This is a genomic window from Myxococcales bacterium, assembly GCA_022184915.1.
Lineage (GTDB): Bacteria > Myxococcota_A > Polyangia > Fen-1088 > Fen-1088 > JAGTJU01.
The window spans coordinates 1-115,343 of record JAGTJU010000010.1 but is presented as its reverse complement, the minus strand read 5'-3'; the positions used below and the strand labels follow the sequence as shown (position 1 = coordinate 115,343).

Annotated in this window: 102 protein-coding genes, 1 tRNA gene and 1 pseudogene (1 of these 104 running past the window's edge); 59 read left to right on the top strand and 45 right to left on the bottom strand. The window is 65.8% G+C overall.

The genetic code is table 11. The annotated features are described in order from the left end of the window. The 5 genes from KA712_25260 to KA712_25240 all read right to left on the bottom strand — a co-directional run. Positions 1-589: the start of a tetratricopeptide repeat protein gene (locus KA712_25260; GenBank protein ID MCG5056270.1), read on the bottom strand. The gene continues 812 nt to the left of window position 1, outside the view; 589 of the gene's 1,401 nt are visible here — the first part of the coding sequence; it begins with the start codon at positions 587-589; the stop codon falls past the left edge of the window. A gap of 35 nt (positions 590-624) precedes the next feature. Continuing rightward, a complete protein-coding gene (locus KA712_25255) occupies positions 625-1,746 on the bottom strand; it encodes a metal-dependent hydrolase (GenBank protein ID MCG5056269.1) in 1,122 nt (373 codons plus the stop codon). A gap of 66 nt (positions 1,747-1,812) precedes the next feature. Further along, a complete protein-coding gene (glgB, locus tag KA712_25250; protein ID MCG5056268.1) occupies positions 1,813-3,708 on the bottom strand; it encodes a 1,4-alpha-glucan branching protein GlgB in 1,896 nt (631 codons plus the stop codon). A gap of 4 nt (positions 3,709-3,712) precedes the next feature. Then, on the bottom strand, positions 3,713-7,114 hold the full coding sequence (gene treS / locus KA712_25245; protein ID MCG5056267.1) for a maltose alpha-D-glucosyltransferase: 3,402 nt from the start codon (positions 7,112-7,114) through the stop codon (positions 3,713-3,715). Beyond that, positions 7,111-9,165 carry an alpha-1,4-glucan--maltose-1-phosphate maltosyltransferase gene (locus KA712_25240; protein ID MCG5056266.1) on the bottom strand — a complete coding sequence of 685 codons (2,055 nt, stop codon included), beginning with the start codon at positions 9,163-9,165 and terminating at the stop codon, positions 7,111-7,113. The genes treS and KA712_25240 overlap by 4 nt, the downstream gene beginning before the upstream one ends. A gap of 332 nt (positions 9,166-9,497) precedes the next feature. Here KA712_25240 and KA712_25235 point away from each other — a divergent pair, with 332 nt between their 5' ends. The 3 genes from KA712_25235 (at position 9,498) to bfr (ending at position 12,734) form a co-directional block, all read left to right on the top strand. Beyond that, on the top strand, positions 9,498-11,912 hold the full coding sequence (locus KA712_25235; protein ID MCG5056265.1) for an ATP-binding domain-containing protein: 2,415 nt from the start codon (positions 9,498-9,500) through the stop codon (positions 11,910-11,912). A gap of 110 nt (positions 11,913-12,022) precedes the next feature. Further along, positions 12,023-12,226, top strand: coding sequence for a (2Fe-2S)-binding protein (locus KA712_25230; protein MCG5056264.1), 204 nt, complete (start codon positions 12,023-12,025; stop codon positions 12,224-12,226). A gap of 34 nt (positions 12,227-12,260) precedes the next feature. After that, a complete protein-coding gene (gene bfr, locus KA712_25225) occupies positions 12,261-12,734 on the top strand; it encodes a bacterioferritin (protein ID MCG5056263.1) in 474 nt (157 codons plus the stop codon). Positions 12,735-12,749: 15 nt separating this feature from the next. Here bfr and KA712_25220 read toward each other — a convergent pair whose 3' ends face one another. The 10 genes from KA712_25220 to uvrA all read right to left on the bottom strand — a co-directional run bounded on the left by KA712_25220 (position 12,750) and on the right by uvrA (position 26,636). Further along, positions 12,750-14,006, bottom strand: a complete 1,257-nt coding sequence (locus KA712_25220) for a P-loop NTPase (GenBank protein ID MCG5056262.1) — start codon at positions 14,004-14,006, stop codon at positions 12,750-12,752. 69 nt (positions 14,007-14,075) lie between these two features. Then, positions 14,076-14,771 carry a Crp/Fnr family transcriptional regulator gene (locus KA712_25215; GenBank protein MCG5056261.1) on the bottom strand — a complete coding sequence of 232 codons (696 nt, stop codon included), beginning with the start codon at positions 14,769-14,771 and terminating at the stop codon, positions 14,076-14,078. Between the two features lie 51 nt (positions 14,772-14,822). Continuing rightward, positions 14,823-16,778 (bottom strand): ABC transporter permease subunit, encoded by a 1,956-nt coding sequence (locus tag KA712_25210; protein MCG5056260.1) that lies wholly within the window; start codon positions 16,776-16,778, stop codon positions 14,823-14,825. A 5-nt stretch (positions 16,779-16,783) separates the two neighbouring features. After that, entirely contained in the window at positions 16,784-17,554 is a 771-nt protein-coding gene (locus KA712_25205; protein ID MCG5056259.1) for an ABC transporter ATP-binding protein, read from the bottom strand. Positions 17,555-17,681: 127 nt separating this feature from the next. Next, positions 17,682-17,993: an HU family DNA-binding protein gene (locus KA712_25200; GenBank protein MCG5056258.1), complete on the bottom strand. Its 312-nt coding sequence runs from the start codon at positions 17,991-17,993 to the stop codon at positions 17,682-17,684. 125 nt (positions 17,994-18,118) lie between these two features. Next, the gene (locus KA712_25195) at positions 18,119-19,060 is read right to left on the bottom strand and encodes a DUF4380 domain-containing protein (protein MCG5056257.1); all 942 of its coding nucleotides are present in this window, start codon (positions 19,058-19,060) and stop codon (positions 18,119-18,121) included. A gap of 12 nt (positions 19,061-19,072) precedes the next feature. Further along, entirely contained in the window at positions 19,073-20,392 is a 1,320-nt protein-coding gene (locus KA712_25190) for a nucleotide sugar dehydrogenase (GenBank protein ID MCG5056256.1), read from the bottom strand. 45 nt (positions 20,393-20,437) lie between these two features. After that, positions 20,438-21,409: a ChaN family lipoprotein gene (locus KA712_25185; protein ID MCG5056255.1), complete on the bottom strand. Its 972-nt coding sequence runs from the start codon at positions 21,407-21,409 to the stop codon at positions 20,438-20,440. 50 nt (positions 21,410-21,459) lie between these two features. Further along, positions 21,460-23,607, bottom strand: a complete 2,148-nt coding sequence (locus KA712_25180) for a thioredoxin family protein (protein MCG5056254.1) — start codon at positions 23,605-23,607, stop codon at positions 21,460-21,462. 182 nt (positions 23,608-23,789) lie between these two features. After that, positions 23,790-26,636 (bottom strand): excinuclease ABC subunit UvrA, encoded by a 2,847-nt coding sequence (gene uvrA, locus KA712_25175; protein ID MCG5056253.1) that lies wholly within the window; start codon positions 26,634-26,636, stop codon positions 23,790-23,792. A 413-nt stretch (positions 26,637-27,049) separates the two neighbouring features. Here uvrA and KA712_25170 point away from each other — a divergent pair, with 413 nt between their 5' ends. The 18 genes from KA712_25170 (at position 27,050) to KA712_25085 (ending at position 45,187) form a co-directional block, all read left to right on the top strand. Next, positions 27,050-27,409 carry an NADH-quinone oxidoreductase subunit A gene (locus KA712_25170; GenBank protein MCG5056252.1) on the top strand — a complete coding sequence of 120 codons (360 nt, stop codon included), beginning with the start codon at positions 27,050-27,052 and terminating at the stop codon, positions 27,407-27,409. Beyond that, positions 27,400-27,897, top strand: a complete 498-nt coding sequence (gene nuoB / locus KA712_25165) for an NADH-quinone oxidoreductase subunit NuoB (protein MCG5056251.1) — start codon at positions 27,400-27,402, stop codon at positions 27,895-27,897. Before KA712_25170 ends, nuoB begins: the two co-directional genes overlap by 10 nt. A gap of 1 nt (position 27,898) precedes the next feature. Next, a complete protein-coding gene (locus KA712_25160; protein ID MCG5056250.1) occupies positions 27,899-28,435 on the top strand; it encodes an NADH-quinone oxidoreductase subunit C in 537 nt (178 codons plus the stop codon). Between the two features lie 24 nt (positions 28,436-28,459). Continuing rightward, positions 28,460-29,671, top strand: coding sequence for an NADH-quinone oxidoreductase subunit D (locus tag KA712_25155; GenBank protein ID MCG5056249.1), 1,212 nt, complete (start codon positions 28,460-28,462; stop codon positions 29,669-29,671). Further along, positions 29,668-30,261, top strand: a complete 594-nt coding sequence (locus KA712_25150; GenBank protein MCG5056248.1) for an NAD(P)H-dependent oxidoreductase subunit E — start codon at positions 29,668-29,670, stop codon at positions 30,259-30,261. The genes KA712_25155 and KA712_25150 overlap by 4 nt, the downstream gene beginning before the upstream one ends. A 29-nt stretch (positions 30,262-30,290) precedes the next feature. Then, on the top strand, positions 30,291-31,592 hold the full coding sequence (gene nuoF / locus KA712_25145) for an NADH-quinone oxidoreductase subunit NuoF (protein MCG5056247.1): 1,302 nt from the start codon (positions 30,291-30,293) through the stop codon (positions 31,590-31,592). 45 nt (positions 31,593-31,637) lie between these two features. Continuing rightward, positions 31,638-33,101, top strand: a complete 1,464-nt coding sequence (locus tag KA712_25140) for a (2Fe-2S)-binding protein (protein MCG5056246.1) — start codon at positions 31,638-31,640, stop codon at positions 33,099-33,101. 2 nt (positions 33,102-33,103) lie between these two features. After that, the gene (nuoH, locus tag KA712_25135) at positions 33,104-34,171 is read left to right on the top strand and encodes an NADH-quinone oxidoreductase subunit NuoH (protein ID MCG5056245.1); all 1,068 of its coding nucleotides are present in this window, start codon (positions 33,104-33,106) and stop codon (positions 34,169-34,171) included. A gap of 11 nt (positions 34,172-34,182) precedes the next feature. Continuing rightward, on the top strand, positions 34,183-34,704 hold the full coding sequence (locus KA712_25130) for an NADH-quinone oxidoreductase subunit I (protein ID MCG5056244.1): 522 nt from the start codon (positions 34,183-34,185) through the stop codon (positions 34,702-34,704). A gap of 39 nt (positions 34,705-34,743) precedes the next feature. Further along, a complete protein-coding gene (locus KA712_25125; protein ID MCG5056243.1) occupies positions 34,744-35,304 on the top strand; it encodes an NADH-quinone oxidoreductase subunit J in 561 nt (186 codons plus the stop codon). Positions 35,305-35,307: 3 nt separating this feature from the next. Beyond that, on the top strand, positions 35,308-35,631 hold the full coding sequence (nuoK, locus tag KA712_25120; protein MCG5056242.1) for an NADH-quinone oxidoreductase subunit NuoK: 324 nt from the start codon (positions 35,308-35,310) through the stop codon (positions 35,629-35,631). Next, a complete protein-coding gene (locus KA712_25115) occupies positions 35,631-37,571 on the top strand; it encodes an NADH-quinone oxidoreductase subunit L (protein ID MCG5056241.1) in 1,941 nt (646 codons plus the stop codon). The genes nuoK and KA712_25115 overlap by 1 nt, the downstream gene beginning before the upstream one ends. Positions 37,572-37,614: 43 nt before the next feature. After that, complete coding sequence (locus tag KA712_25110; GenBank protein MCG5056240.1) at positions 37,615-39,072, top strand: hypothetical protein; 1,458 nt, start codon at positions 37,615-37,617, stop codon at positions 39,070-39,072. Continuing rightward, positions 39,069-40,487 carry an NADH-quinone oxidoreductase subunit N gene (locus tag KA712_25105; protein MCG5056239.1) on the top strand — a complete coding sequence of 473 codons (1,419 nt, stop codon included), beginning with the start codon at positions 39,069-39,071 and terminating at the stop codon, positions 40,485-40,487. Before KA712_25110 ends, KA712_25105 begins: the two co-directional genes overlap by 4 nt. A 66-nt stretch (positions 40,488-40,553) precedes the next feature. Next, entirely contained in the window at positions 40,554-40,835 is a 282-nt protein-coding gene (locus tag KA712_25100; protein MCG5056238.1) for a DUF485 domain-containing protein, read from the top strand. Beyond that, the gene (locus KA712_25095; protein MCG5056237.1) at positions 40,832-42,784 is read left to right on the top strand and encodes a cation acetate symporter; all 1,953 of its coding nucleotides are present in this window, start codon (positions 40,832-40,834) and stop codon (positions 42,782-42,784) included. The genes KA712_25100 and KA712_25095 overlap by 4 nt, the downstream gene beginning before the upstream one ends. Positions 42,785-42,890: 106 nt before the next feature. Next, positions 42,891-44,546: a hypothetical protein gene (locus KA712_25090; GenBank protein ID MCG5056236.1), complete on the top strand. Its 1,656-nt coding sequence runs from the start codon at positions 42,891-42,893 to the stop codon at positions 44,544-44,546. A 98-nt stretch (positions 44,547-44,644) separates the two neighbouring features. Then, on the top strand, positions 44,645-45,187 hold the full coding sequence (locus KA712_25085; GenBank protein MCG5056235.1) for a hypothetical protein: 543 nt from the start codon (positions 44,645-44,647) through the stop codon (positions 45,185-45,187). 82 nt (positions 45,188-45,269) lie between these two features. On the opposite strand, the gene ilvN is transcribed toward KA712_25085, so the two are convergent. The 4 genes from ilvN to glmS form a co-directional block, all read right to left on the bottom strand. Next, positions 45,270-45,809, bottom strand: coding sequence for an acetolactate synthase small subunit (ilvN, locus tag KA712_25080; GenBank protein MCG5056234.1), 540 nt, complete (start codon positions 45,807-45,809; stop codon positions 45,270-45,272). A 9-nt stretch (positions 45,810-45,818) separates the two neighbouring features. Next, positions 45,819-47,606, bottom strand: coding sequence for a biosynthetic-type acetolactate synthase large subunit (ilvB, locus tag KA712_25075; GenBank protein MCG5056233.1), 1,788 nt, complete (start codon positions 47,604-47,606; stop codon positions 45,819-45,821). Positions 47,607-47,981: 375 nt separating this feature from the next. Further along, on the bottom strand, positions 47,982-48,269 hold the full coding sequence (locus KA712_25070) for a GlsB/YeaQ/YmgE family stress response membrane protein (GenBank protein ID MCG5056232.1): 288 nt from the start codon (positions 48,267-48,269) through the stop codon (positions 47,982-47,984). Positions 48,270-48,428: 159 nt separating this feature from the next. Then, positions 48,429-50,252 (bottom strand): glutamine--fructose-6-phosphate transaminase (isomerizing), encoded by a 1,824-nt coding sequence (gene glmS / locus KA712_25065; protein ID MCG5056231.1) that lies wholly within the window; start codon positions 50,250-50,252, stop codon positions 48,429-48,431. 195 nt (positions 50,253-50,447) lie between these two features. On the opposite strand from glmS, the gene KA712_25060 reads away from it, so the two are divergent. Further along, positions 50,448-50,624 carry a hypothetical protein gene (locus KA712_25060; protein ID MCG5056230.1) on the top strand — a complete coding sequence of 59 codons (177 nt, stop codon included), beginning with the start codon at positions 50,448-50,450 and terminating at the stop codon, positions 50,622-50,624. Between the two features lie 33 nt (positions 50,625-50,657). Here the strand turns inward: KA712_25060 and pdxA are convergent, their stop codons facing one another. Then, positions 50,658-51,614 carry a 4-hydroxythreonine-4-phosphate dehydrogenase PdxA gene (pdxA, locus tag KA712_25055; protein ID MCG5056229.1) on the bottom strand — a complete coding sequence of 319 codons (957 nt, stop codon included), beginning with the start codon at positions 51,612-51,614 and terminating at the stop codon, positions 50,658-50,660. A gap of 137 nt (positions 51,615-51,751) precedes the next feature. Here pdxA and clpX point away from each other — a divergent pair, with 137 nt between their 5' ends. The 3 genes from clpX (at position 51,752) to KA712_25040 (ending at position 55,154) form a co-directional block, all read left to right on the top strand. Further along, a complete protein-coding gene (clpX, locus tag KA712_25050) occupies positions 51,752-52,957 on the top strand; it encodes an ATP-dependent Clp protease ATP-binding subunit ClpX (GenBank protein MCG5056228.1) in 1,206 nt (401 codons plus the stop codon). Positions 52,958-53,180: 223 nt separating this feature from the next. Beyond that, positions 53,181-53,612 carry a TraR/DksA C4-type zinc finger protein gene (locus KA712_25045; GenBank protein MCG5056227.1) on the top strand — a complete coding sequence of 144 codons (432 nt, stop codon included), beginning with the start codon at positions 53,181-53,183 and terminating at the stop codon, positions 53,610-53,612. A 138-nt stretch (positions 53,613-53,750) separates the two neighbouring features. Beyond that, a complete protein-coding gene (locus tag KA712_25040; GenBank protein MCG5056226.1) occupies positions 53,751-55,154 on the top strand; it encodes a protein kinase in 1,404 nt (467 codons plus the stop codon). 104 nt (positions 55,155-55,258) lie between these two features. On the opposite strand, the gene trxA is transcribed toward KA712_25040, so the two are convergent. Further along, a complete protein-coding gene (gene trxA / locus KA712_25035) occupies positions 55,259-55,588 on the bottom strand; it encodes a thioredoxin (protein ID MCG5056225.1) in 330 nt (109 codons plus the stop codon). Between the two features lie 185 nt (positions 55,589-55,773). Between trxA and KA712_25030 the strand changes: the two genes are divergently transcribed. The 15 genes from KA712_25030 (at position 55,774) to KA712_24960 (ending at position 72,940) form a co-directional block, all read left to right on the top strand. Continuing rightward, a complete protein-coding gene (locus KA712_25030; protein MCG5056224.1) occupies positions 55,774-56,127 on the top strand; it encodes a hypothetical protein in 354 nt (117 codons plus the stop codon). Between the two features lie 33 nt (positions 56,128-56,160). Next, complete coding sequence (gene ccsA, locus KA712_25025) at positions 56,161-56,964, top strand: cytochrome c biogenesis protein CcsA (protein ID MCG5056223.1); 804 nt, start codon at positions 56,161-56,163, stop codon at positions 56,962-56,964. Positions 56,965-56,967: 3 nt separating this feature from the next. Further along, on the top strand, positions 56,968-58,335 hold the full coding sequence (hemA, locus tag KA712_25020) for a glutamyl-tRNA reductase (protein MCG5056222.1): 1,368 nt from the start codon (positions 56,968-56,970) through the stop codon (positions 58,333-58,335). After that, entirely contained in the window at positions 58,332-59,267 is a 936-nt protein-coding gene (hemC, locus tag KA712_25015) for a hydroxymethylbilane synthase (GenBank protein ID MCG5056221.1), read from the top strand. The genes hemA and hemC overlap by 4 nt, the downstream gene beginning before the upstream one ends. A 129-nt stretch (positions 59,268-59,396) precedes the next feature. Beyond that, complete coding sequence (gene ybgF, locus KA712_25010; GenBank protein ID MCG5056220.1) at positions 59,397-60,362, top strand: tol-pal system protein YbgF; 966 nt, start codon at positions 59,397-59,399, stop codon at positions 60,360-60,362. A 65-nt stretch (positions 60,363-60,427) separates the two neighbouring features. Further along, on the top strand, positions 60,428-61,675 hold the full coding sequence (locus KA712_25005; protein MCG5056219.1) for a LysM peptidoglycan-binding domain-containing protein: 1,248 nt from the start codon (positions 60,428-60,430) through the stop codon (positions 61,673-61,675). 340 nt (positions 61,676-62,015) lie between these two features. Further along, positions 62,016-62,879: a DNA-protecting protein DprA gene (locus tag KA712_25000; protein ID MCG5056218.1), complete on the top strand. Its 864-nt coding sequence runs from the start codon at positions 62,016-62,018 to the stop codon at positions 62,877-62,879. After that, positions 62,869-65,565: a type I DNA topoisomerase gene (gene topA, locus KA712_24995; protein MCG5056217.1), complete on the top strand. Its 2,697-nt coding sequence runs from the start codon at positions 62,869-62,871 to the stop codon at positions 65,563-65,565. The genes KA712_25000 and topA overlap by 11 nt, the downstream gene beginning before the upstream one ends. Next, positions 65,549-65,956 carry a hypothetical protein gene (locus KA712_24990; protein MCG5056216.1) on the top strand — a complete coding sequence of 136 codons (408 nt, stop codon included), beginning with the start codon at positions 65,549-65,551 and terminating at the stop codon, positions 65,954-65,956. Before topA ends, KA712_24990 begins: the two co-directional genes overlap by 17 nt. A 26-nt stretch (positions 65,957-65,982) precedes the next feature. Continuing rightward, complete coding sequence (gene trmFO / locus KA712_24985; GenBank protein ID MCG5056215.1) at positions 65,983-67,386, top strand: methylenetetrahydrofolate--tRNA-(uracil(54)-C(5))-methyltransferase (FADH(2)-oxidizing) TrmFO; 1,404 nt, start codon at positions 65,983-65,985, stop codon at positions 67,384-67,386. Between the two features lie 55 nt (positions 67,387-67,441). Continuing rightward, entirely contained in the window at positions 67,442-68,131 is a 690-nt protein-coding gene (locus tag KA712_24980) for a hypothetical protein (GenBank protein ID MCG5056214.1), read from the top strand. Positions 68,132-68,176: 45 nt separating this feature from the next. Then, complete coding sequence (locus KA712_24975) at positions 68,177-69,211, top strand: tyrosine-type recombinase/integrase (protein ID MCG5056213.1); 1,035 nt, start codon at positions 68,177-68,179, stop codon at positions 69,209-69,211. A 3-nt stretch (positions 69,212-69,214) separates the two neighbouring features. Then, positions 69,215-69,766 carry an ATP-dependent protease subunit HslV gene (hslV, locus tag KA712_24970; GenBank protein ID MCG5056212.1) on the top strand — a complete coding sequence of 184 codons (552 nt, stop codon included), beginning with the start codon at positions 69,215-69,217 and terminating at the stop codon, positions 69,764-69,766. Positions 69,767-69,874: 108 nt separating this feature from the next. After that, the gene (gene hslU / locus KA712_24965; protein ID MCG5056211.1) at positions 69,875-71,269 is read left to right on the top strand and encodes an ATP-dependent protease ATPase subunit HslU; all 1,395 of its coding nucleotides are present in this window, start codon (positions 69,875-69,877) and stop codon (positions 71,267-71,269) included. 120 nt (positions 71,270-71,389) lie between these two features. Beyond that, positions 71,390-72,940 (top strand): hypothetical protein, encoded by a 1,551-nt coding sequence (locus KA712_24960; GenBank protein MCG5056210.1) that lies wholly within the window; start codon positions 71,390-71,392, stop codon positions 72,938-72,940. A gap of 19 nt (positions 72,941-72,959) precedes the next feature. Here KA712_24960 and KA712_24955 read toward each other — a convergent pair whose 3' ends face one another. Next, positions 72,960-74,000, bottom strand: a complete 1,041-nt coding sequence (locus KA712_24955; GenBank protein MCG5056209.1) for a hypothetical protein — start codon at positions 73,998-74,000, stop codon at positions 72,960-72,962. A 215-nt stretch (positions 74,001-74,215) separates the two neighbouring features. On the opposite strand from KA712_24955, the gene KA712_24950 reads away from it, so the two are divergent. Next, positions 74,216-74,653, top strand: coding sequence for a hypothetical protein (locus KA712_24950; GenBank protein MCG5056208.1), 438 nt, complete (start codon positions 74,216-74,218; stop codon positions 74,651-74,653). Between the two features lie 18 nt (positions 74,654-74,671). On the opposite strand, the gene KA712_24945 is transcribed toward KA712_24950, so the two are convergent. Further along, positions 74,672-75,199 (bottom strand): hypothetical protein, encoded by a 528-nt coding sequence (locus KA712_24945; GenBank protein MCG5056207.1) that lies wholly within the window; start codon positions 75,197-75,199, stop codon positions 74,672-74,674. A 61-nt stretch (positions 75,200-75,260) separates the two neighbouring features. Beyond that, positions 75,261-75,845 carry a C40 family peptidase gene (locus KA712_24940; protein ID MCG5056206.1) on the bottom strand — a complete coding sequence of 195 codons (585 nt, stop codon included), beginning with the start codon at positions 75,843-75,845 and terminating at the stop codon, positions 75,261-75,263. Positions 75,846-76,033: 188 nt separating this feature from the next. On the opposite strand from KA712_24940, the gene KA712_24935 reads away from it, so the two are divergent. Both KA712_24935 and KA712_24930 read left to right on the top strand, forming a co-directional pair. Then, the gene (locus KA712_24935) at positions 76,034-77,224 is read left to right on the top strand and encodes an acetyl-CoA C-acyltransferase (GenBank protein MCG5056205.1); all 1,191 of its coding nucleotides are present in this window, start codon (positions 76,034-76,036) and stop codon (positions 77,222-77,224) included. After that, positions 77,221-78,075, top strand: a complete 855-nt coding sequence (locus KA712_24930) for a 3-hydroxybutyryl-CoA dehydrogenase (protein ID MCG5056204.1) — start codon at positions 77,221-77,223, stop codon at positions 78,073-78,075. The genes KA712_24935 and KA712_24930 overlap by 4 nt, the downstream gene beginning before the upstream one ends. 28 nt (positions 78,076-78,103) lie before the next feature. On the opposite strand, the gene aroB is transcribed toward KA712_24930, so the two are convergent. Continuing rightward, positions 78,104-79,189 carry a 3-dehydroquinate synthase gene (gene aroB / locus KA712_24925; GenBank protein MCG5056203.1) on the bottom strand — a complete coding sequence of 362 codons (1,086 nt, stop codon included), beginning with the start codon at positions 79,187-79,189 and terminating at the stop codon, positions 78,104-78,106. A gap of 210 nt (positions 79,190-79,399) precedes the next feature. Here aroB and KA712_24920 point away from each other — a divergent pair. The 5 genes from KA712_24920 to KA712_24900 all read left to right on the top strand — a co-directional run bounded on the left by KA712_24920 (position 79,400) and on the right by KA712_24900 (position 82,197). Continuing rightward, positions 79,400-79,473, top strand: a tRNA-Arg gene (locus tag KA712_24920). A gap of 7 nt (positions 79,474-79,480) precedes the next feature. Then, positions 79,481-80,263, top strand: a complete 783-nt coding sequence (locus tag KA712_24915; GenBank protein ID MCG5056202.1) for an enoyl-CoA hydratase/isomerase family protein — start codon at positions 79,481-79,483, stop codon at positions 80,261-80,263. 64 nt (positions 80,264-80,327) lie between these two features. Then, the gene (locus tag KA712_24910) at positions 80,328-80,699 is read left to right on the top strand and encodes a hypothetical protein (protein MCG5056201.1); all 372 of its coding nucleotides are present in this window, start codon (positions 80,328-80,330) and stop codon (positions 80,697-80,699) included. Then, on the top strand, positions 80,696-81,604 hold the full coding sequence (locus KA712_24905; protein ID MCG5056200.1) for an LD-carboxypeptidase: 909 nt from the start codon (positions 80,696-80,698) through the stop codon (positions 81,602-81,604). The genes KA712_24910 and KA712_24905 overlap by 4 nt, the downstream gene beginning before the upstream one ends. Further along, a complete protein-coding gene (locus tag KA712_24900) occupies positions 81,601-82,197 on the top strand; it encodes a YkgJ family cysteine cluster protein (GenBank protein ID MCG5056199.1) in 597 nt (198 codons plus the stop codon). The genes KA712_24905 and KA712_24900 overlap by 4 nt, the downstream gene beginning before the upstream one ends. Here the strand turns inward: KA712_24900 and KA712_24895 are convergent, their stop codons facing one another. Beyond that, the gene (locus tag KA712_24895) at positions 82,198-82,515 is read right to left on the bottom strand and encodes a DUF3467 domain-containing protein (protein MCG5056198.1); all 318 of its coding nucleotides are present in this window, start codon (positions 82,513-82,515) and stop codon (positions 82,198-82,200) included. Between the two features lie 94 nt (positions 82,516-82,609). Here KA712_24895 and ruvX point away from each other — a divergent pair, with 94 nt between their 5' ends. The 5 genes and pseudogenes from ruvX (at position 82,610) to KA712_24870 (ending at position 89,150) form a co-directional block, all read left to right on the top strand. Next, positions 82,610-83,038, top strand: a complete 429-nt coding sequence (ruvX, locus tag KA712_24890; GenBank protein MCG5056197.1) for a Holliday junction resolvase RuvX — start codon at positions 82,610-82,612, stop codon at positions 83,036-83,038. Beyond that, a complete protein-coding gene (gene mltG, locus KA712_24885) occupies positions 83,035-84,177 on the top strand; it encodes an endolytic transglycosylase MltG (protein MCG5056196.1) in 1,143 nt (380 codons plus the stop codon). Before ruvX ends, mltG begins: the two co-directional genes overlap by 4 nt. 262 nt (positions 84,178-84,439) lie before the next feature. Further along, positions 84,440-86,501: pseudogene (locus KA712_24880) on the top strand (serine protein kinase). 39 nt (positions 86,502-86,540) lie between these two features. Next, positions 86,541-87,653: a DUF444 family protein gene (locus tag KA712_24875; GenBank protein MCG5056195.1), complete on the top strand. Its 1,113-nt coding sequence runs from the start codon at positions 86,541-86,543 to the stop codon at positions 87,651-87,653. A gap of 12 nt (positions 87,654-87,665) precedes the next feature. Continuing rightward, positions 87,666-89,150: a SpoVR family protein gene (locus KA712_24870; GenBank protein ID MCG5056194.1), complete on the top strand. Its 1,485-nt coding sequence runs from the start codon at positions 87,666-87,668 to the stop codon at positions 89,148-89,150. Positions 89,151-89,192: 42 nt separating this feature from the next. Here KA712_24870 and KA712_24865 read toward each other — a convergent pair whose 3' ends face one another. The 9 genes from KA712_24865 to KA712_24825 form a co-directional block, all read right to left on the bottom strand. Further along, positions 89,193-90,989, bottom strand: a complete 1,797-nt coding sequence (locus KA712_24865) for a hypothetical protein (GenBank protein MCG5056193.1) — start codon at positions 90,987-90,989, stop codon at positions 89,193-89,195. A gap of 75 nt (positions 90,990-91,064) precedes the next feature. Then, the gene (locus KA712_24860; GenBank protein ID MCG5056192.1) at positions 91,065-91,844 is read right to left on the bottom strand and encodes a Stp1/IreP family PP2C-type Ser/Thr phosphatase; all 780 of its coding nucleotides are present in this window, start codon (positions 91,842-91,844) and stop codon (positions 91,065-91,067) included. 57 nt (positions 91,845-91,901) lie between these two features. Continuing rightward, positions 91,902-93,836, bottom strand: coding sequence for a thrombospondin type 3 repeat-containing protein (locus KA712_24855; GenBank protein ID MCG5056191.1), 1,935 nt, complete (start codon positions 93,834-93,836; stop codon positions 91,902-91,904). 221 nt (positions 93,837-94,057) lie between these two features. Further along, positions 94,058-94,867 (bottom strand): TonB family protein, encoded by an 810-nt coding sequence (locus KA712_24850; protein MCG5056190.1) that lies wholly within the window; start codon positions 94,865-94,867, stop codon positions 94,058-94,060. 10 nt (positions 94,868-94,877) lie between these two features. Continuing rightward, the gene (locus KA712_24845; GenBank protein ID MCG5056189.1) at positions 94,878-95,273 is read right to left on the bottom strand and encodes a biopolymer transporter ExbD; all 396 of its coding nucleotides are present in this window, start codon (positions 95,271-95,273) and stop codon (positions 94,878-94,880) included. A 51-nt stretch (positions 95,274-95,324) separates the two neighbouring features. Next, positions 95,325-95,993 carry a MotA/TolQ/ExbB proton channel family protein gene (locus KA712_24840; protein MCG5056188.1) on the bottom strand — a complete coding sequence of 223 codons (669 nt, stop codon included), beginning with the start codon at positions 95,991-95,993 and terminating at the stop codon, positions 95,325-95,327. Between the two features lie 114 nt (positions 95,994-96,107). Further along, positions 96,108-97,136, bottom strand: coding sequence for a tRNA pseudouridine(13) synthase TruD (locus KA712_24835; protein MCG5056187.1), 1,029 nt, complete (start codon positions 97,134-97,136; stop codon positions 96,108-96,110). A 20-nt stretch (positions 97,137-97,156) separates the two neighbouring features. Next, on the bottom strand, positions 97,157-97,861 hold the full coding sequence (locus KA712_24830) for a tetratricopeptide repeat protein (GenBank protein ID MCG5056186.1): 705 nt from the start codon (positions 97,859-97,861) through the stop codon (positions 97,157-97,159). A 41-nt stretch (positions 97,862-97,902) separates the two neighbouring features. Beyond that, positions 97,903-98,856 (bottom strand): outer membrane protein assembly factor BamD, encoded by a 954-nt coding sequence (locus KA712_24825; GenBank protein MCG5056185.1) that lies wholly within the window; start codon positions 98,854-98,856, stop codon positions 97,903-97,905. Positions 98,857-99,119: 263 nt separating this feature from the next. On the opposite strand from KA712_24825, the gene mpl reads away from it, so the two are divergent. Further along, on the top strand, positions 99,120-100,949 hold the full coding sequence (gene mpl, locus KA712_24820; protein ID MCG5056184.1) for a UDP-N-acetylmuramate:L-alanyl-gamma-D-glutamyl-meso-diaminopimelate ligase: 1,830 nt from the start codon (positions 99,120-99,122) through the stop codon (positions 100,947-100,949). Then, a complete protein-coding gene (locus KA712_24815; protein MCG5056183.1) occupies positions 100,949-101,557 on the top strand; it encodes a molybdenum cofactor guanylyltransferase in 609 nt (202 codons plus the stop codon). The genes mpl and KA712_24815 overlap by 1 nt, the downstream gene beginning before the upstream one ends. 1 nt (position 101,558) lies before the next feature. Here the strand turns inward: KA712_24815 and KA712_24810 are convergent, their stop codons facing one another. From KA712_24810 to KA712_24800, 3 genes are all read right to left on the bottom strand, one after another. Next, on the bottom strand, positions 101,559-101,957 hold the full coding sequence (locus KA712_24810) for an HPF/RaiA family ribosome-associated protein (GenBank protein ID MCG5056182.1): 399 nt from the start codon (positions 101,955-101,957) through the stop codon (positions 101,559-101,561). 124 nt (positions 101,958-102,081) lie between these two features. Next, positions 102,082-103,509 carry a hypothetical protein gene (locus KA712_24805; protein ID MCG5056181.1) on the bottom strand — a complete coding sequence of 476 codons (1,428 nt, stop codon included), beginning with the start codon at positions 103,507-103,509 and terminating at the stop codon, positions 102,082-102,084. Continuing rightward, positions 103,506-104,348 carry a hypothetical protein gene (locus KA712_24800; protein MCG5056180.1) on the bottom strand — a complete coding sequence of 281 codons (843 nt, stop codon included), beginning with the start codon at positions 104,346-104,348 and terminating at the stop codon, positions 103,506-103,508. The genes KA712_24805 and KA712_24800 overlap by 4 nt, the downstream gene beginning before the upstream one ends. Before the next feature lie 238 nt (positions 104,349-104,586). Here KA712_24800 and KA712_24795 point away from each other — a divergent pair, with 238 nt between their 5' ends. Further along, positions 104,587-105,318 (top strand): IPT/TIG domain-containing protein, encoded by a 732-nt coding sequence (locus tag KA712_24795; protein MCG5056179.1) that lies wholly within the window; start codon positions 104,587-104,589, stop codon positions 105,316-105,318. 50 nt (positions 105,319-105,368) lie between these two features. Here the strand turns inward: KA712_24795 and KA712_24790 are convergent, their stop codons facing one another. Continuing rightward, on the bottom strand, positions 105,369-107,306 hold the full coding sequence (locus KA712_24790) for a hypothetical protein (protein ID MCG5056178.1): 1,938 nt from the start codon (positions 107,304-107,306) through the stop codon (positions 105,369-105,371). A gap of 563 nt (positions 107,307-107,869) precedes the next feature. Here KA712_24790 and KA712_24785 point away from each other — a divergent pair. Then, the gene (locus KA712_24785) at positions 107,870-108,469 is read left to right on the top strand and encodes an HNH endonuclease (GenBank protein ID MCG5056177.1); all 600 of its coding nucleotides are present in this window, start codon (positions 107,870-107,872) and stop codon (positions 108,467-108,469) included. Positions 108,470-108,516: 47 nt separating this feature from the next. Here the strand turns inward: KA712_24785 and KA712_24780 are convergent, their stop codons facing one another. From KA712_24780 to KA712_24765, 4 genes are all read right to left on the bottom strand, one after another. Beyond that, complete coding sequence (locus KA712_24780) at positions 108,517-109,830, bottom strand: PhoH family protein (protein MCG5056176.1); 1,314 nt, start codon at positions 109,828-109,830, stop codon at positions 108,517-108,519. Between the two features lie 109 nt (positions 109,831-109,939). Continuing rightward, positions 109,940-110,170 carry a YggT family protein gene (locus KA712_24775; GenBank protein ID MCG5056175.1) on the bottom strand — a complete coding sequence of 77 codons (231 nt, stop codon included), beginning with the start codon at positions 110,168-110,170 and terminating at the stop codon, positions 109,940-109,942. A gap of 60 nt (positions 110,171-110,230) precedes the next feature. Continuing rightward, positions 110,231-110,644 (bottom strand): group 1 truncated hemoglobin, encoded by a 414-nt coding sequence (locus tag KA712_24770; GenBank protein MCG5056174.1) that lies wholly within the window; start codon positions 110,642-110,644, stop codon positions 110,231-110,233. After that, entirely contained in the window at positions 110,641-111,141 is a 501-nt protein-coding gene (locus tag KA712_24765; GenBank protein MCG5056173.1) for a cytidine/deoxycytidylate deaminase family protein, read from the bottom strand. Before KA712_24765 ends, KA712_24770 begins: the two co-directional genes overlap by 4 nt. A gap of 133 nt (positions 111,142-111,274) precedes the next feature. Here KA712_24765 and KA712_24760 point away from each other — a divergent pair, with 133 nt between their 5' ends. Next, a complete protein-coding gene (locus KA712_24760) occupies positions 111,275-111,439 on the top strand; it encodes a hypothetical protein (GenBank protein MCG5056172.1) in 165 nt (54 codons plus the stop codon). Positions 111,440-111,454: 15 nt separating this feature from the next. Here the strand turns inward: KA712_24760 and KA712_24755 are convergent, their stop codons facing one another. Together KA712_24755 and ligD are read right to left on the bottom strand one after the other, a co-directional pair. Further along, complete coding sequence (locus KA712_24755; protein MCG5056171.1) at positions 111,455-112,333, bottom strand: HDOD domain-containing protein; 879 nt, start codon at positions 112,331-112,333, stop codon at positions 111,455-111,457. A 434-nt stretch (positions 112,334-112,767) separates the two neighbouring features. Beyond that, positions 112,768-114,789 (bottom strand): DNA ligase D, encoded by a 2,022-nt coding sequence (gene ligD / locus KA712_24750; GenBank protein MCG5056170.1) that lies wholly within the window; start codon positions 114,787-114,789, stop codon positions 112,768-112,770. 346 nt (positions 114,790-115,135) lie between these two features. Here ligD and KA712_24745 point away from each other — a divergent pair. After that, a partial coding sequence (locus KA712_24745) for a uroporphyrinogen-III synthase (protein MCG5056169.1) occupies positions 115,136-115,343 on the top strand: 208 nt, incomplete at its 3' end.

Below are 115,343 nucleotides of genomic sequence, written 5' to 3'. Positions count from 1 at the left end.
CTTCCTCGATGAGCTCGAGGGCCTGATCGTCATGGCCCAGGCTGAAATCCCGGTAAGCCAGGGTGAGGAAGTTGCGCGCGGCCTTGCCGGCGTCGGTCGCGTTGCGGGCTGCCATGGTGTACGCCTGGTAGGCCCCCACCGCGGCACCCTTGGCCATGAACACGTCGCCGTCGGTGAGTACCCGTCCCAGGGTCGACCAGGTCTCGAAGCGGGCCTCGAGCTCCACGGCCCGCCAGGCGGCGCGGGCCGCTTCCTGCAGGCGCCGGGCCTCGTGAAGCGCGGTGGCCAGCCGGAGCCACGCGCCTGTTTCGTCGGGTGTGGCGCGTGTGGCCTCCTGGGCCTCGTTCACCTCACGGAGGCAGGGCTCCAAGCTGGGCACGCCCTCCTCGCGCAGGGGGGATGCCGCTGCGGACTTCGCAGGCGTGGACACAGGGGTCGGGGCCGGCGGGCCTGAAGGTACAGGCTGGGGACCGGCCGAGGCGCAGGCCAAGAGTCCCAGGCCCAGAACCCCACCCAGGGCGAGGCGGACGCAGCGGCCAACCGAGCCGCCCTCCGTCACGCGCGCCGCGGCCCGCGCTCGGTTCGTCATGCGGGGGAGGCTATCTCATGCCCCGACCGCTGTCGTCAGGGGCGCGTGCGAATCACGTGTCCTGCGTGGTCGAGGTCCACTTCGGCGCGGCCGATGCCCCCGGCCCTCGTGCGGCTATACCGCGCGTCGAGCAGGGTCACGCGGGTGCCCCCGGGGATGGGCTCCTGCCGGTAGGCGGGCACACGCAGCCAGTTCACCATGCCTCGTACGCCTGGCGCCGCCAGCGCAGCCCGCACCTCGGGCGTTTCGTCCCCCACGGGCATGGGTTCCCCACTCGGTTCGGGGGAGGCCGAGCCGAAGGCGGGCACACGGACGAAGTGATAGGTGCTGCCGATCCGCGCGATGACCTCGCGGAAGAGCGGGCTTGCCGGCAGGGGCGAGACGACCAGCTGGGTGGCGTCGAGGCTCTGTGCGCTGAAGTAGGCGTCGGCCCGGGCGCGTGCGCGGGCGGTACCCACCACCATGGTGCCCACGTACATGGTCAAGAGCGAAAGGCAGACGAGCGCCGTGGCGCGGGGGTGCGGGGGGGTGCCGCGGATGCGCAGGTACACGAGCAGGCCTGCCCCCACGCACCACGCCATCTTCGCCAGGGGCGGTGCCAGCTTTGGCACCACGATAATCACCGTGGCGGCGAGCAAGAGCAGCAGCCACCCTGCGGCCGCCAGCTTGGTGCGGCCGCGCGCGAACACGACCGCAGCTCCCGCCAGCAGCCACACCACAGGATCGATGATGAAGAGCGTGTCGCCGTAAAACCAGCGCCCCTCGAAGGGCATCAACAGGCGCACGCCGTAGGTGTTCATCCAGTCGAGCAGCGGATGGCTCCACACGCCCAGCGCCGCCAGAGCCAGCAGCCAGGGGAACGACACGACGGCGTCAGGGGGAGGAAGGCCCCGGGCCGCCCGCCGGCGCAGGGCCCAACGCCCGTAGGCGTGCACCAGCAGCGCCAAGAGCAGCGGCAGCAGGACCAGCGCCAGCACGCCGTGTGTGAGGCCGCGGCGGTGGGCCAGGCTGGCGTCGGGCCCCCACGCGGCGCAGACCCCGTCGATGTCGGGCAGGTTGGCTGCGACCACGAGGGTTGCCGTGGAGTAGAGACTTTTGTGCCGAAGCCCGGTTTCCGCCAGGCTGGCACCAACCAGGGTATGCGCGAGGGGATCCACGACCCGCAGGTGTACCAGAGTTAGGGCCCGGCCGGCGCTTTACGGAGGCGGCGCCGTGCAGAGGCTTCACGCGGGCTCGAGAAACAGGGCGCCGAGGGGCGGCAGGGTGAGCGTCAAGGAGAGCGGCCGGCCGTGGGCGGAAACAGGGTTGGCGTGAACGCCGCCGTTGTTGCCGACGCCGCTGCCGCCGAACGCGGTGGCGTCCGTGTTCAGGCGCTCGCGCCAGAAGCCCTCGAGGTCGACGCCCACCCGATAGTTCGAGCGCGGTGTGGGCGTGAAGTTGAGCACCACCAGCATCGGCTTGCCCCCCTCGGGCGCAAGCCGCAGGTAGCTGAGCACCGCGTTTGCGCTGTCGTTGGCGTCGACCCAGGCGAAGCCACGTCCATCGAGGTCGCCGAGATGCATCGACGGGGCTTCTCGGTAGAGCTTGTTGAGCTCACCGACCAGCAGCTGCATTTGCCGATGGGGGGCGCCTGATTCGGGGAGATGCCAGTCCAAGCTGCTTTCGTGGTTCCACTCGTTCCACTGGGCGAACTCGCCGCCCATGAACAGCAGCTTTTTGCCTGGTTGGCTCCACTGGTAGGCGTAAAGGAGCCGCAGGTTGGCAAACTTCTGCCACGTGTCCCCGGGCATCTTGGCCAGCAACGACCCCTTGCCATACACCACCTCGTCGTGGGAGAGCGGCATCACGAAGTTCTCGTTGAAGGCGTACACGGCCCGAAAGGTGAGCTCGTGATGGTGATGACTGCGGTGGATGGGATCGTGGGCCAAGTACGCAAGCGTGTCGTGCATCCAACCCATGTCCCACTTGAGGCCGTAGCCCAGGCCTCCGGCGTAGATGGGGCGCGAGACCAAAGGCCACGCGGTGGACTCTTCGGCGATCACGTGCACGTCGGGATAAAGCGCGTACACGGTGGCGTTGCAGTGGCGTAGAAACGAAAGCGCCTCGAGGTTCTCGTTGCCGCCGTACTGATTCGGAATCCATTCGCCGCTCTTGCGGGCGTAGTCGAGGTAAAGCATCGAGGCCACGGCGTCCACCCGGAGGCCATCGACATGAAATTTGTCGAGCCAGTAGACGGCGTTCGACGTCAAGAAGCTTCGTACCTCGTTGCGTCCGTAGTTGAAGACGGCGCTGCCCCACTCGGCGTGCATGCCCTGCCGGGGATCGGCGTGTTCGAAAAGGTGCGTGCCATCAAAGTAGATGAGGCCGTGTTCATCCGTGGGAAAGTGAGCCGGTGTCCAGTCGAGGACAACGCCGATGCCGTTGCGGTGACACTCGTCGACCAAATACATGAGATCCTCAGGCCGCCCGTAGCGCGAGGAGGGGGCGAAGTAGCCGGTCACTTGATACCCCCACGAGCCGTAGAACGGGTGCTCCATGATGGGCATGAGTTCAATGTGGGTGAAGCCCGCGTCGCGGACGTGCGGTACAAGGCGGTGCGCGAGCTCACGGTAAGTAGATGGGCGGTTGCCTTCATCGGGGCTTCGCATCCAGGATCCCACGTGCACCTCGTAGATGGACATGGGACTCGTGAGCTTCTGTCGTTCACCGCGGTGGCTCATCCAGTCGCCGTCGCGCCACGCAAAGTGCGTGGCGGTGACCACCGACGCCGTTCCTGGCGGCACCTCTGCGTGAAAGGCGAAGGGATCGGCCTTGTCCACGCGGTAGGATCCGTCGCCCGACTCGATCCGGAACTTGTAGCGATCGCCCGCGTGCACGCCGGGTACGAAGCCCTCCCAAATTCCGGAGCTGCTGCGCGGCGAGAGCGGGTAAGGGTTGCTCCATTGGTTGAAGTCGCCTACCACGCCCACGCGGCCTGCGTTCGGTGCCCACACCGCGAAACGCGTGCCCTGCCGGCCGTCCTGGGATGCAACGTGTGCGCCCATTGTCTCGTAGAGCCGCGCGTGCGTCCCCTCGGCGAAGAGGTGCAGGTCCACGTCTCCCAACCCAGATTCGTTCATCGGCTCACGCTCCCTCGTGATTCATGACCGACTTCATGCCGGTCAAGGGCAGATCCAGCCAATCGGGCCGGTTGTCCATCTCGTAGCGAATCTCGTAGATCACCTTCTCGAGCTCGAAGAACTCGAGCAACAGCTCCGTGTCGGACACCTTGCGGGGGATGAAGGGAGCGCCCTCCGTTTCGTGCAGATACGCGTGCAACACGGCAGCCGAGACTTGCTCCTTCCAGGCCGTGGCCCATAGCCGTAGCCGCTCGCGGTCCTCCTCGCGGAAGCGCCCCGAGCGCAAGGTGGCCTCGCAGGCGTAGTCGAACGAGCGCAGAAGGCCCATGAGGTCTCGTAACGGGCAGCGTTTGTAGCGGCGCTCGTTGAGGGGCCGTGCGGGCTCTCCCTCGAAGTCGATGATGAGGAAGTCTTGTCCTGTGTAGAGCACCTGGCCCAAGTGGAGATCGCCGTGACAGCGAATGCGGGCGACCTCGATCTTGTCCCGGGTGACCTTGCGCAGGCGCCGATCGATCTCGGGCTCGAGTGCGAGGACACTGTTTGCAAGGCTGCGGCTTGGCTCTGGCAGCTGTCGCTGCGCGCGCTCGAGGTTTCCGAAGGTGCGCGCCAACATCACGTGAGCCCGCTGGTAGATGGATTGTTGGTGCAAGGTCGTAAAGGCCTCGGGAACGAAGTGCGGCTCGGCCTTGCTGCCCACCAGGGCCCGATGCAGTTGGCCTGTCCGCCGCCCGAGTAGACGGATTTGGGACAGAAAAGGGCCGATCAGCTCCTGCATGAGAGGGTGGGGTTCCTCGAGGCTCTGGGCCACGCGCCCCTTGGCGTGCATCCGCGGGGGCGCCGCTTCGGGACGGCCCAACACGAGATCGAAAAAGGCCGAAAGCCGGGTCAACGTCATGTCCCACGCGACGCCCTCGTTTGGCACGAATTTTTGCAGGAGCACCAGCGAGGCGGGCTCGCCCTTCTTCGTTTGGTAGGCCAGGCTGCCCAACACCGCGGGCGCCGGCGACTGCCCGGGCAGGGGCCCGTCTTCGCCGTTGCCGGCCGCTTCGAGCGCCCGCGCGACGTTGCGAGCCAAGAACAGCCCAATCTCCGCCTCGGGGTTGATGCCGGGCTCGATCTGCCGGTACATCTTGAAGAGCAGCGCTTCGCCCACGACCAGGGTGGAGTTGGTTTGCTCGAACTCGGGCACTTTGGTCGTGAGGGGACCGTGCTTGAGCACTTCCCTGAGAGGCTTGCCACTCGTCGGGACGAGACTGCCGCTGTCCCCCGCGGGTGTCGTGCCTCGCGAGAACAGCTTGAGCAGGGGCTCGAGCACGGTGCCGCAGGCCATCGCGTCGAGCAGCAGGGCGCCTTCGCCCTCCAAACCCCGATCGAGCCGCGCGATGACGGCGTGGGGGTGCCGTTCGGCGAGGGCCGCGGCCGCGGGTCCTTCCTGGTAAACGAGCGGCAAAACGTAGGTTTCGGGATCTCCCTCGCGGTACTTGGCCGTTGCGAAGGTCACGACGTGATCGAGGGCGTCCTTGAGCCAAATCACATCAGAGAGTGTCGTGGACACGCGCACCCTTGCCTTGCCCCGAAACCAGCGGCGCCCCACCATGTACCGTTCCAGCACGGGCTCGAGCGCTTTGCGGTACGACGTACCCAAGAGGTCTCGCCAGCTGCCCGGCATCGAGAGCACGGGAATCACTTCCTCGTGGGGCTCCGGGCGTTCGGGCTCTTCGAGCAGGAACCAAATGAATCCGTAAGGAGGCAACGACACCACGTAGGGTCGATCTTCGATGGGAGGAAAGCGAACGCGGCCGGCCATCTCCACGGGCACGAGCCCCAAAAAGCGTCCGAGGTCGAGTTCGGTCCATTGATAGAGCCGAGACAGGTTGGTGACCACCAGGACGCGCTGTCCGTCGCGTTCACGCAGGAACGCCAGCATCTTGGCGTTGTCGGGGTGCAAGAATTCGAGCGAACCCGAGGACAGCGCCGGGTACTGTTTGCGCAGACCGATGAGCCGCTTCATCCACCACAAGAGCGACGAGGGGTTCGCCTGCTGGGTCTGTACGTTGACTGCGGCGTAGCTGTACTCCGGGTCGGTGACCACCGGCAGGAACAGCTTCTGGGGATTGGCCGACGAAAAGCCCGCGTTGCGGTCGGCGCTCCACTGCATGGGGGTGCGTACCCCGTCGCGGTCGCCGAGGTAGATGTTGTCGCCCATGCCGATCTCGTCGCCGTAGTAGAGGACGGGCGTTCCGGGCAGCGAGAACAAAAGAGCGTTCATCAGCTCGATCTGCGGCCGCGTCTTGAGCAAGGGTGCGAGCCGACGGCGAATGCCCAGGTTCAACCGCGCCGTGGGATCCTCCGCGTAGACCTTGTACATGTAGTCGCGGTCTTCATCGGTCACCATCTCGAGCGTGAGCTCGTCGTGGTTGCGCAAGAAGGTGGCCCACTGGCAACCCTCCGGGATGGGAGGCGTTTGGTTGAGGATGTCGACGATCGGGAAGCGGTCCTCCATCTGCACCGCCATGAACATGCGCGGCATCAGGGGGAAGTGGAAGTTCATGTGGCACTCGTCGCCGGCGCCGAAGTAGGCAGCGGCGTCCTCGGGCCACTGGTTGGCCTCGGCCAGGAGCATGCGGTCGTAAAAACGTGCGTCGACGTGAGCCCGCAGCTTCTTCAGGAACGCATGCGTCTCTGGCAGGTTCTCGCAGTGGGTCTGGTCTCGCTCGTAGAGATAAGGGATGGCGTCGAGCCGGAGTCCATCGACGCCCAGCTCCAGCCAAAAGTCGAGTGCCTTGAGCACGGCCTTGTGGACCTCGGGGTTGTCGAAGTTCAGGTCTGGCTGGTGTGAGTAGAACCTGTGCCAGTAGTAGGCCTTGGCTTCGGCGTCCCACGTCCAGTTCGACGTTTCGAAGTCCTTGAAGATGATCCGTGTCTCGCCGTACCGGCTGGGATCTTCGCTCCACACGTAGAAGTTGCGCCACTTGCTGCCCGGTGGGCTCATGCGGCTGCGCTGGAACCAGGGATGGTCCTTCGATGTGTGGTTAATCACCAGCTCGGTGATGATGCGAATGCCGCGCGCGTGCGCCTCACGAAGCAGGCGTTTGAAGTCGGCCAGGGTCCCGTACATCGGGTGCACGGACATATAGTCCGAGATGTCGTAGCCGCCGTCGCGCAAGGGGGAAGGGTAAAACGGGAGGAGCCACAGCGCGGTGACCCCCAGGTCCTGCAGGTAGTCCAGCTTCGAGATCACCCCGTTCAGATCGCCGATGCCATCTCCGTCCGAATCCGCGAAGGCCCGAATCGGGATCTCGTAGATGATGGCCTCCTTGTACCAAAGGGGATTGGGAGTGAGGCCGTTTTTCGCCGCACGCAGGTGGCCAGAGAGATTGTCTTTTCGAGGAGCGAGTTGTTTCATAGGTAATACTCGAAGCTCGCCTCGGAGCGCAGGCGGCGGCGGAGCCGGAAGACCTGGGCGGGCAGAGCGTCGGGGTCGAGTTCGACATAGGCGCGTGGTCCGTGCCACAGGTACCGGGCGTCGCTCAGCAGATCGTGGGCCTGAACGGGCTCATGCGGAGCCAAGCGCAAGGCATGCGCATCGAGGGTGATCCAGCCCGCTTGTTTGTGGTGACCATCGAGGTTCACGACCGTCAAGATCAGGTTGTCGCCGTCTGCGCTCGACTTGCTGTAGGCCAGGAGCCTCTCGTTGTCGCTCTCGTGAAAGACGAGCCCTTCGTTCCGGTGAAGCGCGGGGTTGTCGCGGCGGATCTGGTTCAAGCGCTTGATGAGGGGCCTCAGGCTGTCCTTGCGGAAGAGATCCCAGCGTCTCAGCTGGAACTTTTCGTTGTCGAGGTACTCCTCCGAGCCGGGGCGGGCCAAACGTTCCTGGAGCTCGTACGCGGGTCCGTAGAGGCCGTAGTTCGCGGCAAGAGTGGCGGCGAGGATCACGCGGGAGGCGAAGGTTCCTGGACCTCCATGCTGCAGATGTTCCGGCAGAATGTCGGGCGTGTTCGGCCAGAAGTTGGGTCGGAAGTAAGTGCTCACCGGCGGGTTCGTGAGCTCGTTCATGTATGTGCGTAGCTCCCAGGCGGACGTGCGCCAGGTGAAATACGTATACGACTGCGTGAACCCCACCTGCGCGAGCGCATACATCAGCTTGGGGCGGGTGAACGCCTCGGAAAGGAACAGGACCTCGGGGTGGCGCTGCTTGATCTCACCTAGACACCACTGCCAAAATGGCAACGGCTTCGTGTGAGGGTTGTCGACGCGAAACACCCGCACGCCGCGCGCGCTCCAAACCAAAAAGACATCGAGCAACTCCTGCCAAAGCGGCTGCCATGCGGGGCCGGCCAAGGCAAAGGGATAAACGTCTTGATACGCCTTGGGCGGGTTTTCCGCGTGCTGAATCGTGCCGTCAGGGCGGTGCAAAAACCATTCGGGGTGCTCGCCGACGTAGGGGTGATCGGGCGAGGCCTGGAACGCGATGTCGATCGCCACGTCGATCCCCAGTGTGCGGGCCGCCTCGACGAGGCTTTCGAAATCGTCCACGGTGCCGAGCGCGGGGTGGACCTCTTTGTGCCCGCCGGTTTCGGCCCCAATGGCCCAGGGGCTCCCCGGGTCGTCTGGCCCCGCGTGCAGCGTGTTGTTCGGCCCTTTGCGGTGGGTGCGCCCGATGGGGTGGATGGGGGGCAGGTAAAGGACATCGAAGCCCATGTCTGCGACATAAGGAAGCAGCCCGACGACGTCCGTGAAGGTCCCGTGAGTTCCGTCGGCCCCGAAGGAGCGAGGGAAAAGCTCGTACCAGGCGGAAAACCGCGCTTTGGGCGGATCGACCCACAGTCCGAGCGGCGCGCTGTACGTGCTGGCGCTGCGATCCGTGTAACGGTGCATGTGACCTACCAACACGGGATCGTGGCACAGCGCCACGAGCGCTTCGGGGCCGTGGCTCCCTTGCCGCAGCGACGTCGCGGTGGCCTCGATGAAGGCCCGGTCGGGGCCCACGGCACGGGCCGCGGCCTGGGAAAGCAGCAGGGCGCCTTCGGTGCGTGCGAGCGCAACGTTCTGCCCCGCGGCGATCTTGCGTGTGAGGCCCCAGCGCCAGCTGGCGAACTCGTCCACCCAGGCCTCGAGACGAAACTCCCAGATCCCGGGCGCGTCGGGTACGAACGTGCCCTCCCACCGATCGTTCGGGGCCGTATCGCGGTGGCTCCGGGCGTCTGTCTCCTGGCCCCCCGGCACGAGCCGCTCTTCCGTCCATGTGCCGTCGTTGCCTGCGGACTCGGTTTTTCGGTAGCGCAGCACGCCCGCCAGCTTGTCGTGACCGTCGACCAGCAGGTCGGCCGACACGCAGACGGGCTCACCCACGATGCTCTTGACGAGAAAGCGGCCCCCTTCGAGTCGTGGCTGCACGTCGAGGATCATCACCCGGGCGCGCCCGCACCGGTCCGTGGGGGGAAGCGGCGCCTTCATGGGTGCACCTCCAGCGCCGGGAACCCCTCGAGGGTTCGATCTTGCGCACGCTCGTGTGGCGCCCGCGATTGTCCCCACCCGACTCGAGCTCCCCTGCACGTCCGCACCCTGGGCAGTAAAGCGCACGGGTGCGGTGGGGTCAAACGACGGTCGGACTCCGCCCCTTGGGCCACAGGGGCGGCCCCGTAGAGAAATTATCGAGACATTTCGCTGCCTTGCTGGAATTTTTCCAACAACTCCTGCGCCCGGCTGTCACAAGATCCCCACGGCGGCCATCGAGTGGTAAATTGCTCAATTCCCAAATTTCGCACCGCACGAATTCGGATCATTCCGTGGAGACCACAGAGACCAGGCCAAAGCCCCACCCCGAGCCGCCCCCCAGCGAGGCCGCTTCCCACAGCGCTCCCGTGCCCGAGGTCGTGGCCGAGGAGGACAAGCTCTTGCGGGTGGTGTTGTCGAAGATCGACAAGGCCAACGAAGAGCGGCGCAAACCCAAGAACCAGATCGACGATCTGGGGGCGCTCATCGAACTCCGAGACGCACTGGCCGAGGCAAAGCCGGAAGATCAGGCCTCGTTGCTCGAGCAGATGCACCGGATCGAAGCGCTGGCGCGGCAGCGCGGTAAGGGTGAAAACATCCCCATCGATCGGCGCTCTCCCTATTTTGGGCACCTGCGCCTCGAAGAACATGGCAAGCGGCGCGACGTGCTCATCGGCCAGCGCGGTTACGTCGAGCCCGGCGGCGGCGTGCAGATCGTCGACTGGCGAAACGCACCTGTGTCCCGCTTGTTTTACCGGTACGAAGAGGGTGACTCGTACGAAGAGCGCCTTGGCAACCGGGTGGTGGAGGGCGAGATCCTTGCCCGTCGCACCGTGACAATCGTCGACGCCGATTTGCGGCGGGTGGTCTCGCCGGACGGCACCTTCGCGCGCGATTTCCGCAGTGGCGAGTGGCGGCAAGTCCCCGCCCGCCACGCGAAGCTCCAGGTCGAGCGGGATGGCTCGGCCAGCGTGGTGAAGGGGGCCGAAGACGCGGCACCCTCGCAGCGGGGCCGGCTGAGCGCCGCAGGCAACGAAGGCCGGCTCGAGAAGCTGTTGCCGGCCATCGCGGCGCTCATCGATCCGCGCCAGTTCGAGCTCATCAGCCGACCGAGCTCGGGTCTCATCGTGGTCCAGGGCTCGGCGGGAAGTGGCAAGACCACGATCGGTCTACACCGCATTGCCTATTTGGCCTTCTCCGACCCGCGGCGCTTCCGTCCGGAGAGGATGCTCGTGGTGGTCTACCAGCGGGCCCTCGCGACCTACGTCTCCCGGGTGTTGCCTTCGTTGGAGGTGCCCGGTGTGCCCGTGATGACCTTCGCCGACTGGGCGGAGAAGATCCGGCATCAAGTGTTCCCGGGCGTCACGGCACCGATCACCGATGCGACGCCTTCAATCGTCGTGCGCTTGAAGAGTCACGGGGCCATCTTGAAGGTCCTGGAAGACAGGCAAGCGGGCCTCGCGGCGTGGTGCCGGGCCGAAATCGAAAGCCAGCTCGAAGACCGAGGGGCGGCGCGTGCTCACGCGCTCGCGGCGTGGGACAAAGCCGTGGGGCCCGTGGATCTTCGCGTGACGGCGCTCGGCCGCTGGGTGAAAGACGCCACGTTGTCCCCCGCAGACCGTCTTGCCGTGGAGGCACTTGGCAAGTCACTGCGGCGGCGCACGAGAGACGTGGTGGGCGAATGGGCAAGCCTACTGACGGACCGGGGTGCCCTGGGCGAGGGCTTCGCGCGGCATGCCCCCGGCGTGTTCAGCGAAAGCCAGCTCGACGCCGTGCACAGGTGGTGCGTCGACCGGGAGCGGCTGCGCCACGAAGCGTTGGACCAAGCGGCGACGCCTCGGGCCGAGCGGCGAGACGAAGCGGGTGAAGACGACGACGACCAGGCCGCGGACGAGCCGGTCGAGTACGCGCTCGACGCCGAAGACGACGCGCTCTTGTTGCGCCTCTATCAGCTGCAGCGTGGCCCGTTGGCCAATCAGCAGGGGCCTGTGGTCTACGAGCACCTGATGATCGACGAGGTGCAAGACTTCGCGCCCATCGAGTTGGCCGTGTTGCTCGACAGCACCACCTCCGACCGTTCCATCACGTTGGCGGGTGACACCGCCCAGGCGATCTCCGCGGACCACGGGTTCTCGAACTGGTCGGACATGCTCGACGACCTCGGCATTCCGCACGACAGGCTCGAGCCCCTGCGGGTGAGCTATCGTTCCACCCGGCAGATCGTGGAGGCGGCCGAGCACGTGCTCGGACACCTGGCAGGTGACAACCGCCCGCTGGCGCCCCGGACGGGCGCGCCGGTGGAGGCGTTCAGCTTCGGCTCTGCGGGCGAGGCCAGCGACTTTCTGGGCCAGGCGCTCAAGGAGCTGCTGCGTGAAGACCCCACGGTTTCAGTGGCGCTCGTCGCACGGCACCCCGAGCAAGCCCGTACGTACTACGACGTGCTCAAGCGCTCCGAGGTGCCCCGCCTTCGGCTGGTAGCCCATCAAGACTTTACGTTTCTTCCGGGCATCGACGTCACGGACGTGCGCCAGACGAAGGGCCTCGAGTTCGACGTCGTCATTCTGCTCGAGGTCAACGACGAGTCCTACCCGGACAGCGACCTGGCCCGGCGCCTTCTGCACGTGGCGATGACCCGTGCGGCGCACCAGCTCTGGATCACGATGACAGGGCGTCCTTCGCCCCTGCTGCCCGACGAGCTGACGGGCTGAGCTCCGGGGGAATCCCCACCGAGTCCGCTGGGTTGTGAATCTCTGCTTGACTTGTCCGAAGTTGAGACTCACTCTCAATTACAGCCATGATCGTCTGTATCTGTCGTGGAGTGTCTGACCGAAGTGTCCGGCTGGCCGTCATGCAGGGCGCGCGTTCCGTCAACGAGATCGGCGATGCCTGTGGGGCAGGAACCGACTGCGGGGCCTGTCACGAGCAGCTGGACCAAATGGCGTCGTCGGCCAACAGCTCGTCCTCTTCCACCGCGGGGCGTTGCCACGCCGTGCCGAGCGGAGTAGGTTCGACGAACCCCTAAGGGGCTCTACCCACAGCAAAAGCAGGAACCAGACATGAAGGGCGACCGCGAGATCATCGATCTGTTGAACGAGGTGCTCACGAGTGAGCTCACGGGCATCAACCAGTACTTTCTGCATGGGCGCATGTGCGAAAACTGGGGCTACAAGAAGCTCTGGAATTTCCTGCGTCACGAGTCCATCGACGAGATGAAGCACGCGGACAAGGTGATCGCGCGCATCCTGTTCCTCGAGGGGCTGCCGAACCTCCAGCGGCTCGGAAAGATCGACGTTGGCGAGACCGTGCCCGAGATGTTCGCGTCCGATCTGGCGCTCGAGCACGACGCCATCGAGCGGCTCAACCGGGGCATCGAACTGGCGCGCACCAAGGGCGACAATGCCACCCGCGCCCTGCTCGAAGAGATCCTGGTCAGCGAGGAGGAGCACATCGACTGGATCGAGGTGCAGCAGTCGTTGATTCAGAGCCTGGGCGTACAGAACTATCTGGCGCAGCAGCTGCGCGACGAATGACGGCGCGCCGCTGTCTCAGGAACTCTGAAGCTTACGGGCTCCCACGGCGACTCGTGCCATCTCCGGTGGCATGCCGGGCAAGGTGACGCGCCTGCGGCGTCGGCCCGTTTCTTCGACCCGGGCCTTTTGCGGCGGGCGTTTTTTGCGGCGGGGTGGCAGGTAGATGCGAACCTTGCCGTTGCCGAAGTAGCCCTCCTTGGCCGTCGCCGCGGCGGCCTTGGGGAGGCGGGGGCCCTCCGATGTTTCGGGTAGGTGGAGGGCATCGGGGGCGAGGTTCGTCTCGGGCTCGCGATCCTCGTCTTCGAGCAGGAGGTCCGACTCGATTTCGAGCAGATCCTCTTCGAGCGGCACGTCTTCCACCAGCAAGGTCTCCGCCATTGCCCGCAGCGCCCGGCCGTACTCGGCATCCCGGGTGAGGATGAGGGGCGCGCGATCGTTGACCGAGTCAGCGATGGCCTTCGAGTCTTTGAGCCAGCCCACGATGGGCACCGAGATGCCCAGGTAGTCGCGGATCATCTTCGAGACCGCGTGGAACACGCCCGTTTGGCTCGCGCTCGTGACCTGGTTACCGACGAGCGAGGCCCCGAAGCGTTCGAGCACCCGAGAGATGCGCTCGGCCCAGACAGGATCCTGGGCCCGAATCTTTCCGAGCAGATCGATCACCTTCTCGCCCTCGCCACTGCTCTCGGCTTCGCTGAGCACACGGCGCTCGCGTGCGGTTTGCGCGTGATGGGCAAGCGTCCGCAGCACGGCGCCCTTGAGGAAGGAATAGGCGTCGTGGATCGCCGTGACCTGTGGGGTCGTCACGACGAGCCGCTGCGCGCCGAGCTCGAAGAAGTCGAGCACGTTGTAGCCCACGCCCGCGCCCACATCCACGATCACCACGTCCGCGTCCAGGGCGCGCAGCTTGCGGATGATCTTCAGTTTCTGGTTGTGGCCGATGTTTGCCGCACCCATCACGGCCCCCGTGCCCGCGAGCAAACTCAGGTTCGGCACCTGCGTGGGCGTGAGGCTTGCGCGCACGTCCTCGTGGCCGCGCGAGAGCAGCGCCTCGATGCCGGGCAGGGGGCGATCGATGCCGAGCAACAGGTGCTGGTTGGCGGCGCCCAGATCGAGGTCTGCCAGCACCGTGCGGTGCCCAAGCTGGGCCAAGGCCACAGCGAGGTTGCACGACACGATGCTCTTGCCCACGCCGCCCTTGCCGCCACCGACGCTAATGATGCGAGTTCGTTTTTCCGCCTGAGTCATCAAGAGCCGCTCCGTCCAAGCCATCGGAGGGAGCGGCCACGGTCTTGAGGATCAAGTGGCGGACACCTTCAGGGCCCGCGCGCGGCAGCCTTGTCAGGCGAGCGCCTTGAGCGCCTCGACGTCGGCCAGGATCACGCGACGGCCTTCGGTGTCGATGTAACCCTTGCGCTTGAACTGGGACAGCGTGAGCGACACGGTTTCTCGAGTCGAGCCAATGAGGTTGGCCATTTCCTGGTGGGTGATCTTCACGCTGAGCGTGATGCCTCGTTTACCCGCGACGCCGTGTTCATCGCCAAGGCGCAGAAGCAGTTCGGCCAGCTTCGAGCCCACATCCTTGAAAATGAGTTGCTCGACCTTGGCTTCGAGTTCGCGCTGCCTCTGCATCAGCGCCAGGGTGAGCCGCCGGGTGAACTCGGGGGCGTCGTGCATGAGGCGCTCGAATTCTTCGCGCACCAGCTCGACGGTGGCGGTGGACTCCATCGATTCGACCATCTCTTCCCGGGGGCCGCCGTCGAGAACACACGCCTCGCCGAAAAAATCCCCTGAGGTTCGGTAAGCCAGCGTGAGTTCTTTGCCGTCCCGGGTCACCTTCGACACTTTGACGCGGCCTTCGACGATGAGGTGAACGCCGTACGAGCGGTCGCCGGGCAGGTAAACGACCTGGCGTGCCTTGAAGGTCTCACCCTTCGCGGAGGTGGCGAGACGCTCGAGGACCTCGTTTGCGAGCCCAGCCAGCAGCGGCACTTTCCGCAACAGACCCAAAACCTTTTTCTGATCCGCGCTCAGCATCACATTTCCATACACCGGGTCTGTCCGCGAAACAACGGGTTTTGTGAGGTGTCATACAATATGCGTCGCGTTGCCTCCAACCGGGCGACGCCACAGGAGCCAAAGACCAATAGCCAAACTGGTCAGGGTGCCCAGCAGCACGAGGGCGGCTCCCCCTCCCTTCACGTCGTCCAGGGCCTGGTCTTGACCGCTTACGGCCAGGGCCACGAGGATCCCGTTGTTCAGGCCATGGATGAGCATGGCAGGCAACAGCGAACCCGTACGCCACGTGGCAAGCCCCAGCAGCAGGCCTAAAACGGCCGTGGGCAGGAGGCGGTCGAGGCTGAAGTGAAAGAGGCCGAAGAGCAGGCTCACGAGCAGGATGGCAAGTCCCGGGGGGAAGCGCCGCAGGAACGCCTGAAGAAGCAGGCCCCGAAACAGGAGCTCTTCGCAGAGGGCAGGGGTGAGTGCAAACAGCAGCAGCGCGACAGGCGCGGGGAAGGTCTGCAGCATCGTCCGCAGCGCGCGCACGACCTCAGGGCTCGGGGGCAGCAGCCACTGGGTCAACACGCCCACCACCATCCACGCCCCAGCTCCCAGGGCCAACGCCGCCAGAACATGGACGCGTGAGGGCCACGAAAGCGCGAGCGAGGGCGCGAGCGGCAGCCCTCGCACGCGGACATAGGCCAACGCCAGACCGGCCATGCCCACCCATTGCGACACGAGGGTGCCTGCCAACATGTGGCGTTGGCTGAACGGAGCGAGCAGCCAAAACACGATCACCGCGAGGGCGAAGCCCACCGCGCCGTCCGCTGCGTCCAAAGGACGGGCCTCGGGCTGCCCTGCGCGGGGCAGGGCGCCTGCGGCGCGGCCGCGCGTCCGTTTCTTTCGCGTGTCCACGGCCAGGAGACGCTCCGAATCAAAGAGCCGGCTGGCCACCGACAGCGCCAGGGCGGTCACGGCCAGGCTGGAGGCGAGGAACACGGCCATTTGAGAAAACCCCGCCTCCCCCAAGATGAGGTCGCGCGACAGCAAGGTGAGGTTTAGCCCAGGGACCAGGGCCGCACCGAGCGTCAGCGGAAACTCGCCCAGGCTTGCGGCCACGGCGGGAGCAAAAAACAAGAAGTAAATCGGTGTCAGATAGTTCTGGGCTTCCTTGAAGCTCTTGGCTGCGGTGGCAGCCATCACCATGATGGCGGCGAACATGATGGCTGCCGGCGGCAAGATGAGCGCGGTTGCGGCCAGGCGGCCCCACGGGAGGGGCAGGCCGTCCGCGTCGGCGGTTCGCGCCAGCTGAACGAAGGTGGCCGACAGAGATCCCAGATTGGCAAGCCCCGTGACCAGCGCCAGCGTGGCGACCGCCAAGACCTTTCCGGTCAGCAGATCCGTGCGCGCGATCGGCGCGACCAGCGTCGTTTCGAGCGTGCCTCTCTCTCTTTCTCCCGCGGTGGTATCGATGGCGGGGTAAAACGCGCCCAAGATCACCATCAGCGCCACGAGCAGGGGCACGACCTTCGAAAGGAGGTAGCCGCCCTTGGCCGCAGGGGTTCCTACATCGTGACTTCCGACGTCGAAGGCATAGGCGCTTCCCGGCACCAGCTGCTTGCCGAGGTGTGTGGAGATCCGCTGCTCCGCGCGGATGGATTCTTCGCGGCTGCTATCGAAGACGAGGCGGATCGGAGACGGCGGAGCCTTCTTGGGGGTCGTCTCTTCGATGTAGAGGTCGAGCTTTTGTGTGCCGACGTCTGTGGGGCCAGCTCCTTCGACCCATGCGAGCTTGAACTGCCCGTCACGCTCCCCCGCGGCGAGGAGGGCGCGCACGGTGGCCTCCGGGCTCACCGCCACGCGCAGCGGTTTGTCCTCGTAGCGTGCTTCTCGGTCTGTGACCACCTGCCCGATCAATAATGAAAGCAAGGGGTAGACCACCAGGGGAAACAGCACCATCACGGCGAGGGTGCGACGATCCCGCAGCGTTTCCTTGAGTTCCTTGCCGAAGACGAGCGCGATGTGGTTGAGCCTTCGCCTCATGGGGCTCATGGGGCCTCCACGGGGGCGGCGAGCCCGGCCGCCCGTTCCCCCAGGACCACCGACAAGAACGCTTGTTCAAGGCTCGCAGAGTGGGTTTCCGCGCGCAAAGCGGCGGGTGTGCCCTCCTTCACGATACGGCCCGCGTGCACGAAGCCGACGCGATCGCAGATGAGCTCGGCTTCTGCCAGGTAGTGCGTGGACATCACAATCGCCTTGCCGCGCGTCTTCTCATCGAGCACGAAGGTCCGCAGACCCTGGCTGGCGAGCACGTCGAGACCCGAGGTGGGTTCATCGAGGATGAGCACCGGCGGATCGTGAAACACCGCCCGGGCGAGCGACACCCGCTGCTTTTGGCCTGTCGACAAGGTCTCGGCGCGCTGATCGAGGAAGGCTGCGAGATCGAGTGTGGTCGTGAGTTCCGCTATGCGCGCGGCGATGCGGGGGCGGGACATGTCGTAGATGCGCCCCGTGTAGCTGAGGATCTCGCGTGCCGTCAGACGTCCGTAGAGGCCGGCGCCTCCGCTGAGAAAGCCGAGACGTCGCTTGGCGCCGTCCGGGTCTCGTGCCACGTCCACACCTGCAACGAGGGCCTGGCCTCCGCTCGGCGTGAGCAGGCCCGCCAGCACACGCAAGGTGGTGGTCTTGCCAGCCCCGTTCGGGCCGAGCAAGCCGTAGATCTCCCCAGCGCGCACCCTGAACGAGACGCTGGCCACAGCGACGATGTCGCCAAAGCGCTTCTGAAGCTCCTGGCAGCTGATGAACGCGTCGTCGGGCACGTCATCGACCTGGCGAGAGAAAACTCATCGAGCACAGCATTGCAAAGCGCGCGCACAAACACAAAGGGCCACACGGAAGTCCCCGGTGGCCCTTACTGAAGTGTTGCCCCACGGGGCGCATGACGGTTCAGCCGACGGCGTCCTTGGCGGCCTTCACGGGCCGGGCCTTGATCACCTTGCGTGCAGGCTTGGCCTTGAACACGGCAGGCTCGCCCGTAAAGGGGTTGACGCCCTTGCGTGCCTTGGTGGCCGGCTTCTTCTGTACGAGCATGCGCACCAGCCCGGGTACGACGAACAAACCGTTCTTCTTGAGCTCTTGCTGCCCCAAGGCGCCGAGCGTCTCGAGGATGCCTTTGACATCTTTACGGGCGAGCTCGGTCTTGTCGGCGATCGTCTGGATCAGGGCGGACTTGGAAAGCGGACCTTTTGTGGCGGCCATCAAACACTCCTTTTCTGCGGGAAAACGGAGGCCACTTTAGCTGATTCCCCAGAAACGGAAGCAAAAAATCACTTGAAACGGCCGAAAAGAGTGCAAGGCGTGTAACGATTGGGTGGGTGTCACCCCTACGAGTTGCCCAGCCACGGCGCGAAGGTTGCTGCGAGGAGGTCCTCGCTCGCGGAAGTCACGTCGAAGCCCGCTGGGCGCTCGTGAAGTGACCAGGTCTCCGTATGAAGCACCTCATCTCCAGGCTCGAGCTTGCTCAGCGCACCCAGTGATTCGAGCTCGAGGATGCCCGCATCGGTATAACTCTCGAAGTTGCAGTTGCCATCGGGGTAAACACGCCCCTCATCGAAGGGGAATCGCTTGATGAAGACGAGGTCTGCGAGTTGGTACGCGGCCCAGGCCTCGCGTAGCCCGGCGCCGATCTTGGCTGGGCCCCGGGCGCGCGGATCCTGTTGGATGCGCACGAAGCGATCGCCGAAAGTGAAGCGTCGATCGGTGAACCGAAAATATGGCCACAGCGCGAGCGACAGCTGGGGAGCAAAGTCCGTGGCGCTTTTTCCCGCATTGCCCGGATGAGGCGCGTAGGCGGGCAGGGGGAAAACCGCGGTGCCTCCTGGGGCCAGGACGGTGAGGGCCCAGGGGGCGAGAGTGTGGCTGTGCGCCGAGCGGTTCCTGATCACGTGCTCGATCGTCAGGCGGGGCTTCGTCTCGTCGAGAACGAGGCGCATGGTGCGTTCGAGCCCGGTGTCAGGGTCGGCCGGTGTGGTGAGCGCCACCGAGCCTGCCAGCCTCTCCTCATCGACGGGGCCGTTATCGGGCGCGAAGGTGCGCGCGGGATCTTCCGGCGAGGTCCACAGGCGGTGCCCCCCGCGCATCATGAACTGCGCTTCACCTTGGCCCCCGAGCTCCTCGGGGATCTCCTTGAGCACGTTGGCCCCGCCCACGAAACCGAAGCGGAGAATGCGAGGACCCACCTCCAGGGTCGCAAGAAGTTCCACAACCCCATTGCCAAGACGAAGCGCCCTCTTCCACCCCCCGTAGGGGATGGTTTCCATGACCATGGCGCCCATCGGTTACAGGGACACGATCTTGTGGCCGTGTTCCTGCCGGAGCGCCTTGGTGGCGTTGCGCGTGTCGACCACCAGCTGCGCGTTCGCCACGAGTTGTGCGTAGTCGACGGCACGGTGATCGGTGGTGATGAGAACGCAATCGAAGGAGCCGGCATCCTGGAGGGCCGCCGCCGGAACTTCCTGCGCAAGTGCGCCGTGCGTGGTCTCGGCGTTCACCGCTGCGACGTGCGGATCGTAGTAGGACACCTCGGCGCCGCGCTTGCGGAGCAGCTCGATGATGTCGATGGCGGGCGATTCCCGCACGTCGTCGATGTCGCGCTTGTAGGAAACGCCGCTGACCAACACCTTCGAGCCTCGCACCGATTTGTTGCGGTCGTTTAAGGCATCGGTGACTCGAGACACGACGAAGCCCGGCATGCCCGAGTTGATGTTGTCGGCCAGCTCGATGAAGCGGGCCTGGTACTTGAGCGTCTTCAGCTTCCAGGACAGGTACAGGGGATCGATCGGGATGCAGTGCCCCCCAAGTCCCGGCCCCGGGAAAAAAGGCATGAAGCCGAAGGGCTTCGTGGCAGCCGCTTCGATGACTTCCCAGGTATTGAGCCCGAGGTGCTGGCACATGATCGCCACCTCATTGACGAGGCCGATGTTCACGGCCCGAAAGGTGTTCTCGAGAAGCTTCACCATCTCGGCCGTATCGGTGTTCGAGACGGGTACCAACGTATCGATGAAGCTGGCGTAGAGCGCGGTGGCCGCCGCCAGCCCCTCTTCGCTGTCGGCACCGATCACCTTCGGGGTGTTCTTGGTGTGGAACTTCGGGTTGCCGGGGTCGACGCGTTCGGGTGAGAACGCGACGAAGTAATCGCGCCCCGCCTCGAGCCCGCTCGAGGAGAGCTTCGGCACCAACACTTCCCGGGTGAATCCGGGGAAGGTGGTGCTCTCGAGGACGATGAGCTGCCCGGGCCGCATGCGCGAGGCGATCATGTCGGCGGCGTCGAGGATGAAGGAGTTATCGGGATCCTTCGTTTTGTTGAGCGGCGTGGGTACGCAAATGATGATCGCATCTGCCGTCTTCAGCACATCGGGATCTGCCGATGCCTGCAGGCGGCCTTCCTTGACGAGGGGAGCGAGCACCTTCGAGGGCACGTCCCCGATGTAGGATTCGCCCCGGTTGACAGCCTCCACCTTGCCCGTCGACTTGTCGTACGTCACCGTGGGGAAACCCGACTGGGCCACCTCCACCGCCAGCGGGAGCCCGACGTAACCGGCCCCCACCACCACCACGTTTGCCTGACGAGACTTGATCCGTTCGAGAAGTTTGCTCATGACCCGGCCAGCAACATACCAAGGAACGGCAGGCTTGGTAAGCGCTCAGGGGGTCAGCGTCACGGGCACGATGAAGTCGGCAGGATCAAGGGCAAGGGCCTGCGCCACCTCGGCGGGGTCGTCCTCGACGATCTGCAAACCCATCACGCGGCTCAGGCCTCGACGCTTGAGACGGTTGGGGATCGCCATGTCCACGCAGTGATAGCGGCCGGCGAAGATCAGCACGCGCCGGCCCGGCGCTGCCTTTTGCCAGGAGGCACTGCCTTCGGCCATGGACTCGTCCCAAATGACCTGTGTCGTGTAGAAGCGCTCGAAGCCGGCTTCGGTGAGTTCGGGATGAACGGCCTGGATGATGTTGCGAAACCAGGCCCGGTGGGCTTGATCGCCAAGGTCGAGCTCCGGCATCTGAGCTTGCTCTTCGGCACTCAGCCCACTCACACCCACCTGCGACACCCGCGCGGTGAGCTCTCGTGCGGCGCTGAGCGCGCGCAAGGGATGTCCGTGGTCGCGGCCGTGCTGCACGAGGGGCGCGTAGTTTTCCCACGACCAGCCCCAGCGCGTGTCGTACTCGGAACGCGTACGCAACGTGCCCTGGTCGATGCGCCCCGAGGAGAAGTCGTCGAGGGCGTCTTGAAAGGGGCGCTGGAACATCTCGAAGCCCAGGGCCAGGTCGGCATCGGGTGCGGCAGCGCGCAGGCGGTCGGCGACCAGAAGCTGCATCGACTGGACGGCGAAACTTTCGTGAGTCTCGCCGAGGCACACGGCTTCAGCGTTGCGGAGGGCCGCCAGCATCGCATCGGGATCGACGACGGCGCCGTTCCCACGCCCGGCCAACACGCGGAAGGCGAGGCGGGGGGGCGCCCCGAATCCCGGGGAGGCCGCAAGCGCGGGCGCCGGGCCCGCAAAGGTTGGGCCTGCACCGGTGTCCGCGTCGGGCGTGAGCACCGACGCGTCCTCGCCATCACAGGCGCCGAGGGCCGCCACGAACAACAAGGGCCACGCCCGCAAAAACGGCATGGCCGTCATCATGGCGCAAAACGCACGCGCTGGGCAGGGGGATCGCTGCCTTACGGGGTGGCGGTGGCGAGCGCGTCGAGCACCAGCCCCTTCGTGAGCACGGAGGGCAAGGTGGTGGGAGTCCCTTCCTTGGCGGGTGGGTAAAACAGGTAAAGCGGAACGCCAGCGCGGCCGTGGGTCTCGAGCTCTTGCGCGATGACCTCGTCGCGGTTCGTCCAGTCGGCTTTGAGCGCCACCACATCGTGCGCGGCGAAGGCCTGGCGCACTTCGGGCGTCGAAAAAACGAGCAGTTCGTTGGCCTTACACGAGATGCACCACGCGGCCGTGAAGTTCACGAACACGGCGCGGCCCTGCTGACGCAGCTCAGCCACTTTCTGGGGAGACCAGGGCTGCCAAAACTCGTCGGCCAACGTTGTGCCTGCGCTCGACGGCGCCGGGCTGTCCGCCGCGCGAACGCCCAGCCAGCCCCCTGCAAGCAGGGTCAGCACGGCGAGGGCCATGGCCAGGGGGGGACGGCCGCTGCTGCGTTGAAACGCGCCGTAGATCCACCCCGCCAGACCCAGAACGAGCAGGGCCCCCAAGAGCTCGAAGACCGCCAAGGGGCCCGTGAGTTGGTTGAACACGGCCAGGAGCCAAATGACGGTGGCCAGGATGGGAAATGCGAGGAGCTGGCGCAGAAGCTCCATCCACTTGCCCGGTCGCGGAAGACGCTTGAGCACGCCGGGCGCATGACTGAGCCACACGTAGGGCAAAGCCATGCCCCCGGCCAGGGCGGTGAACACCGCGAATGACTCGAAGGCCGGGCGGGTGAGCGCAAAGCCGAGCGCCGTGCCCATGAACGGCGCCGTGCAGGGCGTCGCCACCGCGGTGGCCAAAATGCCTGTGTTGAAAGAGCCGGCCAGGCCGCCCTTGCGCCCGCCCGTCTGCCCGAGCCGCGTCAGGGAAAGGCCCACCTCGAAGGTGCCGAGCAGGTTCAACCCCACGAGCACCATCAGCCCTGCCAAGAGTGCAACGAAGGCCGGAGACTGCAGCTGAAACCCCCAGCCCAGCTTGTGACTGCCCGCCCGCACCACCACCAGCACCAACGCCAAGGCCCAAAACGAAGCGAACACCCCCGCGGTGTAAGCCCAGCCGTGCCGGCGTGCCTCTTTGGGATCGTGGGCGTGGGAGACGAAGCCCAGGATCTTGAGTGACAAAACCGGGAATACGCAGGGCATCAGGTTCAGCAACATGCCCCCCAAAAACGCAAGACCCAGGGCCACCCACAGCGTGGTGCCGCCTTCCTCTTCCCGGGGGGGCTGGGCGGGCACGGAGCTGCCGATCTTGACGGGTTTCGCAGCGGGGGCGGCCCCTGACGGGATGAGCTGCCCTTCGAACGCATAAACCCGCGCGGGGGTAGTTTCAGCCAAGAGCAGGCCCGACAAGGCCAGGACAGGCGTGGCCGGATCGGACTTCTCGGCCAGCACACGAACCGTATCCCCACTGTCTTCCTGGGCTTGCGGAACCGCGTTGGCGATCACGAGCGGGGTCTCCGGCACGAGGACGAAAGCCGTTCCCGCGGGAACCCCTTCTGGGCGCGTGAAGGCGAGCGCCACGTGTGTGCCCTGGTCGGAGACCTGCACGGGGCCGAGCGAAGAGGGCGCTGCGGCTTGCGCCTGCGCAAACAGAGGCGCGGACGGGGAAGGGGGCGCATCGGCACCTGCGGGCACCACGGGAAGGCTCAGGGCCACGTCGGCCTCGCCGGGGATGCAGTCCTCACGGCAAATCAAGAAGCGCACGTTGGCGGCGACGTCGAGGGTCTTGGAGGCCTCCGCTTCGCCAGGAAGCGCGTGCAGCGTCGCGCGAAAGAGGGCCTGATGGCCGTAGCCGTAGTTCATGAGCGGTCCGGAGGCGATCCGTTGAGGCACGGGCCAGTCCAGCGTGCTCACCGCGAAACCGGCGGGCACCTTCCAGGTGACCTTCGGGGCCTGGCCCGAATCGCCCGGGTTTTTCCAGTAGATATGCCAATCTGGGTCGAGATCGAAGAGCAGGCCCAGCTCGAGCGTGCCAGTGGGACTCGCGGCCGCTCGATCGGCCAACAGCGTGACCCGCGCGTGAGGCGACTTTGGAGGCGCTCCCTGCGCGCGCGCGGGGGCCAAGGCTACAATCAGCCCGAGAAAAAGAAGATGTGACAGGCGGTTGGTGAGGGAAGTGGGCATGAGCAGTTCGGAGGTAAGGCGTTGCGTCCGGGCGCGCGTGAACAAGCCTGGACAACTATGCCAAGGGACTCGCGGGGAGGCACGTCGGCGGGCTCGTGAGGGTACTGTCGTTCGTTAGTTCTAGGTCCCGCGAGAACGAAAACCGTTACACCGCGGTTCGCGAGGAGACGCGTCTCTTTGCGTCAAAGAACCTTGCGCAAGAACCGTCCCGTGTGGCTCGCTGCGACCTTGGCCACGTCCTCGGGTGGACCCTCCGCGACCACCTGGCCGCCGCCAGGGCCTCCCTCGGGGCCAAGGTCGATGACCCAGTCTGCCGTCTTGATGACGTCGAGGTCGTGTTCGATGACGATGACCGTATTGCCTGCGTCCACGAGACGCTGCAGCACGCCAAGCAGTTGGTCGATGTCCGCCAAGTGCAGGCCCGTCGTGGGCTCGTCAAGGACGTACACCGTTTGCCCCGTGGACTTCTTGGCCAGCTCCTTGGCCAACTTCATTCGTTGCGCTTCGCCCCCCGAAAGCGTGTTCCCCGCTTGCCCTAGCTTCACGTAGCCCAGGCCCACCTCGCGTAAGGTCTCGAGCTTCGGCCGTAACTTGGGGATGTTCTCGAGGAAGCCGTGGGCCTGGTCCACCGTCATGTCGAGCACGTCGGCGACCGAAGCGTTGCGGTACTTGATCTCGAGCGTCTCGCGGTTGTAGCGACGGCCCTGGCAGGCGTCGCACTGCACGTACACGTCCGGAAGAAAGTGCATCTCGATGCGGATGATGCCGTCCCCCTGGCAGGTCTCGCACCGGCCGCCTTTCACGTTGAAGGAGTAGCGGCCTGACTTGTAGCCGCGGGCCTTCGATTCGGGTAGCTCCGCGAAGAGCTCACGAATGAACCCAAAGAGGCCCGTGTAGGTTGCTGGGTTCGAGCGCGGCGTGCGTCCGATGGGGCTTTGGTCGATGTCGATGACGCTATCGACGTGGGTGAGGCCGTCGAGTTCGTCGTAGGGGGCGTGCGGTGGCTTGCTGCGGTGAAGCGCTGCCTTGAGTGCGGGCAGCAAGGTGTCCACGATGAGGCTGCTCTTGCCCGAGCCCGAAACCCCCGTCACACACACGAAGGTCCCAAGGGGGATCTTCACCGTGACGTTCTTCAAGTTGTGCGCACGAGCGCCGGACAACGTCAGATGCTTCCCCTTGGTCGTTCGGCGGCGCTTGGGAACCGGGATGAACTTGCGTAAAGAGAGGAAGTCCCCGGTGAGGGAGGCTTCGTTCGCCGCAACCACGTCGGGAGGGCCTGCGGCCACCACGCGCCCACCGAGTTCGCCGGCGCGCGGACCCATGTCGATCACCCAGTCGGCCTTCCGGATCGTCTCCTCGTCGTGCTCGACGACCAGCACCGAGTTACCCAGATCTCTCAGGCGAAAGAGGGTCTCGAGCAGGCGGGCGTTGTCCCGCGGGTGAAGGCCGATCGAGGGCTCGTCGAGGATGTAGAGCACCCCCACGAGCCCGCTGCCGATCTGCGTGGCCAGACGAATGCGCTGCGCCTCGCCTCCCGACAGCGAAGCGGCGCTGCGGTCGAGGGACAGGTAATCGACGCCCACGGCGGCCAGGAAGCGCAAGCGGCTGGCGATCTCCCTCAGCAAGCGGTCCGCGATGAGCCGCTCTTTGCGGGGCAGCTCCAGCGTCTCGAAGAACGCGAGCGCCTCCTTCACCGTCATGCCCGTGACCTCGGTGAGTGCTTTGTCACCCACCTTGACGTGGCGGGCCTCCGTGCGCAGGCGTGTTCCCTCGCAGGTCTCGCAGCGCGCTTCGCGCATGTAGCGGTGGAATTCGTCGAAGACCGCCTCGAAGTCTTCCTCGCCCGCGCGGCCCTGGTCCCGCTGGCGCTTGACGTGGTCCTCGAAGCGGCGCTGGAGGTTGGGCAGAACCCCCTCGAACGGTCGCGTGAACGATTGGCTTCGGCCGTTGCGCTCGATGGAGATCGGGATCTCCTTGGAGCCTGACCCTTCGAGGATGAGCTTTCTCACTTTTGCCGAGAGCTTCTTCCACGGCGTGTCCAGGTCGAAACCCTGGTGTTCAGACAAGGCTGCAAGCACCTGCTGGTAAAAGGGGGCGTTGCGGCGCTCCCAGGCTTCGATGACACCTTCGCGCAGCGACAGCTCGGGGTCGCGGACGATGAGCTCGGGGTCGAAGAAGAGCTTGGCGCCCAGCCCGTCACAAGCGGGGCACGCCCCCACGGGGCTGTTGAAGGAAAAGAGCTTCGGCGACAGAGGCGGGTAAGAGACGCTGCACGTCGGACAGACGCAGGTTTCGCTGAACAGCAGGTCTTCGCCCTCGAGGGGGGCGATCCTGACGAGTCCCCCCGACAGCTTCGCGGCCAGCTCGATGGAGTCCGCGAGCCGCTGCCGGATCCCGTCCTTGAGGACCAGCCTATCCACGTAGACCTCGATGGTATGCGTCGTGTCCGGGTCGAGTGCGGGCGGCTCACTCAATTCCACCAGCTCGCCGTCGACGTCTGCGCGGACGAACCCTTCGTGGGCGAGACGAGCCAGCTCCTTGGTAAAGTCGCCGCGCTGCGCGCGCACCATCGGCGCCAGCACCGAAAAGCGGGTGCCAGGCTTCAGGGCCAACACCTGGTCGACCATTTGCTGGACGCTGAAAGATTGGATGCGCGCGCCGCAGCTCCAACAAAACACGTGGCCCACCCGCGCCCACAACAGGCGGAGGTGGTCGTAGATCTCGGTGATGGTGCCCACGCTGGAGCGCGGGTTGCGAGGCACGGTCTTTTGCTCGATTGCGATGGCCGGGGAGAGCCCTTCGATGCTGTCGACATCGGGCTTGTCCATCTGGTCCAAAAACTGGCGTGCGTAGGCCGAAAGTGACTCGACGTAGCGGCGCTGGCCTTCCGCGAAGATCGTGTCGAAGGCCAGCGAGGACTTCCCGGACCCCGAGAGCCCCGTGATCACGACGAACTTGTTGCGCGGGATCTCGAGGTGGACGTCCTTGAGGTTGTGGGTGCGCGCGCCCCTGATGACGATCTTATCCATGTGGGTGGCTGGTTCGGGACGTTGCGCCGCCCCCGAGCCCGCTTCGCCGAAGGGGCCCGAGGCCTCACTCCGGCTGACCACCGTAGCACAGGGCGCCCGGGGGGGCCGCCCGCTGCCGTCCCGCGAAATTCCCTCGGAAGCCCCCGTTCGGGCGTGTCTACGCCGAGGTTCGTGACACGGGCGCAACGGATCGTGAACGAAAGGCGCCGACGACCGGTGGTCGCGTTCGCCCCACACCTGGGGCGCGGACTTCCGACGACCGGCATCAAATGGCCCGGATTTGCCATCCTGACCAGTCTGTTCCGACCGGCGGTCCTTCAGAACCGACGCCGCCCGCCGAAGACAAAGAGCCGAATACGGACCTTGCAAACCGCGCACGTGTCACCTACGTTCCCCACCGCAGCCCCCCTGTGATGCTCACCCAATACATCTCCCTCGCTCTTTTCGCTCTCGTAGCGTTTGCGTTGGGAGCGGGTGTGCTCGCTTTTGCTTCGGCCGTAGGGCCGCGTGTGCGGAGCCGCCAAAAGTTCGAGCCTTACGAGTGTGGCCTCGAACAGGTGGATACACCTCACAAACCCGTCGCCATCAAGTTCTACACCTTCGCGCTGCTCTTCATTCTGTTCGACGTTGAGACCATCTTCCTGCTTCCGTGGGCGTTTGGTTTCAAAGGTCTGATTGGCAGCGGGGCCTTGCCCCTCGTGCTGGTGTTCCTGGGATTGTTGGCGTTGGGGCTGTACTACGTCATCAAGACCGGAGCGCTAGAATGGCAGTAGAGAAGCCTTTCGATATCACCACGACGACGCTCGAGAGCGCCATCAACTGGGCGCGCTCGAACAGCATGTGGCCCATGCCTTTCGGCGTGGCCTGTTGTGCCATCGAGATGATGGCGGCATTGATGTCGAAATACGACGCCTCCCGCTTCGGCTCCGAGGTGCTCAAGTTTTCGCCCCGCCAGAGTGACCTGCTCATCGTCTCGGGGCGAATCTCCTTGAAGATGATGCCCGTGCTCATGCGGATTTGGGAGCAGATGCCGGAGCCGAAGTGGTGCATCTCGATGGGCGCCTGCGCCTCGAGCGGAGGCGTATTCGACACCTACGCGCTCATCCAGGGAATCGACCAGTTTCTTCCCGTGGATGCCTACATCCCTGGCTGCCCGCCTCGCCCCGAAGCGTTCATCGAGGCCTTGATGGTCGTTCAGGAAAAAGCCCGCGAGGGCAAGGCCTCGACCCAGGCCTACACCGAAAAAGCGCAGCAGGTTTGACATGGGGAACGCGCTCATCGTTTTCGACCCGACGACCGGACCGCCCATCGCGCAGCGGGTGCAAGCGCAGTTCGAAGGGCGGCTGCTTCGGGGGTATCAAGAGGGCCTTCAGCAGGGCTTCGACGTCACCGCCGAGGTGGCCCCATCGCTGCTCGCGTTCCTGCGCAACGACCTTGGCTGCACGTGCCTCGTCGACCTGACCGCGGTCGACTATGCGAAGTACCCCGAGGCGCAACCGGCGCGTTTCGGTGTGATCTACATCTTGCTCTGCCCTGAGACGGGCGCTCGGGTGAAGGTCCGCGCGTTCGTGGCGGACAGCGCTCCTCGTCTTGCCACGGCGGTTCCGCTCTTCGCCGGGGCCGACTGGGCAGAGCGTGAGGTATTCGACTTCTTCGGCATCGTGTTCGAGGGCCACCCGAACTTGAAGCGAATCCTGCTGCCAGACGGCTATCGCGACCACCCGCTGCGCAAAGGCTACCCGCTGCGGGGCAAAGGCGAGCGCGCCGACTTCGAGGTCTATCGCGCCTTCACCGGCTAGCCTGCACCTGGCGCTCAGGGTCACATGTATAGCTACGACACCGAGGTTTCAGAGCTGGCCGAGAACGTGGTCTCGGTCAACGTGGGCCCTTCCCACCCGGCCATGCACGGCACTTTGCGTGTGAAGCTTCAGCTGGCGGGTGAGAAGGTTTTGGCTTGCGAGCAGGAGATCGGGTTCCTTCACACCGGCTTCGAGAAGCTCGGAGAACACCACTCGTTCAATCAGTTCATCACGGTGACCGATCGGATGAACTACCTCTCGCCGCTCAACAACAACATCGGGTACGCCCTGGCGGTCGAAGAGCTGCTGGGCATCGAGGTGCCACGCCGCGGGCAGGTCATCCGCACGATCTTGGCCGAGATGAGCCGGATCGCCGACCACATCTTCTGCGTGGGCCTCATGACGATGGATCTGGGGGCCTTCAGCTCGGTCCTCTGGACCATGATCGAGCGCGAGAAGCTCTACGACATCTTCGAGGCTACCACCGGGACACGCCTCACGACCAGCTACACCCGCGTGGGTGGTCTTGCCTTCGACCTGCCAGAGGGGTTCGAGGCGCGGACCCGCCAGATCATGGACACTTGCGAGCAGACCTTGGGTCAGCTCCGGGACAGCTTCGTCAACAACAAGATCTTTCTCGATCGCACCCAGGGCGTTGGTGTCATCACCAAGGACCAGGCGCTCTCGTTCGGCCTTTCGGGGCCTGTGGCCCGGGCCTCGGGTGTTCCCCTCGACCAGCGCGCCTACCGGCCCTACCTCGTTTACCCCGAGCTGGATTTTTCGGTGCCGCTGCACGAAGAGGGCGATTGCCTGGCGCGGTACCTGATTCGCATCGACGAGCTCGAGCAGAGCATCGCGATGGTACGCCAGGCGTTGAAGCTCCTCGAGCCGGGGCCCATCAACCACGAAAGCGCCAAACGGATTCTTCCCAGCAAGGATCTGGTTTATCGGGATATGGAGTCGCTCATCCACCACTTCAAGGTGGTGATGCCCGGGCAAGACCATGGCATCCATCCCCCGAAGGCGGAACTCTATTCGTCGACGGAAGCTCCCAACGGCGAGCTTGGGTTCTTTTTGGTCTCGGACGGCAGCCACAGCGCTTACCGCATGCGGGTCCGCTCGCCTTCCTTCTACAACTACCAACTTCTGTCGCACATCCTGCCTGGCCACATGGTTTCGGACCTCGTGGCGATCTTGGGCTCGATGAACGTCATCGCAGGAGAGCTCGACCGATGACCTCTCTTCCTCCCGAAGCGCAAGGTGAAGTCAACGAGCTGCTTGCGCAATTTCCCAACAAGCGTTCGGCCTTGTTGATGGTCCTTCGGGTCGTGGAACGACAGTTTGGCTGTATCGACGACCGAGGTATGGCGCTCGCGGCGGAGGCGTGCGAGGTGAGCGTGGCGCATGTGCAAGGTGCCGTGACGTTCTATTCCCACTACAAGCGTCCCCATCACGGCAAGCACCGCTTCATGGTCTGTGCCACCTTGATGTGCGCCATGGGGGGGCACTGCGATAGGGCCTTGGCTCAGATCGAGGCACGTTTGGGCATCAAGCCGGGTGAACGCACCGCCGACGGCCTGTTCTCCGTGGAGAAGGTCGAGTGCCTGGCCGATTGTCACAAGCCTCCCGTAGTGCAGGTGGACTTTACGCACCACACCTGCTTCGAGGGAGCCGCGCTCGATCAGTTCATTACGAGCCTTCTGCGTGAAGAGGGTAAGCCGGAGACGGCCTACGAGGGCCAAAGCGGTGTGAAGATGCAGGGCCGTGTCTTCACGTTGCCCGTCTTGCACGACTTCAAGCAGGGCCCCGCAGAGCCCAAGGCGTAAGCGGCGCACGATCCCGAGGAGTCACGCCCATGTCCAATACCCCCCAGCAAGCGTCGACGAACCCCGCCGCCCTCCCGAGTGCGGTGCCCTTCGAGCCGGTCTTGAGCCGGCACTTCGGACACCCCCAGTCGCATACGATCGCCTACTACGAGAGCCACGGGGGGTACGAGACCGCCCGCGCCTTTGTGGGCACGCCCGCCGCTGACATCACTCAGAAGGTCAAGGACGCCGGCCTCAGAGGCCGAGGGGGGGCAGGCTTCCCCACCGGCATGAAGTGGGGCTTTCTGGCCAAGAACACGGGCAAACCCACGTACTTGGCCGTCAACGGAGACGAAAGCGAGCCGGGGACCTTCAAGGACCGTTACATCCTCGAGCTCGACCCCCACCAGTTGGTCGAAGGGGTCATTCTGGCGTCGTACGCGATTGGCTGTCAGCACGCCTTCATTTACCTGCGGGGCGAGTTCATCCTGGGATTCGAACGCCTTTGCGCCGCGGTCGCCGAGGCGCGTGCGCGCGGCTACGTGGGGCCGAACATCTTCGGCAAGGGCTACGATCTGCAGATCACGATCGTTCGAGGCGCGGGCGCCTACATTTGCGGCGAAGAGACGGGCATGTTGTCCTCGATTGAGGGAGGGCGCGGCTACCCCAAGGTCAAACCACCGTTTCCGGCCGTGTCCGGACTCTTTGGCTGCCCCACCATCGTCAACAACGTCGAGACGATCTGCAACGTCACGCACATCCTGAAGCACGGACCGTCTTGGTTCCGCCAGTGGGGCACCGAAAAGAGCCCCGGTTACAAGCTCTTCTGCGTTTCGGGGGACGTGGTACGCCCCGGACTCGTCGAAGTGCCACTGGCCACCCCACTCTCGGCGATCATCAACGAACACTGTGGGGGTGTCGCCGGAAAGAGCATCAAAGCCGTGATTCCCGGCGGGTCATCGGCTCCCCTCATCAAGGGCGACAAGGTCGCCGACGTGACGATGGACTACGAGTGCCTCGCGGCGCACAAGAGCATGCTGGGCTCGGGCGCCATCACCGTGATGAACGAGACCCGGGACATCGTGAGCGCCATCTACAACCTGATGCGCTTTTATCATCACGAGTCCTGCGGCCAGTGTACGCCTTGCCGAGAGGGCACGGGCTGGCTCGAGAAACTGATGCACAAGTTTCATCACGGTCACGGAGCGAAGCAGGACATCGATCTCGTATGGGAGATCACGCGCAACATGCAGGGCAAGACGATCTGCGTTCTGGCCGATGCGGCCGTGATGCCCATGCAGAGCTACTTGTCCTCGTTCCCCGAAGAATTCCAAGCGAAGTGCAAAGGTTGATCCGGGGCACAGGAATCGACCCCAGGCCGCGACCAGGAACGCATCATGGACAACAAGCCCGCCGCTCCCCCGCTCGTCAACGTCAAGATCGACGGGCGTGATCTGCAGGTGCCTGCAGGCACCTCCGTGATCAAGGCCTGCCACGACAATGGCATAGACGTTCCGCACTACTGCTATCACGAAGACCTCAGCGTCGCCGCGAACTGCCGCATCTGTCTCGTGGCGGTCAAGGGCCAACCCAAGTTGGCCGTGGCGTGCGGCACGCCGGTCGCCGAAGGCATGGAGGTGGCCACCCGCAGCGCCGAGGTGGATGAAGCCCGTAAGGGTGTGATGGAGTTCTTACTCATCAACCACCCCCTCGACTGCCCCGAGTGCGACCAGGCCGGCGAGTGCCGCCTGCAGAACTACAGTTATTCGTACGGCAGGGCCAATGGCCGCTTCCAGGAACTCAAGGTCATCAAGAGCAAGGCCTCGCTGGGCCCTCACGTCAAGTACTGGGGCTCTCGCTGTATCGTGTGCACGCGCTGCGTACGGTTCACCAACGAGGTCAGCGGCACGGAAGAGCTCGGCGTCATCTACCGTGGTGACCGCAGCGAGATCGCGGTGTTTCCTGGCAAGAGCCTCGACAACCCTTTGTCGATGAACACGGTGGACGTCTGTCCCGTGGGGGCGCTCGTTTCTGCGGATTTCCTGTACCAGGCGCGCGTTTGGAACCTGAGCCGCAAGGATTCGATGTGCCCCGACTGTAGCGTGGGCTGCAACACGCGCGTGGACGTCGACAAAAAGAACGTGGTGAAACGCATCACGCCTCGTCGCAACGACCAGGTGAACCGCTCGTGGATGTGCGACGAGGGGCGGCTCAGCTTCCCCTATGTGTACGAGGGGCGTCTCGACAAGCCACGGGTGGAGGGCCAAAGCAGCACGTGGGCGCAGGCGTTCGCAGCCGTGCAGTCATTGCTGGGGGCTGGCCAACGTATCGCCGTGGGCGTAAGCGCCTGGAACACCGCCGAAACGATGAGCGAAGCGCAGAAGCTCTCTGCGAAGTTGTCTGCCAAGCTTTTCGGGTACGCTGCTCCGGGCCGAGCCGAGCAGGTGTTCCCGGGCTTCCGGATCTCGGGTGATCGCAACCCCAACCGGGCTGGCCTCGCCACACTCGGTGTGAACGACGCCGAGGCCTCCGTTGCAGCTGCCGCATCCGACGTGATCGATACCCTGGTGCTGGTCCACAACATTCCGGATCCGGCGGCCGCCGCGGTGGTGGCCCCGGTCGTCGAACGGGCTCGTCACGTGGTCCTGCTGCACTTTGCCCCGGCCCCGTGGTTGCCGGGGGCGAAGGCGAAGGTGGTGCTGCCCACCCTCACCCATTTCGAGTCGCAGGGGCACTACGTCAACGGCCAAGGTCTTTCCCAGGCCTTCGAGCCCGTCGTCGAACCCGTGACCGCGGGACGTTCGTCTCACGAGATCCTGCACGACCTGCAGATGCCCGCCCCGGGCGCAAAGGCGGTGTGACGGTGTCCGGAACGAGCCCCATCGCAGGTGTGTCTCCGCTGGTCTACACGGCCTTTGCCCTGCTGGGTGCGCTGGCCGTGGTGCTGGGCGTGGTGCCGATGTTGGTGTGGATGGAGCGGAAGGTGGCCGCGCGGTTTCAGCGGCGGGTGGGACCAAACCGCGTGGGGCCCCTCGGCCTCCTGCAGTCCGTGGCCGATGCCGTGAAGCTGATCTTCAAGGAAGACTTTTTTCCGCGGAACACCGACAAGGCGATCTTCCTCCTCGCTCCGATTCTCACCTTCATGCCGGGGCTCGTGTCCTTCGCCCTTGTCCCCGTGGCGGCCATGCCTTCGGGACAGGCGCTTGCCGGCACCAGCATCAACATGGGCCTGCTCGTGATGCTGGCGATCTCGTCGCTCACGGCCTACGGCATCGCGTTTGCCGGCTGGTCCTCGAACAACCAGTATTCCCTGCTGGGCGGCATTCGGTCTTCGGCGCAGCTCATTAGCTACGAAGTGATCATGGGTCTGTCCGTGGTCGCGCTGCTCCTCAAAACGGGGAGTCTGGACCTTGCCGAGATCGTGCGGCAGCAAGAGGGACGCGTCTTCTTTGGCCTCCTGCCCAACTGGAACGGGCTCACCTGGCCCCCCAACTTCCTGCTCTTTTTGCTCGCCGCGTTCGCGGAGACCAACCGCGCGCCCTTCGACAACCCCGAGGCCGAGCAAGAGCTGGTGGGTGGCTATCACACGGAGTACACGGGGCTGCGATACGCCTGGTTCATGTTCGGCGAATACGCGGGACTTTGGACCATGTGCAGCCTCATGACGGTGCTGTTCCTGGGGGGCTGGTACCTGCCAGGGCTGAACCGCCTGGGGCTCGATACGTGGACCTACGCCGTCGTTGCCTTCCTCATCTTCACGGCGAAGGTGATGGTGCTCGTGTTCGGCTTCATGTGGGTCCGGTGGACGTTGCCCCGTATGCGCTGGGATCAGTTGATGGCGCTCGGCTGGAAGCGGCTGATCCCTATCGCGTTGTTGAACCTCATCCTCCTGGCCTTGGCCATGGAGTACGGTGGTCTGTTTCGTTCGTGAGGATCCTTCAGATGGAACACCCGGTCGAAGTCAAACGCAATCCCCCGTCGGTCATGCATCGACGCTCGCAGCCATGGTGGGTCGGGCTCTACATGCCGGCCATCTGGAAGGGGCTTTGGGTGTCGCTTCGGCAGTTCTTCAAGAAGTCCGTCACGATCCAGTACCCGGAAGCCAAGCCACAAATCAGCCCCCGCTTCCGGGGTGAGCATTACCTCAAGCAGGACGAACACGGCCACATGAAGTGCGTGGCCTGCTACATGTGTTCCACCGCGTGTCCCGCCCAGTGCATCAACATCGAAGCCCAGCCCGCGCCCACGGGGCCCGGCTGGGAAGGCCGCGACAAGGTTCCCAAGGTCTTCGAGATCGACATGCTCAAGTGCATCTACTGCGGGTATTGCGTGGAAGCGTGTCCCAAGGATGCGATCGGCATGACGAACAAAATTCCGCAGGTCTACACGAGTCGGAAAGAGTTTCTCTACGACATGCCGCGCCTTCTGGCGAATGGTCCTGGCTCGGGGGAAAAGAAGTCGTGAGCGCCCGCGCTCGTTCGACGACGGAAAGGCGAACCGCACGTGTCTGATGGCGTCGTTCACAACGCAGTGTTCACCCTCTGCGCTGTCCTGATCCTGCTTGGTTCGGCAGCCGTGGTCTGGGCGCGCAACCCCGTGCGCGCCACGCTGCTTCTGGTGGGTGCGTTTTTGCCCACGGCGCTGCTCTACGTCCTCATGCACGCCCCCTTCGTCGGGATCCTGCAGGTTCTGGTCTACGCCGGGGCCATCATGGTGCTCTTCACCTTCGTGGTGATGATGGTGAACCCCGGACCCAAGGACGGCGAACTCAAAACACCCGACGCCGCCTCCGGCCGCACCAAACTGGGCATCGCGGCGCTTCTCGCGGCGGGAGGGGCTCCCCTCATCGCGCTGGTTCGGCGAGCCGCGGCGGGGCTTGCCCCAGCAGGCGCGCCCGCCGCCGACTTCGGAGAGCTGTCATCGCTCTCTCGTCTGGTGTTTGAGGACCCCGCAAACAACCCGCTGACGGTGTCATTCGAGCTCATCTCTTTTTTGATCCTGGTGGGCATCGTGGCGGCGATCAACTTCGCGCGGCGCTCACCTGGCACGTCGAGGGGGGCCTAGGCGATGTTGGCGTTCGATCTTCCCAACTGCCTCACGCTGGCGCTGGTGGTGTCGCTCATTGGTGCCTACGGCCTGCTCACGCGCCGTAGCCTCGTGATGATCCTGCTGTCCATCGAAGTCATGTTGAGCGGCGCCAACATCAGCGTCGTTGCCTTCAACTATTTCGTCTGGAGTGGCCGCGCGTACGGGCACTACCTCTACATGCTCTCCATCGGGGTGGCCGCCGTCGAGGCGGCGATCGGCCTGGGAATGGCCATCGTGTACTTCCGTAATCATCAGGACATCAGCCGCGAGCGCGCCGGTCGTCTTCACGAAGGAGACGCTTGATGAACCCTGAGATGCTCTTGCTCTTGCCCGTCGTGCCCGCGCTGACGGCGCTTTTTCTGGCGCTCGCGGGAAGGCGCCTCGCGCCGGCCGTTGTGGGCGGCATTGCCTGCGCGGGTGTGGCGGTGTCGTTCGCCGTCGGGGTGGTGTGCGTGGTGGGACTCGATACCCAGCGGCCCACGGTCTTCGATGCGGGCCCCTGGCTCCGCACCGCCGGTTTCACGGCGCGCTTTGCGCTGCGGCTCGACAGTGTGGCGGGCGCCATGGTGTTGCTTGTGAGCGGCTTCGGCGCGCTCATCACCCTTTACTCCGTGGGGTACATGCGGGGGGCCGCCGGCGTGGCGCGCTTCTTTGCGAGCCTGAACCTCTTCGTTGCCTCGATGCTGGCCTTGGTGCTGGCCGACAACTTGCTGCTCATCTTCCTCGGCTGGGAAGGAGTGGGTCTTTGTTCTTACTTGCTCATCGGTCACGACTGGCAGGAGGCGCACGTTCCGCGTGCCGCTTACCGCGCCTTCTTCACGAACCGGGTGGGCGATTTGCTCTTCATCCTGGGCGTCGCGTGTCTTTACGAAGCCTTCGGTAGCTTCGCGCTGGTCGACTTGGCTGCTCAGGCAAACCAGCTGTCGCCCGAAGCCCTGGGGCTTGCCCGCTGGGGAGCCCTCTTTTTGTTGGGCGGCGTGTTTGCCAAGTCGGCGCAGGTGCCCCTGCACATCTGGTTGCCCGACGCCATGGCAGGGCCCACGCCGGTGAGCGCGCTCATCCACGCGGCCACCATGGTGACAGCTGGGGTGTACCTGGTGGCCCGTCTCGAGCCGCTTTACCGCCTGTTTCCGGCGGTGCTTGGGCTCATTTTCGTCTGCGCTCTCGCCACCTTGGCGCTGGGTGCGGTGCTCGCCATCGTACAAACCGACATCAAAAAGATTCTGGCTTACTCGACGCTGTCGAATTTGGGCCTGATGTTCTTGGCGTTGGCGGCGGGCGCTCCCGGTGCGGCGCGCATGCATCTTTTTGGACACGCCTGCTTCAAGGCCCTGCTCTTTTTGGCCGCCGGGAGCGTCATCGTAGCCTGTCATCACGAGCAGAACGTGAGCCGCCTGGCGGGTTGCCTGCGTCGTCTGCCGGTCACCCGCGCCGCCTTCTGGGTGGGCAGCCTGGGCGGCACGGGCCTGCTGCCGTTTGTCTCGGCAGGCTTCTTCAGCAAGGAACTCGTGCTCGAGGCGGTAGGGCAGGGCACGTTCACCGTGGGGGGCCTGGCGCTCTCGGGCGGCCTGGTGGCCTGGGTGGTGACGGTCATCGAGTGGCTCTCCGTTGTGTATACGTTCCGGCTGCTCGGGCTCCTCGAGGCGAAGGTGCCCGGCCCCGCCGTGTCAGATCACGGAGCTCACGCTCATGGGGCTCACGGGACCCACGCGCCCGCCGAGACCAGCACGCCCATCCGGGCGGTGCTGCTCGTGCTCTGTGTCGTGGGCACGGTCTTCGGTGTGCTGAGCGCGCCGGCGCACTGGGGCGGCCTTGGTGTGTCGCTCTATCGCTTCGTCTCGGCGACCACCGAGACGCCGGAGGGCCCCACAATCCTGCACGCGCTCTTGGTCTTGGCGCCGAGCCTCCTGTTGGCCCTTCTGACCTTCCGGCACTTCTCCTCACCGCGTCGAGCAAGCAAGACCACCGGGGCCGAACCCTCCCCGGGTAAGCAAGGTCCCCTCGCGCGCCTCTTTTACTTCGACGAGGTCTACGAGACCTTCATCTTCTCGCCCCTTCGCGCCCTGGCACGGCTCTTTGCAGGCGTGGGCGAAGATGTCGCGCGGGGCGTGCCACAGCTGACGGGCGCGTCCTGCGAGCTCCTGTCCTCGGGGATGCGGCGGCTGGTCACGGGGAAAATTCACCACTACGCGGCCTGGCTGCTCGCGGCCGCCCTCGTCTTGTTGCTCCTCGTGGGGCGTTGAGGACGCGATCATGCATGCGACCCTGTTAGCTCTCAGTCCTCTCGTGCCGCTGGCCTTCATTGGGCTGCACCTGTGGATCCCCGTCGAAGGCAACCGCCTGTCGGCATGGGGCCAATCCGCCTTCGGGCTGCTTCTTGCTTATCTGGCGCTCGTGGGTCTCTCCACCGGAGGGCTTTCGACCGAATTGACCGCCACGCTCGCCGGCACGGGTCTGCCCATCGAGCTCGGGGCCTACCTCGACGGCCGCAATGCCGCGTTCGTGCTGCTGCTCGGCCTCTGCCTCCCCATCATCTTCGTGCTTCTCCGCGAACGGACCGCCCTGGCGCGCCGGCCCTCGTATTTCGTGGCGTCCAACCTCCTCGTCATGAGCCTCCTGGGCGTGTTTACCGCGCGGGGCTTGCTGGCGTTCTACTTCTACTGGGAGCTGGCCCTCGTGGCTGCCTACTTCTGGATCGGGCAGCACGGCCGTCCTCTCTCCGGCGGGCCCAGCGTCCAGGGCGCGCTGATGCGCTTCGTGCTCGTCACCGTGGCAGGTAGCTTGCCCATGCTGTTGTCCGTGGGCCTGGTCTGCGTGCGTGCTGGCCGTGACCCCGGTATTGCGGGCCTACCGGCGACCATCGCCTCGCTCGACCCTGACGCGGCTGCGCTCGCGTGCATCGGCTTCCTGCTGGCCTTCGCCATCAAGCTGCCCTTGCTCGGCTTTCACGGCTGGCTCCGCGATCTCTACGCTGTTGCGCCGCCCGCTTGCCGCGCGCTCTTGTCGGCCGTGATGTCGAAAATGGGGGCCTACGGCCTTCTCATCGTGCTCGTGCCGGCCTTCAACACCACGTTGGTCGCTTGGCAAAAGCCCCTCATGGGCCTGGCCGTGGCCGGTGCTGTCTACGGTGGTGTCGTCTGTTTGGCCCAAAAACGCCTCGTCGACATGTTGGCCTACGCATCCCTCGCTCACTTGAATCTCTTGGCCCTGGGCGCCTTCGTGGGCGCCACCGGGGATGCCACGGCTTGGACGGGCGCCCTCTTCCAGGCGTTGAACCATGGGCTCATCATGGCGCTGCTCTTCGCCCTCGACGCCCGCGCCAACACCGACGGCAGCTCGGTCTCCTCCGATACCGATGGTGGACTTCGCCACACGGAGGGGCGCCTGGCCGCCCTACTGCTCGTGGGGCTCTTCGCGGCGGCCAGCCTCCCCGGCCTCAGCAGCTTCGCCGGCGAAGTCATGATTTACCTTTCAGCCTACCGCGTTTCGCCCTGGCTGCTGGTCCTGGGGGCTTTGGGAGCCTTGGTCACGGCCGCCGCGAGCTTTCGCCTTTTCCACGTCACCTTTCTCGGGCCTGCGCGCGGCACCACGCCCCGTGCCGCGGACCTCTCGCTGGCCGAGACGGCCCTGGGCCTCGCGGTGGCAGGCCTTTGGATCTTCCTCGGCCTGGCTCCGATGACGCTGCTTGCACCCATCGAACAGGCCCTCACAACAGGACTTTCCTTCACGGGGCTCGTCCCATGAACGCTGCCGTCATCGCACAAACGCCGCTCGTTGCGGCCTTCGCTCTTCTCCTCGTGCTGGGCGCTTCGCCCAAAGACCGGGCGCCCCTTGCCTCTGCCCTCGTCGCCGTCTTCGGCTTGCTGGCAAGCGCCGCCCTTGTGTGGTTGCGCCTCGAGCCTGGCGACACGTTCTTTGGTGGGGCCTATCTGGTCACCGGCGTGGGCAAGGCGCTCGCCGTCTTGTGCCTGGGCCTCACCGCTGCGGCCGTGGCACTCGGGCACGGCTACCTCGAAAAAGTACGCGCCCGCGCCACCGATTGGCGCATCGTGGTGTTGGCGTTGGCGATGGGCCTCTTATCCCTCTGTCTTGCGGGGGATCTGGCGACGCTCTTCATCGCGTTCGAGTTGATATCGATCCCCTCGTACGTGCTCTGCGGCTTTTCGTTGCGCGACCCGCGCGCCAACGAGGCGGGTATCAAGTACCTGCTCCTGGGCGCCGTGGGCAGCGTGCTCTTCCTCTTGGGCTTGGGCTTTCTTTACGGCGCCACGGGTGAGATTGCCCTGCCCGCGATCGCCGAAAAATTGGCCGAGGCCAACGCCGGGACGCTGGCGGTGGCCAAACTTGCCTTGGGCTTCGTGTTGGCCGCTTTGTTCTTCAAAACGGCCGTGGCCCCGTTTCACCTCTGGCTTGCCGACGTTTATCAGGGCTCGTCGTTCGCAGCCCTGAGCGTGGTCGCGTCACCGGTCAAGGTGGCCGTCTTCGGCCTTCTGTTCACGCTGCTTCATGGCCCCTTCGCGTCGCTCGAAGAGACCTGGAAGCCGGCCCTGTACGCCTGTGCAGCCGCGTCAGCGGTGATCGGCAACGTGCAGGCGCTGGCGCAAAAGCAGCTGCGGCGGCTCTTCGCGTACTCCGCCGTGGTCAACGGCGCCTTCATCTTGCTGACCGTCGCGGCGCGCAGCCCCCAGGCGTTTTTGTTTTACGTGTCGGCCTACGGCCTGATGGGGCTTGGCCTCTGGGCGGCGTTCATGGCGCTTGGCACGCCGCATGCCGACGTCGACGAGCTCGACGACCTGCGCGGCCTCTCCGGCCGCCACCCGCTGGCCGCGCTCGGGTTGTCGGTGATCGTGTTGAGCTACGCCGGGCTCCCCTTGACCGCCGGCTTCACGGCCAAGTTCGCCGCCGTGGTGGCGTCCGTACGCGACGCAGGCTCCGGGTCCTTGGCTCTCACGGTGGTCATCGTCGCCCTGGTGGCCTCCGTGGCTTCCTTTGCTTACTACTTCCAGATACTTCGGCACTTGTGGCTGGTGCCGTTGCCAGAGGGCAGCCAGGCCTTGGCGCGGCACATGCGGCCAAACCAACTGGTCGTGTTCGCGCTGGTCGTGGGCCTGCTCCTGACGCTCAGCTTCCTGCTGCCCCTGCCGGCCCTGTTCGGGTAACGGGGCGTCGACCGAGCGAAAGCCTGACCTTACGTCAGGCAAATGCATCGTGGTAGGGTCGGCCCCATGTCTGGCTCAACCGCGGTCAAATCCCCCGACGATTCGCCGGTGCTGCAGCGCCGCAACGCTCGCTACGGTCTCTGGCTATTTGCGGTGTACCTGGCGTTCTATGGTGGCTTCATGGCGCTCAACGTGCTGTCGCCCGAGACCATGAAGGGCGCGGCGCTCTTCGGTCTGAACGTCGCCATCGTTTACGGCATGTTCCTGATCGTGGCCGCGCTCGGTCTGGCTCTCGTTTACACGCGCCTGTGTCGTCGTCCGCTGCCCGAAGGAGAGACCGAGCGATGATCTACGAGGCTTCACAGATTGCCATCGTCGTATTTTTGACCTTCGTGGGGCTGGTGCTGGGCATCAGCTTTTACCTCGGCCGCAAGGCCAAATCCGCGCAGGGTTACTTTGCGGCGCACGGGCAGATCCACTGGTTCGTCAACGGGGTGGCCTTCGCGGGCGACTACCTCTCCGCCGCCTCCTTCCTGGGGATCTGCGGCATGATTGCGTTTTACGGCTACGACGGCTTTCTCTATTCCGTCGGCTACCTCGCCGGTTGGATCGTGGCCTTGTTCGTGGTGGCCGAGCCGCTCAAACGTCTTGGCCGTTACACCTTCGCCGATGCGCTGGACAGCAAGTTCAACTCCCGCGGGATCAAACTCTCCGCGGCCATCAGCACGCTGGTGGTCAGCATTTTTTACCTGATCCCGCAGATGGTGGGGGCGGGAGCGCTGGTCAAACCCTTGCTCGGCTTTTCGCACGTGCAGGGCGTGTTGCTCGTGGGCGTGGTGGTGGTGATGATCGTCGTGACGGCGGGCATGGTGTCCACCACGTGGGTCCAGTTCATCAAGGGCTCGATGCTGGTGGTGTTCTGCGCCGTGCTCACGGTCATGATCTTGAACCGCGGCTTCAAGACCACGCCCAACGACGCGGGAACGTTTACGGACTTCCGCACGGTTCCGCTCGATCATTTCGAGAATGCACCTGGGTATACGCTCCTGCCCGCCGAGGGTCCGTGGGCCGATAAGCCTTATCTCCGCGCCCGGAACGACGCGACGGGCGTGGTGGAGGTCTGGCGACGGGAGGAACGAGGCCTCACGGAGACCCAAACCGTGGCCCTCGTGCCCGAAGCGGGGGCCGAGCGAACGCTCGTCAATGGCTTGCCTCAAGGCCACGGTCCCGGCGAGGCCGATCTGCGCCCCGTGGGCAACATCGCCAAGCTGCCGGGAGGCTTGAAGGAAACGGGACCCTTGGGCCCCCTTTCGTTCTTCAGCACCCTCCAGGACAGCGAAGTGCTGTTGTGGAGCAACGAAAAGATCGCCGCCGCTCCCAGCGGTGGCCCTGGTGCCACCACGGTGCACTTCCAAAAGCCCACGGCGGGAAGCAAGTTGCTCGTCCCCGGAGGCAGCCCCACATTTGCAGGGCTTCAGAAAGACGAGCCCTTGCCCAAGCTCGACTTCCTTTCGCTGATGCTTGCCCTATTCTGCGGCACGGCGTCGCTGCCGCACATTCTCATCCGCTACTACACCGTCAAGGATCAAGCCGCCGTGCGAAAGAGCACCGTGGTGGGTATTGCCAGCATCGGCTTCTTCTACGTCCTGACCCTTTATCTGGGCTTGGGAGCGATGACGGGCGGAACGCTCGATCCCACCAACAACAACATGGCGGCGCCTCTGTTGGCCAAGGGGTTCGGCGATCTGCCCTTCGCGATCATCTCAGCCATCGCCTTCACCACCGTGCTCGGCACCGTGAGCGGTCTCATCATGGCGGCGAGCGGCGCGGTGGCGCATGACATCGTCACCAATGTCTTCAAGGCCGACATCAACGACAGCCAAAAGGTGCGTGTGGCCAAGTTCGTGGCGGTCGCCGTGGGCGTGGTGGCCATGTTCCTGGGTGTGGTGTTCGAGAAAATGAACGTCAGCTTCCTCGTCGGATGGGCCTTCAATGTGGCCGCGTCTGCGAACTTGCCCTCCTTGGTGATGCTGCTTTTTTGGAAGCGCACCACGAAGCAGGGCATCACGGCCGCCATCTCGGTGGGAATGGTCTCCTCGCTCTCCTGGATTCTGCTTTCGGGCGCGACCTTCAAGGCCGTCTACGGCCTCGATCCAGGTCTGGCGCCCATGAAAATCAGCCAGCCGGCCATCGTTACGATTCCCCTCGGCTTTCTGACCTTGGTGGTGGTCTCGTTGCTCACGGGTCCGAAACGGGCGGCTGCCAGGGTTCCGGTAGAGCCGGCCATCTCAGCCTGAAGGCGGCGTCGGACCCGGTGGGCGACTCCTCGCGTCACTGTCTTCTCGTGTGCGCCAAGTGACACATGAGGTTGGCGAGAGGCGCGGATGCACGTAGGGTGTGGTCATGAGTCGGCCTGTATCCCGGGCACCCAACCGGCGCCCCGGGGAGTTCCCCCTGGGTTTGGGATCGCTTGCCGCGTGGCACCTTCACGGGAGTGCTGGCGGGGGCGCCAGTCAGGGCCAAGCCGGAACGGAGCTCCTCCTCGTCGTTCTTCTCCTGGTGTCCTGTACGGTCCCCGCCAAGGACAACCGGGACGCCGCGGGAACGCCCGACGGCGGCGCCGACACTCCGGAGGTCAGCGCACCCGACCTCCGCGAAAACGGCGAGGTCTGCTCCCTGGCGTCGCAGTGCCGCAGCGGCGTCTGCGCGGAGGGGCGCTGCTGCAACACCCCCTGTGGCTTTCCGTGTTCGAGCTGCGCGCTCGACGGCCAGGAAGGCACCTGCCTGCCCCTTCCCAAGGGATCACAGCCGCGCGACAAAGATGCCTGCAGCGCCGAGTCTGCCAACACCTGCGGCCGCACGGGCCTCTGCAACGGCAACCAGGGCTGCGATGTGTTCGCGGTGGGCACGGCCTGCGACGATGGCATGTGCGCCGGCACCCTGGACATCACGGCCCGGGGCACATGCCAACCCAGCGAGATCCCCGGGGTCAACAAGTGCGTGCGGAGCAGCACCCCCTTTTCGTGTGCGCCCTACCAGTGCCTCACGTCGTCTGGCATTGCTCAGTGCGCGAAGTCGTGCTTTCGAGACCAGGACTGCTCGCCCGGAGCTACATGCACGCAGGGTAAGTGCGTAGACCCGAACCGCGCGCCTCAGCCGCTCGGCAACCTCTGCGAGGACGCGACCGGCTGCCAGTCGGGGGTCTGTGCCGATGGTGTGTGCTGTGAGAAGGCGTGCGACAGCCCCTGTTCCTCCTGTCGGCTTGCAGGGCAGGAGGGGCGCTGCGTGCACCTGCCCGCCAATCAGGCGCCGAAAACCGCCCAGGGCTGCGCCGTCGAAGCGGCAACCTGCGGGCGCAACGGTCTATGCGACGGTGCCGGTCAGTGCGCGTCGTTTGCACCCAACGCCATCTGCCAGGTCTCGCGCTGCGAAAACGGACAACAGTTCGAGGCCGCAACCTGTCGGAACGGCATCTGCGGCCCCGCTTCGTTCAAAGCTTGTGCTCCCTACGCCTGCGGAGACGATGGTGCCTGCCGCTCCACGTGCGCGGTGGCGGCGCATTGCGCACCCGGTGCCACCTGCGAGCAGGGCGTGTGCAAGCTTGCCCCCGTGAGCGTGACGCTCGAGGAATACCTCGGAAAAGAGATGCAGCCAGTGGTTCAGTCCCAGGGGCTCGTCAACGGTGCGCGACAGAACCTTGATCGCAACTCGAACTGGGATCAGGTCCCTGCGCCGCTGACGGGCGTCACCTATCTTCTGACCTCACGGGACGACAAAGATCCGCGCAACGGGCTCGAGGACGCGGTGATCTATCGCGTGCGCGTGGACCGGCCCTCCATCGTTTATCTGCTCCTGGACGAGAGGGCGCGCGCGCCGGCACCCGCCTGGCTTGCGGCAGATGCCTGGTCCGACACGGGGCTTACGCTGCGCTCTACGGGAGCCGACCCCCGCACGTATCACATCTATCGTCGCGAAGTGGACGCGGGTGTGCTCGGCCTCAAACGTGTGCGCTCCTTCCAGAACAACGGTACGAGCTACGCGTTTGTCGCACGCCCCTGAGACGCCCCTCGACGAGGCCCATCCTCAAGCCGCCACGGCACGCTGCCGACACAGAAAGTGTCGCACGAGCGGAGCCTGAACGGAGAGGGAGCTGTGGAATGTCTTCGGTGAAACACACGATGTTTGCGGCGCAGGCCCTGTCTCAAGCGGACATGTTCAAGGCCTTGCTGGGATCGGTCCGTTTGCCGACCAGCCTCGGCGACTACCGCCCCGAGCTGTCCGCGCCTGAAGGAGAATCCACGGGTGGCGGGAAACAGTCGGTTCAGCACATCAAGCTTTTGCCCGCACAAGGCGCAGGCCCCACGCTCGTCATGGGCTCGATGGATGCCAAGGTAAAGACAGCCGAGCTGCGCTCGTTCGATGGCTTCTGCCAGATGGTCGACCTGCGGTTCAAAGGCGCGGGGCCCCGACCCGCCGGCGAACCTTACGAAGCTCTGGTGACCAAGATCGTGGGCTTCTTCAATTCCCAGGCCGTGGCGGTGACGATGAAGGGACTCGAAGCCCCCGCTGCGCCCGAGGGGGCAGCCCCTCAGGTACCGGAACGCCTCGCCACTCCGGTTCCGAGGAACAGGCTCGCCCTTGCCCTTGGCGTTGCGCTCGGGGTGAGCGCAGGCGTCGTGGTGGCGCTGATCTTGAGCTAGGCGGCTGAGCGTCAGGACGGACTGGGGCCCCGCATCGCGGGCAACGCCCCAGTCCGCTTTCGAGAATGCGAAGGCCCCGCCCTCAGGTTGGTTCGCCGCCGCGGGCCATGAGCAGCTTGCCCGAGCGAACCAACTCCACCACACCGAGCGGCCGCAGCAGCTCGATGAAATTGTCGAGCTTTTCCGTCGAGCCGCTCACCTGAAGGATGAGCGAGTCGGTGCGGAAGTCCTTCACCTTCGCCTTGTAGTGCTCGGCCACCTGGAGCACCTCGGTGCGCTCGCTCTGGGAACACTTCACCTTCACGAGGGCGATCTCGGTCTCGACGACCAGCTGTCCCGTATGGTCCACGGCCTGCACCACGTCCACCAGCTTGAACAGCTGTTTGATGATTTGCTCGAGCGTGTCGGGTTCACCACGGCAGGTGATGGTCATCCGCGAGTACAGCGTATCGGCCACCCCGGGCGAGACCACGAGGCTTTCGATGTTGTAACCGCGGCGCGAGAACACCAGCGCCACGCGCACTAGAACGCCCGGTTGATTGCGGACCAGCAGCGAGATCGTGTGGAGGGGATGCTCTTCGGGCGTGTGATGCGTAAGCGGTAAGGCAGCGAGAGTGGTCACGGGCAGCTCCTATGTCGAACCAGTGGGCTTGCTGAGCTTCGTTTTGGGACGCTCAATCAGCATGTCTTTGAGGGCGGCGCCAGCAGGGATCATTGGGAAGACGTTGTCTTCCTTCACGACCTCGGCGTCGATGATGCAAGGCCCATCGTTGTACGCGATGGCGGCCTTGAGCACCCGGTCCACGTCGCCCGGCCGGCGGATCCGGAATCCCTTGACGCCGTAGGCCTGACCCAGCTTCACGAAGTCGGGGTTGCCCTCGAGGTCGGCGCCGGAGAGACGGTTGTCGTAGAAGAGCTCCTGCCACTGCCGAATCATGCCCAAGTAGGCATTGTTGATGATCAGGATCTTCACGGGCAGCTTGTGCAGGGCGGCCGTGGCCAACTCGCACATCGTCATCTGGAAGCCGCCGTCACCCACGACCGTCCACACGGGCTTCTTCGGAAACGCAAACTGCGCGCCGATCGCCGCAGGAAAGCCGTACCCCATGGTGCCCGCGCCCCCCGAAGACAGCCAGTGGCGGTTCTGGGTGGTGAGACAAAACTGGGCCGCCCACATCTGGTGCTGTCCCACGTCCGTGGTGATGATGGCATCGCGCCCCCCCAGCTTGTCGAGGCGATCGAGCACGTGCTGTGCGCGCAAACCGCCTTTCTTGCTGTACTTGAGCGGGTACTGCTTGCGCCACTGGCCGATCTGCTCGATCCAGGGCTTGCTATCGCAGGTCTCGACGAGCGGGATCAGATCCTCCACCACCAGGCGGGCATCCCCCGCCAGGCTGACATCGGGTTTGATGATCTTGCCGAACTCGGCGTGATCGATATCGATGTGGATCTTCTTTGCCGTGGGGCAGAACTCGCTCAGCTTGCCCGTGATACGGTCGTCCCAACGGGCGCCGATGGCCACCAGGCAGTCACAGTCGGCCACAGCTTTGTTGGCATAGGCGGTTCCGTGCATGCCCAGCATGCCAAGGTGAAGCGGACCATCCTCGGGAACCGCGCCCTTGCCGAGCAGCGTGTTCACGATGGGCGCCTGCATTTTCTCTGCGAGCCGCGCAATGGCGTCGCCCGCGTTCGAGATGACCGAGCCGTGGCCCACGTAGAGCACCGGGCGCTTGGCCGCCGACAGGATCGCTGCAGCCTTGTGAAGCGAAACCTCGTCCGCACGCGAGGGCACCACGTACCCGGGCAGCGTCACCTCTTCCACGAAGGGCGCCGTGCAAGGCGCGCTGGTGACGTCCTTCGGCAGGTCGATCAGCACCGGGCCGGGGCGGCCCGTGGTGGCGATGTGGAACGCCTCCCGCATCACGCGCGGGATGTCATTGGCGTTTTTCACCAAGTAGCTGTGCTTCACCACAGGGTAGGTGATGCCGGTGACGTCGGCTTCCTGGAACGCGTCCTTGCCGAGCATGGGCGAGATGGTCTGGCCCGAAAGCACGATCATGGGCACGGAGTCCATGAGCGACGTCAGAAGACCCGTCACCGTGTTGGTGGCACCGGGACCCGAGGTCACCAGGGCCACGCCAGGTTTGCCCGTGGCGCGCGCGAACCCATCGGCCATGTGGGTGGCTCCCTGCTCGTGGCGCGTCAGGATGAGTTTGATCTTGGAGTCCACCAAGGCGTCGAAGATGGGCATGGCCGCGCCGCCTGACAGGCCGAAGACGTACTCCACACCCTCACGCTCGAGGAACTGGATGATCTTCTCACCCCCGGTGGGGGTGCGGGCCGGTGCCGCTACGCCGCTTGCCGACGCCGACCGGGGTGCGGGTTGGGAAGCGGGGGCTCGGGCGGTGCTGTCCGACATGGTGTCCTTCCTTTGTTCGTTGGGCCGGCGACGGCGCTCCGCCTTGCGGAAATCCGTCCCGGGACATGGAAGGTACCCCCCTCAATGCGAAAGTCAAACCGAAACAGTTGTTTTACACAGCGATTTTGCCAACGACAGCGCGTTGCGCATCAAGAAAGCCAAGTTCTGCTTGTTCATTTCGCGATCATGAGAACTTTCGGAGGCGGAAAATGCGAAATTCATGCTCGATTCCGTCCTCGGCCACGGTTCTGGCTGCTCGAGGAGCAGGATTCAGGCGCAAAGCGGGCCTTGCGATGCGCGACTGGCCGCTCTGGGCTCCTGCAGCGGTCGCTCTCCAGGCCTCTCCCCGGTCGGAAAGCCCCTGAACGGTCCAGATCAGCCGGTCAGGTGGTTGGCCCGTCTTCCCGTGACAGCCCTCCAGACCGCCAACACTAACCCGGCGCCCAAGAGCGCCGCGAGGGTGCTGGCGAGAAACCCGTTGTCGCTTCGGTTGCCGCCGAACACCACGCTCGTCACGAAGCCACCCACCATGGCGCCCATGATCCCGACGATGACGTTGGGCAGGGCGCCTTGGTAGGCGTCGGTGTGCATGAGCCTGCCGCCCAGCCCGCCGGTAAGGGCCCCAATGACCAGCCACATGACGATTCCGTAACCTGGGTTCATCTACCTTCCTTCTCGGACCCAACTGCCGGATGGCAAGGGTGAGGAGGACTCATTCAACTATCGTGCCACCCAGGCATGGCGGAGGGCGCACCGCGAGAGGCGATCCCGGGCCACCGGCCCCGGGCGGACCGACCCGGCGCCTTAAGGCCGCTGCCGCCGTCACTCCACCGTCACGCTCTTGGCCAGATTGCGCGGTTGGTCGACGTCGTTGCCCCTCGCCAGCGCGACGGCGTACGCCAGCATCTGCAGGGGCAACACCGTGAGCAGCGGCTGCAAGAGCGAGGGTGCATCCGGGACCCACAGGACCGAGCGGCACTGCTCGCCCACGATCTTGTCGCCTTCGGTGGCCACGGCAATGACTTGCCCCTCGCGGGCGCGCACCTCGGCCATGTTCGAGAGAACCTTTTCGTAGCCCGCGCCCCGCGGCGCGATCACCACCACGGGGATCCCGTCGTCGATGAGGGCGATGGGGCCGTGCTTCATCTCGCCCGCCGCATAGCCCTCGGCGTGGATGTACGAGATCTCCTTGAGCTTGAGCGCCCCTTCGAGGGCGATCGGGTAATTCGTGCCGCGCCCCAGAAACAGAAACCCTGGAGCTGTCTTGAATTGCTCGGCCAGCTCGCGCAGATCGCCCAGGCTTTGCAGGGTGCTCTCCATTTTTTGGGGCATCTGCAAAAGCTCGGTGATGAGTGATTGCGCCTGCGCCGGCGAGAGCGTGCCCGTACGACGGCCGAGGTGAATGGCGAGCAGGGCCAAGGCCGACAGCTGCGCCGTGAAGCACTTCGTCGAGGCCACGCCGATCTCGATGCCCGCGTGCGTGTAGAGAGTGAGGTCAGCCGCTCGGGGAATCGCGGAGTCGAGCACGTTCGAGATCGCGAGCGTGCGGGCCCCACGGGACTTGGCTTCCTTCAGCGCGGCCAAGGTGTCCGCGGTCTCTCCGCTTTGTGAGATGGCCACCACGAGGTCGTTCGGCCCCACCACGGGCTCGCGGTAGCGGAACTCGCTGGCCAGGTCCACCTCGACCGGCCGCCGCGCGGTGGCCTCGATCATGAATTTGCCCACGAGACCCGCGTGGTAAGAGGTGCCACAGGCCACGATGATGATGCGTGACAAGAGCCGGGTGTCGATCTCCTGGCCATCCAAGCTGGCGTCCGCTTCGGGCACCAGCAGGCGCCCTCGCAGCGTGTTCGTCACGGCCGTGGGCTGCTCGAAGATCTCCTTCAGCATGAAATGCGGATAGCCGGCTTTTTCGGCTTGTTCAGCGCTCCAGTCGAGGGTGCGGGCCGGCCGCTCGATCGGGTTTCCGTCGAGATCGGAGATCGCCACCTTGCCCTCCTGGAGGTGCACGATGTCGCCCTCGTCGAGGAAGACCACCTTGCGCGTATGCTCGAGCAGCGCGGGTGCATCGGATGCAATGAAGGTCTCCCCTTCGCCGAGGCCCAGCACCATCGGCGACGCGTTTTTGGCAGCCACCAGCTCACCCCGGTGTTTGTCGGAGATCACGACGATGGCGTAGGCCCCTTCCACCTGCCGCAAAGCGCGTCGCGTGGCTTCCAGCAACGTGGAGGCGCCCCCGATGAGCGCCTCGTCGATGAGGTGCGCGACGATCTCGGTGTCCGTCTCGGACGAGAAGTGGCGGCCCGTGGCGCGCAGGCGGGCGCGCAAGCCCACGTGGTTCTCGATGATTCCGTTGTGAACCACACAAACGCCGCCCACACGGTGCGGATGAGCGTTTTCGTCGGAAGGCCGCCCGTGGGTGGCCCAGCGGGTGTGGCCGATGCCCACCGTGCCCTCGAGGGGCTCGGCCGCCAGCAAACTTTCGAGGGCAGCCAGTTTACCCCGGCAACGAAGCACGCGCAGGCCGCGTGGATCGGCGATCGCCACACCGGCCGAATCGTAGCCCCGATATTCCAGCCGCCTCAGCCCGCCCACCAACAAAGGCACCGCTTGCTGGCGCCCGATGTAAGCAACGATTCCGCACATGGCTGATGAGATTACTGGGCTTGGGCGGAGCTGGAAAGGGGCGCATCCTTGTTCCCGGAAATCGGGTGTACGAAGGGGTGAGTCGCACGCATGTCTTGCGCGCGCCTGCTTCGGCCGTGGCCTCGAGGCCGCGCGGTTTCTGGCGGACGCTGCTACACTGGGGAGCAGAAAGCAGGTTGTCTCATGTGCCGAAGGGTGACGTGTTCTCGTTGCGGTAAACCCACCTATGCCGGGTGCGGTGCCCACATCGAACAGGTGCTGGGTGATGTGCCCCCCGCCGACCGCTGCCGTTGCCGAGACGAAGGAACCGCGGACGCCGAGGGAGGCCAGAGCCCCGGCGGCTCGTGGCTTTCGCGCCTCATGGGCAAATAAGGCGCCCAGCGGCCGCCCGAGCGTGGGTCTGGCTCACCCTCTGGCGCGCGCGACCATCTGACGCGCGAGATCGAAGGCGGCCAAAAGGCTGTCCTCGCGGGCCAGCCCTTTGCCTGCCAGGTCGTAGGCGGTGCCGTGGTCGGGGGACGTGCGCACGAAGGGCAGCCCCAACGTCACGTTGACCGTATGGTCGAAGTCGAAGAGCTTCACCGGGATGAGCCCCTGGTCGTGGTACATCGCCACCACCGCGTCGAACTGCCCCTCGTGGGCCTGCCGGAACACAACATCGGGCACGGCGGGTCCATAGAGCCGCGGGCTCGAGCCCTGGGCCTCGAGCTCTCGCCGGGCCGCCGCGATGGCGGGTTCGATGATGCGTGCTTCCTCGTCTCCGAAGCGACCATCTTCTCCCGCGTGAGGATTTAGGGCGGCCACGGCGATGCGGGGATGCGGCAGTCCGAAGTGTTGCTGCAGCGCCCGGGCCGTCAGACGAATGGCGGTCGACACGCCCGAGACGGTGAGCGAGGCGGCGACATCCCGCAGGGCGATGTGCGTCGTGGCCACGGTGGTCTTGAGCCGGGGCCCCGCCAACATCATGGCGATCTCGGGTGCGTGCGCAGCCTGGGCGAGGTACTCGGTGTGGCCGGGAAACTGAAACCCGGCCCGGCCCGCCCACGTCTTCGACAACGGCGCCGTGACGATAGCCTTGACGCGACCAGACATGGCCGCCTCCGTGGCAGCTTCCAGGTAGGCGACTTGCGCCCGGCCCGCGGCATCGTTGGGCTGGCCCGGGACCCGCTGGTGCGGTGCCAGCGAGGTCACCTCCTCGATCTGCACGCCCTGTGGTACGCGCGTTCCGAGTTGGCGGGCCGTTTCTTCCAGGACACCACGGTCCCCGTACACCACGACGCCGTCGATCGGTCTTTGCCCGAGCGCTTTGAGCAGCACCTCGGGGCCGATTCCGGTGGGGTCGCCTAAAGTGATCGCAAGCATTTGAGAGTTTGGCCGATATGGGTAACGAGAGGACGTCGAACGGTCACGGGCGGATGACGTCTCGTACGCAGCAACTGATTTTTTGAAGCGGAGTGCTTGGCGGCCCGTGGGCGCCGGTGCAATACTCAACCATCAAGATGGACGACTTCCACTGTTCCTTCTGTGGAAAACGACGACGCGAGGTCCGAAAGCTGATCTCGGGTCCGCGCGTGTTCATCTGCGATGAATGCGTGGCTCTTTGCAACGACATCATCGCCAAGGAAGAGGCTGCCGAGCGTCCGCGCTTTCCTCGTCCGAAAGAGATTTACGAAGAGCTGAACAAGTACGCGGTGGGCCAGGACCGGGCGAAAAAAGCCCTTTCGGTCTCTGTTTACAACCACTACAAGCGCGTCGCTCAGCGGGGCAAGAGCGGCGAAGTCGAGATTCAAAAGGGCAACATTTTGCTCGTGGGGCCGTCCGGTTGCGGCAAAACGCTGCTCGTCCAGACCTTGGCCCGCAAGCTCGATGTGCCTTTCGCCATCGCGGATGCCACCACGCTCACGGAGGCGGGCTACGTGGGCGAGGATGTCGATAGTGTGGTCAAGGCGCTCTACCGAAACGCCGGTGGTGACGCGGAAAAGGCGGCGCGGGGCATCATCTGCATCGACGAGATCGACAAGATCGCGCGTCGCGGTGGCGGTCCTTCCGTGACGCGCGACGTCTCGGGAGAGGGTGTACAGCAGGCTCTGCTCAAGCTTTTAGAGGGAAAGAGCTGCAGCATCACCCCTGACGGCTCCCGCAACCGGCCCCAGCAGGAACTGATCACGGTCGACACCTCGAACATCCTGTTCGTGTGCACCGGCGCCTTCAACGGCCTCGAAGAGATCGTTCGTCGCCGCGTGGGCTCGGGGGGCATGGGGTTTGGGGCCCAGATCGACAAGAGCGACCAGTCGAAAAACGAATTGCGCTCCCTGGCGCGCACAGAAGATCTCATCAAATTCGGGATGATCCCCGAGTTCATGGGGCGCCTGCCCATCATCGTGGCTGCGGACGAGCTCGACGTCGAGGCCCTGGTCGAGATCCTGTGGCGCCCCAAGAACGCCCTCGTCAAGCAGTACCAGAGGCTGTTCGAGATGGAAGGCGTGAAGTTGCGCTTCACCGAAGACGCCTTGCAGAGTGTGGCGGAAGAGGCTTCGCGTCGTAACGCGGGGGCCCGTGGACTTCGGGCCATCCTCGAAGAGGTCATGCTGGATGTCATGTACGACATCCCCTCGCTGACCGGCGTGACGGAGTGCGTGGTGAATAGGGATGTGGTGGTGTCACGTGGGCGGCCTCAGCTCGTACGCGAGAAAAAGGCCTCCTAGCCCTCGTCAGACCGACCCCGCCGCGTGCGGCCCGGTGATCGCGCGCTGGGCCCCCGGGGTCTGGGTCCATGTGTCGAAAAAACACCGTCAGCATCATTGTGTGACTTCCCCAGCCGGGTGGGGATGCTAAAAAACGGGGCCCGGAATCGCGGGATGCCGGAGGCCACATGAGCCCCGGGACCGCGCCAACCGCAGTTCGAGACGAGCAGGAAGAGGAGCGGCGATGCTTTCCGAAAACGAAAAAGTGCAGATCCGGCGTGTACTGGAAGAGGCAAAAGGGCGGCTGGCAAGGACCGGTCAAAGTGCGCTTTCGTTCTCGATGAGTCACGAACGGAACATCGGACGTGATTCGATCGACGAGTCGATGGAAGAAGAGCTGTTCTCGACGGAAATGCGTCTGCATGACCGCGAGAAATACCTGCTGCGCAAAATCACCAAACAGCTGTCGCGTCTCGAAAGTGGCGACATCGACGTCTGCGAGGACTGCGGCGAGCCCATTCCGTTTCGGCGATTGATGGCCCGGCCCGTGACCACCCTGTGCATCGATTGCAAGGAGCTGTCGGAACGGGAAGAAGCGGCGCTGTCTCAGGCGGGTCGTGGAGGGGTGCTCGACGCCGACCTCTCCGATGCGCCCGCGGCGGCCTCTGACGAGTGAGCGCTTGGTACACCTCGTGAAGACCCGCCGGCATCGTCGGCGGGCTCTTCGCCTGGCCTGCTCCGCTGGCGTCTCCGGCGATTGTGTGTGGGGGGCCCTCTGCTATAGTGGTTGACGCGGGGCCCTACCGCCCTACCCATGCCTGAGAGCCGCTACAGAATCGTCGAGCGCATTGCCGCAGGAGGCATGGCGGAAGTTTTCCGAGGGGTGGCCGAATCCCTCCAGGGATTCCGAAAGAACGTCGCGGTCAAGCGCATCCTTCCGTCGCTGACCAAGAACAAGAAGTTCATCGCGATGTTCCTGGACGAGGCGCGGCTATCGCTGAGCCTACAGCACGCCAACATCGTCCAGGTCTTCGACATCGGCCACGTCGACGACACCTACTTCATCGTGATGGAGTTCGTCGATGGCGTTGACTTGAAGGCGGTCCTGGAATGGCGCCGCCGCATCAACAAGCCGCTCACGATCGGTCAGACCGTGTACGTGATCATGGAGATCTGCAAAGGTCTCAACTACGCCCACGATCTCATCCATCCCGAGACCGGTAAGCCGCTCAACATCGTTCACCGGGACGTCTCTCCGCCCAACGTGCTCATCTCGAAGAACGGCGAGGTGAAGGTCACAGACTTTGGTCTGGCCAAAGCGGCCGTGCAGGTCGAGCACACCGACCCGGGCGTCGTGAAGGGCAAGATGAGCTATCTCTCGCCCGAGGCGGCGCGAGGTGAAGAGGTGGACAGGCGGGCCGACATCTTCGCGGTGGGCATCTTGCTCTACGAGATGCTCACGAACCGGCGGCTCTTTTACGGGGAGTCGGACTATCAAACCGTGGAGCTCGTGCGAGCCGCGCGCATTCCGCCGGTTGGCGCTCAAAATCCCGAGGTCGAACCCGAACTGGAAGACATCGTTCGCAAGTCGCTGGCTAGGCGGCTCGAGGATCGCTTTCAGACCGCTACCGATCTGCAGGACGCGCTTGCGCACTATCTGTTCTCGCGCGGGCTCAAGATGATCCAGCGCGACATCTCCGAGCTGGTTCGGCGCTGCATGGAAGACCAAATGACTCTTTCGGGCGCGGCCAAAAAGCCCAAGGGAAGCCTGGTCGACACGGTCTTGCAGGATCAGATCCGCGCGTTCACGTCCATGGATTTCGAGGAGCCGGATCCGGCGGCCTCGATCGGCGTGCCGCGCGTGACCGATGAGCTCATCGATCCCCGTGCCTGGGCCAACGACACCGACTGGCCCTGGCGAAAATCCGGAAACCGGCGCAGCACCCTCGCGCAGGACGCGGACGTCACCCTCGACGTGGACGGTCCCCCCTCGGCGCCGGTTCCGACTCATCCGGTGGCAGCGGCGGCATCGTCAAATGCCGCGCTGGGGCCAGCGCCGTGGGAACGGCAGACGCCGTCACCGGCGGAGGCCCCGCCCCTCGGTTCCAGGCCCGGGGGGATGCCGGTGCGCAGGTCGAACCGAGGCGTGGTGGTTGGGGTGTTCCTCGGGTTTCTCGTGCTGGGGGCCGTTCTGGCGGCCGTGTTCGTGCGGGGCTGACACGCGCGGGGTGCGGGCGGGCGCGGGCACCGTATATACGAAGGCCCCGGCTCCCGCGCTGTAGCCGGGGACCGGGGCCAAAGAGCGCCGCGAGGGCGGCTGCCTCAGATTGCTTTCTTGATGAAGTCTTCGAGTTTGGGGCGGGGTACGGCGCCTACGAGCTGACCGATGACCTGACCGCCCTTGAACATGAGCAAGGTGGGGATGCTCTGCACCTCGAATTGCGAGGGCACGTTCGGGTTGGCGTCGATGTCACACTTGCCCACGCGCACTTGGCCGGCGTACTGGTCTGCCAGGGCATCGATGTGCGGTGCGATCGCGCGGCAAGGCGCACACCAAGCAGCCCAGAAGTCCACCAAGACGGGCTTGTCGGAGCCGAGCACATCGGATTCAAAGTTGTCGTCGGTGACCTCGATAACGTTCGCGCTTGCCATGGATGAATGAACCTTTACCACATGAGCCCTGGGCTGGATAGCCGACCCATTCGGCCATCCGCTGGTCCCCTTTGATTCGGCAGAAGGCGTCGAGGTTTCAGCACCAAGCGCTTGTGCTGGCGCGGCCGGTTGACGATGGTAAGGTCCTGGCCCAGGCCTTCCGTCCCCTCGACCCTCCGCCTTTCATGACGCTCCGGCTCTTTCTCTCTCAGATGACCATCGACACCTGGGTGGCCGGAGATCGCGTGGACCTTCAGGGTGAGGTCATCACGACCCGTCCTTCGGGGGTGCGTCTCAGGCTGACACCTGCGGCGTTGTTCAAGCAGGCCTCCTTGGGGGCTCATGACCTCCACGGGTTGGTTGGCAAGGTAAAGGACCAGGAGGCCATCGATGCGCTCGGGGGCGAGGCCTTCATGTCGTCCGTCGTCATCGGCGAGGCGGCGTACGATGTCGAGCCCGGCTATGTGGCCATACCCGCGGATGAGACAGCCGATGCGCCAGGGGCCATCCTCGCAGCGGTTGCCTCACTGCGGGCGTGATTCGCGGATGTCCGGGGTTAAACTGCAGTCGTCGTGAACGTTTCCTCCGCGTTGGAAATCGCCCAGATCGGGGCCTATGGCCTTTCGTCAGGGCTCTATTTGGGCTTCCATCTCGGGGCGGGTGGCCGTGTGGCTCTGTGGGCCCGTCGGGTGTTCCTCGTGGGGTTCGTCGTCCATCTGGTCGATATCGGGGTGCGCTGCTTTCGTTTGCAGCATCCATTGTCCTCGACCGCGGAGGCCATGGCCTTCGTGGCCTGGCTGGTGGCGGCCGGGTTCCTGCTGGCAACCCTGCGCTCCCGCCTGGCAGCTGCGGGCGCTTTCGCTGGACCCACCGTGCTGGTACTGCTGGTCCTGGCTCGCGTGCTTCCTGACGCGTCCCGTCCCGGCACGCCCACCGGCCCCCTGGCCACGGCGCACATTTTCCTGTCCACGGTGGGCGAAGCGCTGTTTGCGCTGGCTGCGGCCCTGGCGGCGCTCTATCTGATCCAGGAGAGGCGCCTGAAACGAAAGGATTTCGCACGCTTGCGAACAACCGGGGCGCCCCTCGAGACCCTCGACCGGCTGGCCGCACGCTGCGTGTCGTGGGGTTTTCCGGTCTTCTCCCTGGCCATCATCACCGGGGCGGTTCTCGTCGCCCGGTTGGGGCTGCTTCAGGGCGAAGCCGTCGTTCGGCCCGAATACGTGCTGGCCGTGGCGTCTTGGGTGGCGTATGGCGTGTTGATCGTCGCGCGGCGGGGAGCGGGATGGCAGGGGCGGCGGGCGGCGTGGTTGACGGTGGGAGGGTTTGGTGGGGCCGTGCTGGTGCTGGTCGCTTATTTCGTACGGAATCTGGCCTGAACCATGGGGTCCGAACTCATCGTCCTTGGCATCTCTCATCGCACGGCCCCCGTGGCCGTACGGGAATGCCTTGCGGTTGATCCGGCCGATGCGGAAGGGTTCATCAAGAACCTTTCGGCGCGGCCAGGGGTGGGCGAGGTGGCGTTCATCTCCACCTGCAACCGTGTCGAGATCTACGCGGCCGTCCAGGATCGCGTCACGGCGTTCAGCTCCCTGAGAGACCTTCTGGTCGAAAGGCTACCTCCCGACGCCGGTGGCCTCGGTGAGCTCGAAACGCACCTGTACCGCCGCGCGGGCCGCGCGGCCGTGCATCACCTGTTTCGGGTGGCGTCGAGCCTCGATTCTCTCGTCGTGGGCGAGCCGCAGATCCTCGGCCAGGTGAAGGACGCCTTCGACCTCGCCAACCGGGCAGGGGTTGCAGGTCCCACGCTCGTCGACTGCTTCACGCGGGCATTCCGCATCGCCCGCCGGATTCGTCGCGACACCGGCATCGCCCGGCAGTCCGTGTCGGTGAGCTCCGTGGCCGTGGATCTCGCACGCCAGGTGTTCGCCGGGTTCGAGGGCCGGCAGGTGCTGCTGGTGGGCGCTGGCAAGATGGCCGACCTGGCAGGCCGGGCCCTCAAGGCGCAGGGCGCCCGCGTGGCGGTGACCAACCGCACCCGGGCTCGTGCCGAAGACTTTGCCAACCGGCACGGGTTTGCCGTGGAGGACTACGCGCAGCTCGAGGCCGCCATCGGACGGGCCGACATCGTGATCACCTCCACGGGCGCGCGGCAGCCGATCTTGGGGCGCGACGCGGTGGCCCGCATCCAAAAGACGAGGCGGAGCCGCTCGTTGGTGCTGGTGGACATCGCCGTGCCGCGCGACGTGGATCCCGCAGCTGCGGACGTGCCGGGCGTGTACCTGTGGGACATCGACGACCTTCAAAAGGAAGCCGCGACGGCCCTGGCGGGGCGTCGGGAGGAGGCCGAAAAGGCCGAACAGCTCGTCGAGGAAGAGGTTCTGCGCTACCTGCAGGTGCAAAGGGGACGCGGGGTGGCTCCCACGATCACGGCGCTTCGCAACAGGTTCCAGTCCGTGGCCCAAGCCGAGGCAGAGAAGGCCCTCGCGGGCCTACCGGGCGCCGACGAGCGCACCCGTCGCGCCATCGAACGTTTGGCAACGGGCCTGGCGAACAAGCTGCTGCATGCCCCGCAAGTGGTCTTGAAGAAGGAAGCGTCCGGGGAGGTGGGCGAAATGCTCGCGGCGGCCGTGGCCCAGCTGTTCGAGCTGCCCGCGGTGGCCGCCGTGCAGACGGGTGCCGACCCGACGGAGGAGGCCGAGGAGGCCCCTGCGGAGGAAAGTAGCTCTCAAAAACAGGCAAATTCATGAAGGTATCTGGCACAGCAGCGCGCTTGATCATCGGGACCCGCGGCAGCGCCCTGGCGCGCTGGCAAGCCGAACACGTGGCTGCCCGTCTGCGCGAGGAAAACCCGGGTTTGGAGGTCCGGCTGGAGATCATCGTGACCAGCGGGGACCGTTTCCAGGCGGGGCCTGTCTCCGACGTGGGTGGCAAGGCCGTGTGGGTCAAGGAGATCGAAGAGGCGCTGCTGTCGGGCGCCGTCGACCTTGCGGTGCATAGCCTCAAGGATGTGCCCGCCTCCTTGCCCGACAGCCTCTTCCTGGCGGCGTTCCCGCCCCGCGCAGATGCCCGGGACGCGTGGCTGTCACGTGCGGGCGCGACGTTGCGGGACTTGCCGCGCGGGGCCCGCGTGGGCACCTCGAGTTTGCGGCGCACCTGCCAGCTCCGGGCGTTGCGACCCGATCTGCAGATCGAACTGTTCCGCGGGAATGTGGACACACGCCTGCGCAAGCTCGACGAGGGGTTCGTGGACGCGGCGGTGCTGGCCTGCGCAGGCCTGGATCGCCTGGGGTACGGTGCGCGCATCACCGAGCGGCTCGAGCCCGCGGTGATGCTGCCCGCAATTGGCCAGGGCTGCATGGCCATCGAGACCCGCCAGGGCCCAAGCTTCGTCAACGAAGCCCTGGCGGCGCTCGACGATCCGGACAGCCGGGCGGCGGCCACTGCGGAGCGCGCCTTGATGGCCGCGCTTGGGGGCTCGTGCCGCACGCCCGTGGGGGGCCACGCCGTGCTTTCCGCTGACACACTGACGCTCACGGGGCTCGTGGGGCGGCCGGATGGGGGGCAGGTGCTCCGGGTGAGCCGCTCGGCGCCCCGGGCCGCCGCAGCGGCGCTCGGGGCCGAGGTGGCCCAGGCGCTGCTCGCCGAAGGCGCGGCGGACATTCTGGCTGCCCTTGGGTAGCGTCGTCAGTTTCCTGGCGCCTCGACTCAAGACCCGTTCCGAAAGTACCGATCCTGCTCGGGTTCGGTAAAGAGGCCCACGTCTCCCTCGAGGAGACGGCAAGCGTCTCCTGTCCGCGAACGGGTCGGAATGAAGCCAGAAGTACGGAGCCATTTGCGCCAGAGTCTCGGGGTGGCCGCCCTGGCCATGGGCCTCGGTGCCTGTGCCCCGCATCCGACGTCTGTGAAGGTACAGGATCTGAACCAGACGATTGCGTCGTTGAGGGCGCAGAACACCGAGTACCTGAGGCGTATCGAGGAGCTCGAGAACCAGGTGTTCGTGTTGAGCGACAAGGTCGGAGGGCGGGAAGCGCCGGAGGAACCAGCGGTCGTTGCACCAGCCCGCCTGCCCCGGGTCACGCTCAGACCGGGTGACGAGGTGCCGGGGATCGAGGCTTCCGAGACCGCGGTCTACAGCTTCGGTGACGAGGGCACGGTGGAGTATGCGGGCGACGCCGCCAAGCCCTCACGCCACCGACCCCTGCTGCGTCTCGTGGGTGACGGAAGCCAGGTCGGCATCGAGGGCGCTGAGGATCGGGCCCCCGCGGCGGTTCGTCTGGCCGTGGCCCCGCCGGTCAGGCCCCCCTCCGGCGTCGCGGCGGGCGAACCCAAACGCCTCGCCGTCACGAGCTCTGACGAAGCGCCCCAGGCGCTCTACCGACATGCGCTCGAGCACCTTCGGGGCGGACGGCATGCCGACGCCGCAGCCGGCTTTCGCGAGTTCCTGCGCCGCTTCGCCAAGCACGACTACGCCGACAACGCGCAGTACTGGCTGGCCGAGTGTTACTACGATCTCAAGGATTTCGTGACCGCCGTGCGCGAATTCCGAAAGGTGGCGGACGAATACCCGGCGGGAAACAAGGTGCCCGACGCCCTCTTGAAGGTGGGCCTGGCTTACGTGGCCCTCGGCAACGAGGCGGCCGGGCGAAGCACCTTGCGAGAATTGGCGGAGCGGTACGCCGCCCATCCCGCAGCCGCTTTGGCCAAACAACGTGTGGCCGAGCTGGACGGCGGCAACACCGAGGATGAACCCGGCGTGGGGGGCGTTCGTCCCTGAGGGAGAAAGCGATGAAGGCGACAGGAAAGCGTCGAATATGGAGCGGGGCTGCTTGGTTCTGTGTGATGTCCGCGACGGGAGGGTCGCCCTTTGCCCAGGAGCCCTCGGTGCGAGACACGATGCGCGCCCTGCAAGACAACGAAGCGGCGCCGTTGCCTGACGTGGATGCGATCGAGCGGGGTGAAACGCCGGCCGCTTCGGTCAGCTTCGGACGGCTCAACCGAAAGTCCAAGCCAGCGGAGGCGCCCGACAACGTGTCGACCCCGCCCCGGGACACCCCCGCATCCGTTTCGCGGGCTCGCCTCGGCGGCGGCGACGAAGAGGAAGAGGAAGAGGGGTATCCCAGCGACTACGGTAGCGAGGCGTCGCCCGAGGTCACCGAGGTGCCCGAGCTCCATCAGGTGACCGATGGCGATACCTTGTGGTCCCTCTGCGGCCGCTACTTTGGCGATCCCTGGCGGTGGCCGCAGCTGTGGGCCCTGAACCCCCAGGTGACCAACCCGCACTGGATCTTCACCGGCGACGCGATTCGGCTCAGGCCGGGGGCCGGGGGGGAGCTACCCGTGTCGCTAGCCGAGGATCTATCCCCGGCGCGTGCCGCGCAGTCCGGAGCCGTTCGAGCGATCAAGCTACGCGAAGCCGGCATGGTGGCCACGGACGATTTGCGTGCGGCGGCCCGCATCAGCGGTTCACGCGAGGAGAAGATCATGCTGGCGTCGGGCGACTCCGCCTACCTTGCCTTTCCGAAGACCCAGCGCCTGGTCGCGGGTGAACGGTACACGGTGTTCACCGTGGACAAGGGTGCGCCGATCAAAGACCCTGCGAGCGGCAAGGTGCTTGGCTACCTCGTGAGGATCCACGGGGATGTCGTGGTCAACCAGATCGCTGACGAGACCACCGGGCGGGGCACCCTGGTCGACCTGACGGAGCCGGTCGAACGAGGCTACTACGTGAGCAAGCGGGTGCAGGCCTTCAAGCAGGTCCGCCCCCTCGCATCCGAGGTGAGCCTGGAGTCCAAGATCGTGGCCACCTTCTCACCCACCTTCATGCTCGCCGAGCAGGACTTCGTGGTCCTGTCGCGGGGGCGCAAGGACGGGCTGCGGGTGGGCAACCGCTCGTACGTGATCCGGCAAGGCGACGGGTACCGCCCCCTGATGGAGGGCTGGGATACCTTCGACACGAAGTTTCCCAAAGAGATCGTGGCGGAGCTGCTCGTCGTGGACGTGCGCGAGGCGGCGGCGGTGGCCTGGGTGTCGAAGTCCAGCAAGGAGATTCGGGTGGGTGAGTTCACGGAGACCCGGCGGGGCTACTGACTCGGCAAGTCATGGCCTTTGTCGCAGGCCTGGCCGTTTCTGACCCGGGGTCACCCCGGCGCTTTGGGAGGTAGAAGCTCGGGTTTCCGGGCACTTGGGGACGCGGCCTTGACCCCGGGGGGGCACGGCGCTACCTCTTGCCGTCTTGATGCCCCTGGCTGTTTCGACGCGACGTGGTGCCGCCGGGTGGGCCGTCGTGCCCGCCCCGAGGGCCCGAATTTCGGGCGTCGGTCTGGGCGTTGAGGGGCTCGTGAACCCTTGGGTGGGGGAGCGGAATCGGAAGCCCACGGTGGCACGATTTCCTGAAACTTTCCCCGAGCTGGGACCGACAACTCGCGCAATGGCGATGTTGTCCTCGAACGAGCTCCGTTTCGTCCCCGCCCACGACCCTGGCTTCCCGTCGGGGCTGGCCCAGTTGCCAAAGCCCCTTCCGGGGGTCTGGGTGCGGGGCGCCTTGCCGGAGCAGCCCGTGGTGGGAGTGGTCGGGTCGCGAGCGGCCTCCCGTCAGGGCTGTGATGTGGCGAAGCGCTGGGCGGCTGACCTCGTCCGTGAGGGTTACGGAACGGTGTCCGGAGGCGCTTTGGGTATCGATGCCGCAGGACACGAGGGCACCTTGGAAGCAGGGGGCTTCACCTTTGCGGTGCTCGGGTGTGGTGTCGACGTGATCTACCCGGATCGGCACGGGCCCCTCTTCGGACGCATTGCCGCCCAGGGCGGGCTCTTGTCGGAGTACCCACCCGGCACGGGCCCGCGTCCCGGACAGTTTCCCGTGCGCAACCGGCTGATCGTGGCCCTCGCACAGGCGGTGGTGGTGATCGAAGCGCGGCTGCGATCAGGGGCGCTCGTCACGGCGCGTCTTGCGCATCGACGCGGCAAACGACTGCTGGCTCTGCCGGGCTCTGCCGGCACCGATTGGCTTCTCCAGTCAGGCATGGCCTGGCCGGTCACCGACAAGGCAAGCCTTTTGCAAGCCCTCTCGGACCGCCCTGCCGGGGCTCCCTCAGGCGCGCGGGCTGAGGCCGTCGTGCCCCCCGTCGTCGAGGCGCTCCGGGCGGGCATGGAAACACCTGCCGCGGTGGCGCTTTACCTGGGCCGGCCTCTCTCCGATGTGATGGCCGCTTTGGTCGAAGCAGAGCTCGAGGGATGGGTTCATCGCGGGGCGGGTAGTCGATACGAGGTGACGAGGACGATTCATGGCCACTAAAAAAGCGGAAACGAAGGACGCGGACGTCAAGGTGGACGCGGTGGCGGGGCAGCCCGCAGCCAAGCCGACCAAAGCGAAAGCCGTCAAAGCCAAGGCCGTCAAAGCCAAGGCGGCCCAGCCCGCCAAAGCCAAGGTGGTGAGCGTCGCGAAGGCCAAGGCCGTACCCGCGAAGGCCAAGGCTGTGCCCGCGAAGGCCAAACCCGGAAAAGCGGTGCCTCGGGCCGAAGACGAGGTCGAAGACCTGGTGGACGAACTTGGTGCCGACGTCGAAGATGACGCCGCTACCGACAAGCCGAGCGGGCGCAAAGCCGGCAAGAGCTCGGGCAAAAGGGCGGGGGCGCTCGTCGTCGTCGAGTCGCCTGCCAAGGCCAAAACGATCACGAAGTACCTGGGCGCGGGCTTCGTCGTGAAGGCCTCCGTGGGGCACGTCAAAGATCTGCCGAAGAAGAACATCGGCGTCGACATCCAAAAAGGGTTCTCCCCCGACTACGTCGTCATCGACGGCAAAAAGAAGGTGCTCGCCGAGATCAAAGCTGCGGCCAAAAAGGTCGACCAGGTCTTCCTTGCACCCGACCCCGATCGTGAAGGGGAAGCCATTGCCTGGCATATCGCGGAAGAGATCCGAGACGCCAACCCGAACATCAAGCGGGTGCTCTTCAACGAAATCACGAAGAAGGCGGTGAACGAGGCGATCGAACATCCCATCGAATTGAACCCGCACAAGTTCGATTCGCAGCAGGCGCGACGCATTCTGGATCGCTTGGTGGGCTACGAGATCAGCCCCGTACTGTGGACCAAGGTGAAGCGGGGTCTGTCTGCGGGCCGCGTGCAGTCCGTGGCCGTACGGCTCGTGGTGGAACGCGAAGACGAGATCAAGGCCTTCAAGCCCGAGGAGTACTGGACGCTGGACGTGGATGTGGAGGGGGCATCGCCACCTCCCTTCACCGCCCGCGGCGTTCGCCTCGACGGTGAGAAGCTCGACCTGCGCGACGAGGGTAAGGCGCGGGCGGCCGAGGCGATCGTCAAGTCGAACCCGCTCGTGGTGGCGGGCGTCGAGCGCAAGGAGCGCCGCAAGAACCCGCCGGCGCCATTCATCACCTCCAAGCTCCAACAGGAGGCTTCGAGCAAGCTGCGCTTTTCGCCCAAAAAGACGATGGGCCTCGCGCAGCGTCTGTACGAAGGCATGGAGCTTGGCGAAGAAGGCCCCGTCGGTCTCATCACGTACATGCGTACCGACTCGACCCGCCTGTCCGACGACGCCTTGCGGGAGGTAAGGACCTTCATCGGCGAAAAGTACGGTCAGAAGTCCGTGCCCGAGGCGCCCAACGTCTTCAAGACCAAAAAAAGCGCACAAGACGCCCACGAGGCGATTCGCCCCACCAGCACGAAGTACGATCCGGAGACCGTGCGACGGCTCATCGAGCAAAGCGGCGGCGGGGGGCGGGATCCGAAGGAAACCGAGGATCTGCTCAAGCTCTACACGCTCATCTGGAACCGCTTCGTGGCGTGTCAGATGGTGCCCGCGGTCTTCGACCAAACATCGATCGAGATCAAGGCGGGGCGGGTAGACTTGCGTGCCACCGGTCAGGTACTCAAGAGCCCCGGGTTCCTCGAGGTCTACCGCGAGATCGTCGAAGACGCCGCGGACGAAGACGCCGAGGGGCGTTTGCCTGACATCCACGAGGGCGAGACCCTCAAGCTGCTCGCCACCAAGCCCGAACAGCACTTCACTCAGCCTCCGCCACGCTTTTCCGAAGCCACCCTGGTCAAGGAGCTGGAAGAAAAAGGCATTGGTCGCCCGTCGACCTACGCCACGATCCTCTCCACCGTACAAGACCGCGGCTACGTCGAGCGCAAAGAAGGCCGGCTGTATCCCACCGAGCTCGGCGTCATGGTCAACGGGCTGCTCGTCAGCAGCTTTCCCGAGATCGTCAGCACCGACTTCACCGCCCAGATGGAAGAGCAGCTCGACAAGGTCGAGGAGGGCGAGGTCGACTGGGTGAAGCTGCTCGGCTCCTTCTACGAGCCGTTCAAGCAGGACGTGGCGAAGGCGAAGGTGGAGATGCGCGACGTCAAGCGCGAAGAGATCCCCACCGACATCAACTGCGAAAAGTGTGGCGCCACCATGGTCATCAAGTGGGGTCGCAACGGGCACTTCCTCGCCTGTTCGGGTTATCCCGAGTGCAAGAACACCAAGGAATACGTCCGCGGAGAAGATGGCACCATTCAGGTGGTCGCCACGGAGCGTCCGTCTGGCGAATCGTGCCCGACCTGTAGCGAGCCCATGGTGATTCGCCGGGGCCGCTTCGGAGAGTTCCTGGCCTGCACGCGCTACCCGGAATGCAAGACCACCAAGCCATTGTCGTTGGGTGTCGACTGCCCCAAGGAGGGGTGCAACGGCTTTTTGACGGAGAAGCGGTCGCGCAAGGGCAAGGTGTTCTACGGCTGCTCGAACTACAGCAAGACGAACTGCGACTACGTGTCTTGGGACAAACCCGTGCCCACGGCATGCCCCCAGTGCGACTCGAAGTTCCTGGTAGAGAAAGTGCTTCGCACGGGTGCTCGGCTGCGATGTCCGGTTCCCGGTTGTGGCTACACGGCCGACGTGGGCGGCGCCGAGGGGGGAACCGAGGAAGGTCCCTTGCCAGACGCGTCGGGAGACAGGGGGCATGCCGCGGTTTCGTGACGGAGGCTCGGCCGTGTTGCGGGCGGCCGGGTTCGCCGTGCTTGCTTGGGCGCTGGGAGCCTGCTCCAGCGACTTCGAGACGGAACGGGCCAGCTTGGGGGCAGCCTGCGAATCTGCTGCGGATTGTCCTAGCTTCGCCCCGACCTGCTTGCCCTTCAAGGGGGGGTACTGTGGGCTCACACCTTGCGGAAAAGATAGTGATTGTCCGGTCACGGCTGCCTGCGTGACCCACTCCGACGGCGTGAACTACTGTTTTCTCGGCTGCTTTGGCACGAGCGACTGTAACCGCGCCCGTCCTGCCGAGGTGGCGGCGACTTGCTCGGAGCGCGCGGAGTTCGTACAGGCCCAGCAGCTCGGGCGCCGGGCCTGCGTGCCGCCCGACCTCGACTGAACAAGGGTGGGGCTGAGGTGACGAACATGGCAACGAAGGCAGGTCACGAAGGGTGGGTCACCGTGATTGGCGGAGGGCTCGCCGGGTGCGAAGCGGCCTTCCAGCTGGCCGAGGCAGGCTTGCGGGTTCGCCTCGTCGAATCGAAGCCGGCCGCGATCTCGCCCGCGCATCACAGCGTATTGCTTGCGGAGATCGTGTGCTCGAACAGCCTGCGCTCCGATAGCCCCGAACACCCCGCCGGTCTCTTGAAGGCGGAGTTGCGGCGTGCGGGCTCGTTGATTCTGGCCGGCGCCGACGCCACGCGTGTTCCTGCGGGCGAAGCGCTCGCGGTGGATCGCTGGGCTTTCGCGAAGTGGGTCACCACCAAAATCGCGTTCCATCCGCGCATCGTGCTCGTCCGCCAGAGGGTGGACACGTTGCCCGAGGGTCCCACGATCGTGGCCACGGGGCCGCTCACGGGAGGGGGCCTGGCGCGCACGCTGGGGGCTCTATGTGGAAAGCCTTTGTACTTCTACGACGCCATTGCGCCCATCGTCGAAGCCGACTCCATCGACATGTCGAAGGCTTTTCGGGCCTCCCGCTACGACAAGGGCAACGACCGGCCCGAGGCGGCGCCGGATGGTGACTACATCAACTGCCCTCTGTCGCGCGACGAGTACCATGCCTTCCTCGAGGCGGTGCGCGCCGGACGCAAGGTGGAGGCGCATGCCTTCGAGCAAGCCAAGTATTTCGAGGGGTGTCTTCCGATCGAGGTCATGGCTGACCGCGGTGACAAGGTCCTGGCGTTCGGCCCGATGAAACCCGTGGGGCTTACGGACCCGCGGACCGGGCGGCGGCCTTACGCCGTGGTTCAGCTGCGTGCCGAAAACGTGCACGGCTCGGCCTTCAACCTGGTCGGGTTCCAGACCCGGCTTGCCTACCCGGAGCAGCAGCGCATCTTTCGCATGATCCCCGGTCTCGAGAAGGCCGAGTTCCTGCGCTACGGCTCGATTCACCGCAACTCCTACGTGGACGCGCCTCGGCTCCTCGGGCCGGAGCTCGAGCTTCGGCAGCGGCCCCACGTCCATCTGGCAGGCCAAATCACCGGGGTCGAGGGCTACATCGAGTCCACGGCCATGGGGCTCGTGGCGGGTAAGCTCGTGGCGGGCCGCCTACTGGGCAGACCCGTGGCGCCGCCCCCGCCGGAGACGGCGATGGGCGCCCTTTACCATCACATCACGCGCCCCCGCGCCCCGGCAGAGCCGTTCGTTCCGATGAACATCAATTACGGTCTCATGCCGCCGCTGGCCGACGCGCCCCGGGGCGGCAAGGCCGACCGCCGGCGTGCCCTCGCGCATCGGGCCGAGAGTTGCTTTGGAGCCTGGGACGCCGCCCCCGGGGGTGGCGAGGCCGGCGCGCACACGGCACCGGCCGACGGTGCGGCCCCGTGATACGCTTCGAATAGGGGGGCGGGGAGGGGCTCTCACCCTTGAATTCGGAGCCGACTTGTCACTGCGCGTTCGCTGCTTCCTCGTGCTTGGGGCCCTGAGTGCCTTCTTGGTGCTGATGGCCCTGTCGGCGGCCGTCTACCCGGGCGGCAGCTACCACGATCGGGCCTACCCCCGGCATCACTTCTGGCACAATTTCCTCTGCGATCTGCTTCACCAGCGTGCGCTCGGCGGGGCGCCCAACCTTCTCGGGGCCCGGCTGGCGACGGGAGGCATGCTTGCGTTGGTGCTGAGCATGGGCGTGTACTGGACGCTGGCGCCTGCGCTCATGCCGGGCCGCCCCTGGCTCGGTCGGGCGTGCGCGATGTTCGGCGTGTTGTCGTCGGTGGGGCTCGTGGCCGTTGCGCTCACGCCTTCCGATCGGCTCCCGCGCTTGCACACCCTCGCGATCGTTCTGGCCACGGCGCCGGGGTTGCTGGCCGCGCTCTCCGTGGTGGGGGGGCGATTGGCAGAGCCGGGCGCGTCCTGGGCGTTGCGTGCTCTGGGGGGCGCGGCGTTGCTCGCCGTGGCGGCCACGAGCGCCTTGTTCGTGATTCACACATGGTTTGCTGGAGGCTATTTGCGGGCACTACCTGCGATGCAGCGGGTGGCGGCCATCCTCACGGTCGCCTGGGTGGGATCGACCACGGCGCGTTTGCTGGCGGGCGAGGCTGCGCGCGGCGCATGGGTCTCCTTGATCTCCCGGTGACGGGAAACTCGCTAGCCGCTGGGCTTTCGCTTACTTTGGCTCGTCGTGGAAGCGAACGGACCTGGCCTGCTCGACGCGTTCCGGCTTCACCTGGCGGCGGAGCGGCGCGCCTCCCCTCACACCTTGCGCGCCTACATGGCGGACCTGAGCGCTTTTTTCGCGTTCACGGTCCGTGCCCGTTGCGGGGAGGACGCGGACCTGAGTGCCCTTCGCCTGCAGCACCTCGATCAGATTGCGTGCCGGGCGTGGTTGGCCTCTCTGCACGGCACCAACGACGCCACCAGCATCGCGCGCAAGCTGTCGGTGTTGCGCACCTTCTTCCGGGTTTTGGTGCGTCGCCGCCTGCTCGCAAACAGCCCGGTGGGAGCGCTGAGAGGGCCCAAGCGCGGGCGGCGTCTACCCGCTTTCCTCGACAAAGACGAAGCGGCGCGTTTGCTCGATGCCCCAGGCCCTCCTGCGCGGAAGTCCGAGGATCGCGTGGCCGAAGCGCTGCGCGACCAGGCCCTCTTCGAGGTGCTTTACGGCGGTGGACTTCGTATCTCCGAAGCCTGCAACTTGGACGTGGGCGATCTGGTCCGAGACGGGAACGGACTCGTGTTGGACGTGCGGCAAGGCAAAGGGCGCAAGGATCGGCGCGTCCCGGTGGGCCGTGCGGCGGCGCAGGCACTCGAGGCCTACCTGCCCAAGCGCGGGGCGCTGGTGCCGGCGGAAGCGGCCGGTGAAGTCGATCCGTCCGCGCTCTTTCTCACACGGCGTGGGCGCCGGCTCGACCCTCGCGAGGCCAGGCGCCGGCTGGGACAGCGCGAACTTCACGTGGGCGTCAAGCGTGTTTCGCCCCACGCGCTCAGGCACAGCTTCGCCACACACCTTCTCGGCGAAGGGGCCGACTTGCGAGCGATCCAGGAATTGCTAGGACACGCCAGCCTGCGCACGACCCAACGTTATGCGCAGGTCGACATCGACCACTTGATGGCCGTCTACGACAAAGCGCACCCGCACGCTGCTGGTGCTCCTCACGCGGAGCGCCCCGCCGCTCCGGCCCCGAGCAACCCCACACACGAACCCAAATCCGGGGAGTGAGCCATGAGCCGATCCGAAGCGTCTCGCATTCGTTCCACGACCGTGTTGGTCGTGCGGCGCAACGGCCACGTCGTCATGGGGGCCGACGGCCAAGTGACCATGGGCCAAACCGTCATGAAGGGCTCCGCGCGCAAGTTGCGTCGGCTTCACGAAGGCCGCGTGCTTGCGGGTTTTGCTGGCTCGGCTGCCGATGGGTTGACCTTGTTCGAGAAGTTCGAGGCCAAGTTGAAGGAAGGCAACGGTAACCTCACTCGCGCCGCCGTCGAACTCGCGAAGGACTGGCGCACGGATCGCTTGCTGCGTCGCCTCGAGGCCTTGCTGCTCGTGGCCGACAAAGAACGAACCTTGCTGCTCTCCGGGACGGGGGACGTGATCGAACCCGACACCGACGTGGCGGCGATCGGGTCCGGCGGCAACTTCGCTCTGGCGGCGGGTCGGGCGCTGCTCGAAGCGACGGAGCTGCCTGCGCGGGCCGTGGTTGAGAAGGCGCTCGGCATCGCGGCGGACATCTGCGTGTACACGAACGCGAACCTGGTGCTCGAAGAGCTCAGCTGAGTGCGGCACCGGGGTGGTCCTGGCGACCCCGTTGCGGGATGCAGAGCTCAAGTTCGTCGGGCTCGCCCTGTCATTCCGGGCGCTGGGCGCTATGTTTTGGTCTTGACCATGTTCACGCCCAAAAGCGCCGAAGCCCTGACTCCCAAAGCGATCGTGGAAGAGCTCGACCGCTACATCGTGGGCCAAAAAGACGCCAAGCGCGCCGTGGCCGTGGCGCTGCGCAACCGTTGGCGCCGCCAGCAGGTGCAGCCTCCCATGCGGGACGAGATCTCTCCGAAGAACATCATGCTCATCGGCCCCACGGGCGTGGGCAAGACGGAGATTGCGCGCCGCCTGGCCAAGCTGGCCGGCGCCCCCTTCGTGAAGGTCGAAGCCTCGAAGTTCACCGAGGTGGGCTACGTGGGGCGCGACGTTGATTCGATGGTGCGGGATCTGGCCGAGACGGCGGTCTCCATGGTGCGCCTGGAGGAACGTGAGCGCGTGCGCCCACGGGCTCGAGACAACGCCGAAGAGCGGCTGCTCGACATTCTTCTGCCGCCCGCGCGGGGTGGCCGTGCCGCGCCTTCGGGCGGCATCGCACTCGGCCCGGCAGGTGGTGAGGATACGAGCCCAAGCGGTTCAGAGCAGGCCACGCGCGAGAGCCTGCGCCGCATGCTCCGTGAAGGAAAGCTCGACGACCGCAAGGTCGAGGTGGAGACCGCTGACGCGCCCCAGTCTGTCATCGACGTGTTCTCGGGCACCGGCATGGAGGAAATGGTTCTCAACCTGAAGGACATGCTCCCGGGCGGAGGCCGTCGCACCAAACGACACAAGGTGCCCGTGCCCGAGGCGCTGCAGCTGCTCACGGAAGAAGAGGCGGCCAAGCTCATCGATCAAGACCGCGTGACGAAAGAGGCGCTTCGCCGCGCCGAGCAGTCGGGCATCATCTTCATCGACGAGATCGACAAGGTGGCGGGCCGCGAAGGCAGCGGCCGCGGCCCCGACGTCTCCCGGGAAGGTGTGCAGCGGGACCTGCTGCCCATCATCGAAGGATCGACCGTTTCCACGAAATACGGGCCGCTGCGTACGGATCACGTGTTGTTCGTGGCGGCAGGGGCGTTTCACGTGAGCAAGCCCAAGGATCTCATCCCCGAGCTCCAGGGGCGTTTTCCCATCCGTGTCGAACTCGAGCCGCTCTCGAAAGAGGACTTCGTGCGCATCCTCACCGAACCCGAGAACGCCCTCACCAAGCAATACAAGGCGCTGATGGCGACCGAACACGTGCAGATCGAGTGGCAAGACGACGCGATCGCCGAGATCGCGCGTGTGGCGGCAGACGTGAACGCGCGTCACGAGAACATCGGGGCCCGGCGGCTGCACACCGTGCTCGAACGTCTGCTCGACGAGCTGGCCTTCGAGGCGCCCGAGATCGGAGCCCAGACGGTGCGCATCACGCGGGAGTACGTGAGCCAGCGCCTCGGCAGCATCCTGGCAGACGAGGATCTCAGCCAGTACATCCTCTGAGCTTTCGACACCGGCCGCGGCGTGCGGGCACGCCCGGGTCTCCGCCTGCGCCACCTGCGGATTTCGAGCGTCGCGCGCTCCGGCGGCGGGTATGTTTGTTCGGTTCCCCAAGGAGGCGGCATGCGTTCCATTCCCAGCATTCACGGTCTAGGGCTTCTGGCGGTGCTTCTTGCGGCTCCGCTCGCGCGGGCAGACGAACCCACGCGCGCGCCGTTGCCCGAGAGCCGTGCTCCGGGGGGCGGGCGTTCACAGGTGTTGCTGTTGCCGGTCGTCATCGGCGATGCACCGGGGCCCGCCCCGCACCTCCTCGAGGCGCTCGCCCGAGGGCTGCGCGAGAACTTGAACTGGGACCTCAGGGTGCCGGGGCCGGGGAGCCCCCTCGAGCCTCTCCCGCCCGGGGGCTTGGCCGAGCCCATTGCGGTGCAGGTGCAATCGGCCCTGGAGGCGGCCGAGCCGCTCCGGGCGGCCAATGAACACGTCGCCGTGGCCGCGACCCTGTCGACCGCCTTTCAGGCCTTGGTGACCGCCTCCGAGGCGGCGCCGCTCGGAGACCGGGGCACGACGCTTCTGCAGCGGGTTGGGGCGGTGCTGCTGGCCGCCCAGGCGGGTGCCGAGCAACAAGCCGAAGCGGCCGCCACCGCATCCGCACTCAAGCTGCTTTTGCCCGGGCGCCCTCTCGGCGAGGCCGAGGGTTTCACCTTCGTGACAGCAGCTCTCGTCAAGGCCGCCCCGGTGAACGAAGGGGCCCCGCTCGTCCTGCAATCGAACCCCCGCGGGTGCGCCATCCACGTCGACGGCCACTTGGTAGGGCCTTCGCCGGTCGAACTGGTGGTGAGACCAGCGAGCCGCTACGCGGCCGAGGCGCACTGCGATCCCGACAAGCAGGGGGTCAAGGATTCCTTTCCTCGGGCCGTGGGCATCGAGCCGGACCGGGCGACAGAGACGACCACGATCGTGCTCGACGCCGTTTTTCCTTCCGTGCTCACCAACGACGCCCGGGGCACCTGGCTGCGCTTCGCCGATCCGGAGCAGCGGCGATCGATGGAGGAGGCCTACGTGCGGCGCGTTGCCGAACGTTTCGGTGCCTCCAGCGTCGTTTTGGCCTCGGTGGGCGAGTTTCAGGGGGCTCCCTGGCTCAACGCCCGCCTCTACCTCAGCTCGGGTTACAAGAACCGCCACGCGCTGGCGCGCCTCGAAGCCGCGCGGGTAGTGGCCCTCGGTCGGTATCTGTCGACGGGGCGCGAGTCGCCGGGCGTCCTCAACGCGGAGGAAGCCGGCAACATGGTGGCCGCGTCACGTTCCTTGAGGCCGCTTGGCCAGGTGAAGTTCCAGCGGAAGCCTTGGTACGCCGACGTGCCAGGCTGGGTGCTGCTGGGCACGGGGGCCGCCGGTCTTTCCTTGGGCCTCTGGGCAGACGCGCAAGGGGACGACCGTCGCCGCGAGGCCGAGCGGAATACGCGGAACGACCCCATACGCCGCGACGAACTCAACGCGGAGGCCAGCCGCTACAAGTTCTGGGGCGGCGTGGGGACATACGGAGGCGCCGTGCTGCTGGGCACGGGCATCGTCTTGCTGGCCTTGCCCGAAATGGGCGACACACACAGCGAGCTCTACGGGCTTGCCCCCCTGCCGGAAGGGGGCGCTCAGTTCACCTACGCGGGTAGGTTCTGAGCGCCTCGGGTGTGGATCCTCAGCGGGGCGCGACCCGGCTGCGGCTCCGCTGCAGGGGGGGAGCGGATTCAACGGGCTGCGGCGAGCCGCGGCCCGGACCCGGAGATACACGGCTCGGAGCCCGCTCGACGGGGGCGCCCGGCAGGGTGCGGGGGCGCTGGGTCGGCATCGGGGTGTAGACCGGAGCCGCAGGGGCGGGTGCAGGTAGCGCACGGCCCGGTGACCGCATCACCGGCGCTGGCGTCCACCCGCTGCCTGGATTTGGCGCCGGAGCGCTCGGTGGGTTCTGCCAGCCGCCCGCACCGGGGTTTGGGGGAGGGGGGCTCGGGGGGCCCGCGGTTGCGGCCGGAGGAGCCCGCCAGCCGTCCCCCGCGGGAGGGCTTGCGACAGGCGGTGAGCCCGAAGGGGGGGCACGCCAGCCACCCGGGTCGGGGCTCCCCGGGACGGGTCCCGCCGTTGGGGGTGCGCGCCATTCACCCGGCTGGTTCGGGGGGCTGTGAGGGGGCGCGCGCCATTCACCCGGCTGGTTCGGGGCGCTGTGAGGGGGCGCGCGCCAGGTCCCCGTGTTCGGGGGCGCCGCCCTCCACCCGCTGTGGGCCGCGGGCGCGCGGTTCGGACGCCCGTAGTAGTAATCCCGCTGGCCGCTCGGGCCTCGCCAAAAGCCGGGCTCGTAGAGCCAGCGACCTCCCACGACCACGTACCGAGGCCGTACCCAGGCGTACTGATTCGGTGCCATCACCCAGTAGCCGCTCACCCAGGTCCAATCGTACCCCGTCCAGTCCCAGTAGCCATCCACCCAGAAGTAACCCGGGCCGGGTGCGCCCGTGCGGTACTCGGCCAGCGGCGGGGGAGGCGCCGAGCGCACGTAGACCGTGGTGTCCGTGGCCACGCCCGCGGGGCCGCCGTAGGTGTAGGAGACCCGGGCGGGGCGAACCACGCAGGCGCTCAGACCCAACACGAGCCCCAAAACCGCCACGCCGGCCAGTACGTCTCTCAAGGCGGGCAGCCGGGGCCGTTCGGCGGCGCACGAGGCCTCCCGTCGCAGGTGGTTGGCATTCATCGAAGACTCCTTTGGGTGGGCTTACGCTGCTTCGACGCTCTCGAGGGGCTCTACATTCAGCGCGCCGGGGCCTGCTTGACCCCGGGATGCTCCAAGACTACAACGAACCCACTGCGCGGGCACATCCCGCGCGTTTTCGCGAGGGCGGCCACCTCGTACGTTACCGACGTCGTCCGTGGCCCGCCGAACGTGGCCCCGCAACATTCCCCGGACACATGAAGACGAACACGGCAGGAGGCGCCCCCGCGCGGGACTTGTGGCGGAAGCTCACCGCAGTGGTCTTGTTTGCCGGTCTGGCTTCGTGCGGGGAGGCGCGCAGCGCGGATCCGGAGCGCACCGTGGAGCAGTTCATCGCGGCGGCCCACGGCGGGCACGCGGCCGAGGTCTACGCGCTTTTGGGGCCCCGAAGCCGCAAGCAGCTCGATGAGCGCCGTCAATCGGCCAAGCGGGTCAGCGGCCGGCTGGCGTTGAGTCCCCAAGACTTTCTCTCGGTGGGCCGTGCCCCGCCGGCCTGGGAACCCTCGGGCGCGCGTCTGCTGCGAAAAACGGACACTGAGGCGCAGGTGCAAGTGCACTCTGCCACCGGCGACCGCTACGTCTTGACCTTGGTGCGCGAGGGGCGACGCTGGAAGCTTGAGCTTCCCGGCACCTGAAGACCTCGCGCTTTCGCCTCAGTCGGCCTTGCCCGACGCCCCGGCTCGAGGCGATTCGCGCACCATGGTCTGGTCCACGAATTCGACCTCGTCGTCGCCGAGCTCGAAAACCAGGTCTTCGACCGACCGCAGCTCGAGCCGTTCCTCGTTCTCGCTGCGCGCCTCACCGGCCTCTCGCCTTCGATCGCCGCCGCGTCGCTCCCGGGGGAACAAACGGGCATCGATCTTTCCCTCACGCTGCTCGGCGCCTCGCCGTTCGCGTTCCAGGCGCGCCCGGATTCCTTCGAGAGTTTCGGGCACCAGGTCCATCCGCAGAACGCGGGTTCCACAGTTGTGGCACATGACTGCTGAGCGCCCGTGCAACTCGAGTAACCTCAGGTTGTCACGGCGGCGCTCGCCGCAGGTTTCGCAAGCGGCGCCGCGGCCCACGGGTCGTGCCTCTGACCATTTCTGGTAGCACGCCCAGCACCGGCCCCGGCGCAGCTCGGAGACTTGAGCCTTGCACACCTGGCAAGGCAAGGTCGCTCGTTCGACTTCGATCGACATGATGCTCACGGCTACCGCGAGGGCGAGGCCGGATCAATTTTTCGAACGTAGGTGGGTGTGGCTAGCTGCGGACACGCACCACGGCGCAGACCATTTCGCCCGCGAAGTAGCGGCTGGTGTCTTCGTCGTGTGGTTGGCGGGGGCGTAGAAACGAGTTGACCACGCGCCCTTGAGCGTCGCGTCTGCGGCGCGGCCGCATCGGATCGGCAAAGCTCTGCAGATCCCGCCCGTCGCGCCGCTCCCGGAATTTGAGGGCCCCCCCGGGAGCAATGGCCTCCACCAAACCCACGTGGGTGCCGCAGGCATTGCCATCACGTGACGTATCGAAGAACAGGAGGTCGCCCGCGCGCGCCGCGCGGGGGTCGATGCGCTCGTGCCGAGCCACGGCGTAAGAGTAGAGGGCTGCGACCGACCCGTCGGTGCCGAACTTCAAGCCCCGGCGTCTCAGCGTGGCCTCGACCCACGCGGCTGCGTCGTCGGGCCGGCGCGGGCTTTCCGCGCGTGCGCCCTTCGGGCGTCCCTCGCTGCGCAGCGGCCACGGCGTTTGCGAGGTCCACCCCCCACAGCCGGCTGCCAGCACGCCAATGGCCGCCAGGCCGAGCAGGGCGGGCAGCAGGGGCCAGAAGTTGGCGGAGATCCAGGCCATCGATCGCCTCATGTCATCTATAGTAAGACATGTGGGTTTCTTGTCTACTTTTGCGGCGCTCTTTCCCCTTCGGCCGAGATAACCCCCTGGAAGCATTGGGCGCCGCCCCAAAGCGGCGTTAGGATGAAGGGACAGGGCCCTCGTCGTCAGACCGCCGGGGCGCTCTTGTCGAAAGGACGAAAGACGCCATGCGAAACGTGGTCATCGTGTCCGCCGCGCGGACACCCATCGGGGCATTCCAGGGAGCGCTTTCCCCCCTGCCGGCCTGGCAGCTGGGCGGCATTGCCATCGGCGAAGCGGTGGCACGCGCGGGGCTGTCCGCGGCAGACGCCCACGAGGTCGTAGGGGAGGTGTACATGGGTTGTGTGCTCGGCGCCGGTCAGGGTCAGGCGCCGGCCCGCCAAGCTGCGCACGCCGCCGGGCTCGCACGCGCCGTGGGCGCCGTCACGGTGAACAAGGTGTGTGGCTCTGGACTCGCCGCCGTGGCGTTTGGGGCGCGGGCGATTGCCACGGGCGATCTCGATGCCGTGGTGGCCGGCGGCATGGAGAGCATGACGAACGCCCCCTACCTTCTGCCCAAGGCTCGTGAGGGGCTCCGTATGGGGCACGGGCAGGTGCTCGATTCCATGATTCACGACGGTCTATGGGACCCCTACGGAGACACCCATATGGGAAGCTGTGGCGAGCTCTGCGCGCGCGATAAAGGCATCTCGCGGGAGGCGCAGGACAGCTACGCCGCCGCGTCGTATGAGCGGGCTCAAAGTGCCATCGCGGCCGGCAAGTTCAAGGGCGAGATCGTCGCGGTGCCCGTGCCTCAGCGCAAAGGTGAGCCCGTCCGGGTCGACACCGACGAAGAGCCGGGCCGGGGCAATCCAGCCAAGCTCGCCTCGTTGCGCCCCGCTTTCGCGAAGGACGGCACCATCACCGCCGGCAACGCCTCGTCGCTCAACGATGGAGCCGCAGCGTTGGTCTTGATGGATGAGGGCACGGCGCGCGCCCGGGGCCTCACGCCGCTCGCCCGCATCGTGGGCACCGCGGTCCACGCGCAGGCGCCCGAGTGGTTCACCACAGCTCCCGCTGGAGCCATCGAACGCCTGTGCGCACGCATTGGGTGGGCGAAGAGCGACGTGGATTTGTGGGAAATCAACGAGGCATTCGCGGTGGTCGCGCTGGCCAACAATCAGATGCTGGGGCTCGATCCCGCGCGCGTCAACGTGTGGGGCGGGGCGGTGGCGCTCGGCCACCCGATCGGTGCCAGCGGCGCCCGCATCCTCGTCACCTTGCTGTCGGCGCTCGCGGAGCGTGGCCTGCGCCGCGGCGTGGCTTCGCTCTGCATCGGGGGCGGCGAGGGTATCGCCATGGCGGTGGAGCGGCCATGAGCCTCTCGCGCATGGGCGTGGTGGGGGCTGGCCAAATGGGCCGCGGCATCGCTCAGGTGCTGGCCACGGCCGGGCTCGACGTCGTTCTCGTCGACGTCGATGTGGCCGCCGCGCAACGAGGGCTCGAGACGCTCGCGCGGGCGCTCGAGGGCCAGGTGCGCAAGGGCAAACTCGACCCCGACGCCCGCGATCACATCGTGGCGCGCGTCTGCGTGGGGCCCGATCTCGCGTCTTTTGGAGGCGTGGACATGGTCATCGAAGCGGCCAGCGAAAACGCAGCGCTCAAGCAGGAGCTCTTTGGCCGGCTCGATCGGATCTGTCCTCCCCACGCCATTCTCGCGAGCAATACGTCCTCGCTGTCGATTACGGCGCTCTCGGCACATACGCAGAGGCCCGACAAGGTGATCGGCATGCACTTCATGAACCCGGTGCCCGTGATGAAATTGGTCGAGGTGATTCGGGGGCTGCCGACCTCCGACGACACCTACGCCGCCGTGGCGGAGCTTGCTGGAGTGCTAGGCAAGACCATCGTGACCTCGCGGGACATTCCGGGCTTCGTCGTCAACCGCATCTTGATGCCCCTCGTGAACGAGGCGTGCTTTGCCCTTTACGAGGGCATCGCCACCGCCGAGGACATCGACAAGGGCTGCGTGTTGGGGCTCAACCATCCCCTGGGGCCTCTGGCGCTCATGGACCTCATCGGCCTCGACACGACGCTTGCGATCCTCGAAGTGCTGCACCGAGAGCTGGGCGAGGACAAGTACCGCCCCTGTCCCCTGTTGCGCCAGTACGTGGCTGCGGGATGGTACGGCCGCAAGGTGGGTCGCGGCTTCTTCACCTACGCGGGCTGAGGCTCCGCAGCGGTCGGGCCCTTCGTCGTCAGAACATCGACAGGGCGTGCGTGCGCAGCTCGGAAAGCGGAACGTCTTCCAGCACCGCTTCCCCGGGCGTGGGCACGAACACGAAGCGGACGCTGTCGCTGCGACGCTTCTTGTCCACGTCCACGTGCTTGAGAGCTTCGGGTGTCAGATGCGTTTTGACGTCCACGGGCAGCGCGAGCCGTTCGAGCAGCGCCTGGGTCCGGGTCCGCAGTGTGGCGTCGCTTTTACCCTTGAGCTCGCCCAGTCGCAAAGCCGCCAACATGCCCAAGCTCACGGCCTCGCCGTGGAGCAAGCCGTAGTGGCTGCCGGACTCGATCGCGTGTCCCAAGGTGTGGCCGAAGTTCAAGATGGCGCGTCGTCCCGTTTCGCGCTCGTCTTCCGAGACCACGGCCACCTTCACCTTCACGGCTTCGGCGATGGCTTCGGCCAGCAGCGCCTGGGGCCAGGCTTGGGCAGGCGCCGACTGCCGCTCGAGCCACGCGAAGAGGGCAGCGTCGGCGATGAGCCCGGCCTTGACCACCTCGGCCATGCCGGCGGACAGCTCACGGGCGGGGAGCGTCTCGAGAAAGCCGAGGTCGGCCACGACCACTTTCGGTTGGTGAAACGCGCCCACCAGGTTCTTTCCTGCCCCGAGATCCACTGCCGTTTTGCCGCCCACGGAGGCGTCGACCATCGCAAGCAAGGTGGTGGGCACGAGCGCAAAGGGAATGCCCCGCAGGTAGATCGAGGCGGCGAAGCCCGCATGATCCGAGGTGGCACCACCCCCGATGGCCAAGATCGCGGCCCCCCGGTCGAACCCCTGGGCAGCGAGCCACTCACAGGTTTTTTCGAGCTCGGAGAAGGTCTTGCACGACTCGCCCGGGGCGAGCTCGAGGCAGGCGACACGCGGCAGGCGGGCCTCGAGCGCGCGCGACAGGGCGGCCACGCGCGGGTTGAGGCGTGCCACGTGGCCGTCGACCACAACGGCCAGGCCCGTACACCGGGCGAGCGCCTTTGCGACGCATTCGGCCGTGGTCTCCACACCCATGTCACCGATCAAAACGTTGTACGTGCGATCGCCGAGCGGCACCGGGATGGTGAACATGATGGGGGCGTGTAGCACCCCCCGCGTGTTGCCGCCAAGCGACCGCCCGGGGCAGGCCGTAGCCGCTCCCGGAGGGGCGCGCCCCCGCCCCGCGCCGAACCGGGCTGCGCGGCCCTGTCGTGTGCTGAATGGGGTGCCAAAGTCGTCCCGGTCTCTGTTATCATCCCGTGTCTTGCCCGGCGACGGAACGGCTTCGTTCCTGCCGGCTGGGCGCCCGTAGCTCAATTGGATAGAGCATCGGCCTTCTAAGCCGAGGGTTGCAGGTTCGATTCCTGCCGGGCGCGCATGGGCATGGTGTTCAACAACCTGGTGGTGGGTGCACCCGGGCCGATCCGGACCGTGCTCGTGAACCGGCAAGACGTGCTGAACGCACTCGACGCCGACGTCATCGCCGAGCTGGGCGCCTGCTTCGCCGCGCTCGCGGACGACGCCGACCTGCGCTGCGTGATCCTCTCCGGTGCGGGCCCGAAAGCGTTCGTGGCGGGCGCGGACGTTGCCGCCATGTCCACAATGGGGCCGTGGGAGGCGCGGGCCTTCGCGGCCGCCGCCCACGAAACGGCAAGACGCATCGAGAGCCTGCCCGTGCCGGTCATTGCGGCCGTCAACGGCTTCGCGCTGGGTGGTGGCCTCGAGCTGGCCCTGTGCGCAGACTTCATCTACGCCGCGCGCTCGGCCAAGCTGGGCTTTCCCGAGGTGGGGCTGGGCGTGATTCCTGGTTTTGGCGGCACGCAGCGCCTGGCAAGCCGGGTGGGCCTGTCCCGGGCCCGTGAGCTCGTCTTCACGGGGCGGGTCCTCTCGGCGGAAGAGGCGGGTACGTACGGGCTGGTCAACGCCGTCGTGGAACCGGAGGCCCTGTTGCCGGCGGTCCTCGCGGTGGCCGAGGCGATCGCCTCGAAGGGCCCGTTGGCGGTGGCCGAGGCCAAACGAGCGATGCGGCTTGGCCTGGACATGCCGCTCGAGCGTGCCCTGGTGCTCGAGCAAGAGCTCTTCGCGGGTCTGTTCGCGACCCACGATCAAAAGGAAGGCATGGCAGCTTTCCTTGCAAAGCGGCCCCCCCGCTTCGAGCGCCGCTGAGCGGCCCGGGCGCGTCGCGCATGCCGCGCGCCCGGCTTTCGATGAAGACCCGGAAGGATCCACGATGACAGCAGCAGTTCCCGCAAGCATCGACGTTCGCTACGCAGGGGTGGTGATCGCACCCGCATCGGTCGTTCGTGACCCGGCTCCTGACGGCTTTTTCGTGAGCACGCCGCTCACCTTGCCCTACGGCACCGAGATCGAGGTCGACCTCGGAGGGCAGCGCAAGCGCATGCGGGTCGTGAAGGTCAATGCCTCCGCGGCCACTGGGATGCGGCTGCGCTACGTGGAGGCTTTCGCACCAACGGCGGCCCCAGCTCACCTTTCGGGCCGTCCAGCGGACACCGTGCCCAAGGGTGGACCCGCGCTCGGGACGGCGCGCGCCGCCGCCGAGACCGAGGCGCCGGCGCCGGGCCGCCGCAAGAGGCGCCGTTGATTCCCGTCCCCCCCTTACGTCGGGGTGACAGGGTACGGATCATCGCCCCTTCTGGACCTGTGCCCCAGGATCGCTTCGCCGCGGGCCTCGCCCTGCTCCGCGCCCGCTACGAGGTGACCTTCGATCCTGACGAAGTCTTTGCCCGGGAGGGTTTCCTGGCGGGCCCCGACGAACTCCGGGCCCGTGGGCTCAACGCCGCCCTCGCCGATACGTCGGTCCAGGGTGTGTGGATGGCGCGTGGCGGCTACGGCCTGATGCGTCTTCTGCGCGGCATCGACTGGGCGGTGCTACGGGCACACCCGAAGGTGCTCGTGGGATTCTCCGACGGCACCGCCCTCCTGGCCGCAGCGGCTTCCCGGGGGGTGGCCTCCGTTCATGCGCCCGTTGTGACGCAACTTTCCCGTTTGCCCACCTCGGACCTCGACCATTTGTGGGCTTTGCTCGAGGCGCCTCGCGAGGGGATCTTGCTCTCTCAGCTGGCCCGCCTCTGCCCCGGGCGGGTGCGAGGACCCCTCGTGGGAGGGAACCTGGAAGTGTTTTCCCGCCTGCTGGGAACACCCTACCTGCCCCCGCTCGAGGGGGGCATTCTCTTCCTCGAAGAGGTAGGCGAGCGCCCCTATCGTGTCGATCGCCTCTTGACGCATCTCGAATTGGCAGGTGTATTCGATCAGGTGGTGGGCGTCGTGGTGGGCGAGTTCGTCGGATGCGACGAGCCCGCAGGGGGGCCTTCCCCCTCCGTGCTCAACGTCCTATCCGAACGTCTTCGGAGGTTTTCTTTCCCCGTCGTGTTGGGAGGGTTGTTCGGCCATGGGGAGCGTCATCTGGCGCTTCCTTACGGAGCCGAGGTGGAGCTGGACGCTACGGCGGGGGTGCTGAAGTTTGCGCAAGCCGCGGTGGTGCCATGACGGCAAAGCAACCAACGAATCTCTCCTCCGAAACGCCTCCTCCGGAACTGCCCGTGACCGGGGCAGACGCGCTGGCTCACCTGCGCCTCCTGGCACAAAAGGTCGACGCGTTTTTCACCCGGGTCGAACAACAACACGCCGATCACATGGCGTGCCGAACCGGGTGCAATGATTGCTGCCACGTTCGCCTCACCATCACGTCCGTCGAGGCCGAGGCCATCCGGCATCACTGGCCCCAGCTTCCGGAGGAGGTGAGGGCCACCCTTCGTGCCCACGCTCAGGGTCCGAGCGACAGCCTCTGCGTAGCGCTCCAGGATGACGGCCGCTGCGGGATCTACGAAATGCGCCCGCTCGTCTGCAGGTCGCACGGGCTGCCTCTGCGCCTTCGGCAGGACAAACGCTTGCCGATCATCGACGCCTGTTTTCGTAACTTCGTGGAAACGGGCCCCGGGGCTGTGGCGCCCGACTGCGTGCTGGACCAGCAAACCCTGTCCACGGCCCTGCTGGCGATTGATGCGGCGTTCGCCCGGGCCGAGGGCAGGCCCGCGGGCGAGCGCGTCGAACTGGCCGCCCTCCTGGCGTCGTTGCCCTGATTAGCTCACCACGCCGCCTGTTCCGAGCAGCACGCTGGGCGCGCTGTCGGTGTCTTCGATGGTGCCAAAGCGCTCCTCGTAGCGTCGCACGTTGGCTTCCAGGGCTTTGAGCAGGCGCTTGGTGTGGCGGGGGCTCGACACGATGCGGGCGCGTACACGGGCCCGGGGGCCGTTGGGTTGCAGAAACGCAAAGTCGAGCACGAACTCGTTGTCGCTGTGATTGATGAGCACGAGGTTGCTGTAGGCCCCCTGGGCCGTTGCCTCGTCGAGATCGATCTGGAGGGGCGCGGGCTCGCCCGATGGACTGCGCTCTGACATGGAGGCGAGTCATAGCGTGCTGCGCCTCTCTCACAAAGGCGCGAGGTCGTTTTCCGTGTGAGGCCGCTGTGGCGTTCACTGCTAGAGTCGAGCGATGGGCCGTTTTTTGGCCATCGATCTCGGAAGCCGGCGCGTGGGCGTGGCCGTGTCGGATGGCCTCGGCCTGACGGCGCAGCCGCTCGCGACCCTCGAGCGACGGGGTGGCCAAAAGGACCTGGACGCGATTGGGCTTTTGGTGCGCAAACACGAGATCGAGGGCTTTGTGGTGGGCCTGCCGCTCAACCCCGATCCCCGGGCGGGCGAAGCAGCCGAAGGTAAAGCCGCCCGCGGTGCCCGCGCCTTTGCGGCCCGGCTCGCGCAGGCCTTCGCCTTACCCGTACACCTCGTCGACGAGTCCTTTTCGACCGTCGAGGCCGAATCCGTCTTGCTCGAGGCCGACTTGTCTCGGGCGCGGCGCAAGCAAGTGGTAGATCGAGTGGCAGCTGCTGTGATTCTGCAACGATGGTTGGACGACCGAAGGTGACGAAGCGATCGAGAGTGACGAGCCCCATGGTGAAGGCGTTTCGCGTATTCGTATTCACGAGTCTCGCGGGCCTGATTATGGCCGGTGCCGTGGCTTACAAATTTTTCACCTATCCCGAAACCTTCGGGGGAAGCGCCCAGGGCAAAGTCGAGCTGGTGATCCCAAAAGGGGCGGCGGCAGGGCAGGTCGCCCGGCTGCTCGAGGCGGCGGGTGTGCTCGAACATCCCACGCTCTTTCGGCTCTACGCTGGACAGCGCGGCGCCGCGAGCCGTTTCAAGGCCGGCCGCTACGAGATTGAAGCTCCCACCACCCCGCGGGCGCTCATCGAGACCCTGGTCAGGGGTGCTTCGGAGGAGCTCGTGGCCGTCACCGTGCCGGAAGGCAAGAACATGCTGGAGGTGGCCGAGATCCTTGGCGCCGCCGGCATCGCCGGAAAGGAGCCGCTGGCCGCCCTGGCCATGGACGCTGGCTTCGCCCGCAAGGTGGGGCTGCCGGGGCCCACCCTTGAAGGCTATCTGTTTCCCGATACCTACAAGTTGGCCAAGGGCTCCCCGCCCGAGAAGGTGCTGCTGGCGATGGTGCGGCGCCACCGAGAGGTGTTCGAGGCGCTGCGGCTTCGGCATGGCGAGGGCGCGGCCCGCCTGAAGCAGGTGTTGGGTTGGGGTGATCCCGAGATCGTCACGATGGCCAGCATCGTGGAGAAGGAGACCGGGCAGCCCGCGGAGCGTCCCCGCATCGCACAAGTCTTCATCAACAGGCTCACCTTGCCGTCGTTCTCTCCGAAGCTGCTGCAAACGGATCCCACCATCGTCTACGGATGCACGGTCGCGCCGCGTTTCTTGGGGACCGCCTCGGCAGCTTGCATGCAATTCGAAAATCGAATCCGGCGCATCCATCTCGACGATAAGGAAAATCCCTACAGTACCTACGCGCATGTCGGATTGCCGCCCGGGCCCATCGCCAATCCGGGGCGGGACGCGCTTGCTGCGGTCATGACGCCGGACGGTTCGCCCTACCTTTACTTCGTGTCCCGTAACGATGGGACCCACGTGTTCTCTGCAAACCGTGCAGAGCACGACGCCGCCGTGGTGAAGTTCCAAAGAGGCGGCAAACCCCTCGGCGCCACGACTCAGCCTTGAACCCTGGCTGAGACGATCCATATATCTAGGCGGGCGGCGCGGGATGGCGTCGTTGGGGATGCAGCGGCCGAGGTAGGTGGCCCTGCGCCCAGGCTGAACGAGCGTTCTCGTCTCATGGTCTTTCGAGACGGGGCCGCTCGCGGTCGACGCATTCAACCAATAAACGGCAGGACGATCACGCCCAGCGTGATACACTGACAACAGGCGGCGCGAGGAACGGGGCGACGGTTCGCACGAGCACCTCAGGCCGAGAGGAGAACCGATGGCAGAGCAATCCTTGGTCCACAAGATCTCAAGCCTGCAGGACCGCAAGGAGTACGCGGAGCTGAACTGGACGGGGACCTTCGACGAGTACCTCGACGTGGTTCGCAAGAACCCGCTCGTCACGCGGACCGCTTTCCAGCGCCTATACGACATGATTCTGTCCTTCGGGACCGAAGAGTACATCGACAACAAGAAGCGCCTGCTTCGTTACAACTTCTTCAAAGATGAGCAGCACGGCGGGCGCGACGCCGTTTACGGGCTCGACATTCCCCTGATGCGTCTCGTGAACGTGTTCAAGAGCGCGGCACAGGGCTACGGCACCGAGCGTCGCGTGATTTTGCTTCACGGGCCCGTGGGCAGCTCGAAAAGTACCATCGCGCGCCTGCTCAAGCGGGGCCTCGAAGAGTACTCTCGCTCGCCCGAAGGCTCGCTCTACACCTACGAATGGGTGCTGCCCGAAGAACTCCGCCACGTCTGCGGTGGGCATGCGCTTTTTCGATCGCCGATGAACGAAGAGCCGCTCAAGCTGATCCCGCGCGAGTGGCGCGAGAAAGCTCTGGTCGAACTGGGCATCAACGGACCCGACGATCGGCGCGTTGTGGTCGAAGGCGATCTCAATCCCGCGTGCCGCCTGATCTTCCGCGAGCTCATGCGCCACTTCGACGGCGACTGGAGCCAGGTGGTCAAGCACGTGCGCGTGCGGCGGCTCATCCTCAGCGAGCAAGACCGTGTGGGTATCGGCACCTTCCAGCCCAAGGACGAGAAGAACCAGGACTCCACCGAGCTCACGGGTGACATCAACTATCGCAAGATCGCCGAATTCGGCTCCGATAGCGACCCGCGCGCGTTCAACTTCGACGGTGAGTTCAACATCGCGAACCGCGGCATCATCGAGTTCATCGAGGTGCTCAAGCTCGACGTGGCGTTCCTCTACGACCTCCTGGGTGCCTCGCAAGAGCACAAGATCAAGCCCAAGAAGTTCGCCCAGACGGACATCGACGAAGTGATCGTCGGCCATACGAACGAAGCCGAATACAAGAAGCTGCTCAACAACGAGTTCATGGAGGCGCTGCGCGACCGCACCGTGAAGATCGACATCCCGTATATCTCGCGCCTCTCAGAGGAAAAGCGGATCTACGAAAAGGACTTCAACACGCAGAAGATCCGCGGCAAACACATCGCGCCGCATACGATCGAGACGGCCTCGATGTGGGCCGTGTTGACCCGCCTCGAAGATCCAAAGAAGCATCAGCTCACCCTGGTGCAGAAGATGAAGCTCTACGACGGAAAGTCGCTGCCTGGCTTCACGCAGGACAACATCAAAGAACTGCGCAAGGAAGCAAGCCGAGAGGGTATGGGGGGGATTTCACCTCGCTATGTGCAGGACAAGATATCGAATGCGCTCGTCAGCGACCAAGGTGAAGGCTGCGTCAATCCCTTCATGGTGATGAACGAGGTGGAGAGCGGCTTACGTCATCACTCTCTCATCACCAACGAGGAAGAACGAAAACGCTACACGATGCTGCTGGGCATGGTGAAGCAGGAGTACGAGGACATCGTCAAGAACGAGGTCCAAAGGGCCATTAGCGCGGACGAGGAGGCCATTGCCAAGCTCTGCGCCAACTACATCGACAACATCAAGGCCTACACGCAAAAAGAACGCGTCAAAAACAAGTACAACCGGGCAGGACGAAGAGCCCGATGAGCGGTTGATGCGTTCTATAGAGGAAAAGATCGATATCCCCGAGTCGCGCAAGGACGAGTTCCGGCGCGAGATCATGAACTACATCGGCGCTTTGGCCATCGAGGGTAAGCACTTCGATTTCCGGACGAACGAGCGGCTACAAAAGGCGCTCGAGCTGAAGCTCTTCGAGGATCAAAAAGACTCGATCAAGCTTACGAGCCTGGTGTCTGCCGTCATCGATCGTGACACGCAGGAGAAGATCGACGTGGTGAAGAACCGCATGATCCGCAACTACGGCTACTGCGAGATCTGCGCTACCGACGTTCTGAACTTCGTGGCCAGTATCTTTGCCCGGGGCGACGCGCGAGGGTCGTAACGCCAACTTGAACCTGACGAACCACAGGGGGATTGCCCCATGACGATGCGCATCGATCCCGACCATCGGCGCTTCCGCGACATCGTGCGCGGGAAGATCAAGCAGGATCTGCGTAAGTACATCTCGAACGGCGAGCTGATAGGTCGCAAGGGGAAGGACCGCATCTCCATCCCCTTGCCGCAGATCCAGATGCCTCGCTTCCGCTTCGGTGGGCAGGGTGGCCAAGGTGGGGTGGGGCAAGGCCAGGGTAACGTGGGAGATCCCCTGGACCAGGGACAGCCTGGGCAGTCGGGTCAGGGCAAGGCGGGTGATCAAGCGGGTGAGCACGTCCTGGAGGTCGAGCTGTCGATGGACGAACTCGCCCAGATCATGGGTGAGGAGCTGCGTTTGCCCCGGATCGAACCGAAAGGGAAGGAACGCATCATCACGCAGAAGGACCGCTACGTGGGGATCCGGCGCACCGGCCCCGAGTCGCTGCGGCACTTCAAGCGCACCTTCCGGCAAGCCCTGCGGCGCGAAGTGGCCCAGGGGACCTACGATGCAGGGCGGCCCCTCATCGTCCCCATTCGTGAGGACAAGCGCTACCGATCCTGGAAGACCATCCCCCTTCCCCAATCAAACGCGGTCATGATCTTCATCATGGACGTGTCGGGATCGATGGGCGACGAGCAGAAGGAGATCGTCAGAGTCGAGTCGTTCTGGATCGACACGTGGCTGCGCTCGCAGTACGACGGGCTCGAGACCCGTTACATCATCCACGACGCCAGCGCCAAAGAGGTGGATCGGGAGACCTTCTTCCGAACGCGGGAGTCTGGCGGCACGATGATCTCGAGCGCGTACAAGCTGTGCGCGAAGATGATTCAGGACGACTATCCGCCAAGCGAATGGAACATCTATCCATTTCATTTCTCCGACGGCGATAACTGGTCCGTGGACGATACCTCCCTTTGCATCAACATCCTTCGGCAGCAGGTGTTGCCCGCAGTCAACCAGTTCTGCTACGGCCAGGTCGAGAGCCCCTACGGCTCCGGGCAGTTCATCAAGGACCTGCAGGAGCACTTTCGGACGGCCGAAAACGTGGTGACCTCGGAGATAAAGGGCAAAGAACACATCATGGACTCGATCCGGGAATTCCTCGGGCGAGGTCGATAGGAGCGCGTCAAAGTGGCGGGTTTACCGGCATACCTGGTGGACATCCAAACTGAAATCGAGGGCTACGCGCGGGCGTACGGCCTCGACTTTTGGGAGACCCGCTTCGAGATTCTCGACTACAAGCGCATGCAGGAGGTTGCGGCCTTCGGGGGGTTCCCCGTTCGCTACCCCCACTGGCGCTTCGGCATGGACTTCGAGCAACTCGACAAGAGCCACACCTACGGGCTGTCACACATCTACGAGATGGTGATCAACAACAACCCGGCTTACGCCTATCTCCTCGAAGGCAACTCGCTCGTCGACCAAAAGATGGTGGTCGCCCACGTTCTTGGGCACGTCGACTTCTTCAAGAACAATTACTACTTCTCGAAGACAGATCGGCGCATGATCGACGGCATGGCGAATCATGCGACCCGTGTGAGGCGCCACATCGAACGCATCGGCCTCGACAAGGTCGAGAGCTTCATCGATACCTGCCTCTGCCTCGAGAATCTCATTGATCCCATGTCGCCCTTCATCGTTCGCAACGCACAGAAGCGGACCGATGGCGACAAGCCCGAGGAGGCCCAGGAGATCCCGCGCCTCAAGGCAAAGTCGTACATGGACGGGTTCATCAATCCACCCGAATTTCTCGAGGCCCAAAAGAGAAAGGTGGAAAAGGAGAAGGAAAAGCCCCGCCGTGTTCCCCACGAGCCGCAGCGGGACGTCATGCTGTTTCTGCTCGAGCACGCGCCGCTAGAGCCCTGGGAGCGCGATATCCTCGAGATCGTGCGCGACGAGGCCTACTACTTCGCGCCCCAGCGACAAACCAAGGTGCTCAACGAAGGCTGGGCGTCTTACTGGCACAGCAAGATCATGACCCAGAAGGCGCTTCGGCCTTCTGAGATCATCGACTATGCAGACCACAACGCCGGTGTGCTCTCGGCGGCGCCCGGACAGTGGAACCCTTACAAGGTGGGTATCGAGCTGTTGCGGCACATCGAGGAGCGTTGGGACAAAGGTCGCTTCGGCTCCGAGTGGAACGAGTGCCAGGACATGGCAGCCCGGCGCAACTGGGACAAACGTTTGGGCCTCGGCAGACAAAAGATCTTCGAGGTGCGCAAGATCTACAACGACGTGACTTTCATCGACGAGTTTTTCACGGAGGAATTCTGTTCGGAGAACAAGTTCTTTTCGTTCTCGTTCAACGAGCGGTCGGAGCGGAACGAGATCGACTCCCGTGAATTCAAGAAGATCAAGGACAAGATCCTTTTTCAGCTCACCAACTTCGGTGAGCCCTTCATCGCCGTCGAGGACGCGAACTTCGAGAACCGCGGTGACCTCTTGCTCCGTCACAAGCATGAGGGTACTGACCTCCACATGGACAACGCCCACGCCACGATCGAGGCTTTGCAGCGGATCTGGCGTCGCCCCGTGCACCTCGTGACGGTGGTCGAAGAGAAGCCGAGAATGCTCTCATTCGACGGTCGTGAACATACCGACCGAAGCGCCAGCTAGAGCGGGGGACCTGGGCGTCCTGCGCCCTGGGGGCGCGGGGATCTACGCCTCGGTCGTGTCCTGGACAACGTCCCCGGTGCCCTCGGAGGGGGCGGGGGCCAAGCTGGCCTCTGGAGCGGGCGCGTCAGAGGTTTCGCTTCCGAGGGACGCTTCCTCGGTAGAGGGCGTGGGGGTTGCGGCGTCTTCCGCTTGCGACGCGGAGGCGCGACCCGGGCCTTCCTGGTCCCCCACGATCCCGAGCACGCCCTCGCAGGCGGCCTTGAAGCGCATCCAAAGTTCGTTTTTGCGCTCGGCGGGCACGGGGCCCACCCGGCGCCAGGCGGCTCTGAGGTTAGACAGCTCCACCCGGGCCTGGCTCTTGTCGGGGAAGTCGGGCAGGACCTCGCGCAGCACCTCTGCCTGACGGCACACGAGCTCGAGCTGCTGAAGGTTCGCCCACCGCTTCCAGTCTTCGCGCTGTTCTATCTCGGCGATGCGCGCGCGCAGGGAGGACTCCAGGCCGCTCAGCGTCAGCCGCAACGCCGTTGCGTCGCTGCGTGCATCGACGGGCTCGGTCTGCGGCGCACCGGCCGCGGCGCCGTCGGGGGCCGGTGAGAGCGCCTCCTCGCCTTGCGGGGCGGGCAGCGAGAGCAGGCGTTCCAGCCGTTGCCCCGCAGCCCGAGATTGCTTGAGGGCCCCGTTGAGCACCCGCAGGCGATCGGTCGGCAGTGCCGATTCGAGGTGGGGTAGCAGTGCCCGCAGCGCCGTGGTTTCGTTGGCGAGCTCATGCGGCCGCAGGACCGGCCGCGCGGCCTCTGGCGTCTTGACGGGCGGGGCCTCTTGACGAGCGGGGGGCTCCGGCGCCGGAGCCGACGGCGCGACGGCCTTGGGGGCGGCCTCGTCCTCCATGCGCCCGGCCAGCGCCTGCATCTTCGCGGCGATGCGCTGGGCGGCCTGGCGCGCTTCTGCTTTTTTTCTCGCCTCGGCCGCAGGGCCGTGCACTCGCCGAAAACGCCTGGCGGCCGCCTCGAAGCGCACGCGCAGCTCCACCTCGGCTTCTGCGCCCACGAGCGCCCACTCGGTCTCGAGGTCGACGCTCTTTCGTTCGTCCTCCTCACTTCCGGCCCCGGCGTTCGCAGACAGTGCCTCCATCTCACGGGTCACTTGGTGCTGCCGGGCGTGCCGCTTGAGAGCCTCGAGGTCGGCCGTGACCGCAGGGGCCGAGGCCGCCGTGGCTGCTGGCACCCGCTGACGTGCCAGCTTGGCCACGGACTTGGTGCGGGCCCTCTCGGCGACGAACACCAGGGCCGCCGGGTCGAGCCGGTCCAGCAGGACGCCCGCAAAAGAGGGATCTTTTTCCTGGCAAACCAGGTGTTTGATCGTGTCGGGGTCCGAAAGCCGCGCGAGGGCCGCGAGGCGAAGCTCCCGGTCTGTGGCCCGGCGAACCAAGTTGGCCAGAGCTCCCTTGGCGACGACGAGATCCAGAGCTTGCCTCCTGACGGCCGGGCGGGGCGCGCGCAGCGCGATCTCGGCCAAGTGCTCTTGGCTCTCCAGGTCTCGCACGGCGGCCAGGGAGTTCCTTTCGCTTTCCTGTCCGGAAAGAGCGATCTGCACGAAGAGCTCCCGGGCCCGCGCCAGGGCCAGGCTGCGGAGACGGTCGTCGCTTTGCACGTGGGCGACGTTCTTCAGCCGCCAGGGGTCCACCATCTGACGGATCGCGGCGCGCCGAATGCGCTCGTCCTCGTCGCGGGCAGCTGCTTCCCCGAGGGCCTGGTCGTCGTCGAGGACCTTGACCGCCTGGAGGCGTACGTCGGGGTTGCTGTGCTTCCAGCGGGGGCGAAAGACGTCGAGGAGGCCCATGAGCGTAAACCGAATTAGCACCGTTGGGCCCGCCACGCCACCGTTAGGCGCAGGGCGCCCCGGGGCTCGGCAAGCTCAAGGGGCATTCGACACATACACCACCAGCACGGTGATGTTGTCGTCCCCGCCGCGTTGGTTCGCCATCTCGATCAGCGTCTGCCCGGCCTCGGCATAGAACTGCGTCGCGAGCACGTTGCCGATCTCCTCGGCGGAGACGTGGTTCGATAGCCCGTCGGAGCAAAGCAGGAAGCAATCGCCCGCTTCTACGGGCAAGGTCATGAGGTCGGGGTCCACGGTGGGCTCGAAGCCCACGGAACGGGTGATGATGTTGCGGAACCGCGACGCGATGAGATCGTCCGGATCGACCAGGCCCGCCCGAATCTGCTCTGCGATCCACGAGTGATCTTCGGTCAGCTGACGGGTTTGGCCCTGGCGGTACAGATACGCGCGCGAGTCACCGACGTGGCAAATCGTCACACGGTCGCGATGCACGATGAGACCCGTCATGGTGGTGCCCATACCAGCGTATTGCGGGTTCACCTGCGCCGTTTGCCAGATCGTGCGCGTGGCCTCGTTGACTGCGTTCCGCATCGCCTTGGCGATGGGGTGAAGGCCGGGCGTGGGTACGGGAATGGCGTCGTTCGTTCGTGTGACGCCGAGGGAAATGCCTCGCGAAATTTCTTGCTCGAGTACGTCCACGGCCATACGGCTTGCTTTCTCGCCGCCGAGGTGGCCGCCCATGCCGTCGGCCACGGCATAGAGCGCGATCTCGTCGTTGCACAGATAGCTATCCTCGTTGTGGTCCCGCTTTTGGCCCACATCCGTAAGTGCCCATCCTTGCGCCTTGAAGGTCATGGCCCACGCCCCGGCCGGGAGGCCCGGAGGCGCGACGCCCCCGGGTGTCCCGCAGCCCTAGGGGCCCCCTGCTCCCGCGCCGGGCGCGGGGGTGATGGTCTCGATGACGAAGCTCACGGCGGCCCGAGCCGTCTTCCCGGTGGTCCTGAGCCGCTTGCCGTCCACGCCCTCGGCCACGAGCGCCTGCTTGATGGCCTCTGCGCGGCTTTGGGCTTCCCCGTCACTGCCGGCAGACACCTCGATTCGCACCTGCGCGAGCTCCGGATGCCCCTTGAGCGCCAGCGCTACGAGACGTACCAGCACCTGGCCGGGTGGGGTTAGCGCGGCGCCCTTGAAGGAAATGCGCTCCCGCACCTCGATTTCGCGTTCGGAGAGGTGAACCACCTCGGCGCCTGGATCGGGGCAGCCGTCGTCGTCTTTGTTTCCGTTGAGCGTTTCCGCCTCGGCCGGGCACTGGTCCTGCGCATCGGGGAAGCCGTCGTTGTCGTTGTCGGGGTCGGGGCAGCCGTCTTCGTCCGCAAACCCGTCTGGATCCTCGGCTTCGCCGGGGCAGGTGTCGAACTGGTCGGGAATGCCGTCGTCGTCGTTGTCCACGTCGGGGCAGCCATCGTAATCCTGGAAGCCGTCTCGGTCTTCGGGTTCGTCACTGCACTGGTCTTTGGCGTCCACGACGCCGTCGCCGTCGGCGTCTTCCGTGGTGGAGGGGCAACCGTCGCTCGGGCGCCTGCCTTGCCCGTCTTCGGCTGCGTTCGGGCAGGGATCTTTCAGGTCGGGTATGCCGTCGCCATCATTGTCGGGCTCGGGGCAGCCATCCTCATCTTGAAACTGGTCGACGTCTTCGGCGTCGAGCGGACACTTGTCTTCCGTGTCGGGCAGAGCGTCGCCGTCGTTGTCGGGGTCGGGGCAGCCGTCTCGGTCCCGAAAGCCGTCCCGATCTTCTTGGGCGTCCGGGCAGCGGTCGTCCACGTCGTAGACGCCATCGCCATCCGCGTCGCGGAAGTCGGGGTTGAAGGTGACGCCCAGAAATCCGCGGGCCTTGGGCGAGCCGATGCCCTTGATCAATCCTGCCCCGCCACCCACCGTGACGGCGAGCATGCTGGTGATGTTCACACGCATCGCCACGTCGAGCTCCATCGGGTTCGCGTCGACGTAACGATTGAAACCGTTGCGGCCGAACAGTTCGGCCAGCAGCGCCACCTGCCGGTGCAGGCTGTACTCGGAAGCCACACCGTACATGACTTGGTGACCTACCTCGGCGGCGAAGGCCTGGGTCTCCTTGCGGAAGAGTGCGCCGGCGTACCCACCGGCACGGAGGTCGCCCTTGCGGTACTCCAGAATCACCCGGGCGCGCCCGGTGACCGTCTTGTCACCGAGGAACTTGTCCTGATTGCCGGTAGGTACCGTCACGCCTGCCGCCGCGGCCACGAAGAAGTCGCTATCGCCCACGACGTCCTCGGAGGTGGGGTCGGAGTCGTCGCGCTGGCTGCCGCCGTAGCTCACGTGGGACAAGAGCCCCTTCACCTCGAGCCTAAGGTCTCCCACCCCTGCGCCCGACAGATCGGGTCCAGCCTGACCAGCTGACGTGTAGCTTTTCCCGTCGAGCATCAACGTGACGGGCAAGGCCATGCCCAGCTGGAGCTTGTCGAGCAAGCCCACGGCGCCGGTCAGCTCGGCCGTCATCTGCTGCTCGACCACGTCGACGGTTTGTCGAAGTTGGTCGTTTCCCGTGACCGTATAGAGAGAAAACGGGCTTCTTTGGTAGTTGAACCACAGGCCCAACCCGAAGGTTTTGTGGGCTGGCACCGAGGCGCTGTCCACGGTGAGAAAGCCTTTGGGGCCGATCGCAGACTGGAACAGCTGTACCTCGATCGACTTCTCGGTAGGTGCGTCCTGCGCCACCGCCGAGCTCGCCACCATCGCGACCGTGCTCGCGACGCCCAATCCCAACAATACCGAAGCGTACCTGCGGGGTACTCCGTGTGCGGTCACCATGTTCGAGTCTGCGGGCAGAATATCCCCCGATGGGGCATCGTGTCCAGGTTCGCTGACCGGCAAATGCGCGCAGCTGCGTGAGGCCCACCGGCCCTTTCCTGCGGGGGGGCCTGTGGGCCGGTCGATGCTCGGCGGTCGCCCGTGGGCGAGGCGTTGCGTGTCGGAGAGCACCTTCCCCTCATCGGCGCGGGCCAAGGGCCGCTAAAGCCTCGCGCCGGGTTTCAGGCCCCGGGGGTAAAGGTGTAGTCGTAGTTGATTCGGAACGGAACGGCTTGACCGCCGGTACCTTTGGCCGGAGCAAACTTGAAGCGCCACATGGCCTTCACGGCGGCCTCGTCGAGTCCATGCCCTGCACGTTTGAGCACCTTCACCTCGCGCACACGCCCGGTCTCGTCGATACCCACCCGCAGGCGGACCGTGCCGCTCACGTCGAGGCGCCGGGCCTCCTCGGGGTAGGGGGCACGAACCTCCTGGAGCGTTCGTGGCCACTCTGCGACGAAGCTTTCGGTCACGGGCGCGAAAGGGGCGTTACCCGCTCCCCCGAGGGTGCCGCCGGCGTAGGGGGAGGCTGTCGTTTGGGGCGGCCTTACGCCCGTGGGGGCCATGGCAACGGTATTGCCGACCGGCATCGCCACGTCAGCGGGGCCCTCGGTCAGGCTCTCCGGGGTGAGCCCAAACGCGGGTTTCGGGGGCTCTTCGTCGGCCCGCGCTGGTGGGCTCGACGAGGGGGGCGGTGCTTGCGGCAGCGGGGGCACGGGGGCGCGCTTGGGAGGGGCGGGGACCGGCGCCCGGGCGGGTTTCGGCCGGGGCGGCGGCGGCAGTGGGACAGGGGGAGGCGGAGGCTCCACCGCCGGCTTTTCGGGCGGGGGAGGACGGATCACCTCGAGCTCGACGACCTCTGTCCGGAGCCGGGCGCCTTTGGTCGGCAGCGCGAGAAGAGACAGGGCGACGAGCACGTGAAGGGCCGCCGACACACCGAGCGCGGCCAGCGGCGTAACGCGAACGAAAGCACGGGAGGCGGGCGCCGACACGAAGCGCGCCTCAGGGCGTGGGCGTCAGCGGGCCACCCGCCTCCACGTTGATCGCAAAGCGCCGGACGCCTGCCCGTTTCACGAGGTCGATGAGATGGACCACATCGCCATGAGCAACCACTTTGTCGGCCGCGATGACGGCCTGAAGCTCCGGATTCTTGGGTAGCTCGCTTCCGATGAACGTCGTCACAGCCGCTTCCGCAGCAGGTTGCCCGTTCAGGTAGAGCTTGCCGTCCTTGTCCAAACTGAGGGAGAGGCTCGTTTTCGTCGTTTCACTGCCGGTGGCCGCTTTTGGCAGGTCCACCTTGATTGAGGGATTCACGATGTAGGTTGTCGTCACCATGAACACGATGAGCAGCACCAACACGATGTCGACCAAGGGCGTCACGTTGATGTCCGTGATCATGCGACCCCCTTCGTCTTCGCTGGGGTAGGCGTCACTGCCTCCGGCCATGGCTCAAGCTCCGGCGCGGGCGGGGCTGGGGGCAGATGCGGGGGCTGAGGCTTCATCCCCCCGGGCCGCCAGGATCATGTGGGCGATGGCGTCAATGTGCGCCAGGCGGCGTCGCACCTTGCCCTGAAACACGTTGAAGGCGACCACGGCCGGGATCGCCACCAGCAGGCCCACGGCCGTGGCGACCAGAGCCTCGGAAATGCCGGCCATCACGACCTCGGCGCCCCCGGCGCTGTTCTTCGCCAGGTCGGCGAAGGCCTTGATGATGCCCAGGACCGTGCCGAACAGGCCTATGAAGGGGGCGTTGTTGCCCAACGTCCCGAGCACGCCGAGGTTCCGTTCGAGGAACAGCCGTTCGCGGGATTTGGCGCTGGCCATGGCCTCCGCCACCGCGGTGCGGCCGCGCTCGTAGCTCTCGAGCCCGGCCAGGGCCACGCGCACCTCGGGGGCCTTCGCGGAGCCCAGGGCCGCGCGCGCGGCGCTCACGTTGCCTTCGGCCAGCTGGCGGGCAAAGCCGGCCTCCAAGTTCTCGAACGCGGGGCCCTTGGCGGCGAGCGCGAGGGCCCGCTCGACCATGACGGCCACCGAGGCTACCGAGAGCACGACAAGAAGCCACAGCACCCATTCGGCGCCGAGCAGGGTGAAAGAGAGGAGGCGTTCAGTGAGGCTCATGAGGGAGATCTTCGAGGCGGGTGCGGGGCAGAGGCAACCCGCAGGGTCTTTGAGGAGGCGCTTCGCGAGCGTTCGGAAGGGGCCCCGGAAAAGTTAGCACAGCTCCGGACACCCTCACGTGGGTGGACCTTCGGGCAGGTCGGGGTCACCGCGGCGGCCGAGCAGTGCCTCGACGACGACCGTGGCGTAGGCGCCCGCAGGCAGCGCGAAGTTGAGGACCATGCGGCCGTCCCTGAAAGCGGGAGGGGCCAGCGACTCGACGTTCATCACGAGGGGCCGGCGTGCGCCCGGCAAATCGCGGGCGTTGGCTTGCACCAACTCCTCTGTCAGGCCCACGGCGGCCATCGCCGCGGATTCGAGCGCCTCGGCCGGCGAGCCGGCGCTGGGCCGGGGCGCCTTGACTCCGGGCAAGGGGCCCGTAATTACCAACTCTCCCGCATCGAGCCGCGCCTGATCGGTGGGGGCGTCGGTGGAGGTGAAGAGCCCGCCGGTGGGCCGCTTCTGCAGCACGTCGCCTGCCAGGACCTGGGTGAGCAGCTTTTGAGCCACCCTTTCGTCCAACACGTGGTTGAAGACGGCCGATTGCACGGCCGACATCAAGAACGTGCGCTTGCGCCGATCCGGCTGCCGCTTTTGCCGCCGAAGCAGCGCGAGGCCCTCGGCCACGTTGTCCGTGACCCCGAAGCGTTGTTGGCCGTAGCGATTGGGAACGCCCTCCTGGGCCAGCCGCTGGTAGGTACGGGACAACGTCTCGGCCTCCCCGTCATCCACCTGCTCGAGCGTCACCTCGAATACGTTCTTGCGCACGTGCCCGATGCGCAGCTTGTTGTTGTGACGTGACAACGAGACGATGCCCAGGCCTCGGGCGGCCAGGACCGCGCCGTCCAGGGCGGCGAGGGCGGTCTGCGCCGTCTCGGGGAAGCTCAACCACTGTCGGGTCACGGCGTGTTTGTCCTTCATGCCCGCGTATCCCACGTCGCGCGGGTTCACGCCCACCGCCTCCGCAAGGAGCCGAATGGCGTCCGGCGTGGTCAATCCGCGCTTTTCGACGAAAACATAGGCATGCGCCCCGTCACCACTGGGTTCGTAAGCAGGGACCTCGTGGACGGTGAATGTTTCGGGGCTGGAGCGGAAGACGGCCATGTCTTCGCACCGTGCCGCGATCAGCGGGTGGTCGTCAACAGGCCGAGATACAGCTTTGCCATGCGGTTGCCGGGCTCGATGGTCAAAACGTGGAGCCACTCGCGCTCGGCCTCCGCGAGGCGTCGCTCGGCGAAGTAGGCCAATCCCAGGTGCAAGCGAACGGACAGGAACCGCGGGTTCTCTCGCTTGACGTCCTCGAGCTCCGCGATGGCCTCGGTGGAGCGCCCTGCTTCACGCAGCGCCATGGCCAGCTTGGCCCGCACGTCGAGAAAGCCCGGCGCGAGCGTGAGGGCCTTGCGGTATTCCTCGACGGCTTCTGCAAAGAAACCAGCCTCCTGGTAGGCGTGGCCCACGTCGGCGTGCATGTTGGCAATCTTGCCCTTGACCAGTCGGTCTACGCGCTTCGGCGTGGGCTCTTTGCCCCCGAGCATGCGCTCGTAGACCTGACGGGCCTCTTCGTATTTGCCCTGATCGCTGTAGGTCACGGCGAGGTACATCGCGGCTTCCGTGTAGTTCGGGTTCAGGGTGAGGGCTTCTTCGAAGAGCGCTTCGGCCCGCTCCATGGCGCCGCGCTGATGTGCGATGACCCCCAGCATCTCGTAGACGTCCGGGAAAGGCGGCTTCGCCTTCGCCACCTCCGACAAAAGACGCTCCGCCAGCTCGTATTCGTTGGCGCGGTAGTGGTCGCGCCCGCGGACCAACATCGTTTTCAGGTGATCGTCCATGTTTCCCTGCTCGGTGAGCGATCTTTGGCGGACGGGCCCCTTCAGCTCGCGCGCTCGGCGTCGCCCGGCTGTGGTTCGGTCCGCTTCGAGGGCTTCGGTTTGTCACGAGGCGCCTCGCCGAACCTGCGCCGGATGAAATCCAGATAGACATCGGCGCGCCGGGCTTGAGGCTCACCCTCGTACTCTTCTTTGACCTTCTCGAAGGTTTGCTTTGCGCTTCCTGCGTTCCCCATCTCGAGGTGGGTCTCACCCAAAGTCAGCAGCAGCTCCGCCTCACGGCCCGAGTCGGGGAAGCGCTCGATCGCACCTGTCAGCCGCATGATCGCGGCTTTCGGATGGCCCTGGTCGAGGTAGAACCGCGCCACGTAGACCTCGTGTTCCACCAGGCGCCGCACCACCTCGCGCCGGTCCTTCAGTGCGTCGTCGACGTACTTCGAGTCGGGGTATTTGTCGAGGAAGTCGGATAGCTCTCTCAACGCATCCCGGACGGCCGACTGGTCCTTCTCGAACGAGGGCGGCAAAATGAGCCAGTCCTCGGGCATGTCTTGCACGTAAGCCAGGGCGATGCGGTACGCCACGTAGCCGTCCTCCACTTTCTCATGGGTGGGATGCAGCCGGATGAAGGCCTTGTACGCATCGATGGCCGAGATGTACTCGCCCCGCTTGAATTTGGCGTCAGCCAGGCCGAGCTCCGAGAGCACGGCGAACTTCGAGAAGGGAAACTTCGACTTGACGAAGCGGAAATACTTGTCCGCCTCGATGTAGTTTTCGTCGGCCAGCTCGGTCAGGCCCTTTTCGTAGTTTTGCTTGGCGCTCACCGAGTACGTCACGGGCCGGTCGTCCCCGTCGCTGGCGCATCCCGCCAGGGGGGCCGCCGCGCACGCCACGACGAGCCACAACGCAGCCCTCGCGAGCCGGCGTGACGCGGCCTGGGAGAGAACGGAAGATGTGTGCGCGCGGGGTGTTGCGGGCGGCGGGTCGACGGAGCGAAACACAGTGCCGGTATCCTACGGGCACCGAGGGGCCTTCGTCCATGGTAGCCCCCCCAGAGGCGCGGCCGGGGGGACAGTTTCGATTCTTCGGTTCGCGCATGAATTTGCAAACGGGGGCACATCGCGCATGCTGGCGTCGTCGTGGCGCGAATACCTCTGCAAGGGCTCGTCCGGGCGGCCGCGGGGCCGGTCGGGGCGTCGTCGTTTTTGGCGTGTCAACCGTCCGAGGCCCGCCGGGCGCCCGGCCCGACAGAGTGCACGTTGCCATGAAGGTCCACTTGATCGGCATTGCCGGAACCGGCATGGGTTCCTTGGCGGGGTTGCTACGGGCCGCGGGCCACGACGTGCGAGGCTCGGACGAGCACATCTACCCCCCCATGTCGACCCAGCTGACCGAGCAGGGCATTCCCATGATGGAGGGGTTTGGGCCTCACAACCTCGATTGGGAGCCTGACGTCGTGGTCGTCGGAAACGTGTGCCGCCGCGACCACGTCGAGGTGCTCGCTGCCAAGGAGCGGCGCATTCGGCTCACGTCGTTCCCCGCCCTGCTGTCCGAGCTGTTTCTCGGTGAGCACCAAGCCGTGGTGGTCGCCGGCACCCACGGTAAGACCACCACGTCCACGCTCATGGCACACGTGCTCACGCAGGCCGGACGTGACCCGTCGTTTCTGATCGGAGGGGTGCCGCACAACTTCGAACGCTCCTGGCGTCTCGGCCTGGGGGAAGAATTCGTGGTGGAGGGGGACGAATACGACACAGCCTTCTTCGACAAAAAGTCGAAGTTCCTGCACTACAAGCCGAAGATCGTAATCCTCACGTCCGTCGAGTTCGATCACGCGGACATCTTTCGAGACGAGGATACGGTGGTCGAGGCATTTCGAGAGTTCGTGGAACGCATCCCACCCGCGGGCGATCTCATCGTGTGCGCGGCATCCCCCAGGGCGCTCGAGGTGGCCCGCTCTGCGCGCTGCCAGGTGACCACCTACGGCCGACCCGGCGTGGGGGCTGACTGGACCTTCGAGGTCGCGAAGTACACCCTGGGGGGCCGGGCCGTCATGAGGGTGGCTTACAAGGACCATGTGGTGGGAACCCTGGAATCGGGGCTGCCGGGTGTCTACAACCTCGAGAATCTCATCGGTGTGGTGGCAGCGGCGAGCCGCATCGGGGTGCCGCTGCCCTTGATCGCAAGGGCCTCCCAGCGCTTCTTGGGGGTCAAGCGCCGTCAGGAGTGGCGAGGCGTAGCATCCGGCGTGACCGTGCTCGACGACTTCGCGCACCATCCCACGGCGGTGAGAGAGACGCTGGGCGCGCTCAAAGGGCGCTTTGGGCCTGGCAGGCTCATCGCTGCGTTCGAGCCCCGGTCGGCGACGAGCCGCCGCAAGGTGTTCCAGGACGCGTTCGCCACGGCGCTGACCGTTGCCGACGAGGTGGTGCTGGCCCCGCTTTATCAGCCCGAAAAGCTACCGCCCGATGATCGCCTGGACGTCGAGACGCTGGCCAAGGATCTCCGCAACGCGGGGATCCCGGCGCGCGTCATCGAGTCCGTGGACGCCACGGTCGAGCGCCTCGCCGAACGAGCCGTACCGGGTGACACCGTGGTCGTCATGACGTCCGGCAGCTACGGCGGCCTTCACGACAAGCTGCTCGAAAGACTGGGTGACCCTGTACGTCCGGCCAAGCTCGCGGACAAGGTCAACATCTCCAACCTGCTCAACCGCGTGGGCATTGCGCACCCGCAGCTCGACGAGTTTTGGTCTCACTACCTCGTGATCCCCGGTGACGGCGAGGTGCCCCTCGTGGGCTGCGTGGCTATTGAGCGCATCGAGGACGCAGGCCTTTTGCGCATGTTGGCCGTCGCGCCCGAGCGCCGAGGCGAGGGCCTCGGTTATCTGCTGGTGGACACGGGCACGGAAAAGGCGAGGCGTGAGGGCATTCGCGTGCTTTACCTCGTGACGGACGGCGCTTCGGCGTTCTTCGCCGAGAAGCTCGGGTGGGAGGCGATCGACCGCAAGGATTGTGATTACGTGATCACCACCACCCGGGAGTTCCGGATGGCGCGGGCCGAAGGCGCGACCTGGATGCGCAAGGTGCTCTGATGGCCCACGGGGTGATCGCCGCCATCCTCGCGGGAGGGCGGGGAACCCGGATGGGGGGCGTCGCCAAAGGACGGTTGGAGGTGGCGGGGCGCTCGATTCTGAGCCGTCAGCTGGACGTGATCTTGCCGCACGTGGATCGCGTGGTAGTGGTGGCCAACGATCCGATGGCCTACGGCGGCTTCGGTGTGCCGGTGGTTCCCGACAGGGCCGGGCCCGGCTGTGGTCCCCTGGCAGGTCTCGAGACCGCCTTGGCGTCCCTGTCCGGCTCCGAGGCCGCGGCCCTCTGCTTCGCAGCCGACATGCCCTGTCTTACGGCCACACTGGTACAGCTGCTGCGGGACGAGGCCCCAGCGGCCCTCGTCGTGGCGCCCGAAGTGGATGGGACCCCCGAGCCCCTCTGTGCCCGCTACGGCCGCGCCTGCCTGCCTCGTGTCAGCAAGGCCCGGGAGGAGGGGCGCTTCAAGCTGCTGGACCTGCTGCGAGAGCTGGGCGGCGTGCGGATCGGCGCAGACCGTCTGAGAGCCCTTGGCCTGGACCCGCGCTTCGCCACGAACCTCAACACCCCGGCTGACCTTGCCCGCCTGGAAGCCGATTTCGACCGGGCGTAGCTCAAGGAGCGGGGCGTGGCAGTTTCGGGGCGCTGCGGCCCCGGCGCCCGAGGGCGTGCTTCAGCGCCCGAGCCACCTTGGGCGCCGCCAACGCCAGGGCACGGTGCGGGTCGCTGTCGCGGGCCTCGGCGAAAACGTTCGGTACGCCTGACACCGCCAGCGTGATCCGGCAAATCACGTCGACCCCGCCCTTGGGTCCGTTCACGTCCTCGAACCACACCTCGGCACGCTCCACGGCAGTGGCGTTGTGGCCGAGTGCGTGTCCGGTCAGGGCGCGGGCTCGTTCACGCAGCTCCGGGGTGACGGGGAAGTTCCCATGAACCTCGAGCGGGGTGTCGTTCGCATCCGTACGGCCGAGCACGCGCTTGTCCGGTTTCGAGATGTCTTCGTTGTGTTTCACACGCCCATGCGAATGCATACGCAGGGCCAAGGGTGAGCGTCAGGCCGGCTCGGGGAGGCGCGCTGCCGTTCGGTGGGGCCGCTCGGGGCCACTTGAGCGCCGGGTAACGGTCCCGACACGGGGGTTACTTGACGATGGCCTCGTGGTCCAGCACCTCGAAGTCCTCGACCGCAAGGGCCCCGAGGGCAGAGAGGTCGATCCCCGCCCAGCCTGCGTGCGTGTCTCCGTAGATACCCATCGCAGGTCCCCGGTGCGTGAGGAGGGCGCCGTAGGTCTTCAGCGCCCTCACGATGGCCCGCACCTCCGGGCCGAGCGCCGTGTCTGGGTAATCGGCCCGCAGGCGCAACCGGGCACCCATCGGGGGCAACGAGGGGTCGGAGCTGGTCCCGCCCAGGTGATTCAAGGCGGGGCTCACGTAGCCTGCCTGGATGCGGTCCAGGCTCAGCGCGATCGCGTGTTCAATCTGCCCTTCTGCGGCTTCCTGGTAGCGGATCATTCCTGGAAGCAGGGCGAGCGCCGAATCCGTGGCCATCACGGAGCCGCGCTGACGCACCCACGAGGCGTTCAAGGCCACGACCCCACCCGTGGCGCACTGGAACGTCTGGCTGACGCGCACGCAGGCCAAGGCCTCGAGAAGCAGGCACCGGCTGGTGTCCACCACGATCAGGCGCTGGTCGGGGGCCGCGTCGAGCGGAAAATCGAGCGGGACCGGCCAGTCGCTCTTGACTCCGGGCGTCTCGAGGCTCACGCCCACCTGGCCAGTCCGCTCGTCGACCGAGCGCCAAGGCACGCCCTGCGACGGGCCGACGAGCGCCTTCACGCGACGACCCGCAAGGGCGGCCATGTAAGCAGGCGAGCGCAACGATACGGGGCTTGCGCGCACGTCCCGGCGCCAAATGGCGTTGTCGGGAAAGAGGCTGCAGGGCCCGAGGTCCGCTGAGGGGGGAGCGCCACCATCGTGGGTCTCCGCGCCGTCGCGGCTGTCGGGGTTCGGGGGCGCTCCATCCGCCCCGATCGCCGCGTCCGGCACGCCGCCGTCGGGGGGGGCCAGAGCGTCGGGCGGGCGGGCGTCCCAGGTCGGAAGGGGCCGGGGCCCCACGCGGCCCGGCCAGGGCTCTCGGGCTTCCCCAGCCTGCGCAAGAGGCACGCACCCCGCTTCGGTGCAGGTCGTGCCCTCCGCACAGACCACTGCCGCACATTGAGCGAAGAGATCCATGCGGAGGACCCTGACCTGCCCGGCCTCGAACGCCGTGAGTGCCGAACGGCTCACGAGCACCTCACTGCCGCGACGACCTTGCACCGTCACGAGCAGCGGTCCCAGAACCCCGCCGTCGTGAAGAAGGGAAAAGCTGAGCGGCAGGGGCACGTCGCGCGGGCGGGCCGAAAGGCGGCCCGGTGCCTGCCCGGCAAGCTCTGCATGGAGCTCGATTTCGTCGAGCTCACTGCCGAAGTCACTGTCCACCACGACCAGAAGCTGGGTGGGGGTGGCGCTCTCGCAGGACAAAAGCCCGAGCGCTGCGGCTACCAGGCCCCAACGGGCCGCGCGGCTCACGGGCCCCCTCGGAGGGTGAGGGTGCCTGCGTTGCCGGAGACGGGGACGTCGCTCCCCCCCGCGAGCAGCAAAGCCGACACCGCGACGCCCGCCACCAAGGCCGCGCCGGCGCCCACCCACCCCCAGGGAACGCGCCCCGCCCCCGGGGTTTCGCTCGGAATGGACTCGCCCTTGGCCACCACGCCAAGTGTCAGCGGGTTGAGCGGGGGCGCCGGGTTCGGCGTTGCCAGCAGGAGCGGCCTCGAGGGCAAGGCCAGGTGCACCTGAAGCCGCTGACCTTCGGGCAGCGTCACAGTTCGAGAGAGCAGAGCCTGGCCGTCGCGTCGCGCGCGCACGGTGTGCTCGCCTGGATCGACGGGCAAGGGAACGTCCACCATCGCGACATCCAGGAGGCGGCCGTCGAGCTCGAGGCGGGTGTCGGTGAGGTCGCCCTCGACCACGAGAGTCAGCCAGGCGAGTCGGGCTTGCAGCTGATCGAGGCGCTCTTGGGCCGCCGTCTGGACCGACCTTTCGACCGCGGCCGCGCCGGTGAGCTCGCGCAGTAGTTCCGACGCGTAGACCAGGCGACCCAAGCGCACGAGCGCCGTGGTCAGGTTGTACGTGATGCGAGGGGATGCGTGCAGGCGTCGGGCGCGCTCGAAGCGATCCGACGCCGCCGCCCAGTCGCCCGCATCGAGACAACGCAGCCCTTCGTCGAAAAGTGCCCTTGCGGCGGCTTTGCGGCTGGCTGCGGTTCTCTTCAGCAGCCCGGTTTCGGGCACGGGGTCCCCTTGCGCGTACACCTCTTGGCCCGCGGCGACCAGTACCGCTCCTAGCGCCCACACGACTCCGAAACGCATGCGCATGAATCCTGCCGAACTCGTGACGCGCCGTCAGGCCGCGGCTCACGAAGCTCGTTCCCTCCATCGGCCCCCACGAACCCGTGCTTGAAGCATTCCCCCTTGCCTGGCGCGTTGTGGTTAGCGCGTGACGCGGGGGAACTGTTTGCTTGTGGATCCAGGCAAACGGCGTCTACGCTCGCACCGTCATCAACCTGGCGACCGCCATGCGGTTGACCACCCCTCGAAAGGAGATCTCATGACTCGTCTCGTTGTCCTCGGTGCCCTCGTGCTGGGCGCTCTCGTCCTGCCCCGTTCGGCCACGGCCGGCGGCCCCGTCAAGGTGCTGTCGGTGCAAGTTGACGCAGGCGCCACCGTCCTCACCATCAATGGTGAGAACTTCGGCTCTCGCGCCCTGCGGGCCTTTCTGGGAGGCATCGAGCTGCCGGTGCTGAGCCAAACGGACTCCCAGATCCAGGCGAGTCTGCCCTCCGTGCTCGCGGACGGCTCATACATGCTCGAGCTGTCCCGTCACGGCGCCTGGTTGGCAACGCTCCTCGGGCGGATCAGTGTTCACATCGGTGGCGGCTCCGGCGGCGGCTCCGGCGGGCCCGCCGGTCCTCCTGGCCCTCGCGGTCCCCAGGGGCCTGCCGGTCCGGCCGGCCCTCCCGGCACCAACGCCCTCGCGTCCTGCGGTTGGGTGGTGTCGGAACTCGAGTTCATCGACGACGAGGTTCTCGCGGCTTGTCCCGATGGCTCCTACGTCGTGAGCGGCACCTGCCGTGCCGACTACGCCGAGGGGCTCAACATCATCAGCACGGCGGGCCTCGGGCAGGTCGTGCGCGATCCCGGCTTGGGTGGAGGCAGCGTGCAAAACGGCGACGCGATCACGGCGGGAGCCGCCTTTAGCTGCGTGCATCCCTTCCCGCTCACCTCGGGGCGAAAAGTGCAGGCCTCGGCACTCTGCTGCCCGATCCAGACCAGCAACTGAGACCCTCCTCCACCGGTCGGGCCTCGCTGCCACCCTCTGCGCGCCCTGCGCTAGAGGGGTTCGTGGCGGCGGTAGCGCCCGGTTTGGCCGGTGGGACCGGGGATCTCGATGCTGGGCATCGAAAGGGGTGTCCGCCGGTCGGGGATCGGCGGAGGCCCCTTGTGGCTCTCCATGAATCCCGCGTAGGCATCCGCTTCGACCGGGAGCAACACCGTGAAGGTGGATCCCACGCCCACCCGAGAGCGCACCTCGATGGTGCCCCCGTGGTTTTCGATGATGCGCTGGCTGATCGGCAAGCCCAGGCCCGTTCCTTGGTCCTTCGTGGTGAAGAACGGCACGAAGAGATCTTTGAGGTTTTCGGGCGGGATGCCAGCACCGGTATCCTTGAAACGCACCTCGAAGAAAGCGGCCGCGGCCCCGCGTCGGGTGGCCCGGCGCAACGTGGTGGACACGTGCAGCTTGCCACCGCTCGGCATCGCCTGCAGCGCGTTGAGCATCAGGTTCAAAAACACCTGCCGGAGCTGTTCGGCGTCCGCGCGCACCGGAGGCAAGTCGGCGAGGTTCGTGCTGATCTCCACCTTGCTCGCACCCTCCTCCTTTTCGATCAGCGTCAAGGTTTTGCGCAGGATCTGGTTCACGTCGAGGGGCTGCTGTTCGCCCCGGTAGGGGCGTGCGTAGTCGAGGAACTGGGACACGGTTTTGTTCAGCCGATCCACTTCCTCCACGATGATGTTGAGGAACTCTCGGCTCGACGGGTCGATGCTCTGGTCGGCGCTGGGCAACAGATACTGCGCGGCCCCCTTGATCGAGCCCAGCGGGTTGCGGATCTCATGTGCCAGACCCGCCGCCATTTGCCCGAGGGCTGCCAGGCGCTCCCGCTCCTTCATGCGTTCGTAGACCTGCGAGTTCTGCAGCGTCACGCCGACCGAGGCGGTGACCCCGCGGAACAGCTCGATTTCGTCTGACGAGAACGCCTCGCGGAGCCGCTCGTCCCTGAGGACCAGGATGCCCAACAACTGGTCCTCCCCGGAGATGGCCAAGGCCACGGAGGCGTTCATCAATTCGAGGGTACGGAGAATCAGGGTCAGCGATTCCTTTTCTTCGCCCCGGGAGGGCCGCAAGATCGAGATCTCTTGCTCGATCCCCTCGACGGTGAGCACGGTGTAGCGCCGCAAACGCTCGAGAAAGCTGCGGTGAGCGATGGCGTCGAGGCGGGCTTCCGGCTTGGGCCCGATATGCCCTGAAAGCTCGTATCCCGAGCCGTCGGGGTCCACGAAATAAAGCGCCGCGTGTGTCACGCGTCGGGAATCTTCGAGGGCGGCCAGAACCTTGGGCCCTATGCCGCGCGCGTCGATGACGTTCATGAGGTCGGCGCGCAGGTTCTGGATGCGCCGGGACAGTTCGTACTTTTCTTGGAACATCCACCGGTTCACGGCGGCCTCCACACGGGAACGCAGCGGGTCGAAGACGATCAAGATCGCGGCAGAGGCGACCAAGGTGTTGAAGAAGAACAAGCCATGCTGCTCGGGAGAGACCCATATCAGCAACACCACGTAGATGAGCGTGACGATCACCACCAAAGCGCCCAGAACCACCATGCGTCCGAGCAGCTCGTTGAGGTCCAGCAGACGATAGCGAACCAGTGTCTGCGAAAGAAAGTACAGATAGACGATCACGAAGATGGTGCCCAACGTGATGTTGTCGACCAGCGACTCGAGAAGGGCCGTGGAAACCGTGGCTACGCCACCGACCAGCAGGTAGCGCAGCCGAATCTTCTCGACCCGTGAGGGGGTCGCGCGGTAGCGGCGGTACAGGTAGTAGACCGACAGGTAGAGCCCGGCGAAAACGTACGCTCCGAAGGTCAGGCGAAACCACGTGGATTGGTGAATGGGGTCGATGAAGCGCGAAAAGCAAAACGCCAGATAGAACACCACCGCCCCCACCACGGTCGAGCGCGACAGGGGGGGCGGGCCTGCATCGTCGCCCAAGAAGGCCTGGAAAGAAGCGCTGGGCGGTGGCGGGCAAGGACACGGCGACCAGCATGGCGGCCCAGTCGAAGAACTCGATTTCGAGTCCCAGCCACAGGAAGACGAACAGGTATTGCAGCGCAATGTTGAACGCGAAGGTGGCGAATACCGCGTGGGCTCCGCGCCGCGTTTCGCGCAGGAAAACGGAGCCTCCGATGGCGCAACCAACGATCGTCGCCACCAGGGCGGAGAGGGCTTGGATGTTCACGTGAAGTCCAGAGATTCTAGCGCCGGCGTCACGGCGAGGGCCGCTCGTTACGTTCTCGTCACACGCTCGTGTTTGCCAAGTTGTGTCACGAGAATGAGGTCTCCGCTCGAAAACTTGCTACTCTTTCAAAGAGGTTAGGTGAAATGGTTGCGGCCGCTCGCATTCGGTCGCCCGCCCGGCGGGAGAGAACTGACGGCCACCCGTGGCCCCGGTCCGGAAGACGTGTCGCCTGGTGCGCCTGCGGGGCGGCTTGGCCTCCTGCATTTTCGTCTGCGTCATTTGCTGCGTCTTCGTGCCGTCGACCCCAAGGAGACCCGTGACCAACGCTTCCGTACTCGTCCTCAACAGGAACTTTCAACCCATACACATCACGTCCGCACGACGGGCGTTCTCGCTTCTCTACCTGGGGGCGGCCCGCGCGGTCGACGAGCAGTTTCGTGTCTTCGATTTCGAGAGCTGGGCGCAGCTCTCCTCGGAGATGGACCACGACGTCTTTCGGACCGTGGGCCGCGCCATCCGCATCCCGCGTGTCATCATCCTGCAGATCTACGACCGCATGCCGCGGACGAAGGTTCGCTTCTCTCGGCACAACATCTACATGCGTGATGGCAACCGCTGCCAGTACTGCGGGTGGGCCGGGCCCCGCGCGGAGTTGAACCTGGACCACGTGGTCCCTCGCGCGCAGGGTGGCCGCACTACGTGGGAGAACGTGGTTTGCTGCTGCATCAAGTGCAACCTCAAGAAGGGTGCACGGACGCCTGAGCAAGCCAGCATGCGGCTCTCGAAAATTCCCGAGCGTCCGCGTTGGACGCCCACGTTTCGCGCACAGGGAGACGCCATTCGCTACCGAGAGTGGCTACCGTTTTTGGATCTGCCCGCGGCTTCGTACTGGAACGTCGAGCTGCACGACGAATGACAGACGCCCCCCGGCACGCGTCGCGCACGGGGGGCACCCTTCGGGGCCTAGAGCAGGTTGGAGGCCAGCTCGGCGAGCTCCGAGCGCTCGCCCTTTGACAGGGTCACGTGCCCGGCCAGCTCTTGCCCCATGAAGCGTTGGACCGCGGTGGTCAGGCCGTTCGACGTGGCGTCCACGTAGGGGTTGTCGATCTGGTAGGGGTCGCCCGTCAGCACGATCTTCGTGTTTTCCCCCACACGCGTGATGATGGTCTTCACCTCGTGGGGCGTTAAATTTTGCGCCTCGTCGACGATGATGAACTGCATCGGGATGGACCGCCCCCGGATGTAGGTCAGTGGCTCGATCTGGATGTACCCCATGTCGATGAGCTCACGATAGCTTCGCCCGTTCCGTTGATCCGTTTTCGACAGGCCCATGAGGAACTCGACGTTGTCGTAGATGGGTTGCATCCACGGGTTGAGCTTCTCCTCGATGTCGCCCGGCAGGTATCCCACGTCGCGCCCCAGCGGAAAAATGGGCCTCGACACCAAAAGGCGCGTGTAGGTGCGGTCTTCCACCGTTTGCTGCATGCCGGCGGCGAGCGCCAGCAAGGTCTTTCCCGTTCCCGCTTTGCCCACCAAGGTGATCAGCTTGACCTCGTCGCTCAGCAGCAAGTCGAGCGCGCAGTGCTGTTCCTTGTTGCGGGGCCGGATGCCCCAAACACCCTCCCGCATCTTTCGCAGCGGCACCAGGCGCCGCGTTTTGGGGTCGACCCGGCCCAGCGCCGTGTGCGAAGGGCTCTGCGAGTCTTTCAACAAAATGTACTGGTTTGGGAGGACGCGCGCATCGCCAAGGTCCAGCGTGTTCTCGGCATAGAACTGGTTGATCTGCTCGCCCGAGACCTCGAGGTCGGACATGCCCGAGTAAAGCTCGTCGATGTCGATGCGCCCCGCCTCGAAATCCATCGCGCGCAGGCCGAGGGCGTCGGCTCGAATCCGAAGGTTGACGTCCTTCGTGACGAAGATCGTGGGCTCTTTCGCGTTGGCGTCCCGGACGTCCAGGGCCACGCCCAGGATGAGGTGGTCGGCGACCTGGTTCTCTCGGAGGCTCGTGGGCAAAGCCCGTTGGCCCGCCGCCACGCGAAGCCTGCCTCCGCTCGGCAGCGCAACGCCGTCGGAGAGGCGCGAGCCATCGGCGCGGAAGCCGTCGAGAATCCGCGCGACCTCGCGCGCGTTTCGACCTCGCTCCGACGACTCCTTCTTGAACTGATCGATCTCTTCGAGAACGAAGATCGGTATGACGACCTCGTTTTCCTCGAATTGAAAGATGGCCCGCGGATCGTGAAGGAGGATGTTTGTGTCGAAGACGAAGTGTTTGGGCATCGACTGGCCGTACTTCCGTTGTAACGTCCAGGAGGGAGCTTGCGCAACCGATAGCGACGTTGCCGCCTCTCGGAAGCAACGATTTCGGGAAACCGGGTGCTCTCGTGGGCTATCCGGTGAGCAAACGGCGTAAGAGCTGTAGCCCCAGAAGGACCACCATCGGAGACAAATCGAGCCCGGCGACGTTGGGAACAACCCTCCGCAAGGGCCTGAGCACGGGTTCGGTCAGGGCGGATACGATCCGCACGAGAGGGCTTTCGGGTGGCAGCCGAAACCAGGAAAGAACCACGGCCGCGAAGATCACCAGGCTATAGACGTCGATGAGCCGTGCCAACCACATGTAGGAAGCGTGTCGCGCCCCGGCCGCCCGGTCAAGCCGAAGGGAAGCGGGGCGCGGTGCTCAGGCGCACTCACCAGGCCCGTCGGCGGTGACTTGGTCGCGAAGGGACTCGACGTGATTCAACCAAGCCTCGGCCACGTCTTTGGGAACCTGCCGAGCCTCGAGGACCTCGCGCAGAATCTGTTTCCGCCGCGCGAAGTGGCCTCCCATGATCCGGTGCGCCGCGTGGGCAGCGCGCAGCGGGCGGCCTTCGTAGGCGCAATCGTGCCCGAGAAATCTGGCTGTGAAGGCGAACTCCCGCTCGACCAGACGAGCCTTGTCGACACCTGCGAAGAAAAAACCGATCATGAGGTCGCAGACCATCCGATCGACGAATACAGTGACGATGTCCCGAACACCTGATTCCCCTCCGGCCCGCTGGAAGAGCGAGTCGTGTCGAGCGGGCTCACCCCTGACTGTACCTGTTCCGCTCACGTCTTTTCGCCTTTCGACGCGTCCACAGGGGCTGCGGCTGTGCCCGCGGTGGCGGGCGGAACCGCGATCTCGGGTGGAATGTGCACGAGCTCGATTCCCAGGCGCTCAGCGACGCCGAAGATCCGATCGTCGCGATAGAACTCGCCGAAGACGATGCGCTTGCAGCCGGCGTTCGCGATCTGCTTGAAGCAGTTCCAGCAGGGACTCGCCGTGACGTACACCGTGGCGCCCTCGATGCTGACACCATTCTTCGCGGCCTGAATGATGGCGTTGGTCTCTGCATGGATCGTGGCGACACAGTGACCGTTCTCCATCATATGCCCCACCTCGGTGCAGTGGGGCATACCTCGAATCGACCCGTTGTAGCCCGTCGACAGGATGGTTTTGTCGCGCACGATGACCGCGCCCACGAACTTGCGTGGGCAGGTGGAGCGGCTCGCAGTGACCGCGGCGATGTTCATGAAATACTGATCCCAGGAGACGCGTCCGTCTGACATGCTTCATGGGTACCATTTTTCGAGAGGGGCGAGGTGGCAATCGGAGGGTACCCGGGCTCACGCTTGACGCGGGGCCAGAGCGGCTTCTCTCAACTTTTGAATCGATCTGACCGAAAGGATCGTCTTAAGGAAGATGGCAAACGGCTCGCATCCAAAGGACAAGCCTCAAAGTGAGAAGCCGAACCCGCCGAGCTTCGCCGACCGCGTGAGGCGGTGGGTGGACGAGCTCGTGGACGGCCTCGTCGACCTGGTCGCCCCCGAGCCGGTGCCCGTGCCGATTCGGCGTCCGGGGCGCTGACCGGGCCCGAAAGCCTCAGGCGATGCGCTGTCGTACGCGCTCGGCGATGCCGGCGAGGGCGTTTTCGACCAGGGCCGGATCGAGTGACAGCAGCAGGCAGCCTTGCTGCACTGCCCCGTCGAGATCTCCCTGAGACAGCCCTTCGTAAAGCCCTTGCCGCTTGACGAGCACGTTGGCAAGGCGAACGAAGTTTCGCATGCTGTGAGGCTCGGCGTCCTCGTACGTGTCGAGGTCGGTCATGCCTCGTCGAACGAGGGCGGGCATTTCCCACTTCGCCGCCACCAGCAGTCCCACAGTGCGGTGCGCCCCGGCGATGAGTTCGAGCCAGGTCTGCATGGGAAGCCAACGGGGGGCCGCTCCGGAGGAGGCCATCTTCTTTTCCGTCTCCAGCATCACCGCGGCCAGGACGGGTTTGCCGATGTCGTGCAGCAGCCCCGCCAGGAAGGCCGCCTGAGCGAACTCCTGCCCGGCGGTCCCGAACACCAGCAGCGCCAGGTCGCGGGCCACGAGACCCGTGGCGAGGGAGTGCTCCCACAGCCGCTGGCAGGCGGCGTTGATGTCGCGATTCCTCGACGCAAAAACGCCCTGGGCGCTCACCTCGACCAGCACCGTCTCGAGCGTTCGGGTGCCCAGCCTCGAGACAGCTTGTGCGATCGACAGGGCAGACTCGCGCGTGGCGTAGGCCGCGCTGTTCGCGATGCGGAGCACGCGGGCGCTCACGAGAGGATCGTTTTCCAGGACCTGGGCGGTGGCCGCCAGGCTGCCGTTGGGCGTGCGCAGGGTCTGTAGAGCTTTCGCGGCGACCATGGGCATCGACGGAAGCGTCAATTGGTCCGCAGCCACCCGCTGCAGGACCAGGCGTTTGAGGTCTTCGATGGGGCTTTCCGCGGCCACGAAGCCCATTTTGCCACGAAACGGCAAGCCGTGGTGGTGCGGGCCGAGATCCGTCAGGACTCGACCACGCGGAGCTCGACCATCAGGTCCTGCGCCAGGCGTTCGAGCGCGGCGCGGACGTCCCCGACCGAGACCGAGGGGGGAATACCGAGCCGCGCCCGCGCCGAAAACAGAAGTTCCCCCGACATGGGCGCGCTCGTCCTGTCGGTGTGCAGGTCATCGACGTTGACGCCGCGGGAGGCCAGCAGCCTGGGAGATCTCCTTGACGATACCCGGCCTGTCTTGCCCGACCAATGCGAGCGCGACGGTACGAACGGGCGGCGATGGTATCGGCCACGGCTTCCACGAGTCCCGGATGGTCCGGCCCGATGAGGGTAAGCACCAGATCGATCATCGCGCGAGTATAGCCGCCCCGGCGTCCCGCGCCCTGGGCCTCAGCGCCGCGCCAGGGTGGCGAGGACCTCCTCGAGCCGCAGACGATGTTCCGGTTTGCGGGTCTCCGCCCACAGGTCGCCGCGGGTCTCGAGGCGAGCACCGATGGTCTCGAGCGTAAAGGCGCGGGGGTCGAAGTCAGCTTCGAGCTCGTCCCAGCTGATGGGGGTCGACACGCCCGCGTACGCGCTGGCGCGCGCGCTGTACGCGCACGCCAAGGTCTTCCCCTCGATGTTCTGCAGGTAATCGACATAGACCGTCTTGCCGCGGGCGGCGACGCTGCGTTCGACTGTGGCAACCTTGGGGTGCTGACGGCTGATCACGGTAGCGACGAGTTGAGTGAAGAGCCGTGCGGGTTCGTAGGCCGTGCCTTCCGCCAGAGGCACGAAGATGTGAAGGCCCGAGGCGCCCGAGGTTTTTGCGAAGTGAGGCACTCCCAACCGCTCGAGGTGTTCGTGAAGCCACAAGGCCACGTCGCGCACGAATGAAAACGGGACGTCGGGCATCGGATCGAGGTCGAAGGCCACGAAATCAGGACAGTGGGGCGCCTGCACGCGCGAGAACCAGGGGTCTTGGGAGATGGTGCCCAGCTGGGCCATGTAAAGGAGGGTGTACAGGTCGCCGCCGACCAAGCGCGAAGGCACATCGTCATCCGGAAGGGAGGCGGCTCGTGCGCCCTTGGGGAGCGGGCTTGGGGCACGATGCTGGTAGAAAGCCTCAGCCAGCGCCCCGTCAGGATGTCGCTTCATGACGAGCGGCCGGTCCGCGACCACCGGCAAGATGAAGGGGCTGACCAACACGTAGTGCCTCACGAGATCACCTTTCGTCAGCGCGCTGTCCGTCCAGAACACCTTGTGCAGGTTGCTCACGGACAGCATGTGATCGCCAGGGAGCCGGATGCGGCCTCCGCGGCGCTCGTCTTCCAGGTGGCGGAGCGTCTGAACGAGGCCGTCACGAAGGGTGTCTTCGGCAGGAATCGAAGGGGCACCCACCTTGCGCCCCTGCCGGGCAGTCGCCGATCTCGGCGCCATCGTGGCTCCGGCGGGCACGGGTTGCCAATCGAGCCAAACGGGGTGTCGCAGCATCCCCGTCGGCGTTCGCTCGGCAAACTGCACCCGAGCCTGAACGACGGGCTCAACCCAGTGGGCTTTCGTGGCCGTAACAGGCGTGGCCGAGAACGGGCAGACGGCGGTCTCCAGGGGACGCAACGCAGCCTCGAGCGCTGCGAGCGTACGCTCCCCCAAGCCGCTGCCCACGCTGCCCACAGGGCGCAGGAGGCCACCCGGTTCAGGCTCCCCAAGCACCAAGGCGCCCATGCCGTTGCGGGTGCCCTTGGGCTCCGTGAACCCTCCCACCAGGAAGGTGCCAACCTGGGTTCGTTTGAGCTTTCGCCAGGCGGGCGAACGAAGCCCCGACGCGTAGGGCGCTTGGGCCTGCTTGACGACCAGCCCTTCCCACCCGTGCACGTGGGCGCGCCGCCAAAGATCCTCTCCGTTGCCCGGCACCGACTCCGCCAACGCCAGGTACCGCGCCGCGGGCTGTGGCACGTGAGCCATCAAGCGCTCGAGCAGTTCCCGGCGGGCCGAAAAGGGAAGGCTCCTGAGATCCTCGTCGTAGAGCCGCAGGAGGTCGAAGACCAGCATCTGTACGGATGTGTCACCGTGCGGGGTCCCTTCGCGTGGCGCAGGGCGGGGGCGGGGCAGCCGGCCTTGCAGGGCTGTAAAGCTCGTGGGCTCGCCTGCGCCGTCGAGGGCGACGATCTCGCCATCCACCACCAGGGGCCCCGTCGCGCGCGCCAAACTGGCGACCGCCTGGGCGATCTCCGGGAACTGGTGGCTCTTGTCGATGCCGTTCCGGGAGAAGAGGCGTGCTTGTCCGAGGGGGGCGGCGTCGGCAACACACCGGATGCCGTCGTACTTCCGCTCGAAGACCAGTCCCTGGCCCACGAGGGGAACCTCGCCAGGTTTGGCGAGCGTGGCGAGCATGGGGCGAAGCGTGCGGGGATCTTGCGTCCAGGTCGCCATGTCGATGCCCGGAAAGTGGGACAGGCAAAGAGTATCATCGAGGGCGTGACGGTCGATAGGCGTTTGCCTCCCCTCCGCGTGTTGCTGACCCGGCCTGCCCCACAGGCCCAGGGGTGGGCGGACGCCCTTGCCGAGGCCGGCGCGTGTCCGGTGCTCTTTCCCACCATCGAGGTCAAGCCCCCGCCCTCGTTCGAGGCGCTGGACGAAGCGCTCGGAAGGCTTGCGACTTACGAATGGGTCCTGTTTTCGAGTGCGGCCGCCGTGCGGTTCACGCTGGGCCGGCTCGGGTCGCGGCGCCTGGGCCCGGGCCTCAGGGTGGCCGCAGTGGGGGGCAGAAACGGCGCGTGTGCTCGAGAGTGCAGGCATCAAGGTGGACGTGGTGCCTCGAGCCGAGCACGCCGAAGGGCTGGCCAACGCCCTTGGTGACCTGGCTGCGGGGACGCGGATCTTGTTCCCCCAGGCCCTCGGGGGGCGCGTCGAACTGCGCGAGGCGCTGTGCGCGCAGGGCTGCCTGGTGGACGTCGTCGCGGCCTCCCAGACAGTGCCCCTGAGCC

Excerpts from the sequence above, each read along its gene's own strand:
- glgB (MCG5056268.1), bottom strand. The coding sequence starts at position 3,708 with ATGAACGAATCTGGGTTGGGAGACGTGGACCTGCACCTCTTCGCCGAG.
- treS (MCG5056267.1), bottom strand. The coding sequence starts at position 7,114 with ATGAAACAACTCGCTCCTCGAAAAGACAATCTCTCTGGCCACCTGCGT.
- KA712_25240 (MCG5056266.1), bottom strand. The coding sequence starts at position 9,165 with ATGAAGGCGCCGCTTCCCCCCACGGACCGGTGCGGGCGCGCCCGGGTG.
- bfr (MCG5056263.1), top strand. The coding sequence starts at position 12,261 with ATGAAGGGCGACCGCGAGATCATCGATCTGTTGAACGAGGTGCTCACG.
- KA712_25220 (MCG5056262.1), bottom strand. The coding sequence starts at position 14,006 with ATGGCTTGGACGGAGCGGCTCTTGATGACTCAGGCGGAAAAACGAACT.
- KA712_25215 (MCG5056261.1), bottom strand. The coding sequence starts at position 14,771 with ATGCTGAGCGCGGATCAGAAAAAGGTTTTGGGTCTGTTGCGGAAAGTG.
- KA712_25210 (MCG5056260.1), bottom strand. The coding sequence starts at position 16,778 with ATGAGGCGAAGGCTCAACCACATCGCGCTCGTCTTCGGCAAGGAACTC.
- KA712_25200 (MCG5056258.1), bottom strand. The coding sequence starts at position 17,993 with ATGGCCGCCACAAAAGGTCCGCTTTCCAAGTCCGCCCTGATCCAGACG.
- KA712_25195 (MCG5056257.1), bottom strand. The coding sequence starts at position 19,060 with ATGGTCATGGAAACCATCCCCTACGGGGGGTGGAAGAGGGCGCTTCGT.
- KA712_25190 (MCG5056256.1), bottom strand. The coding sequence starts at position 20,392 with ATGAGCAAACTTCTCGAACGGATCAAGTCTCGTCAGGCAAACGTGGTG.
- KA712_25185 (MCG5056255.1), bottom strand. The coding sequence starts at position 21,409 with ATGCCGTTTTTGCGGGCGTGGCCCTTGTTGTTCGTGGCGGCCCTCGGC.
- KA712_25180 (MCG5056254.1), bottom strand. The coding sequence starts at position 23,607 with ATGCCCACTTCCCTCACCAACCGCCTGTCACATCTTCTTTTTCTCGGG.
- uvrA (MCG5056253.1), bottom strand. The coding sequence starts at position 26,636 with ATGGATAAGATCGTCATCAGGGGCGCGCGCACCCACAACCTCAAGGAC.
- KA712_25170 (MCG5056252.1), top strand. The coding sequence starts at position 27,050 with ATGCTCACCCAATACATCTCCCTCGCTCTTTTCGCTCTCGTAGCGTTT.
- nuoB (MCG5056251.1), top strand. The coding sequence starts at position 27,400 with ATGGCAGTAGAGAAGCCTTTCGATATCACCACGACGACGCTCGAGAGC.
- KA712_25160 (MCG5056250.1), top strand. The coding sequence starts at position 27,899 with ATGGGGAACGCGCTCATCGTTTTCGACCCGACGACCGGACCGCCCATC.
- KA712_25155 (MCG5056249.1), top strand. The coding sequence starts at position 28,460 with ATGTATAGCTACGACACCGAGGTTTCAGAGCTGGCCGAGAACGTGGTC.
- KA712_25150 (MCG5056248.1), top strand. The coding sequence starts at position 29,668 with ATGACCTCTCTTCCTCCCGAAGCGCAAGGTGAAGTCAACGAGCTGCTT.
- nuoF (MCG5056247.1), top strand. The coding sequence starts at position 30,291 with ATGTCCAATACCCCCCAGCAAGCGTCGACGAACCCCGCCGCCCTCCCG.
- KA712_25140 (MCG5056246.1), top strand. The coding sequence starts at position 31,638 with ATGGACAACAAGCCCGCCGCTCCCCCGCTCGTCAACGTCAAGATCGAC.
- KA712_25130 (MCG5056244.1), top strand. The coding sequence starts at position 34,183 with ATGGAACACCCGGTCGAAGTCAAACGCAATCCCCCGTCGGTCATGCAT.
- nuoK (MCG5056242.1), top strand. The coding sequence starts at position 35,308 with ATGTTGGCGTTCGATCTTCCCAACTGCCTCACGCTGGCGCTGGTGGTG.
- KA712_25115 (MCG5056241.1), top strand. The coding sequence starts at position 35,631 with ATGAACCCTGAGATGCTCTTGCTCTTGCCCGTCGTGCCCGCGCTGACG.
- KA712_25105 (MCG5056239.1), top strand. The coding sequence starts at position 39,069 with ATGAACGCTGCCGTCATCGCACAAACGCCGCTCGTTGCGGCCTTCGCT.
- KA712_25100 (MCG5056238.1), top strand. The coding sequence starts at position 40,554 with ATGTCTGGCTCAACCGCGGTCAAATCCCCCGACGATTCGCCGGTGCTG.
- KA712_25095 (MCG5056237.1), top strand. The coding sequence starts at position 40,832 with ATGATCTACGAGGCTTCACAGATTGCCATCGTCGTATTTTTGACCTTC.
- KA712_25090 (MCG5056236.1), top strand. The coding sequence starts at position 42,891 with ATGAGTCGGCCTGTATCCCGGGCACCCAACCGGCGCCCCGGGGAGTTC.
- KA712_25085 (MCG5056235.1), top strand. The coding sequence starts at position 44,645 with ATGTCTTCGGTGAAACACACGATGTTTGCGGCGCAGGCCCTGTCTCAA.
- ilvB (MCG5056233.1), bottom strand. The coding sequence starts at position 47,606 with ATGTCGGACAGCACCGCCCGAGCCCCCGCTTCCCAACCCGCACCCCGG.
- KA712_25070 (MCG5056232.1), bottom strand. The coding sequence starts at position 48,269 with ATGAACCCAGGTTACGGAATCGTCATGTGGCTGGTCATTGGGGCCCTT.
- glmS (MCG5056231.1), bottom strand. The coding sequence starts at position 50,252 with ATGTGCGGAATCGTTGCTTACATCGGGCGCCAGCAAGCGGTGCCTTTG.
- pdxA (MCG5056229.1), bottom strand. The coding sequence starts at position 51,614 with ATGCTTGCGATCACTTTAGGCGACCCCACCGGAATCGGCCCCGAGGTG.
- clpX (MCG5056228.1), top strand. The coding sequence starts at position 51,752 with ATGGACGACTTCCACTGTTCCTTCTGTGGAAAACGACGACGCGAGGTC.
- KA712_25045 (MCG5056227.1), top strand. The coding sequence starts at position 53,181 with ATGCTTTCCGAAAACGAAAAAGTGCAGATCCGGCGTGTACTGGAAGAG.
- KA712_25040 (MCG5056226.1), top strand. The coding sequence starts at position 53,751 with ATGCCTGAGAGCCGCTACAGAATCGTCGAGCGCATTGCCGCAGGAGGC.
- trxA (MCG5056225.1), bottom strand. The coding sequence starts at position 55,588 with ATGGCAAGCGCGAACGTTATCGAGGTCACCGACGACAACTTTGAATCC.
- KA712_25030 (MCG5056224.1), top strand. The coding sequence starts at position 55,774 with ATGACGCTCCGGCTCTTTCTCTCTCAGATGACCATCGACACCTGGGTG.
- hemA (MCG5056222.1), top strand. The coding sequence starts at position 56,968 with ATGGGGTCCGAACTCATCGTCCTTGGCATCTCTCATCGCACGGCCCCC.
- hemC (MCG5056221.1), top strand. The coding sequence starts at position 58,332 with ATGAAGGTATCTGGCACAGCAGCGCGCTTGATCATCGGGACCCGCGGC.
- ybgF (MCG5056220.1), top strand. The coding sequence starts at position 59,397 with ATGAAGCCAGAAGTACGGAGCCATTTGCGCCAGAGTCTCGGGGTGGCC.
- KA712_25005 (MCG5056219.1), top strand. The coding sequence starts at position 60,428 with ATGTCCGCGACGGGAGGGTCGCCCTTTGCCCAGGAGCCCTCGGTGCGA.
- KA712_25000 (MCG5056218.1), top strand. The coding sequence starts at position 62,016 with ATGGCGATGTTGTCCTCGAACGAGCTCCGTTTCGTCCCCGCCCACGAC.
- topA (MCG5056217.1), top strand. The coding sequence starts at position 62,869 with ATGGCCACTAAAAAAGCGGAAACGAAGGACGCGGACGTCAAGGTGGAC.
- KA712_24990 (MCG5056216.1), top strand. The coding sequence starts at position 65,549 with ATGCCGCGGTTTCGTGACGGAGGCTCGGCCGTGTTGCGGGCGGCCGGG.
- trmFO (MCG5056215.1), top strand. The coding sequence starts at position 65,983 with ATGGCAACGAAGGCAGGTCACGAAGGGTGGGTCACCGTGATTGGCGGA.
- hslV (MCG5056212.1), top strand. The coding sequence starts at position 69,215 with ATGAGCCGATCCGAAGCGTCTCGCATTCGTTCCACGACCGTGTTGGTC.
- hslU (MCG5056211.1), top strand. The coding sequence starts at position 69,875 with ATGTTCACGCCCAAAAGCGCCGAAGCCCTGACTCCCAAAGCGATCGTG.
- KA712_24960 (MCG5056210.1), top strand. The coding sequence starts at position 71,390 with ATGCGTTCCATTCCCAGCATTCACGGTCTAGGGCTTCTGGCGGTGCTT.
- KA712_24955 (MCG5056209.1), bottom strand. The coding sequence starts at position 74,000 with ATGAATGCCAACCACCTGCGACGGGAGGCCTCGTGCGCCGCCGAACGG.
- KA712_24950 (MCG5056208.1), top strand. The coding sequence starts at position 74,216 with ATGAAGACGAACACGGCAGGAGGCGCCCCCGCGCGGGACTTGTGGCGG.
- KA712_24945 (MCG5056207.1), bottom strand. The coding sequence starts at position 75,199 with ATGTCGATCGAAGTCGAACGAGCGACCTTGCCTTGCCAGGTGTGCAAG.
- KA712_24940 (MCG5056206.1), bottom strand. The coding sequence starts at position 75,845 with ATGGCCTGGATCTCCGCCAACTTCTGGCCCCTGCTGCCCGCCCTGCTC.
- KA712_24935 (MCG5056205.1), top strand. The coding sequence starts at position 76,034 with ATGCGAAACGTGGTCATCGTGTCCGCCGCGCGGACACCCATCGGGGCA.
- KA712_24930 (MCG5056204.1), top strand. The coding sequence starts at position 77,221 with ATGAGCCTCTCGCGCATGGGCGTGGTGGGGGCTGGCCAAATGGGCCGC.
- aroB (MCG5056203.1), bottom strand. The coding sequence starts at position 79,189 with ATGTTCACCATCCCGGTGCCGCTCGGCGATCGCACGTACAACGTTTTG.
- KA712_24915 (MCG5056202.1), top strand. The coding sequence starts at position 79,481 with ATGGTGTTCAACAACCTGGTGGTGGGTGCACCCGGGCCGATCCGGACC.
- KA712_24910 (MCG5056201.1), top strand. The coding sequence starts at position 80,328 with ATGACAGCAGCAGTTCCCGCAAGCATCGACGTTCGCTACGCAGGGGTG.
- KA712_24900 (MCG5056199.1), top strand. The coding sequence starts at position 81,601 with ATGACGGCAAAGCAACCAACGAATCTCTCCTCCGAAACGCCTCCTCCG.
- KA712_24895 (MCG5056198.1), bottom strand. The coding sequence starts at position 82,515 with ATGTCAGAGCGCAGTCCATCGGGCGAGCCCGCGCCCCTCCAGATCGAT.
- ruvX (MCG5056197.1), top strand. The coding sequence starts at position 82,610 with ATGGGCCGTTTTTTGGCCATCGATCTCGGAAGCCGGCGCGTGGGCGTG.
- KA712_24875 (MCG5056195.1), top strand. The coding sequence starts at position 86,541 with ATGACGATGCGCATCGATCCCGACCATCGGCGCTTCCGCGACATCGTG.
- KA712_24865 (MCG5056193.1), bottom strand. The coding sequence starts at position 90,989 with ATGGGCCTCCTCGACGTCTTTCGCCCCCGCTGGAAGCACAGCAACCCC.
- KA712_24860 (MCG5056192.1), bottom strand. The coding sequence starts at position 91,844 with ATGACCTTCAAGGCGCAAGGATGGGCACTTACGGATGTGGGCCAAAAG.
- KA712_24855 (MCG5056191.1), bottom strand. The coding sequence starts at position 93,836 with ATGGTGACCGCACACGGAGTACCCCGCAGGTACGCTTCGGTATTGTTG.
- KA712_24845 (MCG5056189.1), bottom strand. The coding sequence starts at position 95,273 with ATGATCACGGACATCAACGTGACGCCCTTGGTCGACATCGTGTTGGTG.
- KA712_24840 (MCG5056188.1), bottom strand. The coding sequence starts at position 95,993 with ATGAGCCTCACTGAACGCCTCCTCTCTTTCACCCTGCTCGGCGCCGAA.
- KA712_24835 (MCG5056187.1), bottom strand. The coding sequence starts at position 97,136 with ATGGCCGTCTTCCGCTCCAGCCCCGAAACATTCACCGTCCACGAGGTC.
- KA712_24830 (MCG5056186.1), bottom strand. The coding sequence starts at position 97,861 with ATGGACGATCACCTGAAAACGATGTTGGTCCGCGGGCGCGACCACTAC.
- mpl (MCG5056184.1), top strand. The coding sequence starts at position 99,120 with ATGAAGGTCCACTTGATCGGCATTGCCGGAACCGGCATGGGTTCCTTG.
- KA712_24815 (MCG5056183.1), top strand. The coding sequence starts at position 100,949 with ATGGCCCACGGGGTGATCGCCGCCATCCTCGCGGGAGGGCGGGGAACC.
- KA712_24800 (MCG5056180.1), bottom strand. The coding sequence starts at position 104,348 with ATGCGTTTCGGAGTCGTGTGGGCGCTAGGAGCGGTACTGGTCGCCGCG.
- KA712_24795 (MCG5056179.1), top strand. The coding sequence starts at position 104,587 with ATGACTCGTCTCGTTGTCCTCGGTGCCCTCGTGCTGGGCGCTCTCGTC.
- KA712_24780 (MCG5056176.1), bottom strand. The coding sequence starts at position 109,830 with ATGCCCAAACACTTCGTCTTCGACACAAACATCCTCCTTCACGATCCG.
- KA712_24775 (MCG5056175.1), bottom strand. The coding sequence starts at position 110,170 with ATGTGGTTGGCACGGCTCATCGACGTCTATAGCCTGGTGATCTTCGCG.
- KA712_24765 (MCG5056173.1), bottom strand. The coding sequence starts at position 111,141 with ATGTCAGACGGACGCGTCTCCTGGGATCAGTATTTCATGAACATCGCC.
- KA712_24760 (MCG5056172.1), top strand. The coding sequence starts at position 111,275 with ATGGCAAACGGCTCGCATCCAAAGGACAAGCCTCAAAGTGAGAAGCCG.
- ligD (MCG5056170.1), bottom strand. The coding sequence starts at position 114,789 with ATGGCGACCTGGACGCAAGATCCCCGCACGCTTCGCCCCATGCTCGCC.